This window comes from Microbacterium algeriense (assembly GCF_008868005.1).
Lineage (GTDB): Bacteria > Actinomycetota > Actinomycetes > Actinomycetales > Microbacteriaceae > Microbacterium > Microbacterium algeriense.
Window position 1 is genome coordinate 340,848 of the sequence record NZ_WAAO01000001.1, and the last position, 109,222, is coordinate 450,069.

At 70.0% G+C, this 109,222-nt stretch carries 115 protein-coding genes (2 of these 115 only partly in view); 60 read left to right on the forward strand and 55 right to left on the reverse strand.

Annotated elements, in window-relative coordinates; translation table 11 throughout:
* A protein-coding gene (locus F6A08_RS17830; protein WP_192576659.1) for a chaplin family protein crosses the window boundary here: on the reverse strand, nt 1–1,550 show its 5' portion. Its footprint begins 157 nt before the window's first position; 1,550 of the gene's 1,707 nt are visible here — the first part of the coding sequence; its start codon is at nt 1,548–1,550; its stop codon lies off the left edge, out of view.
* A gap of 101 nt (nt 1,551–1,651) precedes the next feature.
* Nucleotides 1,652–2,662 (reverse strand): hypothetical protein, encoded by a 1,011-nt coding sequence (locus tag F6A08_RS01605; protein WP_225855696.1) that lies wholly within the window; start codon nt 2,660–2,662, stop codon nt 1,652–1,654.
* A 528-nt stretch (nt 2,663–3,190) separates the two neighbouring features.
* On the opposite strand from F6A08_RS01605, the gene dnaB reads away from it, so the two are divergent.
* A complete protein-coding gene (gene dnaB / locus F6A08_RS01610) occupies nt 3,191–4,564 on the forward strand; it encodes a replicative DNA helicase (RefSeq protein ID WP_017203792.1) in 1,374 nt (457 codons plus the stop codon).
* Between the two features lie 33 nt (nt 4,565–4,597).
* Here the strand turns inward: dnaB and F6A08_RS01615 are convergent, their stop codons facing one another.
* On the reverse strand, nt 4,598–5,575 hold the full coding sequence (locus tag F6A08_RS01615; protein WP_151458415.1) for a DUF2332 domain-containing protein: 978 nt from the start codon (nt 5,573–5,575) through the stop codon (nt 4,598–4,600).
* Nucleotides 5,576–5,705: 130 nt separating this feature from the next.
* On the opposite strand from F6A08_RS01615, the gene F6A08_RS01620 reads away from it, so the two are divergent.
* Entirely contained in the window at nt 5,706–6,326 is a 621-nt protein-coding gene (locus F6A08_RS01620) for a class I SAM-dependent methyltransferase (RefSeq protein ID WP_151458416.1), read from the forward strand.
* Between the two features lie 9 nt (nt 6,327–6,335).
* Here the strand turns inward: F6A08_RS01620 and F6A08_RS01625 are convergent, their stop codons facing one another.
* Together F6A08_RS01625 and F6A08_RS01630 are read right to left on the reverse strand one after the other, a co-directional pair.
* Complete coding sequence (locus F6A08_RS01625; RefSeq protein WP_151458417.1) at nt 6,336–7,160, reverse strand: aldo/keto reductase; 825 nt, start codon at nt 7,158–7,160, stop codon at nt 6,336–6,338.
* Nucleotides 7,161–7,189: 29 nt separating this feature from the next.
* Nucleotides 7,190–8,380 (reverse strand): MFS transporter, encoded by a 1,191-nt coding sequence (locus F6A08_RS01630; protein WP_017203786.1) that lies wholly within the window; start codon nt 8,378–8,380, stop codon nt 7,190–7,192.
* Nucleotides 8,381–8,485: 105 nt separating this feature from the next.
* Between F6A08_RS01630 and F6A08_RS01635 the strand changes: the two genes are divergently transcribed.
* Nucleotides 8,486–8,935 (forward strand): MarR family winged helix-turn-helix transcriptional regulator, encoded by a 450-nt coding sequence (locus tag F6A08_RS01635; RefSeq protein WP_017203785.1) that lies wholly within the window; start codon nt 8,486–8,488, stop codon nt 8,933–8,935.
* 60 nt (nt 8,936–8,995) lie between these two features.
* Here F6A08_RS01635 and F6A08_RS01640 read toward each other — a convergent pair whose 3' ends face one another.
* Nucleotides 8,996–9,976, reverse strand: a complete 981-nt coding sequence (locus tag F6A08_RS01640) for an alcohol dehydrogenase catalytic domain-containing protein (RefSeq protein ID WP_151458418.1) — start codon at nt 9,974–9,976, stop codon at nt 8,996–8,998.
* Between the two features lie 138 nt (nt 9,977–10,114).
* Here F6A08_RS01640 and F6A08_RS01645 point away from each other — a divergent pair, with 138 nt between their 5' ends.
* The gene (locus F6A08_RS01645; protein ID WP_124896713.1) at nt 10,115–10,819 is read left to right on the forward strand and encodes a response regulator; all 705 of its coding nucleotides are present in this window, start codon (nt 10,115–10,117) and stop codon (nt 10,817–10,819) included.
* On the opposite strand, the gene F6A08_RS01650 is transcribed toward F6A08_RS01645, so the two are convergent.
* Entirely contained in the window at nt 10,801–12,663 is a 1,863-nt protein-coding gene (locus F6A08_RS01650; RefSeq protein WP_151458419.1) for a thioester domain-containing protein, read from the reverse strand. The genes F6A08_RS01645 and F6A08_RS01650 overlap by 19 nt on opposite strands.
* A 212-nt stretch (nt 12,664–12,875) precedes the next feature.
* Between F6A08_RS01650 and F6A08_RS01655 the strand changes: the two genes are divergently transcribed.
* Nucleotides 12,876–14,438, forward strand: a complete 1,563-nt coding sequence (locus F6A08_RS01655) for a sensor histidine kinase (protein WP_151458420.1) — start codon at nt 12,876–12,878, stop codon at nt 14,436–14,438.
* Between the two features lie 57 nt (nt 14,439–14,495).
* On the opposite strand, the gene F6A08_RS01660 is transcribed toward F6A08_RS01655, so the two are convergent.
* The 4 genes from F6A08_RS01660 to F6A08_RS01675 all read right to left on the reverse strand — a co-directional run bounded on the left by F6A08_RS01660 (nt 14,496) and on the right by F6A08_RS01675 (nt 17,922).
* On the reverse strand, nt 14,496–14,723 hold the full coding sequence (locus F6A08_RS01660) for an RNA-binding S4 domain-containing protein (RefSeq protein ID WP_151458421.1): 228 nt from the start codon (nt 14,721–14,723) through the stop codon (nt 14,496–14,498).
* A 112-nt stretch (nt 14,724–14,835) separates the two neighbouring features.
* The gene (locus F6A08_RS01665; RefSeq protein WP_225855697.1) at nt 14,836–15,684 is read right to left on the reverse strand and encodes a hypothetical protein; all 849 of its coding nucleotides are present in this window, start codon (nt 15,682–15,684) and stop codon (nt 14,836–14,838) included.
* Between the two features lie 251 nt (nt 15,685–15,935).
* On the reverse strand, nt 15,936–17,252 hold the full coding sequence (locus F6A08_RS01670; protein WP_225855698.1) for a sensor histidine kinase: 1,317 nt from the start codon (nt 17,250–17,252) through the stop codon (nt 15,936–15,938).
* Nucleotides 17,245–17,922 carry a response regulator transcription factor gene (locus tag F6A08_RS01675; protein WP_124896709.1) on the reverse strand — a complete coding sequence of 226 codons (678 nt, stop codon included), beginning with the start codon at nt 17,920–17,922 and terminating at the stop codon, nt 17,245–17,247. Before F6A08_RS01675 ends, F6A08_RS01670 begins: the two co-directional genes overlap by 8 nt.
* Nucleotides 17,923–18,052: 130 nt before the next feature.
* Here F6A08_RS01675 and F6A08_RS01680 point away from each other — a divergent pair, with 130 nt between their 5' ends.
* Complete coding sequence (locus F6A08_RS01680) at nt 18,053–19,753, forward strand: L-lactate permease (RefSeq protein ID WP_151458422.1); 1,701 nt, start codon at nt 18,053–18,055, stop codon at nt 19,751–19,753.
* A gap of 38 nt (nt 19,754–19,791) precedes the next feature.
* Here the strand turns inward: F6A08_RS01680 and F6A08_RS01685 are convergent, their stop codons facing one another.
* Both F6A08_RS01685 and F6A08_RS01690 read right to left on the reverse strand, forming a co-directional pair.
* A complete protein-coding gene (locus F6A08_RS01685) occupies nt 19,792–20,322 on the reverse strand; it encodes a putative immunity protein (protein WP_192576660.1) in 531 nt (176 codons plus the stop codon).
* Nucleotides 20,319–20,765 carry a DUF6194 family protein gene (locus tag F6A08_RS01690; RefSeq protein WP_151458423.1) on the reverse strand — a complete coding sequence of 149 codons (447 nt, stop codon included), beginning with the start codon at nt 20,763–20,765 and terminating at the stop codon, nt 20,319–20,321. The genes F6A08_RS01685 and F6A08_RS01690 overlap by 4 nt, the downstream gene beginning before the upstream one ends.
* Nucleotides 20,766–20,850: 85 nt before the next feature.
* Here F6A08_RS01690 and F6A08_RS01695 point away from each other — a divergent pair, with 85 nt between their 5' ends.
* On the forward strand, nt 20,851–21,573 hold the full coding sequence (locus tag F6A08_RS01695) for a MerR family transcriptional regulator (protein ID WP_151458424.1): 723 nt from the start codon (nt 20,851–20,853) through the stop codon (nt 21,571–21,573).
* Here F6A08_RS01695 and F6A08_RS01700 read toward each other — a convergent pair.
* A complete protein-coding gene (locus tag F6A08_RS01700) occupies nt 21,557–22,306 on the reverse strand; it encodes a DeoR/GlpR family DNA-binding transcription regulator (RefSeq protein WP_151458425.1) in 750 nt (249 codons plus the stop codon). The genes F6A08_RS01695 and F6A08_RS01700 overlap by 17 nt on opposite strands.
* Nucleotides 22,307–22,360: 54 nt before the next feature.
* Between F6A08_RS01700 and F6A08_RS01705 the strand changes: the two genes are divergently transcribed.
* Together F6A08_RS01705 and F6A08_RS17595 are read left to right on the forward strand one after the other, a co-directional pair.
* Nucleotides 22,361–22,726, forward strand: a complete 366-nt coding sequence (locus F6A08_RS01705) for a hypothetical protein (protein WP_040568894.1) — start codon at nt 22,361–22,363, stop codon at nt 22,724–22,726.
* Between the two features lie 9 nt (nt 22,727–22,735).
* The gene (locus F6A08_RS17595; RefSeq protein WP_164479601.1) at nt 22,736–22,912 is read left to right on the forward strand and encodes a hypothetical protein; all 177 of its coding nucleotides are present in this window, start codon (nt 22,736–22,738) and stop codon (nt 22,910–22,912) included.
* 9 nt (nt 22,913–22,921) lie between these two features.
* Here F6A08_RS17595 and F6A08_RS01710 read toward each other — a convergent pair whose 3' ends face one another.
* From F6A08_RS01710 to F6A08_RS01730, 5 genes are all read right to left on the reverse strand, one after another.
* Nucleotides 22,922–24,304, reverse strand: coding sequence for an LLM class flavin-dependent oxidoreductase (locus F6A08_RS01710; protein ID WP_151458426.1), 1,383 nt, complete (start codon nt 24,302–24,304; stop codon nt 22,922–22,924).
* Between the two features lie 232 nt (nt 24,305–24,536).
* Nucleotides 24,537–25,253: a nicotinamide riboside transporter PnuC gene (gene pnuC, locus F6A08_RS01715; RefSeq protein ID WP_151458427.1), complete on the reverse strand. Its 717-nt coding sequence runs from the start codon at nt 25,251–25,253 to the stop codon at nt 24,537–24,539.
* Nucleotides 25,254–25,258: 5 nt separating this feature from the next.
* Nucleotides 25,259–25,786, reverse strand: a complete 528-nt coding sequence (locus F6A08_RS01720; RefSeq protein ID WP_017204708.1) for a GNAT family N-acetyltransferase — start codon at nt 25,784–25,786, stop codon at nt 25,259–25,261.
* A 73-nt stretch (nt 25,787–25,859) separates the two neighbouring features.
* A complete protein-coding gene (locus tag F6A08_RS01725; RefSeq protein ID WP_151458428.1) occupies nt 25,860–26,777 on the reverse strand; it encodes a DUF808 domain-containing protein in 918 nt (305 codons plus the stop codon).
* Nucleotides 26,778–26,825: 48 nt separating this feature from the next.
* Complete coding sequence (locus tag F6A08_RS01730; protein WP_225855699.1) at nt 26,826–27,548, reverse strand: FadR/GntR family transcriptional regulator; 723 nt, start codon at nt 27,546–27,548, stop codon at nt 26,826–26,828.
* Nucleotides 27,549–27,676: 128 nt separating this feature from the next.
* Between F6A08_RS01730 and F6A08_RS01735 the strand changes: the two genes are divergently transcribed.
* The 10 genes from F6A08_RS01735 to msrA all read left to right on the forward strand — a co-directional run bounded on the left by F6A08_RS01735 (nt 27,677) and on the right by msrA (nt 37,781).
* The gene (locus tag F6A08_RS01735; RefSeq protein WP_151458429.1) at nt 27,677–29,272 is read left to right on the forward strand and encodes an ABC transporter substrate-binding protein; all 1,596 of its coding nucleotides are present in this window, start codon (nt 27,677–27,679) and stop codon (nt 29,270–29,272) included.
* A gap of 78 nt (nt 29,273–29,350) precedes the next feature.
* Nucleotides 29,351–30,307, forward strand: a complete 957-nt coding sequence (locus tag F6A08_RS01740; protein WP_151458430.1) for an ABC transporter permease — start codon at nt 29,351–29,353, stop codon at nt 30,305–30,307.
* A 1-nt stretch (nt 30,308) separates the two neighbouring features.
* Nucleotides 30,309–32,360, forward strand: a complete 2,052-nt coding sequence (locus F6A08_RS01745; RefSeq protein ID WP_124896699.1) for a dipeptide/oligopeptide/nickel ABC transporter permease/ATP-binding protein — start codon at nt 30,309–30,311, stop codon at nt 32,358–32,360.
* A complete protein-coding gene (locus F6A08_RS01750; RefSeq protein WP_124896698.1) occupies nt 32,357–33,157 on the forward strand; it encodes an ABC transporter ATP-binding protein in 801 nt (266 codons plus the stop codon). Before F6A08_RS01745 ends, F6A08_RS01750 begins: the two co-directional genes overlap by 4 nt.
* A gap of 15 nt (nt 33,158–33,172) precedes the next feature.
* Complete coding sequence (locus F6A08_RS01755) at nt 33,173–34,117, forward strand: dihydrodipicolinate synthase family protein (RefSeq protein WP_151458431.1); 945 nt, start codon at nt 33,173–33,175, stop codon at nt 34,115–34,117.
* Complete coding sequence (locus tag F6A08_RS01760; RefSeq protein ID WP_151458432.1) at nt 34,117–35,049, forward strand: ROK family protein; 933 nt, start codon at nt 34,117–34,119, stop codon at nt 35,047–35,049. The genes F6A08_RS01755 and F6A08_RS01760 overlap by 1 nt, the downstream gene beginning before the upstream one ends.
* Nucleotides 35,046–35,732, forward strand: a complete 687-nt coding sequence (locus F6A08_RS01765) for an N-acetylmannosamine-6-phosphate 2-epimerase (RefSeq protein ID WP_124896695.1) — start codon at nt 35,046–35,048, stop codon at nt 35,730–35,732. Before F6A08_RS01760 ends, F6A08_RS01765 begins: the two co-directional genes overlap by 4 nt.
* Before the next feature lie 5 nt (nt 35,733–35,737).
* Nucleotides 35,738–36,646: a DUF4862 family protein gene (locus F6A08_RS01770; RefSeq protein ID WP_225855774.1), complete on the forward strand. Its 909-nt coding sequence runs from the start codon at nt 35,738–35,740 to the stop codon at nt 36,644–36,646.
* Nucleotides 36,647–36,753: 107 nt separating this feature from the next.
* Nucleotides 36,754–37,242, forward strand: a complete 489-nt coding sequence (gene msrB / locus F6A08_RS01775) for a peptide-methionine (R)-S-oxide reductase MsrB (RefSeq protein WP_151458434.1) — start codon at nt 36,754–36,756, stop codon at nt 37,240–37,242.
* On the forward strand, nt 37,239–37,781 hold the full coding sequence (gene msrA, locus F6A08_RS01780) for a peptide-methionine (S)-S-oxide reductase MsrA (RefSeq protein WP_017204711.1): 543 nt from the start codon (nt 37,239–37,241) through the stop codon (nt 37,779–37,781). The genes msrB and msrA overlap by 4 nt, the downstream gene beginning before the upstream one ends.
* A gap of 87 nt (nt 37,782–37,868) precedes the next feature.
* Here the strand turns inward: msrA and F6A08_RS01785 are convergent, their stop codons facing one another.
* The 11 genes from F6A08_RS01785 to F6A08_RS01835 form a co-directional block, all read right to left on the reverse strand.
* Entirely contained in the window at nt 37,869–38,669 is an 801-nt protein-coding gene (locus tag F6A08_RS01785) for an alpha/beta fold hydrolase (protein ID WP_151458435.1), read from the reverse strand.
* A gap of 108 nt (nt 38,670–38,777) precedes the next feature.
* Entirely contained in the window at nt 38,778–40,229 is a 1,452-nt protein-coding gene (locus F6A08_RS01790) for a catalase (protein ID WP_151458436.1), read from the reverse strand.
* Between the two features lie 63 nt (nt 40,230–40,292).
* Entirely contained in the window at nt 40,293–40,715 is a 423-nt protein-coding gene (locus tag F6A08_RS01795; protein ID WP_017204714.1) for a Fur family transcriptional regulator, read from the reverse strand.
* Between the two features lie 58 nt (nt 40,716–40,773).
* Nucleotides 40,774–42,807 carry a hypothetical protein gene (locus F6A08_RS01800; RefSeq protein WP_151458437.1) on the reverse strand — a complete coding sequence of 678 codons (2,034 nt, stop codon included), beginning with the start codon at nt 42,805–42,807 and terminating at the stop codon, nt 40,774–40,776.
* Between the two features lie 5 nt (nt 42,808–42,812).
* Complete coding sequence (locus F6A08_RS01805) at nt 42,813–43,796, reverse strand: glycoside hydrolase family 130 protein (RefSeq protein WP_151458438.1); 984 nt, start codon at nt 43,794–43,796, stop codon at nt 42,813–42,815.
* A 14-nt stretch (nt 43,797–43,810) separates the two neighbouring features.
* Nucleotides 43,811–44,653, reverse strand: coding sequence for a carbohydrate ABC transporter permease (locus tag F6A08_RS01810; protein WP_151458439.1), 843 nt, complete (start codon nt 44,651–44,653; stop codon nt 43,811–43,813).
* Nucleotides 44,650–45,546, reverse strand: a complete 897-nt coding sequence (locus F6A08_RS01815; protein WP_017203618.1) for a carbohydrate ABC transporter permease — start codon at nt 45,544–45,546, stop codon at nt 44,650–44,652. The genes F6A08_RS01810 and F6A08_RS01815 overlap by 4 nt, the downstream gene beginning before the upstream one ends.
* A gap of 4 nt (nt 45,547–45,550) precedes the next feature.
* The gene (locus tag F6A08_RS01820; RefSeq protein WP_017203617.1) at nt 45,551–46,816 is read right to left on the reverse strand and encodes an extracellular solute-binding protein; all 1,266 of its coding nucleotides are present in this window, start codon (nt 46,814–46,816) and stop codon (nt 45,551–45,553) included.
* A 34-nt stretch (nt 46,817–46,850) separates the two neighbouring features.
* The gene (locus F6A08_RS01825; RefSeq protein ID WP_151458440.1) at nt 46,851–47,843 is read right to left on the reverse strand and encodes a LacI family DNA-binding transcriptional regulator; all 993 of its coding nucleotides are present in this window, start codon (nt 47,841–47,843) and stop codon (nt 46,851–46,853) included.
* Between the two features lie 225 nt (nt 47,844–48,068).
* Nucleotides 48,069–48,989 carry a nuclease-related domain-containing protein gene (locus F6A08_RS01830; protein WP_151458441.1) on the reverse strand — a complete coding sequence of 307 codons (921 nt, stop codon included), beginning with the start codon at nt 48,987–48,989 and terminating at the stop codon, nt 48,069–48,071.
* 55 nt (nt 48,990–49,044) lie between these two features.
* Nucleotides 49,045–49,698 carry a YigZ family protein gene (locus F6A08_RS01835; RefSeq protein ID WP_151458442.1) on the reverse strand — a complete coding sequence of 218 codons (654 nt, stop codon included), beginning with the start codon at nt 49,696–49,698 and terminating at the stop codon, nt 49,045–49,047.
* An 82-nt stretch (nt 49,699–49,780) separates the two neighbouring features.
* Here F6A08_RS01835 and F6A08_RS01840 point away from each other — a divergent pair, with 82 nt between their 5' ends.
* Together F6A08_RS01840 and F6A08_RS01845 are read left to right on the forward strand one after the other, a co-directional pair.
* Nucleotides 49,781–51,037 carry a sensor histidine kinase gene (locus F6A08_RS01840; RefSeq protein WP_051000906.1) on the forward strand — a complete coding sequence of 419 codons (1,257 nt, stop codon included), beginning with the start codon at nt 49,781–49,783 and terminating at the stop codon, nt 51,035–51,037.
* Entirely contained in the window at nt 51,034–51,657 is a 624-nt protein-coding gene (locus F6A08_RS01845) for a response regulator (RefSeq protein WP_151458443.1), read from the forward strand. Before F6A08_RS01840 ends, F6A08_RS01845 begins: the two co-directional genes overlap by 4 nt.
* Before the next feature lie 30 nt (nt 51,658–51,687).
* Here F6A08_RS01845 and F6A08_RS01850 read toward each other — a convergent pair whose 3' ends face one another.
* Nucleotides 51,688–52,296, reverse strand: a complete 609-nt coding sequence (locus F6A08_RS01850) for a hypothetical protein (RefSeq protein ID WP_151458444.1) — start codon at nt 52,294–52,296, stop codon at nt 51,688–51,690.
* 121 nt (nt 52,297–52,417) lie between these two features.
* Between F6A08_RS01850 and F6A08_RS01855 the strand changes: the two genes are divergently transcribed.
* Complete coding sequence (locus F6A08_RS01855) at nt 52,418–52,861, forward strand: DUF2871 domain-containing protein (protein WP_017203610.1); 444 nt, start codon at nt 52,418–52,420, stop codon at nt 52,859–52,861.
* Between the two features lie 22 nt (nt 52,862–52,883).
* On the opposite strand, the gene F6A08_RS01860 is transcribed toward F6A08_RS01855, so the two are convergent.
* From F6A08_RS01860 to chvE, 5 genes are all read right to left on the reverse strand, one after another.
* A complete protein-coding gene (locus F6A08_RS01860) occupies nt 52,884–53,660 on the reverse strand; it encodes an ATP-binding cassette domain-containing protein (protein WP_151458445.1) in 777 nt (258 codons plus the stop codon).
* Nucleotides 53,657–54,835, reverse strand: a complete 1,179-nt coding sequence (locus F6A08_RS01865; RefSeq protein WP_124896681.1) for an ROK family transcriptional regulator — start codon at nt 54,833–54,835, stop codon at nt 53,657–53,659. The genes F6A08_RS01860 and F6A08_RS01865 overlap by 4 nt, the downstream gene beginning before the upstream one ends.
* Before the next feature lie 38 nt (nt 54,836–54,873).
* Complete coding sequence (mmsB, locus tag F6A08_RS01870; protein ID WP_017203608.1) at nt 54,874–56,052, reverse strand: multiple monosaccharide ABC transporter permease; 1,179 nt, start codon at nt 56,050–56,052, stop codon at nt 54,874–54,876.
* Nucleotides 56,049–57,590: a multiple monosaccharide ABC transporter ATP-binding protein gene (gene mmsA, locus F6A08_RS01875; protein ID WP_151458446.1), complete on the reverse strand. Its 1,542-nt coding sequence runs from the start codon at nt 57,588–57,590 to the stop codon at nt 56,049–56,051. The genes mmsB and mmsA overlap by 4 nt, the downstream gene beginning before the upstream one ends.
* A 65-nt stretch (nt 57,591–57,655) precedes the next feature.
* Nucleotides 57,656–58,810 carry a multiple monosaccharide ABC transporter substrate-binding protein gene (gene chvE, locus F6A08_RS01880; RefSeq protein WP_017203606.1) on the reverse strand — a complete coding sequence of 385 codons (1,155 nt, stop codon included), beginning with the start codon at nt 58,808–58,810 and terminating at the stop codon, nt 57,656–57,658.
* A gap of 329 nt (nt 58,811–59,139) precedes the next feature.
* Here chvE and F6A08_RS01885 point away from each other — a divergent pair, with 329 nt between their 5' ends.
* Together F6A08_RS01885 and F6A08_RS01890 are read left to right on the forward strand one after the other, a co-directional pair.
* Nucleotides 59,140–60,612 (forward strand): MATE family efflux transporter, encoded by a 1,473-nt coding sequence (locus F6A08_RS01885; RefSeq protein ID WP_017203605.1) that lies wholly within the window; start codon nt 59,140–59,142, stop codon nt 60,610–60,612.
* 120 nt (nt 60,613–60,732) lie between these two features.
* Nucleotides 60,733–61,134, forward strand: a complete 402-nt coding sequence (locus F6A08_RS01890; RefSeq protein ID WP_151458447.1) for a hypothetical protein — start codon at nt 60,733–60,735, stop codon at nt 61,132–61,134.
* Between the two features lie 4 nt (nt 61,135–61,138).
* Here the strand turns inward: F6A08_RS01890 and F6A08_RS01895 are convergent, their stop codons facing one another.
* Both F6A08_RS01895 and F6A08_RS01900 read right to left on the reverse strand, forming a co-directional pair.
* Nucleotides 61,139–62,848: an AMP-binding protein gene (locus tag F6A08_RS01895; RefSeq protein WP_151458448.1), complete on the reverse strand. Its 1,710-nt coding sequence runs from the start codon at nt 62,846–62,848 to the stop codon at nt 61,139–61,141.
* A gap of 60 nt (nt 62,849–62,908) precedes the next feature.
* Entirely contained in the window at nt 62,909–63,376 is a 468-nt protein-coding gene (locus tag F6A08_RS01900) for an Lrp/AsnC family transcriptional regulator (protein WP_017203602.1), read from the reverse strand.
* A gap of 112 nt (nt 63,377–63,488) precedes the next feature.
* On the opposite strand from F6A08_RS01900, the gene F6A08_RS01905 reads away from it, so the two are divergent.
* On the forward strand, nt 63,489–64,736 hold the full coding sequence (locus F6A08_RS01905; protein ID WP_151458449.1) for a trans-sulfuration enzyme family protein: 1,248 nt from the start codon (nt 63,489–63,491) through the stop codon (nt 64,734–64,736).
* Nucleotides 64,737–64,764: 28 nt separating this feature from the next.
* On the opposite strand, the gene F6A08_RS01910 is transcribed toward F6A08_RS01905, so the two are convergent.
* Complete coding sequence (locus F6A08_RS01910; protein WP_017203599.1) at nt 64,765–65,232, reverse strand: acyl-CoA thioesterase; 468 nt, start codon at nt 65,230–65,232, stop codon at nt 64,765–64,767.
* Between the two features lie 158 nt (nt 65,233–65,390).
* On the opposite strand from F6A08_RS01910, the gene F6A08_RS01915 reads away from it, so the two are divergent.
* Both F6A08_RS01915 and F6A08_RS01920 read left to right on the forward strand, forming a co-directional pair.
* Nucleotides 65,391–66,005, forward strand: coding sequence for a ClpP family protease (locus F6A08_RS01915; RefSeq protein ID WP_151458450.1), 615 nt, complete (start codon nt 65,391–65,393; stop codon nt 66,003–66,005).
* The gene (locus F6A08_RS01920) at nt 66,002–66,592 is read left to right on the forward strand and encodes a ClpP family protease (protein ID WP_124896674.1); all 591 of its coding nucleotides are present in this window, start codon (nt 66,002–66,004) and stop codon (nt 66,590–66,592) included. Before F6A08_RS01915 ends, F6A08_RS01920 begins: the two co-directional genes overlap by 4 nt.
* A gap of 170 nt (nt 66,593–66,762) precedes the next feature.
* On the opposite strand, the gene F6A08_RS01925 is transcribed toward F6A08_RS01920, so the two are convergent.
* The 4 genes from F6A08_RS01925 to F6A08_RS01940 all read right to left on the reverse strand — a co-directional run bounded on the left by F6A08_RS01925 (nt 66,763) and on the right by F6A08_RS01940 (nt 69,287).
* A complete protein-coding gene (locus tag F6A08_RS01925; RefSeq protein ID WP_124896673.1) occupies nt 66,763–67,116 on the reverse strand; it encodes a helix-turn-helix domain-containing protein in 354 nt (117 codons plus the stop codon).
* A gap of 100 nt (nt 67,117–67,216) precedes the next feature.
* Nucleotides 67,217–67,690, reverse strand: coding sequence for a MarR family winged helix-turn-helix transcriptional regulator (locus F6A08_RS01930; RefSeq protein ID WP_124896672.1), 474 nt, complete (start codon nt 67,688–67,690; stop codon nt 67,217–67,219).
* A 17-nt stretch (nt 67,691–67,707) separates the two neighbouring features.
* Complete coding sequence (locus F6A08_RS01935) at nt 67,708–68,367, reverse strand: GTP cyclohydrolase II (RefSeq protein ID WP_151458451.1); 660 nt, start codon at nt 68,365–68,367, stop codon at nt 67,708–67,710.
* Nucleotides 68,364–69,287 (reverse strand): DMT family transporter, encoded by a 924-nt coding sequence (locus F6A08_RS01940; protein WP_017203593.1) that lies wholly within the window; start codon nt 69,285–69,287, stop codon nt 68,364–68,366. Before F6A08_RS01940 ends, F6A08_RS01935 begins: the two co-directional genes overlap by 4 nt.
* A 113-nt stretch (nt 69,288–69,400) precedes the next feature.
* Between F6A08_RS01940 and F6A08_RS01945 the strand changes: the two genes are divergently transcribed.
* A complete protein-coding gene (locus F6A08_RS01945) occupies nt 69,401–70,240 on the forward strand; it encodes a sulfurtransferase (RefSeq protein WP_151458452.1) in 840 nt (279 codons plus the stop codon).
* A 7-nt stretch (nt 70,241–70,247) separates the two neighbouring features.
* Here F6A08_RS01945 and F6A08_RS01950 read toward each other — a convergent pair whose 3' ends face one another.
* A complete protein-coding gene (locus F6A08_RS01950; RefSeq protein WP_151458453.1) occupies nt 70,248–71,159 on the reverse strand; it encodes a hypothetical protein in 912 nt (303 codons plus the stop codon).
* 304 nt (nt 71,160–71,463) lie between these two features.
* Here F6A08_RS01950 and F6A08_RS01955 point away from each other — a divergent pair, with 304 nt between their 5' ends.
* From F6A08_RS01955 to F6A08_RS01965, 3 genes are read left to right on the forward strand one after another with little or no spacing between them, the layout of a single operon-like run.
* Nucleotides 71,464–72,114 carry a hypothetical protein gene (locus F6A08_RS01955; protein ID WP_026049902.1) on the forward strand — a complete coding sequence of 217 codons (651 nt, stop codon included), beginning with the start codon at nt 71,464–71,466 and terminating at the stop codon, nt 72,112–72,114.
* Nucleotides 72,111–72,470, forward strand: a complete 360-nt coding sequence (locus tag F6A08_RS01960) for a hypothetical protein (protein WP_017203589.1) — start codon at nt 72,111–72,113, stop codon at nt 72,468–72,470. Before F6A08_RS01955 ends, F6A08_RS01960 begins: the two co-directional genes overlap by 4 nt.
* A gap of 28 nt (nt 72,471–72,498) precedes the next feature.
* Nucleotides 72,499–73,932 carry an MFS transporter gene (locus tag F6A08_RS01965; RefSeq protein ID WP_124896668.1) on the forward strand — a complete coding sequence of 478 codons (1,434 nt, stop codon included), beginning with the start codon at nt 72,499–72,501 and terminating at the stop codon, nt 73,930–73,932.
* A gap of 114 nt (nt 73,933–74,046) precedes the next feature.
* On the opposite strand, the gene purB is transcribed toward F6A08_RS01965, so the two are convergent.
* On the reverse strand, nt 74,047–75,387 hold the full coding sequence (purB, locus tag F6A08_RS01970; protein ID WP_192576661.1) for an adenylosuccinate lyase: 1,341 nt from the start codon (nt 75,385–75,387) through the stop codon (nt 74,047–74,049).
* 38 nt (nt 75,388–75,425) lie between these two features.
* A complete protein-coding gene (locus tag F6A08_RS01975; protein ID WP_241160622.1) occupies nt 75,426–75,902 on the reverse strand; it encodes a low molecular weight protein-tyrosine-phosphatase in 477 nt (158 codons plus the stop codon).
* 196 nt (nt 75,903–76,098) lie between these two features.
* Between F6A08_RS01975 and F6A08_RS01980 the strand changes: the two genes are divergently transcribed.
* From F6A08_RS01980 to vapC, 4 genes are read left to right on the forward strand one after another with little or no spacing between them, the layout of a single operon-like run.
* Nucleotides 76,099–76,350, forward strand: a complete 252-nt coding sequence (locus F6A08_RS01980; RefSeq protein WP_151458455.1) for a hypothetical protein — start codon at nt 76,099–76,101, stop codon at nt 76,348–76,350.
* A gap of 8 nt (nt 76,351–76,358) precedes the next feature.
* A complete protein-coding gene (locus F6A08_RS01985; protein WP_151458456.1) occupies nt 76,359–77,669 on the forward strand; it encodes a hypothetical protein in 1,311 nt (436 codons plus the stop codon).
* 38 nt (nt 77,670–77,707) lie between these two features.
* On the forward strand, nt 77,708–77,926 hold the full coding sequence (locus F6A08_RS01990) for a type II toxin-antitoxin system VapB family antitoxin (protein ID WP_151459077.1): 219 nt from the start codon (nt 77,708–77,710) through the stop codon (nt 77,924–77,926).
* Nucleotides 77,923–78,324 (forward strand): type II toxin-antitoxin system VapC family toxin, encoded by a 402-nt coding sequence (vapC, locus tag F6A08_RS01995; RefSeq protein ID WP_192576662.1) that lies wholly within the window; start codon nt 77,923–77,925, stop codon nt 78,322–78,324. The genes F6A08_RS01990 and vapC overlap by 4 nt, the downstream gene beginning before the upstream one ends.
* Here the strand turns inward: vapC and F6A08_RS02000 are convergent, their stop codons facing one another.
* Genes F6A08_RS02000 through F6A08_RS02010 form a run of 3 tightly spaced genes read right to left on the reverse strand, consistent with a single transcriptional unit; the run spans nt 78,325 to nt 79,354 of the window.
* Complete coding sequence (locus F6A08_RS02000) at nt 78,325–78,729, reverse strand: phage holin family protein (RefSeq protein ID WP_017203580.1); 405 nt, start codon at nt 78,727–78,729, stop codon at nt 78,325–78,327. It abuts the gene before it with no gap.
* A 34-nt stretch (nt 78,730–78,763) separates the two neighbouring features.
* Nucleotides 78,764–79,144: a type II toxin-antitoxin system death-on-curing family toxin gene (locus tag F6A08_RS02005; RefSeq protein ID WP_017203579.1), complete on the reverse strand. Its 381-nt coding sequence runs from the start codon at nt 79,142–79,144 to the stop codon at nt 78,764–78,766.
* A 3-nt stretch (nt 79,145–79,147) separates the two neighbouring features.
* On the reverse strand, nt 79,148–79,354 hold the full coding sequence (locus tag F6A08_RS02010) for a ribbon-helix-helix protein, CopG family (protein WP_164479599.1): 207 nt from the start codon (nt 79,352–79,354) through the stop codon (nt 79,148–79,150).
* Between the two features lie 85 nt (nt 79,355–79,439).
* Between F6A08_RS02010 and F6A08_RS02015 the strand changes: the two genes are divergently transcribed.
* From F6A08_RS02015 to F6A08_RS02030, 4 genes are all read left to right on the forward strand, one after another.
* Nucleotides 79,440–80,507, forward strand: coding sequence for a histidinol-phosphate transaminase (locus F6A08_RS02015; protein ID WP_151458458.1), 1,068 nt, complete (start codon nt 79,440–79,442; stop codon nt 80,505–80,507).
* A 106-nt stretch (nt 80,508–80,613) separates the two neighbouring features.
* Complete coding sequence (locus tag F6A08_RS02020) at nt 80,614–81,741, forward strand: thiamine pyrophosphate-dependent dehydrogenase E1 component subunit alpha (RefSeq protein WP_124896662.1); 1,128 nt, start codon at nt 80,614–80,616, stop codon at nt 81,739–81,741.
* Between the two features lie 11 nt (nt 81,742–81,752).
* Nucleotides 81,753–82,718 (forward strand): alpha-ketoacid dehydrogenase subunit beta, encoded by a 966-nt coding sequence (locus F6A08_RS02025; protein ID WP_192576711.1) that lies wholly within the window; start codon nt 81,753–81,755, stop codon nt 82,716–82,718.
* A gap of 27 nt (nt 82,719–82,745) precedes the next feature.
* Nucleotides 82,746–84,098: a dihydrolipoamide acetyltransferase family protein gene (locus tag F6A08_RS02030; protein WP_124896660.1), complete on the forward strand. Its 1,353-nt coding sequence runs from the start codon at nt 82,746–82,748 to the stop codon at nt 84,096–84,098.
* A 109-nt stretch (nt 84,099–84,207) separates the two neighbouring features.
* On the opposite strand, the gene F6A08_RS02035 is transcribed toward F6A08_RS02030, so the two are convergent.
* Nucleotides 84,208–85,428 carry an ROK family protein gene (locus tag F6A08_RS02035; RefSeq protein WP_151458460.1) on the reverse strand — a complete coding sequence of 407 codons (1,221 nt, stop codon included), beginning with the start codon at nt 85,426–85,428 and terminating at the stop codon, nt 84,208–84,210.
* 97 nt (nt 85,429–85,525) lie between these two features.
* Between F6A08_RS02035 and F6A08_RS02040 the strand changes: the two genes are divergently transcribed.
* The 17 genes from F6A08_RS02040 to F6A08_RS02120 all read left to right on the forward strand — a co-directional run bounded on the left by F6A08_RS02040 (nt 85,526) and on the right by F6A08_RS02120 (nt 101,745).
* Nucleotides 85,526–86,845, forward strand: coding sequence for an ABC transporter substrate-binding protein (locus F6A08_RS02040; RefSeq protein ID WP_151458461.1), 1,320 nt, complete (start codon nt 85,526–85,528; stop codon nt 86,843–86,845).
* Nucleotides 86,842–87,780, forward strand: a complete 939-nt coding sequence (locus F6A08_RS02045; protein WP_192576663.1) for a carbohydrate ABC transporter permease — start codon at nt 86,842–86,844, stop codon at nt 87,778–87,780. The genes F6A08_RS02040 and F6A08_RS02045 overlap by 4 nt, the downstream gene beginning before the upstream one ends.
* The gene (locus tag F6A08_RS02050; protein WP_017203571.1) at nt 87,780–88,658 is read left to right on the forward strand and encodes a carbohydrate ABC transporter permease; all 879 of its coding nucleotides are present in this window, start codon (nt 87,780–87,782) and stop codon (nt 88,656–88,658) included. The genes F6A08_RS02045 and F6A08_RS02050 overlap by 1 nt, the downstream gene beginning before the upstream one ends.
* 37 nt (nt 88,659–88,695) lie before the next feature.
* Nucleotides 88,696–90,390, forward strand: a complete 1,695-nt coding sequence (locus F6A08_RS02055) for a glycoside hydrolase family 13 protein (protein ID WP_151458462.1) — start codon at nt 88,696–88,698, stop codon at nt 90,388–90,390.
* 32 nt (nt 90,391–90,422) lie between these two features.
* Nucleotides 90,423–91,439: a metal ABC transporter solute-binding protein, Zn/Mn family gene (locus F6A08_RS02060; protein ID WP_017203569.1), complete on the forward strand. Its 1,017-nt coding sequence runs from the start codon at nt 90,423–90,425 to the stop codon at nt 91,437–91,439.
* Complete coding sequence (locus F6A08_RS02065) at nt 91,436–92,281, forward strand: metal ABC transporter ATP-binding protein (RefSeq protein ID WP_017203568.1); 846 nt, start codon at nt 91,436–91,438, stop codon at nt 92,279–92,281. Before F6A08_RS02060 ends, F6A08_RS02065 begins: the two co-directional genes overlap by 4 nt.
* The gene (locus F6A08_RS02070; protein ID WP_192576664.1) at nt 92,278–93,153 is read left to right on the forward strand and encodes a metal ABC transporter permease; all 876 of its coding nucleotides are present in this window, start codon (nt 92,278–92,280) and stop codon (nt 93,151–93,153) included. The genes F6A08_RS02065 and F6A08_RS02070 overlap by 4 nt, the downstream gene beginning before the upstream one ends.
* Before the next feature lie 157 nt (nt 93,154–93,310).
* Nucleotides 93,311–93,727, forward strand: coding sequence for a Fur family transcriptional regulator (locus F6A08_RS02075; RefSeq protein ID WP_151458463.1), 417 nt, complete (start codon nt 93,311–93,313; stop codon nt 93,725–93,727).
* Nucleotides 93,724–94,764 carry a permease gene (locus F6A08_RS02080; protein WP_151458464.1) on the forward strand — a complete coding sequence of 347 codons (1,041 nt, stop codon included), beginning with the start codon at nt 93,724–93,726 and terminating at the stop codon, nt 94,762–94,764. The genes F6A08_RS02075 and F6A08_RS02080 overlap by 4 nt, the downstream gene beginning before the upstream one ends.
* Nucleotides 94,757–95,590, forward strand: coding sequence for a TIGR03943 family putative permease subunit (locus F6A08_RS02085; protein ID WP_151458465.1), 834 nt, complete (start codon nt 94,757–94,759; stop codon nt 95,588–95,590). Before F6A08_RS02080 ends, F6A08_RS02085 begins: the two co-directional genes overlap by 8 nt.
* On the forward strand, nt 95,580–97,364 hold the full coding sequence (locus F6A08_RS02090) for an Ig-like domain-containing domain (RefSeq protein ID WP_225855700.1): 1,785 nt from the start codon (nt 95,580–95,582) through the stop codon (nt 97,362–97,364). Before F6A08_RS02085 ends, F6A08_RS02090 begins: the two co-directional genes overlap by 11 nt.
* Nucleotide 97,365: 1 nt before the next feature.
* Nucleotides 97,366–98,091 carry a DNA-3-methyladenine glycosylase gene (locus F6A08_RS02095; RefSeq protein WP_151458466.1) on the forward strand — a complete coding sequence of 242 codons (726 nt, stop codon included), beginning with the start codon at nt 97,366–97,368 and terminating at the stop codon, nt 98,089–98,091.
* 154 nt (nt 98,092–98,245) lie between these two features.
* A complete protein-coding gene (gene rpmB, locus F6A08_RS02100) occupies nt 98,246–98,482 on the forward strand; it encodes a 50S ribosomal protein L28 (RefSeq protein WP_017203559.1) in 237 nt (78 codons plus the stop codon).
* A complete protein-coding gene (gene rpmG / locus F6A08_RS02105; protein WP_017203558.1) occupies nt 98,482–98,652 on the forward strand; it encodes a 50S ribosomal protein L33 in 171 nt (56 codons plus the stop codon). Before rpmB ends, rpmG begins: the two co-directional genes overlap by 1 nt.
* Nucleotides 98,653–98,655: 3 nt before the next feature.
* Nucleotides 98,656–98,961, forward strand: coding sequence for a 30S ribosomal protein S14 (gene rpsN, locus F6A08_RS02110; RefSeq protein WP_017203557.1), 306 nt, complete (start codon nt 98,656–98,658; stop codon nt 98,959–98,961).
* 408 nt (nt 98,962–99,369) lie between these two features.
* Entirely contained in the window at nt 99,370–99,657 is a 288-nt protein-coding gene (locus F6A08_RS02115) for an HU family DNA-binding protein (protein WP_017203554.1), read from the forward strand.
* Nucleotides 99,658–99,741: 84 nt separating this feature from the next.
* Nucleotides 99,742–101,745, forward strand: a complete 2,004-nt coding sequence (locus tag F6A08_RS02120; RefSeq protein WP_151458467.1) for a bifunctional copper resistance protein CopD/cytochrome c oxidase assembly protein — start codon at nt 99,742–99,744, stop codon at nt 101,743–101,745.
* 18 nt (nt 101,746–101,763) lie between these two features.
* On the opposite strand, the gene F6A08_RS02125 is transcribed toward F6A08_RS02120, so the two are convergent.
* Nucleotides 101,764–102,834 carry a hypothetical protein gene (locus F6A08_RS02125; protein WP_017203553.1) on the reverse strand — a complete coding sequence of 357 codons (1,071 nt, stop codon included), beginning with the start codon at nt 102,832–102,834 and terminating at the stop codon, nt 101,764–101,766.
* 115 nt (nt 102,835–102,949) lie between these two features.
* On the opposite strand from F6A08_RS02125, the gene F6A08_RS02130 reads away from it, so the two are divergent.
* Entirely contained in the window at nt 102,950–104,353 is a 1,404-nt protein-coding gene (locus F6A08_RS02130) for an ATP-dependent DNA helicase (RefSeq protein WP_192576665.1), read from the forward strand.
* A 35-nt stretch (nt 104,354–104,388) separates the two neighbouring features.
* Here F6A08_RS02130 and F6A08_RS02135 read toward each other — a convergent pair whose 3' ends face one another.
* Complete coding sequence (locus F6A08_RS02135; protein WP_017203551.1) at nt 104,389–105,036, reverse strand: biliverdin-producing heme oxygenase; 648 nt, start codon at nt 105,034–105,036, stop codon at nt 104,389–104,391.
* A 77-nt stretch (nt 105,037–105,113) separates the two neighbouring features.
* Nucleotides 105,114–105,428, reverse strand: a complete 315-nt coding sequence (locus F6A08_RS02140) for a DUF2470 domain-containing protein (RefSeq protein ID WP_151458469.1) — start codon at nt 105,426–105,428, stop codon at nt 105,114–105,116.
* A 98-nt stretch (nt 105,429–105,526) separates the two neighbouring features.
* Here F6A08_RS02140 and F6A08_RS02145 point away from each other — a divergent pair, with 98 nt between their 5' ends.
* The 3 genes from F6A08_RS02145 (at nt 105,527) to F6A08_RS02155 (ending at nt 108,502) form a co-directional block, all read left to right on the forward strand.
* Nucleotides 105,527–106,810 carry a serine hydrolase domain-containing protein gene (locus F6A08_RS02145; RefSeq protein ID WP_017203549.1) on the forward strand — a complete coding sequence of 428 codons (1,284 nt, stop codon included), beginning with the start codon at nt 105,527–105,529 and terminating at the stop codon, nt 106,808–106,810.
* A 27-nt stretch (nt 106,811–106,837) separates the two neighbouring features.
* The gene (gene corA, locus F6A08_RS02150) at nt 106,838–107,854 is read left to right on the forward strand and encodes a magnesium/cobalt transporter CorA (protein WP_017203548.1); all 1,017 of its coding nucleotides are present in this window, start codon (nt 106,838–106,840) and stop codon (nt 107,852–107,854) included.
* Nucleotides 107,855–107,929: 75 nt separating this feature from the next.
* Nucleotides 107,930–108,502: an isochorismatase family protein gene (locus tag F6A08_RS02155; RefSeq protein WP_151458470.1), complete on the forward strand. Its 573-nt coding sequence runs from the start codon at nt 107,930–107,932 to the stop codon at nt 108,500–108,502.
* A gap of 9 nt (nt 108,503–108,511) precedes the next feature.
* On the opposite strand, the gene F6A08_RS02160 is transcribed toward F6A08_RS02155, so the two are convergent.
* Nucleotides 108,512–108,727, reverse strand: a complete 216-nt coding sequence (locus tag F6A08_RS02160; protein ID WP_017203546.1) for a hypothetical protein — start codon at nt 108,725–108,727, stop codon at nt 108,512–108,514.
* Nucleotides 108,714–109,222, reverse strand: partial view of an APC family permease gene (locus tag F6A08_RS02165; RefSeq protein WP_151458471.1) — the final stretch only. The gene runs 877 nt beyond the window's last position; 509 of the gene's 1,386 nt are visible here — the last part of the coding sequence; the start codon falls outside the window, past its right edge — the gene reads right to left on this strand; it ends in the stop codon at nt 108,714–108,716. The genes F6A08_RS02160 and F6A08_RS02165 overlap by 14 nt, the downstream gene beginning before the upstream one ends.

A 109,222-nucleotide genomic window follows, 5' to 3' on the forward strand; every position in this document is an offset into this window, starting at 1 on the left:
GTCGAGACCCCGGGGACCGTGACGGCTCCCGGGCCGGTGCCGGGGTTCGTCCCGGGGTCGGTGCCGGGCTCCGTGCCGGGGTCGGAGCCGGGGTTCGTCCCGGGGTCGGTGCCGGGGTCCGTGCCGGGGTCGGTTCCCGGGGTGGTGCCGGGGTCCGTCACCGTGGCCTCGCCGATCACCGAGATCGCATTGCCGCCGACGGTGACAGGCAGACTGATCGGCAGGCCCAGCTGGGTGCCGCCGAGGGTGCTGTCGTCTCCGGTGGTGGTGTTGCCGCCGGTGGTGGGGGCGGGGGTGGTCCCGGTGCTGGTTCCGGTGTTGGTGACGGTGGCGTCGTCGAGGGCGGAGATCGCGTTGCCGGTCACGCCGATGGGGGCGGTGACGGGTGCGGTGATCTGGGTGCCGCCGAGGGTGCTGTCGTCTCCGATGGTGGTGTTGCCGCCGGTGGTCGGGGCGGGGGTGGTTCCGGTTCCGGTGCTGGTGACGGTGGCGTCGTCGAGGGCGGAGATCGCGTTGCCGGTCACGCCGATGGGGGCGGTGACGGGTGCGGTGATCTGGGTGCCGCCGAGGGTGCTGTCGTCTCCGGTGGTGGTGTTGCCGCCAGTGGCCGGGGCGGGTGCGGTTCCGGTCCCGGTGCCCGATCCCGTGGTCGACGTGTCGCCGAGCAGCGAGATCGCGTTCCCGGACACCGTCACGGGGGCGGTCACCGGAGCGACGGCCTGGGTGCCGCCGAGGATGGCGTCGTCACCGGATGTGCCCGCCGAAGGGGCGGGAGCCGCGGAACCAGAAGGCGCCGCGGAATCCGAGTTCGCCGAGTCGGCGTCGCCGAGCAGCGAGATCGCGTTCCCGGACACCGTGATCGGCGCCGCGACCGGAGCGACGGCCTGGGTGCCGCTGCCGATGCCGTCCGCACCGGAGGTGGAGGGCTCTGCCGGTGCGGAGGAGGCCGGTGCTGCGGCTCCCTGCGCGGCCGTGTCGGTGCGATCGGCGTCGCCGAGCACCGACACGGCGTTGCCCGTGACGGTCACGGGCGCATCGACCTCGAGCAGCGCCTGGGTGCCCGAGAGCACGCCATCCACGCCGTTCGTGGTCACGAGAGGCGCCCCGGCGGGAGACTCGGCCTGGGGAGCCGAGTTCTGGGGTGTGGGAGCCGGGGCGCTGGTCGAAGAGGTGTCGGTGAGACTCACCGCGTTGTCCGTCACGGTGACGGGCAGGTTCACGGTGACGACCGCCTGAGTGCCGGATGCCGTTCCCGACGACCCGCTGGTCTCCGCGGCGGGTGCCGGGGCGGGTGCCGGGGCGGGTGCCGGGGCCGGAGCGGGAGCCGGCGCAGGGGCGGGAGCGGGAGCCGAGCTGACGGCGTCGTCCAGCACGGAGACGGCGTTGCCCAGCACCGAGATCGGCGCCGAGATGGGCGCCTCCACCTGGGTGCCGGAGAGCAGTCCGTCGTCTCCGCTGGTCTCAGCCGCGTTCGCGGCCGTGGCGCCGAGGAGGGTGATGCCCCCGGCGATGAGCGTGCCCCACAGGGCGCGCTTCAGATAAGTGCGCATGATGCTTCTCCTGACTGAGTGGATCGTCTGATGGGTGCGCGCGATGGGAGTGCGCGCGCAGCACGGCATCTGTCGTCCGCGAGGGACGACGTGACGGTCCGTCAGTCAGGAGAGACGTCGGTGTCGGCGATCCGCGACGCGGGAAGAGCGTCGTCGGCTGCGCCGGGAGTCCGCTCGCCAGCACGGAGCGGAGAAGGTTCCACGTCGCTGACGCGCGCGTGGGCGGCGCCCGCTCCTGAGCCGGAACCGGCGGAGGAGGGGGTCACGGGGGCAGGGGCTCCGGGCAGACTCCCGGACGGCGCCTCGGAGGGCGCGCTGGCGTCGTCGTCTGCCGGCACCGATCCTTCGGGGAACGTGGCGTTGACGGGCGCGGCCGAGGCGGGCGCGGGGTCTCTCGGCCGGAGGGCCTGGTCGTGCGTGCCCGCCACCGCAGGAGTCGCCATCACGGCGGTCTGCGCGATATCCGTCTCCGTCACGGCGGGTTCGTCGACGCCGACGGGCATCTCGCCGGATCCCGGGGTGAGGGGGTCGATGGCTTCGAGCACGGGCGGCACGGTCGCATCCGTCACGTCTCCGAGCAGTGCGGTCGTGTCATCGACCACGCCCACGACGTCGTCCACAGCGCCGACGACGCCGAGATCGGTCACGAGGTCGCCTACCACGGGGATGTCGGAGACGGCCCCGAGGACCGGGTCGGTGATGTGCGAGACCGGGGAGTCGGAGAGCGCCTCCGTCACGGGAGCGACCACCGCCTCCGCCGTCTCGGCGACCGCGTGCACGACGGGTGCGGCGACAGGACCGACGACGGGTGTCTCGGCGACGGTCTCCGTGACGGTCGACACGACGGCCGGCGCAGCCTGTTGGACCGGGGCGACCACCTGCGTGACGACCGGCGCGACGACCTGCGTCACGACGGGCTTCACGGGGGCGGTGACCGCGGAGACGGTGGAGCTCACGAGCGAGGTGACACCGTCGAGAGGGCCGTCGGCCTCTTCGTCCGCGTGCGCGGATCCGCCGCCGAGGAGGACGGTGAGCACGGCCCAGACGAGCGCGCCCAGGGCACCCCAGATGACGACGGCGGGTACGCCGCGTCGGGTGGCCGGAACGTCCACGTCGACCTCCCCCTCCGAAGGCAACGGACTTCGACGCAGGTGCGTCGATTGCGGGTGACGATACTCGCGGGGGCGAGTTCTGTCTAGGGGGTTTCCGCGTGATTCCGGGGATGTCCGGGTGTGACGCGCCCGGGCGGATTCCGGCTTGACTTTCCCCAAGTTCTACACATGTCCTCAGGTGAGGAGGCAACCTTCAATCCCCGATTTAAACTGATTCTCATCCACAGCCTGGGGAAACGATTTGTCCCTGTTCAAGTGGCATAAAAAAGTTGCCGAACACATCCCTCCACCGGGTTATCCACACCCGTTCTGCACAGACACTCCGACTTTCTCCGCACGCTCTCCACATGGTTATCCACAGGCCGTGTTGCATGGGGAAAGAGTCGCTCGTAGCGTGGGCGAGCGACCGAATGTCGGAGGCAGCTGTTTCGCTGGTCGGGTGCCGTGAGGGCCGAGAGCCGCACGGACTCGCCGCAGAAGCGCCTCATCAGAACATCGCATCGGAAACGTCGCATCGAAGGGAACACTGTGTCGATCGCCGACATCTCAGAGGAGCGCCTCGGAGGGCAGCGCAAGCCCGAGCGAACCCCTCCGCACGACCTCCTGGCGGAGCAGAGCGCACTGGGTGGAATGCTCCTGTCGAAGGACGCCGTCGCCGACGTGATCGAGACGCTCAAGGGCGCCGACTTCTACATCCCGAAGCACGAGCTGATCTTCGAGGCGATTCTCTCGCTCTACTCCCACGGTGAGCCGACCGACGTCGTCGCGGTCACGGATGAGCTCATCAAGACCGGCGAGCTGGGCCGCGCCGGTGGTGCCGACTACCTGCACACGCTGACCTCGATCGTGCCGACCGCCGCCAACGCCGGCTACTACGCGGGCATCGTCTCGGAGCGCGCGATCCTGCGCCGCCTGGTCGACGCGGGCACCCGCATCGTGCAGCTCGGGTATGCGGGTGAGGGCGACGCGACCGACATCGTCAACAACGCCCAGGCCGAGATCTACTCGGTCACCGGAACCGAGACCGCTGAGGACTACGTCCCGCTCACCACCGCGGTGGATGCGGCGATCGAGGAGATCGAGGCCGCCAACGGCCGCGACGGCTCGATGACGGGCATCCCGACCGGATTCAAGGAGCTCGACGAGCTGACCAACGGCTTGCACGGCGGACAGATGATCGTCGTCGCCGCACGACCGGCGATGGGTAAGTCGACGCTCGCCCTCGACTTCGCGCGCGCCGCCTCCATCGGCCACGACTTCCCCTCGATCTTCTTCTCCCTCGAGATGGGCAAGAGCGAGATCGCGATGCGACTGCTCAGCGCCGAGGGCGCCATCCCGCTGCAGAACATGCGCAAGGGAACCCTCGACCCCCGGGACTGGACGACGGTCGCCGCGACCCGCGGTCGTATCAACGACGCCCCGCTGTACATCGACGACAGCCCCAACATGACCCTCGTCGAGATCCGCGCGAAGTGCCGTCGGCTCAAGCAGCGTGCCGGACTCCGCATGGTCATCATCGACTACCTGCAGCTGATGACCTCGGGCAAGCGCGTCGAGTCCCGTCAGCAGGAGGTCTCGGAGTTCTCGCGAAGCCTCAAGCTCATCGCGAAGGAGCTTCAGGTTCCGGTCATCGCGCTGTCGCAGCTGAACCGTGGTCCGGAGCAGCGTCAGGACAAGAAGCCCGCGATCAGCGACCTGCGAGAGTCCGGCTCGATCGAGCAGGACGCCGACATGGTGATCCTGCTGCACCGCGACTCGGTCTACGACAAGGACGTGCGTCCGGGCGAGGCCGACCTCATCGTCGCGAAGCACCGTAACGGTCCGACGGCCACGATCACGGTCGCGTTCCAGGGGCACTACTCGCGTTTCGCCGACATGGCCCCGGGCGGCGACTTCCACTGACGCAGGCTCCGACGCCGTGGGAAGGGACAGGCGTCAGCGGGTCCGCAGCCGCCGGAAGCTCTGGCCGTGCGGGCCGACGAGGGCGATCGGCTCCCCGTCTCGGGCGAGGATCGTCCGGCCCCGCGTCTCCGCATCGACCTTCTCGGTGATGAACGGGAGGACACCGGCGCCTTCGTTGCTGATCCACGTGACGTCGTCCATCGAACGCATCAGGTCGACGAACACGTTTCGGCGTTCCTCCGTCAGGTAGACGAGAACGGCGCTGTGGAACACCACGACGCGGCAATCGGCCGGTGCCTGCGCGACGAGTTCGGGGATCCTGTCGATGATGTCGCCGGCCACCAGTTGCGGCGGGTCGCTCGCGACGATCTCGGCCGCGCGGTGGAGGCGCTCGCGTCGCTCGGCATGCTCCGGCCACACGAGCGTCTCGAGCCAGGCGAGCTGGTCCGCATCCGCCACGTCGATCGGGTTCAGATCCGCGCCCGCTCGCCACGCGATCCGCGGGATGGACGTCGGCAGACTGGGAGCGTCGATCGTGCAGGGGATCTCGACGAGGCTCGGTCCGTCCGCGGGGTGGAGGACGGCGGTGGGTCCGCCATCAACCGTGTAGCGGTAGCTGTAGCGGTCGGGGTAGAGGACCAAGCCGGCGGAGGCTCCGGCCTCGATGAGGGCGAGCGGCTCGTCGAGTTCCGCCAGCAGGGGGAGGAGCACGGCGCAGCGCGCCGCCTCGTTCGTCTGGGTCGAGCGGGACATGATCACCGGAACGACCACCTCCCAGTGCTCGATCAGCCAGTCGCGGAACTCGGCGTATCCGCCCACCGGCGCTCCGACGAAGCGGGCCGCGGCGAACACGAGATTCGGCTGCCGCTTGAACATCGGGAGAGCGCCGATCAGGCCGAGGACCGCCTGGTCCTCTGCGACTCCCATCGCCCAGTCGAAGTAGGTCTGCGAGACTCCGGCAGCCTCGGACTCGGCGAACCGACGGTAGCCGTCAGCGATCCCGTGCGTCATGCCCGCGACACTACCTCCGCCCGGGCCGACTTCAGATGCAGTGAAGCACGCACCGCCCGTGCGTCGGGCAGACGACAGCCTGTTGTCATGATCTCATCGAGAATGGCGGACGAGCCCGGAACGAGGAGTGATGACCGCGAACGAGAGCCCGCAGTCCACACGGCGCGTACGCGAGAGCTACTCCGCCCGAGCGGACGAGTACACGGCGCTCTTCGGCGAGGTCGCGCAGATGGATGCCGTCGACCGGGACCGCATCGCGTCCTGGGCGCAGAGGATCCGCGGTCCGATCCTCGACGCGGGCTGCGGGCCGGGGCACTGGACGGCGTTCCTGGCGGATCGGGGCCATGAGGTCGAGGGCGTCGACCTGGTCCCGGAGTTCGTCGAGGTCGCCATCCGACGTCACCCGCACCTCTCCTATCGGGTGGGGAGCCTGTCCGATCCGGTCATCGCCGAGGCATCGCTCGGCGGCGTGCTCGCCTGGTACTCCTTGATCCACGCGGACGCGGAGGAGCTTCCGGTGCTCCTCCGCGCGATCCGGCGGGGGCTGAAGGAGGGCGGCGAGCTGCTCGTCGGATTCTTCGACGGGCCCGACGGGGAACCGTTCCCGCATGCGGTGACGACGGCGTACTACTGGTCGGTCGACGGCATGGCACGCCTGCTGGAGCGTGAGGGCTTCGCCGTGGTGGACAGCGATGCCCGCGTACAGGACGGCAGGCGTCCGCACGCGTCGCTCAGCGCTGTCGCGGTGTGACGCCGCAGCTCAGCCGTTGAACTCGGCAGGATGCGGGCCGGTGCGCCCGTCTCGCTCCAGCGCGTCGATCGCGCTCAGCTCGTCGTCGGTGAGGACGAAGTCGAACACGTCGAGGTTCTCCGCGATGCGCGCCGGCGTCACGGACTTGGGGATCACGATACGGCCCTGCTGCAGGTGCCAGCGGAGCACGACCTGCGCCGGGGTCTTCGCGTGCCGTTCGGCGATCTCGACGACGGGTGCGTCGCCGAGCACGGCGCCCTGCGCGAGAGGGCTCCATGCCTCGGTCGCGATGCCCCGGGCGGAGTTCGCCTCGACCACCGCCCGGTTCTGCAGTGCGGGGTGGAGCTCGACCTGGTTCACCGCCGGGACGATGCCCCTGTCGGTCGAGATCCGCTCGAGGTGCGCCGGCTCGAAGTTCGAGACGCCGATGGCCCGCACCCTGCCGTCCTCGTACAGCTTCTCGAGTGCCCGCCAGGTCTCGGCGTAGGTGCCGGCGGCGGGCGTCGGCCAGTGGACCAGGTACAGGTCGAGGTGGTCGAGCCCCAGACGATCGAGCGCCTGGTCGTAGGCGCGCAGCGTGGGGTCGTAGCCGTGGTCGCTGATCCAGACCTTCGACGTGATGAAGAGGTCGTCGCGGGCGATGCCCGACTCGGCGATCGCGCGTCCGACGCCGGCCTCGTTGCCGTAGACGGCGGCTGTGTCGATGCTGCGGTAGCCGGCCTCGAGCGCGGCCGCCACAGCGGCGGTGGTCTCGGCGTCGGGCACCTGGAACACGCCGAAGCCGAGCTGCGGCATCTCGACGCCGTTGTTCAGGGTGATGGTGGGAATGGTCATTCTCTTCTTCTTCCTGTGGGGACGGGTGTTCAGGCCGCGGCGGTGCGCAGCGTCGCCGTGTTGGTGCCGGTCGCGCGCGGACGCGCGGTCGCCGCGGCGATGAGCAGGACGACGAGGCCGACGGCCGTGATCGCGGCGCCGATCCAGATGGGGGAGGTGTAGCCGAGGCCGGCCGCGATGCCGAGCCCGCCGGCCCAGGCGCCCAGCGCATTGCCGACGTTAAATGCGCCGATGTTGGCGCCGGACGCGAGCGTGGGAGCTCCGCCGGCGTACTGCATGATGCGGCTCTGCAGCCCGGGCACCGTGCCGAAGCCGAAAGCGCCGAGCAGGACCAGGATCGCGATCGTCGCGGGCTGCGACCACGCCAGCAGACCGAAGGCGATGAGGATCAGCAGGAGCGCGGACGTGAATCCGATCAGGGTGCGATCGATCGAGCGGTCGGCCAGGCGCCCGCCCGCGAAGTTCCCGGCCACGAGACCGACGCCGAACAGCACGAGCAGCCACGGAACGGTGGATGCCGCGAACCCGGTGACGCCGGTGAGCGTGTAGGCGATGTAGGTGAAGGCGCCGAACATGCCTCCGTACGCGAGAACGGTGACGGTCAGCGAGAGCCACACCTGGCCGGAGCGGAAGGCGCCGAGTTCGTGACGCAGGCTCACGCGGTCCCCGTCGGTGCGCGGCACTGTGACGAGCGCGGCGATCCCTGCGAAGGCGATGACGCCGATGACCGAGATCGCCCAGAATGTGGCCCGCCATCCGAACTGCTGACCGACGAAGGTGCCGAAGGGCACGCCGAAGACGTTCGCCGCCGTCAGGCCCGTGAACATGATGGCGATGGCCCTGGCCTTCTTCTCCGGCGCGACGAGATCCGCAGCGACGACGGAGCCGATGCCGAAGAACGCTCCGTGGCACAGGGCGGCGATCACACGGCCGATCATGGCGGTCGTGTAGTCCGGGGCGAGCGCGGTCAGCGCGTTCCCGGCGATGAACAGGACGACGAGGCCGAGGAGCACGGGCTTGCGCGGCAGGCGCGTGGTGGCTGCGGTCAGCCCGAGCGCGCCCACGACGACGCTGAGCGCATAGCCGGAGATGAGCCAGCCGGCGGTCGCTTCGGAGACGGCGAAGTCGGTGGCGACATCGGGGAGGAGGCCCATGATGACGAACTCCGTGAGTCCGATCCCGAAGGCGCCGATGGCGAGTGCGATGAGTCCGAGGGGCATAGGGGTGCTCTCTGCTAAAGTAGTTGCAGACGCGGGATTTTGCGTCACGGGGATTAATGATTGCACACGCAACTATTCCGCGCAAACAACTACTTCGGAGGCACCATGGGAATCTCAGACGACGCCGTCGAGATCCGGGCGCGCGGCTGGCGCACGCTCGCCGCCCTGCACGGCATCATCGAAACCGAATTGGAGCGCGCGCTCGCCGCCTCCGTCGAGCTCTCCGTGGTGGAGTACACCGTGCTCGACGCGCTCAGCAGGCAGGACGGCTGGCACATGCGGATGCAGCAGCTCGCCCGAGCGACCGCTCTCAGCCCGAGTGCCACCACGCGGCTCGTGACGCGCCTCGAAGACCGAGGACTGCTGACGCGGATCCTCTGCGCCGACGATCGCCGCGGCATCTACACCGAGCTGACGCCGGCCGGTCGGGCCCTGTACGAGCGGGCGCACCCGATCCACGACGAGACGCTGGAGCGCGCACTCGGTGACGCGGTCGAGCAGCCCGAACTCGCTCCCGTCGTGCACGCTCTGCAGGGGAGCACCGCCCTCGCTTGACCAGCACCCGCGGACGCGCACGGCGCGCGCGGTCGTCATCCCGGGACGGCATCCGCCCGCTCAGTCGGCCGCGACGCGCACCAGCACCTTGAGCGTGCCGTTCGCCCGGGCGCCGGAGGACAGGGCGAAAGCGGAGAGCATCTGATCGAAACCCACCTCCTGCGTAATCAGGTGTCCGACGGACAGCTTCCTCTCGTCCAGCAGCCGCAGCAGGAGCCTCGAGGAGGAGGCCGCCGTCGCGCTCAGCGCGAGCCCGATCCGGCGTTCCCGGAAGATCTGCAGGTCGTCGCGGGATGCAGGGGCGTGCACGCCCAGCGTCACCACGCGACCGCGGACGCGGACGATGTGCGCCGCGAGGCGGAGCGACGCACCGCTCCCCGTCGTGTCGATGACCGCGTCGAACTCCTCTTCCGTCGATGCGAGGTCTTCGTCGATGCCGACCGTCCTGGCAGGGTGCGCGAGTCTGACAGCGGCGACAGCGGCGGCGGCGACCGGCCCCGCGCCGATGATCGCGACGGACTCGCCGCTGCGCAGACCGCTGCGCTGCACCGCTGCCTCATAGGCGGTCGGCAGCACCTCCGAGACGAGCAGGGCCCCCGCATCCGCCACTCCCCGGGGAACCGAGAGGGCGGACTGGTCGGCGAACGGCACCCGCGTGTACTCCGCGTGCGTTCCGTCGATCGAATACCCGAGGATCCACCCGCTTCCGCGCCCGCCCTCCGGATCGAGGCAGTGATGACGCATGCCGACCCGGCAGTGCGCGCACACCCCGCATGCGCTCACCGCGGACACCACCACCCGATCACCGACGCGCAGCCGTGAGACGCCGCTGCCCGTGCGCCAGACCACTCCCACGCCTTCATGCCCGAGGATCCGGCCCTGGCGCACCTCGGGGAGAGTCCCGGCTCTGATCTCGAGGTCCATCGCGCTGACCGTCGTCGCCGACATCCGCACGATCGCGTCCGTCGGGCGACGGACGATCGGAACGGGGACGTCATCCCATCTCACGTCTCCGGCACCGCGAAAGACCAGAGCCTTCATGGCGCTCCTTTCGTCGCGGGGCGGTGAGCGAGGGGACCTAGGTCCCGGAGGGGGTCATCTGCATGCGCTGGAATGGAAGAGCGCGCCTCGATAGCCTGAGCGGATCGGCGGCGCTGGCGCGCACCGAAGGGGGGTACCGTGACGATCGACGATGCCGGACGGGAAGCGTCGGCGGCGACGCCTGCGCAGAGACCGATTCGCGTCTTCCTCGTGGACGATCACGAAGTGGTTCGTCGCGGGGTCGCCGAGATCCTCCATGCGGAGGCCGACATGAGCGTGGTCGGCGAGGCGGACGGCTTCCACAGCGCCGTGCGCGGCATCCGCGGCACGCGCCCGGATGTCGTCGTGATCGACGTCCGGCTTCCGGATGGGAACGGCGTCGAGCTCTGCCGCCAGGTGCGATCCGCGGATCCCGACATCCAGTGTCTGATCTTCACGGCATACGACGATGAGGCGGCGCTGCTCAGCGCCGTGCTCGCCGGTGCGGCAGGCTATGTCCTGAAGGAGGTGGGAGCCTTCGATCTCGTGGCGGATGTCCGCGCGGTCGCGAACGGCCGACCTCTGCCTGTGCGCCGAGCGAATCAGAGCCCCGACCGCGTGCTGCGAAACCAGGACCCTCGCCTCGGATCGCTCGGCTTGCGCCAGCGGCAGATCCTCGATCTCATCGGTGAAGGTCTCACCAACAAGCAGATCGGGGTGCGGCTCGGACTGGCGGAGAAGACCGTGAAGAACTACGTGTCCGGCCTGCTGGAGAAGCTCGGTGTCGAGCGACGCACGCAGGCGGCCGTTCTCCGTGCCGAGTGGCGGTATCACGAGTCGTCCGGTCATCGCTTCGAGTCCTGACCTGCGACCGTCGCCGCCGTCCGCCGGGCCTGCGCGGCACGCCTCCCCAGGCGCAGCGCGATGCCGAGTGCGATCAGGAGCGCAGCGACGCCGAGGAGGGTTCCGTCCGCGGAACCGCCCGTGACCGCGAGTCCCCCCGGGCCCTGGGCTCCGCCACCGCCCGGAACCACCGGCGTTGGCGTGGGTGTGGGCGTCGGGGTCGGCGTCGGGCGCGCAGTGACGGTGTTGACGAGGAGCGCCTCGGCCACCCCGCCGGCCGGGATCTCCACGGTGACCGGGTCGGCGGGAGTGACCACGACCGATGCGGAGCTGCCGTCCGTCGTCTCCGAGACGGTGCAGACGGTCCCGGCCGGAAGATCGGAGAAGGTCTGCACGGAGCTGCCGGCCGGCGTCTCGGCCGGGATCGCGAAGGTCTCCGCGAGCGCCTCTCCGCAGTCCACCTCCACGACGATCTCGCCCTGTCGTCCCGCGGCGGCACCGGCGATCTGCTTGACCACGGATAGTGACCCCGGACGGTACGAGACCGTGTTGGTGACGGTGAGCGCAGCGCCCTCATCTGTCACCACCGCCTGCTGCGGCACATCGGAGGTCACATCCACGGTCGTGCTCGCGCCTGTCACGGGTTCGGTGACGACGCACGTTCGACCGACGGGGATGCCGGGGAACGTGAAGGTGGTCTCCGCGGTCGCCCCCGCCGGCACCTCCTGGACGAACGTGTAGCCGTCGCCGCAGTCGATGGCGAGCTGGCCAGCCCCCTGGTCGCCCGCCGCCTCGCCCGTGAACACCTTGCCCACCGTGAGCGCGCCGACGGCGAAGAACGATGCGGTCGCCTGAGCCGTTCCGTCCAGCTCCGTCGTGTTCGCGAGGATGAGCCGCTGCGCATCCTCGAGCCCGGGGGTGTATCCGTCGTAGAGATAGACCTCCCCGCGTTGCACCGTGACGACGGCGCGGGCGCGGAGGACGGTCTCGGATGCGGCGGTCCCCACCGACCGCACCCAGACCGCCGTCCCGGCCGCGACGACACTGGGATTGGCCAGCGGCGTGGTCGCCGTCTCGTCCGCGAACATCTCGGCGCCGGCCGGCACGGAGACGGTCACCTGGGCGGCGTTCTCGGCGTCGACGACGAAAGGACCGGCGACCTCTCCGACGGGAGCGGACGACGCGAGAGGCGTGATGGTGACGTCCGGCGCAGGCGGCTCGGCGACGGGGCCGTTCGCCTGCGCGGCTGCCACGATCGACGCGGCCGCAGTCCGGATGGCGGAGGACGTCGAGGAAACCACGTAGCCGTCGGTGAAGTACCAGATCGCGGCCTGCACGGCCGCCGCGCGCTGATTGACCGACAGCCCGGCCGGTTCGCCGGTCGTCGGGTAGTACGCGTTCAGGATGTACGTGACGTAGCCGATGTTCGGCACGGCCGATTCGTCCCATGTGCCCGACTCGTATCCGATGCCCCCGTACGTGGGGACGCGGAGGTTGATGCAGTACATCTCCGCCGTGAGAGCCGGGTTCGAGATGCTCGCGGTGATGATCGTTCCAGCGAAGTTCGAGAGCGGTTGATACCCGGAGGTGGGATCGGCCGCGGGATACGGCGTCGTCGGGTCCTGAATGGTCGTCGGATCCGTGGGCTCGAAGCCCTGGATCGTCGATCCGGAACCCGTTCGGACGAGGCTGATCTCCGTGTCGGGCCCGGTGGCTGGATCGATGGCCGGGGTCTCCGGCGTCACCACGGCGCTCGCGGGCGTCAGCGGCGCCGAGAGGAGCGCAACCGCGATGGTCGCGATGATCAGCAGCCCCGCCCACGCGCGGCGACGGCGGGGGAGGTTGGTCTTCGTGTCGATGTTCACGTCTCCTGCTTTCTCGAACCGGTCGGCGGTGGAAGCGAAACTAGCCAGCGTGCGTGCCGGTGGCAGGGTCGTTCGGCCCGGGACATGCGATCGACGGACCGTCGGGGGTTCCGCACGGGTGGGTAGCATCGGCGTATCGGGGGAGAGAGAGCAGGAGGCGTACGACACATGCCCGGTCGATCACGGATCGACGCGGCGCAGAGGAGGGTGCAGTGGAAAAACGCAGATACAGCGGGGACGATGTCGCGCGATTGCACGCGGCGGCCGAGGGGCTCCTCGGAGAGCTCGATCTCGAGAAGCTGCTGACGCGCGTGGTCACGGCCGGCTCAGGGTTGCTCCGGTGCCGGCTCGCCGTCTTGAGCGTGGTCGACGGCCACGGTCGCATCGAACGCGTCATCCGAGCGGGGGATGAAGGAGTCGAACCCGCAGACCCTGCGCCGTCAGGCGCGGCGGCCATCGGGGACCGTGTCGCGACGGACGCGCCGGGGCTGGTGGGCGGCACGCAGCTGCATCGCGACATCCGCGCCGGAGGGGAGATCCACGGCGTGCTCTCGTTCATCGGCCCGACCGCGGGTCGTTTCACGGCGGAGGACCTCGATGTCGCTGACGCCTTCGCAGCCACGGCGGGGATCGCGTGGCAGAACGCGGTGCGTCACGGACAGGCCCTGCGAGACGCGCGCGCCGCGACGGCGCTGAACATGCTGATCACGCCGATGATCAGCGCGGACGATGACGAGATCTTCGGGGTCGCCGCTCGCAGCGCGGCCAGCATCGTGCCCGCGACGTTCGTGAGCATCGTCTGTCCCGAGGGGGACGGCGGGCTGATCGTGCGGGGCGCCGTCGGGCGGCATGCGAACGAGCTGCTCGGTGTCGTGTACGAGTCCGAGGGCACTCTGGCGGGGCGCGCGTTGGCGTCGGGCCTCGTCGCCGTGGCCGTCGGGCCCCATGAGTTCCCCACCTCGTCCGGCGCGCTGCGCCTCGGGCACGTGGCGGCGATCCCCTTGATGGACCGGGGGCGGGCGCTCGGTGTGATCCATCTGGGACGCGACCTCCGCGGCCCGCTCTTCTCGCACGCCGAACTCGACAGCGTCACCAGCTTCGCCGCCGCCGCAGCCGAGGTCATCGGACGGGTGCGGGAGCGGGCGTCGTGGCGCGCGGTCGACACCGCGGTGGCCGAGGAGCGCAGCCGTATCGCCAGAGACCTGCATGACACCGTCATCCAGCGGCTGTTCGTCACCGGACTGGGGCTGCAGGCGATCGGTTCGGCGAACCCCCTGGTGGACGATGCGATCGAGGTCCAGACGAATCAGATCGATGCCGCCATCGGCGACCTGCGGGCCGCCGTGTCGGAGCTGGCGACCGGAGTTGCATCCGGAGCGCCTCGTGATGTGCGCGACAGTGTGGTGCAGGAGCTGGCCGACCTGGCCGCGTCGGCGGGGACGGCTCCCCGCGTCGTGTTCGCCGTTCCTCCGAACCGGGCGTTGCCGCCGGCGATCATCGACGACATTCTCGCTGTTGTACGAGAGGGAGCCGCGAACATCCTCCGGCACGCCCGGTCGCGGTGGAGCGAGGTGACGATCGAGGTGGATGACGCGGCCGCGACGGTCGTGCTGGAAGACGACGGGGTCGGCATCCGGGCGAACGCGCGACGCAGCGGGATCAGCAACCTCGAAGAGCGCGCCCTCCGACACGGCGGCACGTTCGAGGTGCGACGGCGGGAGGGCGGAGGGACGCGGGTCCGCTGGCGGGTGCCCCTCGGCTCCGCGCCGGCCTGACCGGGCTGCTGCGCGGTCGACGGGCGGACGAGCCGTGCACTTCGGGACGCCGACGGCTCAGGGGCGGACGCGGGCCGTGCGCCCTTCGAAGGACACGAGGTCGCCGTCGTGCAACTGGCGTCCGCGTCGGCGGTCCACCTCGCCGTTGACGGTCACATACCCGTCGATGATGACCTCCTTGGCGTCGCCGCCGGAGTCGAGGAGGCCGGCGAACTTGAGGAACTGCCCGAGGCGGATCACCTCACCGCCGATGGAGATGTCGTCGATCGGATCCGTGTTCGTCATCCTTGAATGCTAATCGCCTCCGCGTCCGACACGGACGACACCGCCGCACTCGGGTCCGTGCGGCGGTGTCGTGTCCGGCGAGCGTGGTCCGGACGAGGAGCCCGGCCGTGTCTCAGTCGTCGATGTCGGTCCCCACGACGGCGAAGTCCGCGTCGAAGTCGATGTCGATCGAGCGGTTGTCGGAGGTGAGGACCGACGCGTCGTAGGGGCTCACCTCGTCGGCGTCCACATCCAGATCGGTGATCATCCCCTCCGCCTCGGCCAGTGCCGCCGCGACCAGGGCGCGGATGGTCTCATCGTCCAGCGTGAGCGCCGGGCCCGTGTCGTCTCCATCCGCCGCATCCGTCGAGACGACATCCGTGGCGAGATCCTCGTCGACCCGCACCTCGGTCTCGTCACCGGCCGCGTTCGTCAGCTGCACCTCCCACGTGCCGTCGCGCTTCGCGTCGATCGAGGTGACCTCGCCGTCCGCGGCACCCCGAGCCGCTTGCGCGATCTCGATCAGCTCCCCGGCGGAGGAGGTGCCGATGCCGGTCACGGGTCCGCGACCATCCGAAGGTCGGCTCCCGCGGTCGTCACGGTCATCGCCCCGAGACCCGGGACTGTCACCGTCGTCGTGCCGCGGGTCGTCGTGCCGCGGGTCGTCGGACATCGAGGGCCGGTCGTCGTCACCGAACTCGTCGCCGATCGCCGCACCCACCGCGACACCGCCGCCGACGAGCACCACTGCTGCAGCGATGCCGCCGCCGATCAGGAGCGCCTTCTTGCGTCCGGGCTTCGCCGGAGCGGGCGCGGCCGCGGGTTCGGCGTGTGCCGAAGGGGCGGGTGGCCCCTGGTGTGCGGCGTCCGGGGCGGGCTGCGCGGCACCGGCGGTCGGCGCAACCGGGACGGTCGGAGCATCCGCTACGGGCTCGGCCGGGGTCTCGGGGTTCTGGTCGGAAGCAGGTGTCTTGTCGTCCATGTCCCGATCGTCTCCCAAGCCCGCTGAACCCGCCCTGAAGCGTCCTGAACCCGCCTTCAGGAACCCCCCCCGCCTGCACCCCCACCCCTCGTGCGGCACAACTTCGGAGACGTCCCGCACAACTTCGGAGAGTGCGGCCGACACGCCGCGGCATCGGGGTTCACCCACGGCGTGTCGGCTCGAATCTCCGAAGTTGTGCCCGGACGGGCGGACGGCGGACGGGCGGACGGCGGACGGCGGGAGGGGGCGCGTCAGGGGAGGGGGAGGGTCAGGATGAAGCGGGCGCCACCCCAGCGGGAGTCGTCGACGGCGAGGGTGCCGCGGGCGGAGGCGGCGATGCCGCGGGCGATCGCGAGCCCCAGTCCGCTGCCCCCGGCGTCGCGACTGCGGGCCTCGTCGAGCCGCACGAAGCGCTCGAAGATCCGCTCCCGCTCCTCGACGGGCACGCCTGGTCCGTCGTCCTCGACGGTGACGAACACGTATCCCTCGGCCGGGGTCACGCCGATCGCGACGCGGCCACGGCTGTGGCGGGCGGCGTTGTCCGCGAGGTTGCGCACCAGCTGGCCGAGCAGACGGGGGTCGGCGTGCACCTGGGCGGCGTGGATCCCGGTTCCGTCGGCCTCGAACCCGGCCGCTCGCAGTCGCCGTACCTCGCTCAGAGCGATGTCGTCGAGATCCACGGCTTCATCATGCGTCCCCGCTCCTTCGTCGAGGCGGGCGAGCAGCAGCAGGGACTCGACGATGCCCTGCAGGCGCAGCCCCTCCTCGGACACGATCTCGGCGAGCTCTCCGATGCTCGTCACCTCGGGGTGCGCCTGAGCGAGCTCGGCGTGCTGCCGGATGGTCGCGAGCGGGGAGCGCAGTTCGTGCGAGGCATCCGACACGAAGCGCCGTTGGGCCGTGGCCGCCGCATCGAGCCGATCGAGCATCCCGTTCATCGTCGTGGCGAGCGCCGCGATCTCGTCCCCGGTCTCCGGAACGGGCACGCGCTGGTGCAGACGCTCGGCGGTGATGCCGTCGACCTCTTCGCGGATCCGGGTCACCGGGCGCAGGGCGCGCCCGACCACGAGCCAGGTCGTGGCGGCGACGAGCAGCAGGAGCAGGGGGAGGGCGATCGCCAGCAGGGTCGCGACCGTGGCGAGGGTCTCCGCGTCGTCTTCCATGGAGACCGCGAGCACGAGCGTCTCGTCGCGGTCCAGGTCTTCCGAGACGACCAGCACGCGCTCGCCGTCGATGGTCGTCGTCCGGGGATCGTCGTCCACGGGCAGCGGCGTCGAGCCGAGCTTGTCGCGCGCCTCCTCGCTCGCGGCGCGGACGGATCCGTCCGGAGCGATGACCTGCAGGATCTCGTCCTCGAGGGCATCGATGCCGCGGCCTCCGCCGGGACCGCCCGCGCGCTCGCCGAGTTCCTCGAGACGCTGCTCGGCCGCACGTTCCGTGGCGCCGTGGATGCTCGCGCTGAGGATCCCGTAGAAGGACAACGCGCCCACGAGCAGGGCGACGGCGACGACCACCGTCGCGCCGAGCGTGGTCCGCCCGCGCACCGAGCGCCAGATCCGCCTAGCCACCGTCGGCCGCCAGCCGGTAGCCCGCGCCGCGCACGGTCTCGATCGCCTCACGTCCGAAGGGTTTGTCGAGCTTGCGGCGGAGGTGCCCGACGTAGACCTCGACGATGTTGGGATCGCCGTCGAAGTCGTCGTCCCAGACGCCCTCGATGAGGGCACGCTTCGACAGCACCTGACCCCGATGACGCATCAGGTATTCGAGCACGGAGAACTCCCGCGCGGTGAGGGCGATCGGCGTCTCACCCCGCCAGACGCGATGCGCTGCCGGGTCGAGCCGCAGGTCGCCGGCTTCCAGGATCGCGGGGCGGGCGACCGCTCCACGGCGGACCAGCGCCCGCAGTCGCGCGACCAGGATGGCGAACGAGAACGGCTTCGTGACGTAGTCGTCGGCTCCGGATTCCAGAGCCTCGACCTGGTCCCACTCGCCGTCCTTCGCCGTGAGCATGAGCACCGGCGTCCAGTTCTCCTCCGCGCGCAGGGCCTCGCAGACCTTCCACCCGCTCATGCCGGGCATCATCAGGTCGAGCACGATCGCGTCGTACCGCGTCTCGCGGGCCCGCCAGAGTCCGTCGATGCCGTTGTGTGCGACGTCGACGGCGAATCCCTCCGCCTCGAGTCCGCGGCGCACCCCCTCGGCCAGGCGCACCTCGTCGTCCACCACCAGGATCCGCATGCCTCCAGTGTGGCCGGTCGACGCTGAATCGGGGCTGAAGCACGTCCAGCGGAAGTCGACACCGCGGTGACGGGTAACATGTTACTGCGGCGGGATCTCTCCACCTCACACCGACTCGAAGGGGAGTCCTTTGTTCCATCAGATCCCCGACCCGGTCTTCGGGTCCCTCGTCCTCTCCGCGGTCGTCGCCACGCTGCCGCTGGCCGTCCTGTTCGCCTTGCTCGGCGTGGCTCGAGTTCGAGCATGGACGGCATCCCTCGTCGCGCTCGTGCTCTCGGCTGCGCTGGCGATCTTCGTCTGGCGGATGCCGCCGCTGCAGGCCCTGAGTAGCATGGCGGAGGGGGCCCTGTACGGCATCGTGCCGATCCTGTGGATCCTCGTCAACGCGCTCTGGGTGTATCAGCTGACCGTCCAGACCGGCTGGTTCGCGGTGCTCGGGGAGCGGATCCGGGTGGTCAGCCGTGACGAGCGGGTTCTCGCCATCGTGATCGCGTTCTGCTTCGGTGCTCTCCTCGAGTCGCTCGCCGGTTTCGGGGCGCCCGTTGCGATCTCCGTCGGCATGCTGATCGCGGCCGGGATGAAGCCGCTGAAGGCGGCGATCGTGTCGCTGCTCGCGAACACCGCGCCGGTCGCGTTCGGGGCGATGGCGGCACCGATCATCGCCCTCGCCGGCGTCACGGGCATCGACACTCACGCGCTGTCCCAGATGGCCGGACGCCAGACGCCCTTTCTCGCAGTGCTCGTCCCCCTGATCCTGGTCGTCATCGTCGATGGGATACGCGGACTGAAGGAGACATGGGCGGTGGCGGTGGTTGCGGGCCTCGCCTTCGCGATCTCGCAGTTCGTCACCGCCAATTTCATCGCCGTCGAGATCACCGACGTCGTCGCGTCGATCGTGACCCTGCTCGTCGTCCTCGTGGTTCTTCGGTTCTGGAAGCCGGCGTCTTCCGACTCGTCCGGCGCGGCAGGTTCGGCGGCGGGCGGAGCCGCAGACGAATCGAGCGGAGAAGTCAGCATCGAGCGGACGACGCTCGGGGCAACGCCGAAGGCGGGGAGAGGCGTCGCCGGCGATCGATCAGAGTGGTCGAGAACTCGTCTGACCTGGTACGCGGTCTTGCCGTACGTCGTGATCGTCACGATCTTCGCCGTCTCGCAGGTCCCCTCGGTGAAGGAGTTCCTGTCCCGGGCGACGACGGTGGCGCTCCCCTGGCCGGGGCTCGACATCACGGATTCTGCCGGGACCCCCGTGCCGACCGTCTTCAGCGTGAACATCGTCGGAAACGGCGGCACCCTGCTCCTGCTCGCCGGGATGATCGTCGCGTGCGTGTACCGCGTGTCGTTTCGCGGCGCGCTCGCCGCCTATGGAGCGACCCTGCGGCAGTTGCGATTCACGATCATCACTGTGATGACCGTCCTCGCGCTGGCATACGTCATGAATCTGTCGGGTCAGACTCAGAGTCTCGGCGCTGCCCTCGCCACCACGGGGGCCCTGTTCGCGCTGTTGTCCCCGACGATCGGTTGGGTCGGGGTGGCGATCACAGGCTCGGATACGTCGTCAAATGCCCTGTTCGGGATGCTGCAGGTGACCGCCGCTGAGAAGGCCGGGCTCAGCCCGGTCCTCATGGCAGCGACCAATTCGTCGGCAGGGGTGCTCGGCAAGATGCTGTCGCCGCAGAACCTCGCCGTCGCCGCCGCGGCGGCCGGGATGGTCGGGAAAGAAGGCGAGCTGTTCCGGAAGCTGCTCTGGTGGAGCCTGGGCCTCCTGCTCGTCTTCACGGGTCTCGTCTGTCTCCAGTCGACAGTTCTCGCCTGGATGATCCCTGCCGTCTAGGCGGGGGGATCCGGGCGCGAGCGCCTCGGACGGTCGCGTCAGCGCAGGTGCGCCTGGATCTCGCGGATGACTTCCCCGAGCACCCCGGTGGCGAGGAGACCGGCGCCGAGCGGACCGGCCGGGTCGTCGCCCACGGGCGGCAGCGTTCGAAGGGCGGCGGCGGCGTCCGGGGAGAGCGCCGCGAGCTGCCACTCCACCTCGTCCCCGCGGGCGCGGGGATCATGTGGGTGAGCGAGTTCGACGGCCTTCGCAGCGTACGCGGCGGCACCGAGAGCATGAGCGCCCATATGCGCGACACCGGCGGCCTGCGCCGCCGATCGAGCCGCGGCGACGCCCGCGGGGGAGGTGGCATTGCGTGCGGCCCGTCCAGCGACGAATCGGCGGCGGATCTCCTCGGCGGCCGTGAGATCACCCCGCGCGAAGGCTCGCGCCCGGTCGATCGCATCCCGCGCTCGGCCATCGTCGGGGGCTTCGGCCTCGAACACCGGAAGCACGCGCGCGGCGCAGTCGGCGGCCCAGACCGCCACGATCCTCCGCTCGGCTTCGGTCATGCCCTGCGGGGTGGTCACGATCGACTCGCTCGGCGTTCCGCGCGAGTCCTGGCGTCCTCATGGGCCTGCCGGAGCAGGGCGAGCACGGTCTGCGCGGTGCGCTCCCCGGGGTCGATCACACACACCCACCCGGACGCCCCGTAGAGGGGATGCCGGTGGAGGACATCCTCGTCGGCAGGGTCCTCGGAGGCGGTCACGAGCGAGTCGGCCGCGTCGCGTCCGACGTGGATGTTCACGCGGAACCTGCCCGGTGTGTCGAGGGCGGACGTGGTGTCGTCGGGGTAGTCCTTCGTGATGATCGTCCCGTAGGGCTGGGTGCGCTCGGGCATCCGTCCGTCGGGGGCGTGGTAGAAGTACGCGTCGCCCCACGACAACTCCGGGAAGTTGCTTCCGGCCTCCGGGGTGATGACGAGGGAGCCGTCGAGACCACGCACGGCGTCGATGATCTGGTTCATGTCCATGCTTCAATGATGAAGTTGAAGCGCTTATGTGGACTTCTTCCCATCAGCGCGGGAGGAGACGGTGCTGAACTCTCCAGAGCGAACCATGACGACGGCCGCGCTCGGGCGGCGGGTGGGCTACTCGACGCAGCAGGTGCGCGATCTCGAGCGCCTCGGGGTGATCCCTCCGGCGCCGCGCGGTGCGAACGGGTATCGCCGGTACAGGTCCGAGCACGAGACGGCGTTGCGCGCCTACCGCGCGATGGCGGCGGCGATCGGCCCGGTTCCCGCCCGCCGACTGCTGCCTGCCGTCATCGCGGGCTCGGTCGAGGACGCCGCGGAGCGGATCGATCTTCTGCACGCGCGCCTCGCGGAGGAGCGCTCCCGCGTCCGGGAGGCACTGCGCGCCCTCGACGTGGCGATGGTCGAGGCCGACGACGTCTTCGCGGAGGAGGACGCGATGTCCATCGGCGAGCTCGCCCAGGCTCTCGGGGTCCGTCCATCGGCTCTGCGCCACTGGGAGGGTGAGGGACTCGTCCACCCGCTCCGCGCCGGAGCATCGACCCGCACCTACGGGGCGGCGGCGATCACGGAGGCCCGGATCGTCGCGGCGCTCCGCGGCGGCGGCTACCGGATCCCCGCCATCGCGCTCCTGCTCGACCAGGTGCGCGGGCACGTCGGCCCTCGCGCCGTTCAGGACATCCTGGAGGAAAGGCTCGCCGATCTGGCCCGGCGCAGCATCGCGCTGCTCGCCGCGGCAGCGAGCCTGCACGCGCTGCTCGTCGAACGGACCGAGCAGCCGTGCGCCGTGGTCACTCGGGACGCGTGATCCGTGCAGTGAGCTCGTCGATCAGCGGATTCGTGTCGAGCGGGTCCGTGATGACGGCGGCGATCGCGTCGAAGGGCAGCACGGGGTAGCGGGCGGCGCCGCCGATCTTGTCCTCGCTCGCCACCACGACGGTCTCCGAGCAACGCGAGGCGATCGCTCGCTTGGTGACCGCGTCGTCGAGCTCGCCTGTGGTGAGTCCGCGCTCGGGGTCGACGCCGGTCGCGCCGAGGAAGAACACGTCGGCCGCGAGATGCTGCACTGCCTCCATCGCCAGCGCGCCCCCGGCGACCATGGAATGGCGCGACAGCTCGCCGCCGATCAGGATCACCCGGGCGTCGGAGTGCTCCGCCACGGCGAGAGCGACGGCAGGACTCGGAGTGATGACGGTGAGGTCTGCACCCGATGGAAGGTGCCGCGCCATCGCGAGAGTGGTCGTGCCGGCATCCAGGACGATCGTCGCCCCCGGCCGGACGCTCGCAGCAGCCCTGCGGGCGACGCGCTCCTTGCTCTCGGTGGCGAGCTCTCGTCGTTCCACCACGGGCGGTTCCGCTGCGGGGATCGGCAGGGCGCCCCCGTACACCCGGAGGAGCCTGCCCTCCTCCGCGAGCTCGCGCAGGTCGCGCCGGATGGCATCCTCCGAGACGCCGAGGTCGTCCGCGACGGTCTTGGCGACCACTCTCCCCTCCCGGTCGAGAAGGGCCAGCAGGTGGTCTTTGCGCTGCGCGGCGAGCATATGTTTCCTCACGAAGTTGCACGTTCTTGCATGATTCAGACTACAGTGGCCGACATGACAAAGCCACTTCTCATTCTGATCGCCGGTCCCTACCGGTCGGGAACCAACGGCGATCCCGACCTCATCGCCCGGAACCTCGCCCGCCTCGAAGAGGCCTCCGGCCCGCTCTTCCGCCTCGGACACGTGCCGATGATCGGGGAATGGGTCGCGCTGCCGATCCTGCGCACCCTCGATCCCTCGCACGCCGATGACGGCGACGTGATGTACGAGACGGCGCACCGACTGCTGCAGCACTGCGACGCGGTGCTGCGTCTGCCCGGAGAATCCACCGGCGCCGACAAGGACGTCGAGATCGCGGAGCAGCTCGGTCTGCCCGTCTACCGCACCCTCGAGGAGGTCCCGGCGGCCGCGACTCCGTAGGCTAGGGGGATGACCAAGAACATCTGGACCATCCTCGGCGTGATCCTCGCCGTCGTGATCGCGTGGTGGATCGTGAGCGCGCTGTTCTCGGTCCTCGCCTTCGTCTTCAAGCTCGCGATCGTCGCGGTCGTCGCCGTGGTGGTCTTCCTCGTGCTCCGCGGGATCTTCAGCCGCAGCGACGACTGACCGTCGGCGTCACGCCTTCGCGAACGCACCAACGCGGTACTTCGCGGCGCGGTGCGTGTCCTGCACGCGGTCGCCGCGACCATGGAGCTTGTTGCGGAGCGTGCCCGGGGCATACTCCTCCGGGTACGCCCCGCGCTCCCGCAGCACCGGGATGACGTGCTCGATGACGTCCTCCCACGTCCCCGGGGTCACCGCGTAGGCGAGGTTGAAGCCGTCGATGTCGGTCTCCTCGACCCACGACTGCAGTTCGTCGGCGATCTCCTCGCCCGAGCCGACGATCGTGGGGCCCAGCCCGCCGATCGCGTTGTGGCGCCCGAAGTCGCCGACGGTCCACTCCCGCCCGAGGTCGGCTTCCTCCTTCAGATGCTGCAGCACGGACTGGATCGCGTTCGACTCGACGTTCCCGACCGGCTCGTCCTCCGCGTACTGCGAGAGGTCGACGCCCATCCACCCCGACATGAACGTGAGCGCCCCCTCCGGGCTCGCGTAAGAGAGGTACTCGGCGTGCTTCGCGGTGGCCTCTTCGCTGGTCGCCGCGGTGATCACCGTGAGCAGCGTGTAGATGCGGGCGTCGTACCGGTCGCGACCCGCCGCTTCGAGGGCGTCGCGGATGCGCTTCACGGTGCCGGCGAGCACCTCCTTCGACGGTGCGGCGACGAAGATGGCCTCGGCGTTCTCGGCCGCGAACCTCACCCCGCGCGGGCTGGCTCCGGCCTGATAGATCACCGGCGTGCGCTGCGGCGACGGCTCGGAGATGTGGATGCCGGGGACGCTGAAGTGCTTCCCCTCATGCCCGATCGGATGCACCTTTGCCGGGTCGGTGAAGATGCCGCGCTCGCGGTCCTCCACCACGGCGTCGTCCTCCCATGACCCCTCCCAGAGCTTGTAGAGCACCTCCACGTACTCGTCCGCGTGGTCGTAGCGGTCGTCGTGGGCGAGCTGGTCCTCCTGGCCCATGTTGCGCGCGGCGCTGGGCAGGTACCCGGTCACGACGTTCCAACCGATCCGGCCCTGCGTGAGGTGGTCGAGCGTGCTCAGGCGCCGGGCGAAGGGGTAGGGGTGCTCGAACGCGGTGCCGGCCGTGATGCCGAAACCCAGGTTCTCCGTGACGGCGGCCATCGCGCTGACCAGGAGGATCGGGTCGTTCACCGGCACCTGGGCGCCGTTGCGGATCGCGGCCTCGTTCGTGCCGCCGTACACGTCGTAGGTGCCCAGCACGTCGGCGATGAAGATGCCGTCGAAGGTCGCACCCTCGAGCAGCTTCGCCAGATCCGTCCAGTACGAGATCGTGTTGTACTGCCGCGACCGGTCGTCCGGATGCCGCCACAGGCCGGACGACTGATGGGCGACGCAGTTCATGTCGAAGGCGTTGAAGCGGATCTGACGGGTCATGGGGTCCATGAAAGGCGATGGCGGCGATCAGGTCGAGCCTCCCCGACACGGACCGAAACAATCCGGGACCCGTGTCGGGCCGACGGATGTCGGGTCGACGGATGTCGGGCCGGACGGATGTCGGGTCGACGGACGGATGTCGGGCCGAATCGCCTGGTTCGGTCCGACATCCGTCCGGGCGCCCGACATCCGTCCGAGCGAGAGAGGAGCGAGAGAGGGGGAGGGACGGGGGTCAGGCGTCGGTGCCGTCGGCGTCGGGGCGCCGGGGGCTGGGATCGGGCGGCAGGATCTCGATCGGATGCGCGGCCTGGCGCTGCGCCCGCCACCAGATCACGAAGCCGATCGCGGTGAAGCCGCCGTAGAAGACGTACATGAGGCCCGTCGCGTAGTAGCCCGAGCTGAACAGCAGCGGCACCCCGACCACGTCGACCGCGATCCAGATCAGCCAGAACTCGGTCCACCCCTTGGCCATGCCGTAGGTGGCGAGGAGCGAGCCGACGAAGGTCCAGGCGTCCGCCCACACGGGCTCCCACGATCCGAGCGCCCGGAACAGCGGGGTCAGGGCGATCGTGCCGACGATCATCACCAGCACGAGGCCGATGCGCGCGCTCGTCGGCGCCCACCGAGGGATGACACGTCCGCCGTCGAGGTTGCGCCAACGCACCCAGCCGTAGATCGCGACCGCGATGAACATGACCTGCCGGCCGGCCTGACCCAGCAGGTGCGGCAACGACGGATCAGGGCTCAGCGCCGACCCCAGGAACACCGTCAGCAGCAGCACATTGCCGATGATGCCCACCGGCCACGCCCACACCTTGCGCCGCATGCCGCCCAGCGCGCTCGCGAGGCCGAACGCGTTGCCGACGACTTCGCGCACGAGGAGGGTCTGCCCACCCGGCAGCGTCCACTGCGAGCTGAAGGCGTCGACGAACCACTGCAGCAGGTCCATCGTCGTCAGACCACGACGTCCGGTGCGGGGCGGTCGTCGAGCACGAGCTGCAGCATGCTGAGGTCGAGCCAGCGGCCGAACTTGGCGCCCACCTGCGGCATGCGACCGACTTCGCGGAAACCGAGACGTTCGTGCAGCGCGATGGATGCGGTGTTCCCGCTCTCGATGCCACCGATCATCACGTGCATCCCGTCGGCCCTGGCGCGCTCGATCAGCGCGGTCATCAACGTCGTCCCGATCCCTCGGCCCCGCTGGTCGCCCCGCACGTAGACGGAGTGCTCGACGGTGTGCCGGTAGCCGCTGTGCGGTCGCCACTGCGCATAGGACGCGTAGCCGACCACCCCCGTCTCGTCCGCGGCCACGATCACCGGATATCCCCGTGCGGTGCGGTCGGCGAGCCAGGCGGCGCGATCCGCGCGGTCGACCGCGTCCTCGTTCCAGATCGCGGTCGTGTGCACGACGGCGTGGTTGTGGATCTCGGTGATCGTGTCGAGGTCGGCGCTCTCGGCGTCCCTGAGGTGCACGGCGGTCATCGGGGGTTCTTCCTTCTTCGCGCTTCGGGTGCGCAAGCCGACGTTATCAGGGCATCGGACGCCGATTCCGATGTCAGACGTGGATGTCGGCGGGCGAGGTCTCGCCCTCGTGGAAGCTCGGCTTCTTGCCGAAGAGCTTGGCGATGCCGAGGACGATGCCGACGATCACGAGACCCCAGACGAGGCCGGCGATCGCGGAGATGATCGTGTCGACGACCCAGACCACGAAGCCGCCGAGCGGCTCCAGCGCGTGCTCGACCGCGTGCAGCATGTCGGTCGGGGCGTGCACCCCCACCTCGCCGAGGTTGATCAGCACGAGGTGACCGCCGACCCACAGCATCGCGACGGTGCCGAGCACGCTGATGAACCGGAACACCGCGGGCATCGACCGGACGATCCGGGTGCCGGTGTGCCGCACCCGCTGCACGGGGTTCTTCGCCATCTTCAGGCCGATGTCGTCGATCTTCACCAGGAGCGCCACCGCGCCGTAGACCGCGACCGTCATGAGCACGGCGATCACGGCGAGGATCGCGAGGGTCGACCAGATGTCGAGTCCCTTGTCGAGGCTGGCGAGCGAGATGAGCATGATCTCGGTCGAGAGGATGAGGTCGGTGCGGACGGCGCCGAGCACGAGCTTCCTCTCGTCGCGGGCGCTCTCGTCGGCGTGGCCGTGCTGCACCCCGAACCACTCCAGCACCTTCTCCGCCCCCTCGAAGCACAGGTACGAGCCGCCGAGGATCAGCAGATACGGCAGCACCCACGGCGCGAAGGCCGTGAGCAGCAGCGCGATCGGGATGATGATGACGAACTTGTTCACCAGCGACCCGAGGGCGATCTTGCCGACGACCGGGAGCTCGCGCGCCGGCGTGATGCCCTGCACGTACTGCGGGGTCACGGCGGCGTCGTCGATGACCACCCCCGCGGCCTTCGCCGACGCCTTCATCGCGGCGCTCAGGATGTCGTCGACGACGGCGAGCAGTCCAACGGACATGCGGGTCCTCTTTCCGTGGTGGGAAAGTCAGACTACCGACTCCCGGGCTCAGGCCCGCACGTTCTCCGCGGTGGCCAGCACCCGCTGCAGCGGCTGGTAGTGCTCGATGACGGCCTGGCGGTAGCGCTCGACGTCGCCCGAGCGCGCGGCGTCCAGCATGTCGCCATGCGCTTTGGCGGTCTTGTGGATGTCGTCGGGCTGCGCGATGCCGAGCTGCGGGAGCACGGCGGTGTGCACGTCCCAGAAGGCTCCGACGAGCTGGCCGACCAGGCGGTTGTCGATGGCGCCGAAGAGGCGGGTGTGGAATGCCCTGTCCTCGTCGAGGAAGTACTCGCCGCGCCCGGCCTTGTCGACCATCTCGGCGACGAGCTCGTCGAGCTCCGGGTCCGCCTGAGCCTGAGCGGCCTCGACCACGCGCTCCGCCATGGAGAGGTCGAGGGCGAGACGCACCTCCACGACCTCGCGCAGCGCCTGCAGCGACCCCTCGGGGGAGAGCACGCCGCGGAAGACGAGCGCCTCGACCATCGGGTCCAGCGACATCGGGCCCACGTAGGTGCCGTGTCCGTGCCGGACGTCGACGATGTCGAGGGTGGAGAGCGTGCGGATCGCCTCACGGACCGAGGAGCGCGACACGTCGAGCTCCTCGCAGAGCTCGGCCTCGGTCGGCAGCGGGTCGCCGGGGGTGAGTCCGCGCGTGAGGATGAGCTGCTTGATCTGATCCGCCGTCGTGGCTCGCCGCATCCGCGACGCCCTCCCCGTGGTGGACTTCATAGGGTCCCTCTCCTGCCTGCCGGAAACGCTCCGATCCTCTCACTCTTGTGATCCGGTCGAACGTGTGTTTAGAGTACATCAGACGTCTGATGTCCTCAAGGCGTCGCCCCCCACCACCTGGAGCACACATGAACCGACACAGCACCCGCCGCCGCGCGGGTCGTCTCGCGATGGCGGTCGCCGGCACGGTCGCCGCGTCCCTCGCCCTCGCCGGCTGCGGCGGCGGCGCCGCCAGCACCGCCGAGAGCCCTGCCGCGAGCGACATCGACCCGGACGGCATCATCGAGGCCGGGATCTCGTACACCCTGAACGGCAGCTTCGACCCGATGGTCGCCTCCGGCGCCGTGACGGTCTCGGCGAACTGGCACATCTTCGAGGGGCTCATCGACCTCGACCCCGTCACGCAGGAGCCCGCCCCCGCCCTCGCGGCCGACTTCCCGACGCAGGTCGACGAGACGACCTACGACATCGACCTCCGCGAAGGCGCGACGTTCCAGAACGGGGACCCGGTCACCGCCGACGACGTGGTCTTCAGCTACGAGCGCGTCCTCGACCCGGCGAACAACTCCCTGTTCCGCTCGTTCGTCGAGTTCATCGACACGGTCACCGCCGTCGACGAGGACACCGTCCGGATCACCACCGACTACCCGTTCTCGCTCATCGACGATCGACTCGGCGTCGTCAAGATCGTGCCGAAGGCCGTGGTCGAGGCCGACCCCGAGGAGTTCGGCGCGAACCCGATCGGCTCCGGTCCCTACGCCCTCGTCTCCGCCGTCCCCGAGGACAAGATCGTCTTCGAGCGGTACGACGACTACAACGGCCCGCGTCCCGCGCTCGCCGCTGGCATGAACTGGAACCTCCTCGCCGACGCCTCCGCCCGCGTCACCGCGATGTCGACCGGCACGGTGCAGGCGATCGAGGACGTGCCCTACATCGACGCCGACGGACTGGCCGCCTCGGCCGAGGTCGAGAGCGTGCAGTCGTTCGGCCTCCTCTTCATGATGTTCAACACGAAGGCCGAGCCGTTCGACGACGTCCGCGTCCGCCAGGCGCTGCACTACGCGCTCGACATGGACAAGATCATCGAGACCGGCATGCTCGGCAACGCCACCCCGGCCACGTCGTTCCTGCCCGAGGACTACCCGAACTACCACGAGGCCTCCACGGTCTACTCCTACGACCCGGAGAAGGCGGAGGAGCTGCTGGCGGAGGCCGGGGTCTCCGACCTCGCGATCACGCTGCGCATGACCGACACCGGATGGGTGAAGGAGGTCGCCCCGCTCATCAAGGAGTCCCTCGACGCGATCGGCATCGACACCACCCTCGACATCAGCCAGTCCGCGTCGATGTACGAGAAGGTCGACTCCGGCGACTACACCGTCGCCATCGCCCCCGGTGACCCGTCGGTGTTCGGCGTGGACCCCGACCTGCTCATGAACTGGTGGTACGGCGAGAACGTCTGGACCCAGACGCGCACCGCCTGGGCCGACTCCCCGGAGTACGCCGAGCTGCGCACGCTGCTCGACACCGCCGTCACCCAGGAGGGCGAGGAGCAGCAGGAGTCCTGGAACCAGGCGTACGACCTGATCTCCGACCAGGCCGTGCTGTACCCGCTGTTCCACCGCAAGCTGCCCACCGCCTGGAGCTCACAGGAGCTGGTCGGCTTCCAGCCGGTCCCCACGACCGGACTGTCGTTCCTCGACGTCGGCGTGGCCGCGAAGTAGCACCTGCCCGACAGGGCGGGGGCGCGCTCGCCCGAAGAGCGCGCCCCCGCCACCCCACCCCCCCGGAAGGAGCGGCACGTGTCCCACACGCTCCGCCTCGTCGGCCGGCGACTGCTGCAGTTGCCGCTGATGATCCTCGGCATCACGTTCCTGGTCTTCTTCGTGATGTCGTTCTCGCCCGTCGACCCGGCTCGCACCGCGCTCGGCGAGACCGCCTCCCCCGAAGCGCTGGAGGCGTACCGCGAAGACCACGGACTGAACCTCCCGCTGTTCGTCCGCTACGTGAACTTCCTGTTCGGCCTCGTCCAGGGCGACCTGGGCACCTACTCCGCCCGCAGCCTGCCGGTGGTCGACGAGGTCGCCCGAGCCTTCCCGGTGACGCTGGCCCTGACCTTTCTCGGTCTGGTGATCGCGGTCCTCGTCGCGTTCGTGATCGGCGTCCTCGCCGCCGTCTACCGCGACCGCTGGCCCGACCAGGTCATCCGCGTCTTCGGCGTCGCCGCGTTGTCCACGCCCTCCTTCTGGCTCGCCATCCTCCTCATCCAGGTGTTCACCCTGGCGCTCGGGGTGCTGCCGGCCTCGGGCCCGCTGCCGGCCTTCGCCGACGACCCGTCCGGATGGCTCGCCCGGATGACCCTTCCCGCGGTCGCGCTCGCCGTGCCCGTGATCGGCCAGCTCTCCCGGGTCGTGCGCACCTCGATGGTCGAGGAGCTCGACCGCGACTATGTGCGCACCGCCCTCGGCGCCGGCATCCCTCGGGTGATCGTCGTCGGCCGCAACGTGCTGCGCAACGCGCTGATCACCCCCGTGACCGTGCTGGGTCTCCGCATCGGGTACCTGCTCGGCGGCGCCGTGGTGATCGAGATCATCTTCGCGATCCCGGGGATGGGCACCCTCATCCTCAACGGGGTCACCAACAACGAACCCAACCTCGTGCAGGGCGTGACGCTCGCGGTAGCGCTCGCGTTCGTCGTGATCAACATCATCGTCGACCTCCTGTACGTGCTCATCAATCCTCGAATCCGGGCGGTGTGACATGCGACGCAGACTCACGGAACGACTCTCCGTCCCCGGCCTCCGCTGGGGCCGCCTCTCCCTCGGCTCGATCATCTGCCTCGCCGTGCTCGCGATCATCGCGCTCGCCGCGATCCTCGCTCCGCTGATCTCGCCGTACGACCCGCTCGCCTCCGGCTCCCCGGTGCAGCCGCCGAGTGCGGAGCACTGGTTCGGCACCGACCGGCAGGGCCGAGACATCTTCTCCCGACTGGTCTACGGGGCCCGCTACTCCCTCGTGATCGGGCTCGGGGCCACCCTCGTCGCCCTCGCCGTCGCCTGCGTGCTGGGCACGATCGCCGCGACCGCGCCGAAGTGGATCTCCGAGACCCTCATGCGGGTCATGGACGTGATCATGTCGTTCCCCGGCATCGCGCTCGCCGCCGTGTTCGTGGCGGTGTTCGGCAAGTCGCTTCCGGTGCTGGTGCTCACGATCGCGTTCCTCTACGTGCCGCAGCTGACCCGCATCGTCCGGGCGAACATCCTCGACCAGTACGGCGAGGACTACGTCTCGGCCGTCCGCGTGATGGGCGCGGGGACCCCGCGGATCATCGTGCGGCACGTCGCCCGCAACGCCATGGCACCCGTGCTCGTCTTCGCCACGGTGCTCGTCGCCGACGCGATCGTGTTCGAGGCCTCGCTGTCGTTCCTGCAGGCCGGTGTGCCCGACCCCGAGCCGTCCTGGGGCAACGTGATCGCCGCGGGTCGCAACCTGCTCATGAGCGGGGCCTGGTGGGCGACCTTCTTCCCCGGCATCCTCATCATGATCACCGTGCTGTGCCTCAACATCCTGTCCGAGGGGATGACCGACGCCATGGTCTCGCCGCGCGCCAGGAAGATCACGGCCGATGCCGCGAACACGGAGGAGTCGACGCACGACCTGGAGGAGGCCGCCGTCCCGGACGACACCCACGTGATCCCGACGGTCGACACCGCGGTCAACCTCTCGGTGCCCAGCGGCGTCCCCGACGTGCTCGTGCCCACCGCGGAGGCGGTGCCGCTGGCGGAACGCCTCGCCGAGCTGCGCGCCCGCGAGCTCGCCCGCACCGATCGCCTGGTCTACACGGGAGACGCCGCGCCGCTGCTCGAGGTGCAGGATCTGTGCATCTCCTTCCCGCGCCACGGGGACGTCGACGTGGTCGACCACGTCAGCTTCTCCGTGCGCCCCGGCGAGACCATGTCGCTCGTGGGGGAGTCGGGGTGCGGCAAGTCCATCACCTCGCTGGCGATCATGGGGCTGCTCGATCCGAAGGCCGACATCCGTGGGCGCATCCTGTTCGACGGGAAGGATCTGCTGCGGATGACGCCGAAGGAGCGCAACGCGCTGCGCGGCCACGACATCGCGATGATCTACCAGGACGCCCTGAGCTCGCTGAATCCCGCGATGCTGATCCGCGCGCAGATGAAGCAGCTCACGTCCCGCGGCGGCACCCGCACGGCCGAGGAGCTGCTGGAGCTCGTCGGTCTCGATCCGAAGCGCACGCTCGCCTCGTACCCGCACGAGCTGTCGGGCGGCCAGCGGCAGCGCGTGCTCATCGCGATGGCCCTGACCCGCGACCCGCGGCTGGTGATCGCCGACGAGCCCACCACGGCCCTCGACGTCACGGTGCAGGCGCAGGTCGTGGAGCTGCTGATGCGTCTGCAGCGGGAGCTCGGGTTCGCACTGGTGTTCGTCTCGCACGACCTCGCCCTCGTCGCCGAGCTCTCGCACCGGATCACCGTGATGTACGCGGGCCAGGTCGTGGAGCAGGGCACCACACGCGAGGTGCTCACGCAGCCCGTCCACGAGTACACCCAGGGTCTGCTCGGGGCGGTGCTCTCGATCGAGGCCGGCTCCGACCGCCTGCACCAGGTGTCCGGTGTCGTCCCCTCCCCGCGGGACTTCCCGCAGGGCGACCGCTTCGCGCCGCGCTCGACGGACCCCGCCCGGTACGCCGGAGTGGAACCCGTGCGGCGGCACATCGACGGCACCGAGCACTACTACTCCGCGCATCCTGCCGATGCGCCCGTCGAACCGATCGGAGCAGGACGATGAGCGAACCCGTCATCCAGCTGCAGGACGTGCACGTCCGCTACCGGGCCCGCAGCTCGTCGCTGTTCCGCCCGCACTACGTCGACGCGCTCGCCGGGGTCTCGCTCACGGTCCGTCGCGGACAGACGCTGGGCATCGTGGGCGAGTCCGGCTCGGGCAAGTCGACCTCCGCGAAGGTGCTGATCGGCCTCGAGAAGCCCACGAGCGGTCAGGTCGTCTTCGACGGGGAGACCGTGCGCTCCTTCACCCCCGCGGTGCGCAAGCGCCTGGGGCGCATCCTCTCCGTGGTCTTCCAGGACCCGGCGACGGCTCTGAACGCCCGCATGAGCGTGCGGGACGCGCTGCTGGATCCGCTGCAGGTGCATCGCCTCGGCTCCCCGGCGAGCCGGGAGCGCAAGGTGCGCGACCTCGTCGGGCTCGTGGGGCTGCCGTCGTCGGCGCTGGAGGCGCTGCCCAGTCAGCTCTCCGGCGGCCAGCGGCAGCGCGTCGCGATCGCCAGAGCCCTCGTCCTCGACCCGCAGGTCATCGTCGCGGATGAGCCGACCTCGGCCCTCGACGTCTCGGTGCGCGCGCAGATCCTGAACCTGCTGACCGACCTGAAGCAGCAGCTCGGCCTGGGCATGGTCTTCATCTCCCACGACATCCAGACCGTCCGCTACCTCTCCGACGAGATCGCCGTGATGAACAAGGGCCGCGTCGTCGAGCACGGCGACGCCGCCCGGGTCTTCGACGACCCCGCCGATCCCTACACCCGCACGCTGCTGGGCGCCGCGCCTTCGCTGCTCGCACCCCACCACTGAAAAGACGGAACACCTATGCCTTCCCCCGCTCCCGCCCTGTCGTTCTCCGGCGTCGTCCCGCCGGTCGCCACCCCGCTGCTCCCCGACGGGACGATCGACCACGCGTCGCTCACCCGCCTCGTCGAGCGCCTGATCGGGGAGGGCGTCTCCGGACTGTTCGCGCTCGGCTCCACCGGCGAGACCGCCTACTTCACCGACGACCAGCGCGTCGAGCTGCTGCAGACGATCGTCGCCGCGAACGCCGGACGCGTGCCCGTCATCGCCGGGGCGATCGAGCTCACGGCCCCGCGCATCATCGAGACCGCCCGCCGGCTCGCCGCCGCGGGCGCGCAGGCGATCGTGACCACCGCGCCGCTGTACACGCTGAACTCGCCGGCCGAGGTCGCCGCGCACTTCCGCACGATCGCCGCGGCGATCGACGTGCCGCTGTGGGCCTACGACGTGCCGGTGCGCGTGCACTCCAAGCTCGGCATCGACCTGCTCGTGCAGCTCGGCAGGGAGGGTGTCATCCAGGGCGTGAAGGACTCGTCCGGCGACGACGTCGGGTTCCGCCGACTGATCGCGGCGAACGAGGCCGCCGGTCGCCCGCTGCAGCTTCTCACCGGGCACGAGGTGGTCGTCGACGCGATGGCCCTCGTCGGTGCGGCGGGTGTCGTCCCCGGTCTGGCGAACGTGGAGGCCGCGGGCTACGTGCGCCTCTGGGCGGCCGCGCAGCGCGGTGACTGGGCGACCGCGCGGGCCGAGCAGGAGCGCATCAACCGGCTCTTCGACATCGTGTTCCAGCCGCAGGGGCTGTCCGGCGACGCCACCGGCGTCGGGGCGTTCAAGGCGGCGATGCACGCGCGCGGCATCATCGACCATGCGGCGATGGCCGACACGGTGGAGCCGCTCACGCCGGAGGCCGTCGCCGGCATCCGCACGATCCTCGACGAGCTCGGTCTGCTTCCGGTCGCCGTCTGATGCGCGAGGTCGTCCTCGCCGTCGACATCGGCGGCACCAAGACGGCCGCGGCGCTCGCCGATCGGGCGGACGCGCTGCTGCGCACCACCGCGGCGCCGACTCCCGCGAGCGAGGGACCCGCCGCCGTCGTGGCGACCGTCGCCGCGCTCGCGGAGGAACTGCTCGACGAGGAGTCCGCGCTGGTCGGCGTCGGCATCGGCACCGCGGGCGTGGTCGACGCACGGACGGGGACGATCGTGTCGGCCACCGACACCTTCGCCGACTGGCCGGGCACTCCGCTGGCCGCCATGATCCGGGGAGCCCTCACGGACCGCCTCCCCGCCGATGCGCCGGTCGCCGTGCAGAACGACGTCGACGCGCACGCCACGGGGGAGTACCTCCACGGGGCCGCCGCCGGAGCCTCGAGCACCCTCGTCGTCGCCGTCGGCACGGGGGTCGGCGCAGGCATCATCCTCGACGGCCGTCCGGTGCGCGGCGCCCATCACGTGGCGGGCGAGCTCGCGCACCTCCCCATCCCGGGGGCGGCGCACCTCCGCTGTCCCTGCGGGCGGAACGGACACCTCGAAGCCCTCGGCTCCGGCATCGGCCTGCACCGGCACTACCTCTCGCTCGGCGGTGACCCGGCGCTGCGCGATGCGCGCGGAGTCGCCGCCGCGTCCGGCACGGGGGACTCCCTCGCCGTCCGCGCCGTCCAGGACTCCGCCGCCGCCGTCGGCCGCGCACTCGCGGGAGCCGCGACCCTCCTCGACCCGGAGCGGATCGTCGTCACCGGCGGCGTGCCGCGCATCGGCGAGCTGTGGTGGGACGCCCTGCGGGCGGCCTTCCACGCCGAGGCCATCGACGCCCTGCACGACACCCCCGTCCTGCCGGGCTCCCTCGGCGACGACGCGCCGCTGCGGGGAGCCGCGGCATCCGCCTGGAGGCGACCATGACATCCACCCCCATCCTCGAACGCCTGCACGGCGGACTCATCGTCTCCTGTCAGGCGTACCCCGGGGAGGCGATGCGCGACCCGCGCACCATGGCGCAGGTCGCCGACGCCGCCATCGTCGGCGGTGCCGCCGGGATCCGCGTGCAGGGCATCGACGACATCCGCGCGGTCGCCGCCCTCCCGGTGCCGATCATCGGACTGTGGAAGGACGGCGACGCCGACGTCTTCATCACGCCGACGCTGGAGCATGCCGTGGCCGTCGCCGACGCGGGCGCTGACATCGTGGCGATCGACGGCACCCGCCGCCGGCGGCCCGACGGCCGGACCCTCGCGGAGACCATCGTCGGCCTGCGCGCGCATTCCGACGCGCTCATCATGGCCGACTGCGGTTCACTCGACGATGCCATCGCGGCTGAAGCCGCGGGTGCGGACATCCTCGGCACGACCCTGTCCGGCTACACCGGGGAGCGTCCGAAGAGCGACGGCCCCGACCTCGAGCTCATCGGTCTCATCGCGGCGCGCTGCGCGCGCCCGGTCGTCGCAGAGGGCCGCTTCCACACCCCGGCGCACGCCGCCGCCGCGATCGCCGCGGGCGCCTACGCGGTTTGCGTCGGCACGGCCATCACCCATCCGGCCACCATCACGTCGTGGTTCGCGCGGAGTCTCGCCGAGGCCCGTCCGTGACCCCCATGCTCCTCAGCGCCTATCCGCTGTCTCCCGCGCATGCCCGGTGGGATCCGGCATTCGAGGCCGCGCTGCTGCCGGAGCTCTGCGCGCTCCCCGGGGTGGCCGGGCTCGAGGTGCCGTGGATGGGGGCGGTGCATCCGCACGACCCGTCCTGGCTCCTCGACCACCTGCCGGGTGTGCCGCTCGCGATCACCCCGGTGCCGTTCGTGATGCGGCGACTCGGGGAGGACCCGTCGTACGGACTCGCCTCGCCGCAGGAGGCGGGGAGGGCCGCGGCGGTGGCCGACCTCCGGCGCATGGCGGACGACGTCGCGCGGCTCACCGCCGAGACCGCCGCAGCGGTCGCGGTGGTGATGCTGCACACCGCGCCCCGCGGGAGCGGAGACGGGGACGCGCTCGCCCGGTCGGTGGAGGAGGTCGCGGCGTTCGACTGGAGCGGAGCCCGGCTCGTCATCGAGCACTGCGACGCGGCCGTTCCCGGACAGACGCCGGAGAAGGGATTCCTCCCGCTCGCTGCCGAGATCGCGGCCATCAGGTCCGCCGGCGCCCCGGTCGGCCTCTGGCTCAACTGGGGGCGGTCGGCGATCGAGCTGCGGGACGCGGATGCGGTGACCGCGCAGATCGCCGACGCGGCGGCCTCGGGGCTGCTGACCGGGCTCGCGTTCTCCGGGGCCGCGCCGGTGGAGACTCCGTACGGCCCCGCCTGGGTGGACGCGCACCTGCCCATCGCGGAGACCCATCCCGCGTCGGCGTCGCTGCTCGACGCGGCGCATGTCCGCGCGGCGCTCCGGGCCGCGGCCGACGTGCCGTGGATCGGCCTCAAAGTCGCGCGACGGCCGGAGGATCGCACGGTCGCAGAGGTCGTCCGCACTGCCGAACGGAACCTCGGCGTCGTCCGCGACGCGGGCTGAGCCGGAAACTCTCAGCCCGCTCCCAGCCCCGCGGGACCAAAACGGGCTCCTCCCTGGTTCTCCCTCTATGACGCCGCAGCCAGCGACGTCGGACAAGGAGTCACATCATGTCGAACGACCACGCCAAGACCCCCGAGGCCGTGAGCGCTCTCACGCCTCTGCAGTACCAGGTCACCCAGCAGGACGCGACAGAGCCCCCGTTCCGCAACGCGTACTGGGACAACCACGACGACGGCATCTACGTCGACGTCGTCTCCGGCGAGCCCCTGTTCTCGTCGACCGACAAGTTCGACAGCGGGACGGGATGGCCGAGCTTCACCAAGCCCATCGACGCCGAGGCCGTGACCACGCGCACCGACCGCTCGCTGTGGATGAAGCGCACGGAGGCGCGGTCGGCGGGCGCCGACAGCCACCTCGGACACGTCTTCGACGACGGCCCCCGCGCTGAGGGCGGCCTCCGCTACTGCATGAACTCGGCGGCCCTCCGCTTCATCCCGGCGGAGGATCTCGAGAAGGAGGGGTACGGTCGCTACAGCCCCCTCTTCGCGCAGAACCCCGACAGCGCGACCACCGACACCTCTGAGGAGCAGTCATGACCGACACCGGAACCATCACCCGCACCCCCGGGACCGAGACCGCCGTCCTCGCGGGCGGCTGCTTCTGGGGCATGGAAGACCTGATCCGCCGCCAGCCCGGCGTGCTCGACACCCGTGTCGGCTACACGGGCGGCGAGAACGACCATGCGACCTATCGCAACCACCCCGGTCACGCCGAGGCGGTGGAGATCGTGTTCGACCCGAGCAAGACGACCTACCGCGACATCCTGGCCTTCTTCTTCCAGATCCACGACCCGTCGACGCTGAACCGTCAGGGCAACGACATCGGGTCGAGCTACCGGTCGGCGATCTTCCCGCTCACCCCCGAGCAGGAGCAGGTCGCCCGCGACACGATCGCCGATGTCGACGCCTCCGGTTTGTGGCCGGCGAAGGCCGTGACGACGATCGAGCCCGCCGGTCCGTTCTGGGAGGCCGAGCCCGAGCACCAAGACTACCTGATCAAGTACCCGAACGGCTACACCTGCCACTTCCCCCGCGCCGGCTGGGTCCTGCCGAAGCGCGAGGAAGCCACCGCCTGATCCCGAGACCCCGCTTTCGCGCCGAGACCCCCTCCTACATACGCGTGCAGGAGGGGGTCTCGGCGCGAAGACGGGGTCTCGGCGGGATCAGGACTCGGCGAAGAAACCGAGCGCGGCCTCCTTGAAGTCGCGGGAGCCGGGGGCGTTGAAGTGGTGGCGGTTCGGGAGCTCGACGAAGCGGGCATCGGGAGCCGCGGCGGCCAGTGCCCGGGAGCCCTCGATGATCGCGTCCTTCGATCCCGTCGCGAACAGCAGCGGCACGACCGGGGCGTCCGCGGGATCGGGGTCGATCGTGCCGGAGCCCCGAAGTCCCTCGGCCAGGGCGATGAGCGCGCGCAGATCGTTCCCCGGCACGCGCTCGGTCAGCGCGATGTAGTTCTGCGTCGTGCGGTCCTCCACCGGCGTGCCGTCCGCGATGTAGGCGCGCACCTGGTCGAGGTCGAGGCGCGCGAGCGGGATGCCGTCGGGCACGCCGCCCAGGACCGCCCGGCCGATCCGATGCGGGAGCTCGCGGGCCACCTCCCATCCGACCCGGGCGCCGAGGGAGTAGCCGAGGTAGAAGGCATCGTCCACGAGATACGTGTCCATGACGGTCTCGACGTCGGTGACGAGGTTCCGGATCGCGTACGCGTCGGACTCGTGCGGCTTCTCGCTCTGACCGTGCCCGCGCTGGTCGAGCGCGAGCACGCGGTACCCGGCCCTGGTCAGCTCGCGCACCCAGCCGGTCAGCACCCAGTTGTCGCGCGCACCCGAGGCGAAGCCGTGCACGGTCACCACGACCGGGGCGTCGAGCTCTCCCCAGGTGTACGTCGCGAGTCGTGTGCCGTCCGCCGCGTAGACGTGCTGCGGGTCGGGCATCTCGGTGAGGTCGGAGAGGGAAACAGCCACCCCTCCATCTTGGCCCTGACGTCGACGCCGAGACCCCGGTTACACGCCGAAACCCCCGCCCCGCGGTGTCGCGGGGCGGGGGTCTCGAGGAGAACCCGGGGTCTCGGGTCAGACGCGGTCGCGCAGAGCGGCGCCGAGCTCGGCGTCCACGTTCGTCCAGTACTGGAAGAAGCGCTCGCGGATCTCGTGGATCGTGATCGAGCGGCCCTGACCGGTCAGCGTCTCCAGGAATCGCGCGCGCTGCGGGCCGTCGAAGACCTCGCGGTACAGCGTGCCGGCCTGACCGAAGTCGTCGTCCTCGGCGTGCAGCGTCGCGGCGGAACGCGTGAGCTCGCCGTCGGCCTCCCAGTTGATCTCGATGCCCTTCGCCGGGTCGGCTTCGGGGCCGCCCGCCGGGCCGAAGGAGTTCGGCTGATAGGTGCGGTGCGCGGCGTCGTTGAACTGGTACCGCATCGATCCTTCGTGCTGGTAGTTGCGCGCCTCGCTGGCGTGCGGCTGGTTCACCGGCAGCTGGTTGTAGTTCGGTCCGATGCGGTGACGCTGCGCGTCGGGGTACGCGAAGATCCGGCCCAGGAGCATCTTGTCGGGCGAGATGCCGGTGCCGGGGACCTGGTTCGCCGGTGCGAAGCCCGCCTGCTCGATCTGCGCGAAGAAGTTCTCCGGGTTGCGGTTCAGGGTCAGGGTGCCGACCTTGATGCGCGGGTAGTCCTTCTTCGAGATCGTCTTGGTGAGGTCGAAGGGGTTGAAGCGGTAGTCCTTCGCCTCGTCGTACGGCATGATCTGCACGTAGAGGTCCCACTTCGGGAAGTCGCCGTCGGAGATCGACTGGAACAGGTCGCGGCGGTAGTGGTCCGCGTCGGTTCCTGCCAGCTTCTCGGCCTCGTCCGGGCTCATCGCCTCGACGCCCTGGTGCGAGATGAAGTGGTACTTCACCCAGAACACCTCGCCGGCCGCGTTGACCCACGAGTAGGTGTGCGAGCCGTATCCGTTCATGTGCCGCCAGCTGCGGGGCAGACCGCGCTCGCCCATGAGGTAGGTGACCTGGTGGGCGCTCTCGGGGGAGAGGGTCCAGAAGTCCCACTGCATGTCGGCGTCGCGCAGGCCGGAGTCGCCGAGGCGCTTCTGGGAGTGGATGAAGTCGGGGAACTTCATGGCATCGCGGAGGAAGAACGTCGGGGTGTTGTTGCCCACGATGTCGAGGTTGCCCTCGGTCGTGTAGAAGCGCAGCGAGAAGCCGCGCACGTCGCGCCAGGTGTCGGGCGACCCCTGCTCGCCGGCCACCGAAGAGAAGCGCAGGAGCGTCTCGCTCGTCGCTCCAGGCTGGAACACCGCGGCGCGGGTGTAGGCCGACACGTCTTCCGTGACGACGAACTCGCCGAACGCCCCGCCGCCCTTGGCGTGCGGGTTGCGCTCCGGGACGCGCTCGCGGTTGAAGGCGGCGATCTTCTCGACCAGGTGGTGGTCGTGCAGGACCGTGGGGCCGTCGGCGCCCACCGTCAGCGAATGGGTGTCGCTGGCGATCGGTGCTCCGGCCTGCGTGGTGGTGGCAGGTCTCGTCATGGTGTTCTCCTTCTCCGTGCAGGCGCGACGAACTACCCCTCTGTCGGGGAGCGGTCGGCCGAACTACTGCGCGGCGTTCTGGCAGCTGGGGCAGAGGCCCCAGAAGGTGACTTCGGCTGTCTGGACGGTGAATCCCCCCGTCGAGGACGGGGTGAGACACGGCGCCTCGCCGACGACGCAGTCCACATCGCCGATCGCACCGCAGGAGGTGCAGACGATGTGGTGGTGGTTGTCGTCGATGCGCCGCTCGTAGAGCGCCGCGGAACCTGCCGGTTCGATCCGACGGATGAGGCCCGCCGTCGTCAGGTCCGCGAGGATGTTGTGCACCGACTGGATCGACGTGGTCGGCAGCACTTCGGACACGGCGCGGTAGACCCGCTCCGCATCCGTATGGGCCATGGAGTCGAGAGCCTCGAGCACGGCGACGCGGCCCGCGGTCGCGCGCAGCCCGGCGCCGCGAAGCGCCGAGTCGAGTTCTGTCTCCATCCTCCGAGCATACCTCGTTTTTTGAGTGGTTCAAAAGAACGCATACCGGGATGCTGCATCAGCCTCGCGTGATGGTGAACCCGGCTCCGCGCACGCGCACCCGTCCGCCCGCGGCGGCGCGCCCCCGGTCCGCTCCGTCCGCGTCGTAGGCGCGACCGTCGCCCGGCGCGAGCGGCGCGACCCGCACCTCCCGTCGCGTCCCGTTCGCATAGAGCACGGTCGCCCCCGAGGTCGTGGCGTACACCGCACTAGCGACCCGCGGCTGGATGACCAGGGCGTCCAGGCGGACTTCACCGCGGCTCGTGCAGCGCACCGTCACCGCGGCCTCGGGCAGGTCGCCCCCCAGCAGCTGCGGCACGAGCATGCCCTCGGCCTCGGTGAGCCCCCGATCGCCGACCCCGCCGGCAGCGGTCCGTGCACGCCACACCCGTTGTCCGCCGCGGCGCACCTCCCACTCCGCCTCGCCCGCGTCCGCTGCCTGGCGCCACACCAGCGCGTGCAGGATGCCACCCGCCTCCGTGACGTCGAACTCGACCCATTCGCCGCGCGGGATGCGCACGTACGCGCCCGCGGAGAGATTGCCCTCGCCGGTCCATGCCCCGCCGTCCGGTCGCTCGATCACGCACCCGGGGGAGAGCCGTGCCGTCTCCGCATCGACGGCGCGCAGTCCGGAATGGGACGTGAGCCCCGTGATCGAGGTCGCGATCGCCGCCACGTCGCGGTCGGCATCCAGCAGGAGCATCGTGAGCAGACCGTGGATCGTCGACTCGGCGCCGGAGTTGCGGTTCACTCTCCCGTCCGTCTCGACTCCGTCGTACGTCACACCCGTCGCGGGGTCGTACACGGGCACACCGGCGGTGTTCGCGCCGAAGAACCACCCGGCGGCCAGGCCGGCGAGCATGCGCAGCCCCACACCACCGACCGCAGCCGCCTGGAGCGCACCGGCGACGCGTCCGTGCGCACCGTACGCGATCTGCGCTTCGGCGGGAAGCGGCGCCCACGCGTTGTGCGGTCCTCCGGACGCCAGCACCTGCGGAGTGAAGCGTCCCGCATCCGCGAGGGCGGCCGCCGACCACTCCCGACGCCGGAGCAGCGCCCCCGCCCTGGCGAGCGCCTCCGGGGCCGCTGCACCCCAAGCGTGCCAGAAGCCGAGCGAGCCGGTCCACGGCAGCACCGCGCCGAAGGGCCACCCGTTCGCCGGGTCCGTGGCCATCGCGGCCACACCCTCCCCGTAGGTCCGCAGCGCCGCACGGCTGCGGGCGTCTCCGGCTTCTGTCGCGGCCGCGAGCCCGAGCATCGCCTCGGCCGTGGCATCCGCACCTCCTGCGATCAGCCAGGCCGGCAGGTTCCGGCCGTCGCTGCGGACCCATCGTCCGGCGCGCGAGAGCGACTCGCGCCCGAGCGCATCCAGGCACAGGTGCAGTCGCGCCAGGAGGAAGGCCGCGAAGTCGGGGTCCTCGCGACGGAACGCGGCGTAGCCCTCGCCGAAGGCCCAGACCGTGCGGGCGAGCCAGTACGACTCGGCCGAATCGGAGGGATCCGGCAGCTCGACCGGGATCGCGCTGGGGTTCAGGGTGCCGTCCTCCTGCTGCCAGAGCACCACCCTGCCGGTGTTCGGTCCGCTCGCGGTCTGCAGGAAGGCGAGCGCGCGCAGCACATCCCGCGCCTCATCCCGGCTCTGCCCGTCGCCCGTCGCACGCCAGTCCCGCAGGAACACCACGGCGGCCCTGGCGATGTCGTCCGCGTTGTACGCTCCCTGGGTCCAGTGCCCCGTCGCGGCGTCCCGGGTTCCGCCCCCGACGGGACGGTAGCCGCCGGCGCCGTCCGCGTCGGCATAGGTCCACGGGGCGCGCACGGTCGGATTCGTGTCGATGCCGAACGTCGTGTGCGCGTCACTCGGAGCGATCGGCACCTCGGCGAGCAGGAAGCGCAGATGCGCGAGGTTCGTCAGGCGAGATCGACGGGCGACCGCGGGGAGGGGCGTCGCGGTACCCATCGGATCTGTGGCGCCGACCGCGGCGTCCACCGGCAGCAGAGCGAGGGCGGAGCTCGCCGCGGCGAGAGCCAGGAAGGAGCGCCGAGAGGTGTCCATGATCGTCACGCCTCACCGTCGTCGCGGAGCGCGCGGCCCCACGGCTCGGCGGGATCGTGGATCGCGACGGCGAGCGTCGTGTCGGACTGCCCGTAGTACGCGAACCACCGGCCGTGGAACTTCACGAGTCCCTCCACGAAGGTGACGTTGGAGACCAGGCCGTGCATGTCCTCGAAGGTCTGCGGTCGCAGCCACGGCTCCTGCAGCCGCGCGATGACCTTCGTCGGCTCGTCCGGGTCGATGGCGATCTGTCCGCACCGGTAGTCCACGTCGACCGTGCCGCCCTCGTGCACGACACGCGTGGCGCCGTTGGTGAGGAACACCAGCAGCCCGTTGTCGGCGAGCACGGGAGACGTGCCGATCTCGACGAGCGCCTCATCCCAGGTCCCCGGGGTCGGGGAGTACATCGGATCGGTGTCGGCCGTTCCCGGCGTCCAGTGGATCAGGTCGTCGCTGGTGGCCCAGTAGATCGCCCCCTCGCCGAAGTACATCCACCACTTCCCGTGCATCCGCCGGGGCACGATGACACCGGCCTTCGACCAGTTGAACCCGCGGGGGTCCATGGTCTTGAAGGTGTCGAAGTCGTCGAACAGCGGGCCGTGCTTGGTCCAGGTCCGCAGGTCGGTCGACGTCGCGAGACACAGCTGGGCGCTGCGCCGGTCCCAGCCCGTGTAGGTGAGGTAGTACGTGCCGTCGATCAGCGCGATGCGCGGGTCCTCGCACCCGTATTGCTCGTACTCCTCGGAGGGGGAGAGGATCGGCGCGTCCTCGCGGGTGAACGTGACCCCGTCTCGGGATCGGGCCAGACCGATGTGGGAGATGATGTCGTCGGCGTGCGCCCGGTACAGCAGGATCACCTCGTCGCCGTCCACGAGCGCGGCCGGGTTGTACAGATTCGCCGACTCCCAGCTGGCGCCGCGCGGTCGCAGGATCGGATTGCCCGCATAGGGGGTGAACGGCCCGAGGGGGAAGGAAGCTCCGGTGAACATGGATGCCTTTCTGACTAGCCCTTGACGGCTGCGCCGAGGTCGGTGGCCTTGAAGAAGCGCTGGAAGACGACGAACAGGATCACGACGGGGAACGCGAGCGCCGTCGCGCCGGCGAGGATCGCGCCGTTGGGGTTGGCCGTCGACTGCGCCACGTTGGAGATGTAGTTCGCGAGCGAGACGGCCAGCGGCTGCAGGCTCGCGTCCTTGGTGATGAGGAACGGCCAGAGGAACTCGTTCCACGGCCCGATGAAGGTGACCAGCACGACCGTCACCAGCACGGGACGGATGAGCGGGAGCGCGACCGAGGTGAGCAGGCGGATCTCGCCCGCGCCGTCGATGCGCGCCGCCTCGAAGATCTCCACCGGGAGCGCTTTGAAGAACTGCACGAAGATGAACACCGCGGTGGTGTTGATGAGGAACGGCAGGATCATACCCAGATAGGAGTCGCCCAGGCCGTAGCTCCGGGTGATCTGCACGTACAGCGGGATCATCAGCAGCTGGAACGGCACCATCTGCACGAGCAGCATCAGCACCCAGATCACACCGCGGCCCCGGAAGTCGAGACGGGCGATCGCGTAGCCGGCGAGCAGCCCGAACACCACGGTGCCCAGCAGCACCCCGGCGGTGAAGATCAGAGAGTTCAGCAGCGAGCCGACCAGGTCGATGCGGGAGTCGATCGCGACGAAGTTTTCGACCGTCCAACCGCTCGTGGGCAACAGCGCGCTCGGGGAGTTGGTGGGGCTCTCCTGGAACGCCCCGACGACCATGAAGTAGAACGGGAAGGCGAACCCGATGGCCGCGATCGTGAGCAGGATGATGCTCAGGATGCGGGGCAGTGAACGTCGGCGTCTCATCATCGCTCCCTCGTCGCGCGGTTCGCCGCGAGCGACAGCATCCCGACGAGGATCACGAGGATCATGCCGATGGCCGCCGCGGTGTCGGGGTTCTGCTGCTGGATGCCCAGCTGGTAGATGAGCAGCACCGGTGTGGTGGATGCACCGTCCGGACCGCCGCCGTTGGTGAGCAGGTAGGGCTCCGTGAACAGGTTGGCTCCCGTGATGATCGACAGGATCAGCACCAGCGTTGTGGCGCTGCGGACTCCGGGGACCGTGACGTTCCAGAAGCGCGAGAGCGCGCCGGCGCCATCGGTCTCGGCCGATTCGTAGAGCTCCTTGGGGACGTTCTGCAGCGCGGCCAGGTACAGCAGGATGTAGAACCCGAGCTGCTTCCACGTCACGTACAGGGCGATCATCGGCATCGCGAGCCCGCTGTTGACGAGCCACGACGGATCCGGCGCCAGGGGCCCGAGGATCGTGTTGACCAGACCGTTGCCCGAGAACAGCAGCATCCACACCCCCACGAGCGAGACGCTCGCCGTCAGGTACGGGACGTAGAACGCGACCCGGTAGGCGGCGACCCAGCGGATGCCGGTGTTCAGCGCCGCGGCGAGCACGAGGGCGAGCACCGCCGTCAACGGGACGTTGATGACCAGGAAGATCAGCGTGTTGCGGAAAGAGCCCAGCACGCGCGGATCGGTCAGCACCGTGACGAAGTTGTCGAACCCGACGAAGGGCCGGTCGACCTCGGTGCCCGGGGCGGTGAAGAAGTAGTCGTGGAACGCGATGTAGACGGCGAAGGCGAGCGGATACGCGAAGATCGCGATCACGAACACGAAGTACGGCAGCGCGAACAGGCCGCCGATCGGCTGCGCACCGAACCACCGGGTGCGCAGCCGCCGCTTGTCCGTCATGAGGTCACTCGGCGACGAGGTCGTCGATCTTCGACGCCGCGTTCTTCAGGTAGTCGTCGATCGACTCCTTCCCGAAGATCACTGCCGAGGAGTACTCGTCGCGGAACGCCTGCCAGGCCTCGACGGAGTTCGGGATGCTGGGCACGTCCGCCGTCCGCTCCGCCTGCTCCGCGAACGCCACGTAGTCGGGGTTCGCGGAGAAGTAGTCCGCATAGGCATCGGTGAGGCCGGTGCGCATCGGCATCTGGCCCGTCGCCTCCAGGAACTGGCCATCGCTGTCGACGCTCGTGGAGAACTTCAGGAACTCCCACGCGGTCGCCTGGTTCTCGCACGCGGTGAACATCGACACGCTCTTCGAGTCGGCGAAGGTGATCGGGTCCTCGCGACCGTCGCTCGTCGGCACGGGCATGAAGCCCACGTCGACGGTCTCGGCGTACGAGGGGATCGCCCACGGTCCGGCCAGCTGCATCGCCGTGGTGCCGGCGGACATCGCGTCGTCGGTGGCCGCCTCGTTCGGAGCCAGCTTCTCCTCGTAGAAGGTGCGCCAGAACTCCGAGACCGTGCGCCCGTCGTCCGAGTCGACCGTGGCCTTGCCGTCCTCGACCAGCATCGTGCCGTCGGTCTCGGCGAGGTACAGCGGGTAGAAGTCGAACCACGGCTGATAGAACTCGCTCGTCGGTGCGGGCCAGATCGCGCTCTGCACCCCGGACTCCACGATCTTGCGGGATCCCTCGAGGAATGCGTCGTACGTGTTCATCTGCGGGTCGTCCGGGTCGATCCCCGCCGCCTCGAACAGCGCCTTGTTGTACATCACCATGACCGGGTTCGACTTCCACGGCAGCTGGTAGAACTTGCCGTCGGTCGCGTAGGCGTCGACCTCACCACCGCGTTCCGTGATGTAGTCGCTGCCTCCCTCCATCGTGCTGAGATCGACGAGGCCGCCCTGCTTGACCCAGCCCGACACGGCGGCGGGGGCGACGTTGTAGACCAGGCACGGCGCGGTGCCCGCCGTGATCGCTGCCGTGATGGCCTCCTCGGAGGATGATCCGGCGGGGATCTCCTGCGCGGTCACCTTCTCGTCGGGATGATCGGCGTTCCAGGCCTCGACCACGGCCTGGCCCCACGCGACCTCCTGCTCGTTGTTGGAGAGCCAGACGTCGATGGGCCCTGTGCCCTCCGCGGCTCCCTCTCCGCCGCCGCCTCCCGAGGAACATCCGGTGGCGACGAGCGCGACGGCTCCGATGAGTGCTGCGGCACGGATCTTCTTCATGGTGTCCTCCTCGACACGGTGGTGGTGCGGTGGTCTACGACGCGGTGCTCGCGCGGTAGTGGACGACGGTGCAGTCGACGACCTCGGTCTGCGGCGACGCGCCGAGGATGCCGGCCTGCAGCAGGCGGGCGGCGGCTCGACCGCGCGCGGGCGGGTCGGACGAGACGCTGGTCAGGGCGGGGGAGAGGTGGGCCGACAGGTGATCGTCGTCGAACCCGGAGATCGCGAGATCCCGCGGAATGGAGAGGCCCTGCGACCGGGCGAGGGACAGTCCCGCGATGGCCATCGTGTCGTTGGAGTAGAGGACGGCGGTCGGGGGGTCGGGCAGCGCCAGGAGCTCCGCGGTGATGTCGCGACCGCTCGCCGCGGTGAAGTCGCCCTCGCGCAGCAGTTCGTCGCTGCCGATCTCCTCGACGTACGCGTCGGACCTCGCCTTCGAGTGGACGTAGTCCAGCGGGCCGGAGACATGGGCGATGCGGGTGTGCCCGGCGTCACGGAGGTGGGCGATGAGCTCGCGGATCGGCCGGGCGTCATCGGTCCGCACGCAGGAGAACGGGCTCGGCTGGTCGTACGCGCCGACCAGGACCGTCGGCAGTCCGAGCTGCTCGAGGAAGGGGACCCGCCAGTCGTCGGTGCGCAGGTCCAGCAGCAGCGCCCCGTCGGCGCGGCCGTGCGCGAGCGTGCGGTAGGCGCGCTCCTCGGCGTCGCGTCCGACGACGACCTGGAGGATCAGGGCGGTCTCGGTCTCGGCGAGCACCGATTCGACGCCGGCGATGAAGGCGGGGAAGAACGAGTCGTTCGCGATGACCTCGGGGTCGCGGGCCAGCACGACCGCGATCGCGTTCGCCCGTCGGGTGGCGAGGGCGCGGGCGCTCTGGCTCGGCACCCAGTTGAGCTTCTCGGCGGCCGCGAGCACCTTCGTCCTGGTCTCCTCCGAGATGGGACGGTTGCCGCTGAGCGCGTGCGAGACCGTGGCCTTGGTCACGCCGGCCTCGCGAGCGACGTCGGCGATCGTCGTGCGGCTCATGCCACCTCCTCGTGGATCGGCCCAGCCTCATGCCTGTAAACCGGTTTGACGAGTGTAAACCGGTTTGACAAGACGTGTCAACGGTCCGTTCCCCATCTGATTCCCCGAGATGACGACGATCCGCCGACGATCTCCCCGAGCTTCCTCGGCGGATCGTCCGGGGGTCGGGGGATCGTCCGGGTTCGGGGGATCGTCCGGGTTCGGGGGATCGTCCGGGGGCGGGGATCAGACGAAGCGGACGGTGTGCTGCAGGCGGGTGCGCACGTCGAACAGCTCGTTGCCGCCGATCGACCGTGCACCGGGGACGCCCTGGCGCAGGACCATCGCGAGAGCGCTGCGGCGGACGACGACCACCGGCACCCCACCGCTGCTTCCGAGCGGGGTCACCGCCTGGGAGAGGTCGTCATCGGGCAGGACGACGATCGCTCCGCCGAACTTGACCCGCGCCGCCTTGGCGACGGCGCGCATGCGGGCGAGGGTCGCGGTGACCGGCGCCCTGGTGCCGACGCTCGGGCCCGTGATCTCGCCGCGCCGGAAGCCGACCACACCGCCGAAGTCCTCCGACATGATCCCGTACAGTCCGGACGGACTGAGCACCACGTGGTCCAGCTTGTCGTCGGGATCGGTGCTGATGGCGACGTCGTGCCACACCGTGAAGCCCATGCCGAGGTCGGAGACCGTGCGGGCGGTGGCCTCCTCGGCCAGGGCGTCCGCGAGAAGGCGGCGCAGCTCCCGCGGCGCTGATCGGACGAGCGCAGGGTCGTAGGGGTCGGGCACCTCGACGCCGCGGCCCGCCCATTCCCGTATGAGGGTCAGGTAGCGCTCGCGCCGCCACCCGCCGGGGTGTCCGTAGGAGCGCGCCCGTGGCCGGGTGTCGGTGCGCGCGGAGGGCGGACGCCACCCGCTCCACTCGGCGCCGTCGTCGGAGCTCACGCCCGTGCGGCGGTCGTAGGCGGCGCGGCCGTCGGGGGTGCCGATCAGCTCCCACGCGCGCTGCACCTGGATGAACACCGCCGCATCGCCGCCGGTGTCCGGGTGCGTCTGCCGGAGACGAAGGCGGTACGCGCGGCGCAGCTCGACGTCGTCCACGGAGGGGTCGACCTCGAGGATCTCGTACGCCGAGGCCGAGAGCGGACTGTCGAACATCGCTCTCCTTCCGACCGCGGCATCCAGGATATCCGGCGCTTCCTGAGGGTCGGCGTCACACGGGCAGGTCGACGATCCTCTCGATGCCGGGAACCGGGGTGAGCGATCCGGCCGATGCGGCGGCGAGATCGTCCGCGAGCCGGGGAAGCGCGGACTCGGGCACCCAGAGCTCCAGCACGACCGTCGCCGCATAGGTCGTCTCCCCGAGGGTCGCCCCGTGCGAGACGGCCCACTCGCGCAGCAGATTGTCGATACGACCGGCACCGCCGTGCGGCACCTCGATCGTCACCTGGCGGAGGGCCGCCCGCCGGACGAGCGTCGCCCGGTCCAGCGCCTCGGACACGGCCGAGGAGTATGCGCGCACGAGTCCTCCCGCCCCGAGCTTCACCCCGCCGAAGTAGCGGGTGACCACCGCGACGACGTCCGTCAGCTCCCGGCGGCGCAGCAACTCGAGCATCGGGATGCCGGCGGTGCCGGAGGGCTCGCCGTCGTCGGAGGAACGAGCCTGATCGCCCAGCAGCCCGGTCACCATGGCGGAGCAGTTGTGGTTCGCATCCCATGCCTGCTTGCGGATGCGCGCGATCACCGCTTCCGCCTCCTCGACCGACGAGACGGGGGCGATGCGGGTGAGGAAGCGCGATTTCCGGATGACGAGCTCGTGTTCCACGGCTGCCGCGATGGTGGCGGGGTAGACGCGGGCGGATGTCACCCGCCTCACGATACCCAGCGGCGGGTCGCGGATCGTCCGAAGGATGGACGCCGCCGCGCATGGGCAGGGGAAGAATGTGATCATGCCGCACATCGAGCCGTCGAGACCGCCCCGCACGTGGGCGAGCCTGGTCGGGTCGATCCGCATCGGCCAGGCCGCCATCACGATGGTGCTGCTCGTGATCGGCGCCTGGCGCGCCGCCGTCGACGGCGTCCCGATCCCGGGGGTGCTGGCGATCGCGCTGGTGTTCCTCGGCTGGTACGGCGGGGGACTGCTCCTCAGCGAACGCACGGCGGACCGCCGGTTGGCGGCCGGATGGCTGCTGGGCCTCACGCTCATCTGGCTCGGCGCTGTCGTCGTGTCGCCCGAGTTCGTCTGGCTCGCGTTCTCGCTGTGGTTGCTCGCCGGGTTCGTCCTGCGACTGCGGTGGGCGCTGCTGCTCAGCGCCGCGATCCTCGCCGTCGTCGTCACCGCTCCGCTCGCGCACACCGGCGCGACGACCTACGCGAACGTGATCGGCCCGCTGGTCGGCGGCGTCTTCGCCCTGGGCATCTCGCGCGGATACCTGGTGCTGGTGCGCGACGGGCGGGAGCGGCGCCGGCTCATCGCCTCGCTCGTCGCGACACAGGAGGAGATGGCTGCTCTGCAGGATGAGCTGGCCCGCACGCAGCGCGCGTCGGGCGCGATCGAAGAGCGCACCAGGGTGTCGCGCGACATCCACGACACCGTCGCGCAGAGCCTGTCCTCGATCGGGATGCTGGCTCGTTCCGCCCGGGAGTCGCACGACCCCGCACGGAGTGCGCGGGCGCTCGAGCAGATCGACGCGCTCGCCGGGGAAGGGCTGGCGGATGCGCGGCGCATCGTGCAGGCGCTGATGCCGGCGGAGCTCGAGTCCACGGCGCTCGGCGATGCACTCGCGCGCCTGCTGGCGCGCCTCGCGGAGGAGACGGGGATCAGGACGACCCTGCACGCCGACGACGAGCTGCCCGCCCTGGGTATCGATGCCGAGATCGCGCTGCTGCGGACCGCCCAGTCCGCTCTCGCGAACGTCCGCTCCCATGCGTCGGCCTCGCGTGTCGTGGTCACCCTTTCCGACGCCGGTGACACCGTGCGTCTCGACATCGTCGACGACGGGATCGGCTTCGATGTGCGGCGCTGGGACGCTCAAGGGGGAAGGGGCGGGGACGGCGGCGGCTACGGACTGCGTTCGATGCGTGCGCGTCTGCGAGAGCTCGGCGGTGGACTCGACGTCGAGAGCGCGCCGGGCGACGGCACCGCCCTCTCGGCCCACATCCCGCTCGGAGGCACGCGCGGTCACGGCGCCGGAGACGACGTATGACTCCGATCAGCGTGCTCCTCGTCGACGATCACCCCATCGTCCGAGCGGGCGTCCGCTCGCTGTTCGACCAGCGGGACGACGTCCGTGTGGTCGGGGAGGCCGCCTCGGGGGAGGAGGCCGTCGCGCTCGCCAAGCACCTGCACCCGGACGTGGTGCTCTGCGACCTGCGGCTGGGAACGGGCCTGGACGGGGTGCAGACGACGGCGGTGCTGCGGAGCCTCGACCCGGCGCCGGCCGTGCTCATCCTGACGACCTTCGACCGCGACGCCGAGATCCTCGGGGCGATCGAGGCGGGAGCGGCCGGGTACCTGCTCAAGGACATCGCGCCCGAGGAGATCGTTCGAGCCGTCCGTCAGGCGGCCTCCGGGGGCCTGGTGCTGACGCCGGAGCTCAGCGATCGGATGGGGCGGGTCCTGCGCGCGCCGCGGGTGCGGCTGACCGACCGTGAACGGGACGTGCTGCGGCTGCTCGACACGGGTGCCTCCAACCGGGAGATCGCGAAGACGCTGTTCGTCACCGAGGCGACCGTGAAGACGCACCTCGTGCACGTGTTCGAGAAGCTCGGAGCCGACAGCCGATCGCGCGCCATCGCGATCGCGCGCGAGACCGGTCTGCTCTGAGGCCGGTCCCTCCGGCGGAGCGGTGGCCGCTCAGCTCCAGAAGCGCTGCACGCGGGAGGCGAGCGCCCGCATCGCGGAGCCGTCGAGCACGACACGGCGCTCCTCCACGCCGAGCGCCGGCCACTGCATCACGAACTCGATCGGCCCTTCCGGCGGGAGGGGCCAGAGCCACAGGCGGTCCGTCGACGAGTAGCCCTGGGGTCCGCCGCCCGCGCCGCCGCTGTTGCGCGACAGGGTGTGGCCCTCCTGTTCCGCGGAGGGATCGTCGCCGCCGAAGAACGGAAACCCCTCGGCCAGCACCTTCTCGCCGTCGCCGAGCACGAGTCCGAACTGCAGCCGGCCGGCGGGATGCACGGGGCCGCCGAGCGGGCTGTGTCCCACGAAGTCCGCGCACAGATCGTTCCACTCCCGCGCCGGCAGGCCCTTCCGACGCAGCCGCCCCTCCAACCGGAACTCGACACCGTCGCTGTAGACCGCGACCCCAAACAGGCCGAGGGCCAGGTGCTCGGTGGACGCCAGCGTCGCCGACACGGGAAGCAGCACGGGCAGTTCGTCGTCCGGCGCCTGCCACCACGGCTGCCGCTCCGAATCGGCCTCCTCGGGTTCGGGCAGGTCGGGGTCGGGTGGGAAGAAGGTCATGCGGTCAGATCATCACACTTCCCGTGCGAACCACAAGGACCGGGGTCGCCATCTCAACCGTTCGATGGATCCGCGGTGTCGCGCCTGCGCCGAGGCTGGAAGCACAAAGGAAAGGAACCCGATGCGCAGGCTCTTCACCGCCGCGTTCGCCTCCATGCTCGTGGGCGTCGCCTCCGGACTCTTCTACCGGGAGTTCACCAAGATCAACGATTTCCCCGAAGGGCAGGCCACCCAGCTCGGTCTCGTGCACACGCACCTGCTCGTGCTGGGCTTCGTCGTGCTGCTGATCGTGCTGCTGCTGGAGAAGGCCTTCGCGCTCTCCGAGAGCCGCCTCTTCGGCTGGTTCTTCTGGACCTACAACGCCGGACTGGTGCTCACCTCGGCGATGATGGTGTGGCACGGCTGTCTCACGGTGCTCGGGCTGGAGTCGTCCAAGATGATCGCCGGGATCGCGGGCATGGGTCACATCCTGCTCAGCGCCGGAATGGTGATGCTGTTTCTGATGCTCCGCACCCGCATCACAGCCGCCGAGCGGACCGATCTGCTCCCGGCTGCCGTGGCATGACCCGTCCGCGCCGCGCGGCGGGTCAGCCGCGCGGCGGCGCGCTCGGCCCGCGGTAGGTTCCGATGATCGCGGCGATGAGGTCGGAGTACGCGGCGTCCTGACTCTGGAACGAGCCGTTGTTGCGGCCGTGCCGGAGCACCTCGACGCGGTCGGAGACCGCCTGCACGTCGGCGATGTTGTGGCTGATGAAGACGACGCCGAGGCCGAGCTCGCGCAGCTGCTCGATGTGGGTGAGCACGTCGGCGGTCTGCGCGACGCTCAGGGACGCCGTCGGCTCGTCCAGCACCACGAGACGCGGTCGGCTGATGAGGGTCCTGGCGATGGCGACGGCCTGCCGCTGCCCGCCGGAGAGCGAGTTCAGCGGGGAGCGGATCGAGGGGATGTTGGCGGCGAGATCGCTCAGCGCCTGTTTCGTCGCCTGTTCCATCTCCGGCTCGCGCAGCATCCCCTTGGCGGTGCGCAGCTCGCGGCCGAGGAAGACGTTCGCGGTGACGTCGAGGTTCTCGCACACGGCGAGGTCCTGGAACACGGTGGCGATGCCGAGCCGATTCGCCTCGGCGGGGGAGGAGATCTCGACCTGCTCTCCGTTGATGCGGATCTCCCCGGAGGTGGGATCCAGGGCGCCGGCGATGATCTTCGCGAGGGTCGACTTGCCGGCCGCGTTGTCGCCCACCAGGCCGACGACCTCGCGGGCATTGACGGTGAAGTCGACATCCGTGAGCGCCTCGACGGCGCCGAAGCGCTTGGTGACGCCGCGCAGGGTGAGCAGGGGCTCGGCTTGCGATGCGGTGAAGCTCATGAGCGGTCCTCGAGGAGCCGGGACGGGTCGGTCGACTGCAGGATGTGGATGGTCGCCCCCACGAGCACCGCGTCCTTCCCGAAGGAGGACGGGACCGGATCCCGGCGGGGCGAGCGGCCCTGGGGAGCGGTGTCGCGCAACGCGCTGGTGAAGGGGAGCAAGAAGATGGGTCCCGCCTCGGTCAGCTCCCCGCCGACCGTGATCACCTCGGGGGCGAGGGCCTGGTGCACACCGGCGACGACCCGTCCGAGCGCCGTCGCGGCATCGGCGACCACGCGGGCGCAGCCGGGGTCGCCCTCGGCTGCGCGGGCGATCACGTCCTTGAACGTGACCTGCCCGTAGGTGGCTCGCAGCGGTGCCGTGATGGCGTCGGCACCGACGACCGTCTCCAGACAGCCGCGCTGACCGCACGCGCAGATCGAGCCGGTCGGGTCGACCTGGACGTGGCCGATCTCGCCCGCCGTGCCCGACCGCCCGCGGTACAGCCGCGAGCCGAGGACCACGCCGGCGCTCGCCGTGTAGGACGCATGGACGAACAGGCTGTCCGCGACGTCTCGCGCGGTGCCGAGCGTCGCTTCGGCCAGCGCGGCGAGGTTGGCGTCCTTCTCGACGAGCACGGGGCAGCCGAGGCGCTGCTCGACGACCTGGGCGACCGGCTGGCTCTCCCAGCGGCGCATCACGCCCGGGTAGGCGATGAGCCCCGATGCGGGATCCACCGGCGCGGGCACCCCGATGCAGACGCCGATCAGGTCGTCGGCATCGGCCGCGATCATGCCGAGCATGTCGATCAGCAGCAGGGTGATGCGGTCGAGCACGGTGTCTTCGGCATGGTCGGCCGGCAGGGGCATCGAGCGGTCGGCCAGCACGTCCTGACCGACGTCCGTGAGCCGCACCTTCATGCTGCGGCTGCCGATCTGCACCGCCGCGACGAGCCCCGCCCTCCGCGCGATCGTGACCAGCTGGGCGCGTCGGCCGCTCCGCGACGTCGGCCGGGTCTCCACGAGCCCTGACAGCGACAGCTCTTTGACGATGGCGGAGACCGTCGCGGTCGAGAGGCTGGTCGCTTCGGCGAGCTCGACCTGGGTGAGCCCGCCGAAGCGCTTCACGGCGTCGACGATCTTCGCGGTGTTGGCCTCGCGCAACCCCGACTGGGAACCGCTGGCCCATCTGCTCATAGCGGGAGCCTACCGCGCGGTTGTCGTGTCGATCCGGGTCAACGGGCGGCGCCCGTGCGCCGCTTGTTCCAGACGTCGAACGCCACCGCGATCAGCAGCACGAGTCCCTTCACGACCTGCTGCGTCGCCTGGTCGAGACCCATGAGCTGCATGCCGTTGCTCATCACGGCCATGATCAGACCGCCGACGATCGCGCCGCCGACGCGGCCGACGCCGCCGGTGACCGCCGCGCCGCCGATGAAGCACGCCGCGATCGCATCGAGCTCGAACATGTTCCCCGCGCCCGGCTGTGCGCCGTTGGTGCGCGAGGAGAACACGACGCCCGCGATTCCGGCGAGCAGACCCATGTTGACGAAGATCCAGAAGTTCACCCGGCGCACGTTGACGCCGCTGAGCAGCGCCGCGTGCAGGTTGCCGCCGATCGCGTACACGTGGCGGCCGAAGACGCTCTTCTGCGTGATGACGGAGTACGCGATGATCAGCACGGCCAGGAGGATCAGCACGAACGGCAGGCCACGGCTCGTCGACAGCTGATAGCCGAACCACATCACGACGGCGGCGATCGCCACGATCTTCAGGATGAACCAGGGCAGCGCCTCCACGGACTGCTGGTGCGAGATCTTCGACCGACGACCGCGGACCTGCCACACCGCGTATCCGACGACGCCGATGGCGAAGATGACGAGGGTGAACACATCGACCCCGTAGCCGCCGAGCAGCCCGTTGAAGAAGCCGTTGGCTATCGCGTAGTACGTGCCGCCGAACGGAGAGAGCGACACATTGCTGAGCACAATGAACGTGAGCCCCCGGAACAGGAGCATGCCCGCGAGCGTCACGATGAACGCCGGGATCCCGACGTAGGCGACCCAGAACCCCTGCCAGGCCCCGACGAGCAGGCCGACGACGAGCGCGGCGATCACACCCACCCACCAGGGCTGCTGCATGCGGATCACGAGCACAGCCGCGGTGGCGCCGGTGAGCGCGACGACCGAGCCGACCGACAGGTCGATGTGCCCGGCGATGATCACGATCACCATGCCGATCGCGAGGATCAGGATGTACGAGTACTGCAGCACGATGTTGGTGAGGTTGCCCGCCGACAGGAAGGCGGGGTTCAGGATCGCGAAGAACGCGACGATCGCGACGAAGGCGACGAGGATGCCGCTCTGACGCAGATTCCGCGTGGCGAGGGTGAACAGGTTGGTGACGCCGTTCATGGTGCGGTCGTCCTTTCGACGGTCATGAGGTGCATGAGTTTCTCCTGCGTGGCCTCGGCGGCGGGGAGCTCCCCGGTGATCCGACCGAAGGCGAGGGTGTAGATGCGGTCGCAGATGCCGAGGAGCTCCGGCAGCTCGGACGAGATCACCAGCACGCCCTTCCCCTCGGCGACGAGGCGGTTGATGATCGTGTAGATCTCGTACTTCGCGCCGACGTCGATGCCGCGGGTGGGCTCGTCGAGGATCAGCACCTCGGGCTCCGTCTGGATCCACTTGCTGAGCACGACCTTCTGCTGGTTGCCTCCGGAGAGGTTCCCCACCAGCTGCAGCACCGTCGGCGACTTGATGTTCATCTCGGCCCGGTAGCGCTCGGCGATCTCGAGCTCCCGGTGCGCGTTGATCCACCCGCCGGGGCTGATCATCCGCAGCGACGCCATCGTGATGTTGTGCCGGATGTCGTCGATGAGGTTGAGGCCGAACTTCTTGCGGTCCTCCGTCGCATACGCGATCCCGGCGCGGATGGCGGCGCTGGTGGTGGAGGTGTCGACCTCCTTGCCATGCATGAGCACGCGGCCTCGTGCGCCGCGGCCGTAGGTGCGCCCGAAGACGCTCATCGCCAGCTCCGTGCGTCCGGCGCCCATGAGCCCGGCGATGCCGACGACCTCGCCGGCGCGGACGGTGAGGGTCGCACCGTCGACCATGACGCGGCCGGGTTGCGTGGGGTGGTGCACGGTCCAGTCCTCGATGCGCAGCACCTCCTCTCCGATGTCCGGGGTGCGCTCGGGGAACCGGTGGGCGAGGTCGCGGCCGACCATGCCGCGGATGATCCGGTCCTGCGTGGACTCCGGATCGCGCATGTCGAGCGTCTCGATCGTTCGACCGTCCCGGATGATCGTCGTGCGGTCGGCGATCGCGGCGATCTCGTTCAGCTTGTGCGAGATGATGATCGACGTCATCCCGTCGTCGCGCAAGCGTCGGAGCAGGTCGAGCAGATGCGCCGAATCGGTGTCGTTGAGCGCGGCGGTCGGCTCGTCGAGGATCAGCAGGCGCACGCTTTTCGACAGCGCCTTGGCGATCTCGACGAGTTGCTGCTTGCCCACGCCGAGCTGGCCGACGGGCGTGGTCGGGTTCTCGTCGAGGCCCACCTGCGCGAGCAGGGCGGAGGCCTCGGCGTTCGCGCGGTCCCAGTCGATCAGACCTCCCGTGCCGCGGCGCTCGTTGCCGAGGAAGATGTTCTCCGCGACGCTGAGGTGCGGGATCAGCGCCAGCTCCTGGTGGATGATCACGATCCCCACGCGCTCGGAGTCGGCGATCGACGAGAACGTCGCCTCCTCGCCTTCGTAGATGATCTCGCCCTCGTAGGTGCCGTGCGGGTACACGCCGGAGAGCACCTTCATCAGGGTGGACTTGCCCGCGCCGTTCTCGCCGCAGATCGCGAGGATCTCGCCGCGCTGCACGTCGAGGCTGACGCCCTGGAGCGCCTTCACCCCGGGGAAGCTCTTCTCGATCTCCCGCATCTGCAGAACCGGTGTCGTCATGAACCGATGTCCTTCCGTCAAGAGGGGCGTGCCGTCGTCGCCGACGGCACGCCCCGGGTCATCAGCTACTCGGCGACGCCGGAGTCGACCTCGGCCTGCGTCCAGTACCCGGAGTCGACGAGGAGCGGGGTGATGTTGTCCTTGTAGACGATGTCCGACTGGAGGAGGTAGGAGGGGACGACCTTCACGCCGTTGTCGTAGGTCTCGGTGTCGTTCGCCTCGGGCTCCTCGCCCTCTAGGATCGCCTGCGCGACGACGACCGACTGCTCGGCGAGCTTTCGCGTGTCCTTGAAGATCGACGCGAACTGCACGCCCTGGTCGATCAGGGCGACGGAACCGATCTCGGCGTCCTGGCCGGTGACGATCGGCAGACCGTCGGCGATGGCCGGGCCGAGGCCACCGGTGCCCTGCAGGGCCGTGATGATCCCTCGGGACAGTCCGTCGTAGGGGGACAGGACGCCGTCGAGCTTGGTGCCGCCCGCGTACGTCGAGGTCAGCAGGTCCTCCATCCGCTTCTGCGCCGTCTCCTGCTGCCAGCGCAGGATCGCCGCCTGCTCGATGTCGGTCTGACCGGACGGCACGGCGAGCACGCCGTCGTCGATGAACGGCTGGAGCGTGTCCATCGCGCCCTGCCAGAAGAAGTGCGCGTTGTTGTCGTCGAGAGAACCCGCGAACAGCTCGATGTTGAACGGCCCCTTCTCGCCGGTCTCCTTGCCGTCCTCGTCGAGCACCCCGAGTCCGGTGAGCAGCGACGTCGCCTGCTGCACGCCGACCTTGTAGTTGTCGAAGGTGACGTAGAAGTCGACATGCTCGCTGTCGCGGATCAGGCGGTCGTAGGAGATGACCGGGATGTTCGCGGCCGCGGCGGCGTCGAGCTGCGACGACAGGGCCGTGCCGTCGATCGCGGCGATCACGAGCAGATCGGCGCCCTTCGTGATCATCTGGTCGATCTGCTGTCCCTGGGTCGGGATGTCGTCTCCGGCGTACTGCAGGTCGACCTGGTAGCCCGCCTCCTCCAGTCCGTCCTGCACGGCGTTGCCGTCGGCGATCCAGCGTTCCGAGGTCTGCGTGGGCATGGACACGCCGATCAGCAGGTCGCCCTTGTCGCCGGAGCCTTCCGCGCCGGAGCCTCCGCTCGAGCCTGCGCCGCCACCGCCGCAGCCCGCGAGGGCGACGATCCCGGCCAGGCCGAGTGCGGCAAGTGCGTACTTCTTCTTCATCACGAGCTCCTTCGCTGTGCAATGGGTCGCCCGGGGCGTCGCCACCGGACTGGAATCCCGGCCATTCGGGACTCGCTCCGGATACTTTCCTTGAGTTCGAGTCTCGAAGTCAAGGGGTCGTGATGATTTCGTGATCCGGCGGTGCTTGCCGAGGATCCCGCGCGCCGGCGCCTTGCGAGGCCCGACCGCCAGGCCGCCGAGCGCTGCTTTCCCTTCGAGACTCGAAGTCAATATTCTGCGGAGCGATGGCTGGACTTCCGCCGTTCCGAATCGATTCGATAAGCTGGTCCCGCCTCGATCCATCCCCCAGTTCTGCGAGCCCCTCCTTCATGGCCACCTCCCTCACGACGGGCCGCCCGTGGCGCGTCATCCTCGCCTTCTCCATCCCGCTCCTCCTCGGCAACGTGGTGCAGCAGCTGTACCAGTTCGCCGATGCGATCGTGGTCGGCCGGCACCTCGGCGTCACCTCCCTCGCGGCCGTCGGCGCCACCGGCAGCCTGCTGTTCCTGCTGCTCGGATTCGCCTGGGGTCTGACCAGCGGCTTCGCGATCCCGATCGCCCAGGCCTTCGGCGCGCGCGACGACGCGGCCGTCCGCCGATCGGTCGCGACCGGCGTGCTGTTGAGCGGCATCACGAGCGTGATCCTCACCGTCGGCGCCCCGCTTCTGGCCGGTCCGATCCTCGCGCTGCTGCAGACGCCGCCGGAGCTCATGCCGGAGGCGACGATCTTCACGCAGATCAGCTTCCTCGGCGCCGGCGCGACGATGTTCTTCAACTACCTGTCCGCGATCATCCGCGCCATCGGCGACTCCAAGACCCCGCTGGTGTTCCTCACGGTCTCGTGCGTGCTGAACGTCGGACTCGTCGTGCTCCTGGTCGGCCCGTTCGCCTGGGGCGTCGCCGGAGCCGCGCTCGCCACGGTCGTCGCTCAGGCCGTCTCCGTGGTGCTGTGCCTGGAGTTCGTGCGCCGACGCCTGCCGATGCTGCACCTGCGCCGTGCGGACTGGCGCATCACCCGCGCCGACATCGCCGATCACCTGCGGCTCGGACTCCCGATGGGTTTCCAGGCGTCCATCATCGCGATCGGCACGCTCACGGTGCAGGTGGCCCTGAACACGCTCGGGGCCGATGCGGTCGCCGCGTACACGACGGCCTCGCGCGTGGACAGCCTCGCCGTGGCGCTGCTCTCCTCGCTCGGCCTCGCCGTGTCCATGTACGCCGCGCAGAACCACGGCGGCCGGCGCCCCGACCGCATCCGCCGCGGCGTCGTCGAGGCCACCTGGATGGCCATCGCCGCCGCGATCGTCCTCGGCGGGCTGCTCATCGCGTTCGGCGCTCCGATGGTGCGGCTGTTCGTCGGGGAGGGGTCGGACGACGTCGTCGACATGGCGCACCGGATGCTCATCATCAACGGCTGCGGCTACTGGGCGCTCGGCATGCTGTTCGTGCTGCGCGGCGCCCTGCAGGGACTCGGCCACACGCTCGTGCCCACCGTCACCGGCGTGATCGAGCTGGTCATGCGCGTGGGGGCCGCGATCGTGCTCGGCGCCTGGATCGGCTTCGACGGTGTCGCCCTCAGCAACCCGCTCGCCTGGGTGGGTGCGATCATCCTCCTCGTCCCCGCCTACGTCCGTGCGCACCGTGCGCTCGGGAAGCTCCCGGTCGACCCGGCGGAGGCGACCGAGACCTCCGCGATCGCGATCGTCGGCCCGACGGACGGCTCGATGGTCGTGGATGCCGTGATCACGCAGCCGGTGCGGGTCGTGCGGCCGCGCCGTCTGCGCTGGCTGACCCGGCGCTGATCGATCCGCACCCGCGATATCCGTCTGCAGGATGATGCGCATGGGACTTGAGACGGATGGGCTTTCGGGGACACACTTCTAGTGTCGAGGTAGCGGATGTTCCGCTGACGGGGGGTCGTCATGACGACAATGAGAGTGGCCAGCGAACTGGCCGCAGTGCTGGTGCCGATCGGTTACGCGGGAGCGGCGCTCGCCGCGATCTGCGCGATCGTCGCGGCGATCGCGATCATCCGAGGGGCCGGAGGGCTCACCGGAGGCGCGGTGGGGGTGTGGATCGTGTGCGCGCTGATGAGCGTCGTCGCCTCCTTCGCCCAGGTGTGGACGCCACTGATCCTGTCCGGCGCCGCGCTCGTGGCGATGCTGGTGATCGGCGGCGTCGTGCGCGGGATCATCAACGCCGGCGGGTTCGGCCGGCGCGAGCGCAAGGTGGCGGAGCCGCTGCCGCAGCCGGCCGTCGCCGCGTCCAAGCCCGCCGTCGCGCCCAAGTCTCCGGTGACGGCGTCCGTCGCGGTGGTGCGCTGAGGACTCAGCGGTAGTCGCGGTCCCGATGCTGCCCTGATTCGTCTCCCGCCACCACGCGGGCAGCCTCGCGCGCACGCAGCTCGACCCGGCGGATCTTCCCCGAGATGGTCTTCGGCAGTTCCGGGACGAACTCGATGATCCGCACCCACAGGTGCGACGACAGCCGATCGTGCGCATAGGAGAAGATCGCGCGCGCGGCCTCGGCCTCGGCGGCGCCCGCATCCGGGGTGAGGCACACGTACGCCTTCGGCACGGCCAGGCGCGTCGGGTCGGGGCTCGGGATCACGGCGGCCTCGATCACGAGGTCGTGCTCGAGCAGGACCGACTCCAGCTCGAACGGCGAGATCTTGTAGTCGGACGCCTTGAAGACGTCATCCGAACGTCCGACGTAGGTGAGGTAGCCCTCCGCATCGCGCACCGCGATGTCGCCGGTGTGGTGGTAGCCGCCCGTGCGCGACTCCGCGGTCTTGTCGGGGTCGTCGTAGTACCCCGCCATGAGCCCGAGCGGCGGCTCGGACAGATCGATAGCGATCTCGCCCTCCCCGTCGACGACCTCTCCCGTCGCGGGATCGAGCAGCACCACGGGATACCCGGGCAGCGGGCGCCCCATCGACCCGACCTTGACCGTCTGGCCCGGTGAATTGCCGATGCACGCGGTCATCTCGGTCTGCCCGAAACCGTCGCGGATGGTGCCGCCCCAGGCGTCGCGCACCCGGTCGATGACCTCGGGGTTGAGCGGCTCGCCGGCTCCCACCAGCTCGCGGGGAGGGTGCGTCAGACGCGTGAGGTCGGCCTGGATGAGCATGCGCCAGACGGTCGGCGGCGCGCAGAAGGTCGAGACGTGGTGGGTGTCCATCACCTGCATGAGCGCGTTCGCGTCGAAGCGCGCGTAGTTGTAGACGAACACCGTCGCCTCGGCCAGGAACGGCGAGTAGAAGCTCGACCACGCGTGCTTCGCCCAACCGGGGGAGGAGATGTTGAGGTGCACGTCGTCCGGGCGGACCCCGAGCCACCACATCGTCGACAGATGTCCGACCGGGTACGACACGTGCGTGTGCTGCACGAGCTTGGGACGGTTCGTGGTGCCCGAGGTGAAGTACAGCAGCGCGGTGTCGGACGCCGGCGTGGGGCCGTCCGGCTCGAAGCCCGCCGGGGCCTGGGGCGACTCGTCGAAGCGGGCCCAGCCGGCGGGCACGGCCTCTCCGACGCCGATGCGCAGGATCGCTCGGTCCAGGCCGTCGATGCGGTCGGCCAGAGCACCCAGCGTGACCACGGCGCGTGCGCGTCCGTGCTCGACGCGGTAGGCGAGGTCCGCCGCCGACAGGAGAGTCGAGGTGGGGATCGACACCGCCCCGAGCTTCGTGATCGCCAGCATCACCTCCCACAGCTCGATCGTGTTGTTCAGCATCACGATCACATGGTCCCCGCGCCGGATGCCGAGGCTGCGCAGCCACGTGGCGACCTGGTCGGACCGCGCGGACAGTTCGCCGTAGGTCCACGACCGCAGGCTCAGGTCGGCCTCGACGATCTGCACGGCCGGACGATCAGGATTCTCGGCCGCGACGACGTCGAACCACTCGAGGGCGAAGTTGAACTCGTCGACGCGGGGCCAGGCGAATCCGGCGCGGGCCGCGTCGTAGTCGGTCGCGTTCGCGAAGAGGAAGTCCCGCATCTCGCGGATCGCGTGCGTGGCGGTGGTGGCGCTGCGGCTCATGGTGCTCCTTTGCTCCCGGACATCCTGTCCCATCCTTGCACCGCCCGCCCGCGGGGCGGGTCAGCGGGGGAGGAGGCCGGTGCCGTCGCGGAGCTCGAACACGAGCTGGGTCTCGGTTCCGCGCACCACCGGGTGGATCGTGATGTGCTCGAGCACGATGTCGCGGAGCGCCGTCGCATCCTGCACGGCCACGTGCACGAGGAAGTCATCCACTCCGGCGACGTGGAACACCTGCAGCACCCTCGGGATGCCGGCCAGCGCGTCGAACAGGGCGGTGACCTTGGGGCCGGTGTGGTTCGCCAGACGCACCTTGATGATCGCCTGCAGCGGGTAGCCGAGGGCGGCCTCGTCGACGCGGATCCGGGTGTCGCGGATCACGCCGCGCTCCCGGAGGGCCCGCACGCGGTGGGCGCAGGTGGACTCGGCGAGCCCCAGCCGATGAGCCAGCGCCTTGTTCGTGGTCTCCGCGTCGCGCGTCAGGACCGCGAGGAGCTCCAGGTCGATCTCATCGAGTTGTGGTTTCGCCAACGTGGTGCTCCTTCGCCGCCCAGATGCTGCACAGAATAGCGTTTCCGCGCGATCTCGCGGCGACTTCTGTCGAAGACCTGCACCAAAACCGTGATTCCGGCAACGTGGAGGCATGACTGCATCGCTGCATCCCGACACCGTGGCCGTCCACGGCGGACGTTCCGACCTCGCAGGTCTCGGAGTCCACGCGCTGCCGATCGACCTCTCCACGACGAACCCTCTGCCGGACATCGAGCGGGGCGGGGACTCCTATGAGGCGATGGCCACGGGCGGACGCCCTCCCGCCGACGGCAGCATGGTCTACGCGCGGCTGTGGAACCCGACGGTCGCCCGCTTCGAGGAGGCGCTCGCCGAGCTGGAGCACGCGCAGGCCGCTGTCGCCTTCGCCTCCGGCATGGCGGCCATGACCGCGGTCATCCTCGCCCACACCGGTGCGACCGGGGCACGGCACGTCGTCGCCGTGCGTCCGCTCTACGGCGGCACCGATCATCTGCTCGGCTCGGGCCTGCTCGGCGTGGAGACGACGTACTGCCACCCCGACGAGGTCGCCCTGTCGCTGCGCCCGGACACCGGACTGGTCGTCGTCGAGACGCCGGCGAACCCGACCCTCGACATCGCGGACATCGCGGACATCGTGCGACAGGCGGGCGCGGTCCCCGTGGTGGTGGACAACACCTTCGCGACACCCGTGCTGCAGAATCCGATCGATCTCGGAGCGGCCATGTCGCTGCACAGCGCCACGAAGTACCTCGGCGGACACGGCGACGTGATCGCGGGAGTCGTCGCGTGCGGCGAGCACACCGCGGAGGCGCTGCGCCGTGTTCGCGCGGTGACCGGAGGTCTGCTGCATCCGCTCGGCGCCTACCTGCTGCACCGCGGACTCACGACTCTGCCCGTGCGCGTGCGTCATCAGCAGGAGAGCGCCCGTCGCATCGTGCAATGGCTCATCGACCGCCCGGAGGTCGCTGAGGTCTTCTACCCCGGCCTGGACGACGACCCGCGCGGCATCCTCGAACGGCAGATGCGCGGCACCGGGGCGATGATCGCGATGCGCATGCGGGGCGGATTCGCGGCCGCGTCGACTGTGACGTCGGCGACGCGACTGTTCACCCACGCCGTGTCGCTCGGCGGCGTGGACTCGCTGATCCAGCACCCTGCGGCGCTCACCCACCGGCCGGTGCCGCCCGAGGCGCGTCCGGCCGCCGACGTGCTGCGCCTGTCGATCGGCCTGGAAGACGTCGACGACCTCATCGCCGACCTCGCGCAGGCCTTCGCCGCGGCGGCGGGCGATGCCGACGCCGGGCACTCCGAACCGGTCACTCCTTCAGCGAGCGCACTTCGGGGGGCCGTTCGCTCCTGAGGGGGTGGCCAGGGCGTCGGAGCGGGCGTCAGGGCAGCCGGATCGTCCCGGTCGCGATGCGCTCGGTCGGCATCCGGTCGCGGTCATAGGTGATCTCGCTGTACCCGTGCGGGGTGGGCTTCCCCGATTCGTCGAGGCTCACGAACACGATCTTCTCGATCGTGAGGATGCGCCGACGCGTGATCATGTTGCGCGCCACCGCCCGCATCGTCAGCGACGTGGTGCCGAAGTGCGTGGCCTGGAGACCGAGCTCGATCAGGTCGCCCTGCACCGCGGACGCCTCGAAGTTGATCTCGGAGATGTGCTTGGTCACGGCCCGGTAGTTGCCGAGCTGCACGATCGCGTAGATCGCCGCCTCTTCGTCGATCCACTTCAGCAGGCTCCCGCCGAACAGCGATCCGTTCGCGTTCAGATCCTCCGGACGCACCCATTTGCGCGTGCGGAAGTTGATCCCGTCCTCCGACCAGTGCCATGCCGGTGCCTTCTGCTTCGCCATGAGCAGGAGCGTAGGACGCGCGTGAGTCCGCGATGTTACGGCCCGTTTTCGCGAAGATGAGCGGATGCCGCGCTGCCCGCGGGGGTGCTCCGCTCACGGCAGAGCCGCCCACGGCAGAATCCGTGCCCGGCCGGCGGACGACAGCGGAGGCTGGGGGCATGAGCGAAGACAACCCCATTCCCCAGTTCGGCCCCGAGGCCCGGCGTGCGCTGTTCCACGAGCGGGTGCTCGTGCTCGACGGCGCGCTCGACGACGACAACGGCACGCTGCTGATGACGCAGCTGCTCACGCTGTCGTCCGAGGACCCCGTCGCCGACATCGCCCTCTGGATCCACTCTCCTGGCGGCTCCGTGCCGTCGATGCTGGCGATCCGCGACCTCATGCGACTCGTCCCGAACGATGTGTCGACGCTGGCCCTCGGACTCGCCTGCAGCGCAGGGCAGTTCCTCCTCTCGGCCGGCGCCCCGGGAAAGCGGCGCGCCCTCCCGCACGCGCGCATCCTCATGCATCAGGGCTCGGCGGGCATCGGCGGTTCGGCCGTGGAGATCGAGGGTCAGGCCGACGACCTGCGACACATGCGCGACACCGTGCTCGGGCTCATCTCCGACGACACGGGACAGCCGATCGATCGGATCTTCGAGGACTCGCTGCACGACCGCTGGTACACCGCCCCGCAGGCGCAGGAGTACGGGTTCATCGATGAGATCGTCACCTCGATCGGCGACGTGATGCCGCGACGACGGGCACGAGTAGGACTGGGGGCGGGCGCATGAGCAGCTACACGATCCCGAACGTCATCGCGCAGCATCCGCGCGGAGAGCGCGTCATGGACGTGTACTCGCACCTGCTCGCCGAGCGCGTCATCTACCTCGGAACCGGGATCGACGCTGGCGTCGCGAACGCGCTGATCGCGCAGCTGTTGCACCTCGATGCCGACAGTCCGGAATCCGGCGTGCAGTTCTACATCAACAGCGAGGGCGGCGACCCCGGAGCGGCGCTGGCGATCTACGACACGATGCAGCACATCCGCCCCGCCGTCGCGACGACCTGCGTCGGTCAGGCGATCGGTCCCGCCGCGCTGCTCGTCGCCGCGGGCGCACCGGGGGAGCGTGCGGCCCTCGCCCACGCGCGCATCGTCCTGCATCAGCCGGCGGGACAGTCGCGCGGGGCAATCCCCGACCTCATCCTGGCGGCGGACGAGGTCGTGCGGGTGCGCTCCGACATGGAGGAGATCCTCGCCAGGCACAGCGGTCGCACGGTCGCCGAGCTCCGCGCCGACACCGACCGCGACCGGGTCTTCACCGCATCCGCCGCCCTCGACTACGGCCTGATCGACACCGTGCTGGGCCCCCGCACCTGACCCCCGGACGGATGTCGGGCCCGCATTCCGGACGGATGTCGGGCCCGCATTCCGGACGGATGTCGGGCCGTTGGACGGATGTCGGACGGATGCGGCCGTTCTCGTCCGACGCCCGTCCATCCGTCCGACATCCGTGCAAGGGCGCGGGGCACGGTGGGGTGCGGCGGGGGTCAGGCGGCGAGGGTGAAGGCGCCGCGCGCGGCGGACACGACCGCGGATGCGGGTGTCGATGCAGCGCGCAGCTCATCGGCGACGGCGCTCGTGAGCTCGATCAGGCTGGTGTCCAGGGCCCCGGCGATCGCGGCGATCATCTCGCTCGAGGGCTCCTTGCGGCCGCGCTCGACCTCGGAGAGGTACTGCGGCGAGACGCCGGCCTTCTCCGCGGTCTCGGTGAGCGTCTCCTCGCGGTCGTGCCGTCGGCGCCGCAGCTGTTCGCCCAGCAGGTGGCGCCAGAGCGGTTCCGGGTCGCTCTGCCGCGGAGGGGCGGGGCGGGGTGCGCGGGAGATCGGGACGATGTCGGCCATGCCTCACGATAGGCCGGGCGCTTCGACCGGATCGAGCGGTTCTGCTCAGAGCAGAACGCCCCGGGGCGGAGTCCGCCGGTCCCGCGGATCACGGCGACGCCTAGAGCGCCGCCGTCACGCCGGGCAGCAGCTTGCCGAGGATCGACGCGAGCTGCTCCCGCTCCTCCGGGCTGAGGGGGTCGAGGACCAGCTCGCGCACCTGCTCCACGTGCACGGGCGCGGCGGTGCGCAGCATCTCGCGCCCCTCCGGAGTGAGCGCGGCGGACAGGGTGCGCTTGTCGGTGCTGCAGGAGGTGCGCTCGACCCAGCCGCGCTCCTCCAGCGAGTCCAGCGCATGGCTCAGCCGCGACCGGCTCAGCCCGGCGATCCTGGCGAGCTCCGTCATCGTCACCGCTCCGTCGCCCCGCCCGGCCAGCGTGACCAGGATCGCGTAGCGGGCGTGATTGAGCCCGACCTCCTCCTTGAGGGTGCGATCGAGCACCTGGGGCAGCAGCTGCACGAACCGGATCACCGGGAGCCAGGTGTCCATCTCGGTGTCGTCGAGCCGGCGCGGATGCCGCTGCTCCGCCGTCATGGTTCCCTCCTCGAGTGTCACGCCGCGGACAGGTCGAGCGTGTGCGCCGTGTGGTCCCGCTTCGCTTCCAGGTACCGTGTGTTGGCCGCGGAGAGGTGCACCTCGGTGCGCACGCGCTCCGTCACGCGGATGCCGAGCGTCTCGAGCTGCACGGCCTTGTCGGGGTTGTTGCTCAGCAGGCGGATGCCGTCGACGCCGAGCGCCCGCAGCATCTGTGCCGCGACCGTGTAGTCGCGCTCGTCCTCGCCGTGACCGAGCGCGACATTCGCCTCGTAGGTGTCGAGGCCGGCATCCTGCAGGGCGTAGGCGTCGAGCTTCGCGTACAGGCCGATGCCGCGACCCTCCTGACGCAGGTAGAGCAGGAACCCGCCGTCCTCGGCGATGCGCTCGACCGCCTCGCGCAGCTGCGGACCGCAGTCGCAGCGCTCGGATCCGAAAACGTCGCCCGTGAGGCACTCGCTGTGCGGACGCACCAGAGGATCCTCGCCGCCGTCGTTCGCGCGCTCGAGGGCGCCCCGCCAATCGCCGAGTCCGAGCAGCAGGTGCTCGCGTCCGTCGACGAGCCCGTCGAAGGTGACCACATCGGCCGTGGTGGTGAAGCCGTCGCCGAAGCGCAGGGGCACCCGGACGCGCGTGCGTTCCGTGGCGACCGGAACGACGGTTGAAGTTTCAATCATGTCGGGTGCAACGCGCGATCCGGCGGAGTATTCCCGTCATCCCTCGACCTCTTGCGCACGAGACGGAGTTCGCTCGCGAGGATGCCGAGCACGACGAGCGCGCCGCCGAGCAGCGCCGTCGCCGGCAGACGCTCTCCGGCGATGCGCCCGATGACGCCCGCCCAGACCGGCTCGCCCGCATAGATCACGGTCGCCCGCGTCGGAGAGACCGACTTCTGCGCCCAGTTCATCGTCAGCTGGATGAGGCAGCTCGCCGCTCCCAGCCCCACCGCACAGCCGACCCAGATCCACGAGAACTCCGGAACGCCCTCGCCGACCACGGGCATCGTCAGCAGCCCCAGCACACCTGCGGTGAGCAGTTGGATGACGGTGATGCGGCCGAGATCGATCCGTCCGGCGAAGACGCTGATCAGGATGATCTCGGCGGCGATCGGGAGGGTGCTGATCATCGTGGCGATCTCGCCCGCGCCCAGCGAGAGCGCGAACGCGTCAGGGCCGGCGATCAGCAGCAGCCCCACGAAGGCGAGACCGGCGCCGACGAAGGCCATGACCGGAGGGCGACGGCGGAACACCGCCCACTGCGCGAGTGGCACCAGGGGGACGTACATCGCGGTGATGAACGCGGAGGTGCTGCTGTCGATCGTCTGCAGCCCCAGTGTCTGCAGGCCGTAGCCGAGGTAGATCATCACGCCGATCGCGACACCTGCGCCGATGTCCCGCCAGCGGATGCCGCGCAGCACGCGTCGGAAGATCACCACGCTGATCGCCCCGGCCACGAGGAAGCGGATGCCGACGAAGAACCACGGACCGGAGTGCTGCATCGCCCAGTGCACCAGGAGGAACGTGCTTCCCCAGACGGCGGTGATCGCGAGGAGGGCGGCCTCCTGCGGGCGCAGGCGCATCCAACGAAGCGAGGCCATGTCGCCCCTTTCCTCGCGCTGCCGGATCGAGCCTAGTCGGCTGCGCACCCCGAACGTGACGGGAGAAGACGGGTCGGCATCGGCGGTCGCGTGCGAGTCGGTAGCCTCGCATCATGAGCGACTTCGTGAGTGCCGTCGAGCTGAAGGACCTGCTGGACGGGGGAGCCCCGGTGCGCGTGATCGACGTGCGCTGGCGGCTGGACCGGCCGGAAGCGGGACACGCGGACTACCGGACGGGGCACATCCCCGGGGCGGTGTTCGCCTCGCTCGACACCGAGCTCTCGACGCACGGCGAGCCGTCGGAGGGGCGGCATCCGCTCCCCTCGACGGCCACGCTGCAGGCAGCAGCGCGGCGATGGGGTCTGCGCACCGGGGACACGGTGGTCGCATACGACGACGCCAAGGGCCTGGCTGCGGCGCGGGCGTGGTGGCTGCTGCGTCAGGCGGGCGTGGACGTGCGGGTGCTCGACGGCGGACTCCGCGGATGGAAGGCCGCCGGGTTCGAGGTCGCGACCGATGAGGTGTCCGCTGAGCCGGGTGACGTCGTGCTCGAGGAGATCGGCGCGGACGCGCTGTCGATCGACGAGGCGGCGGCCTTCCCGGAGGTCGGCGTGCTGCTCGACGTGCGCGCTCCGGAGCGCTACCGCGGGGAGACGGAGCCCCTCGATCCCGTGGCCGGGCACATCCCCGGTGCCCGCAACCTCCCGTCCATGCTGCACCTCGACGCCGACGGCCGGATCCTCGACCGCGAGACGGTGCTCGGAACCCTCGCGGCGGCTGGGGTGACGCCGGGGACGCCCGTCGCGGCGTACTGCGGCTCCGGGGTGACGGCCGCCCACACGGCGCTCGTGCTGCACGAGGTCGGCATCGAGGCGAAGGTGTTCCCCGGGTCGTGGAGCCAGTGGTCGAACACCCCCGGCCGGCCGGTCGCGACCGGCGAACAGCCCGGCTGAGCTTCCGTCACTCGCGCGGGCCGTACCCCCAGTGCAGCCCCAGGGCGCCGGGGCCGAAAGCCCGCCGCACGAGGTGCACCGACGTGCCGCCGGTGAGCTCGATCGGGGTGATCGTGATCCCTTCGGGCGTCTCCACATGCTCCTCGCACCAGTCGGGCACCGCATCGGGGTGGAAGCGGGTCCACACCAGCAGCTCCCGGCACTTCTGGGCCAGTGCGTGCCCGGTGTCGCGGGTCGCCGGATAGTCCGGCGGATACTCGACCGACCACTCGACGACCGCGGTGTCCGGCGCCGTCAGCGGTCGGTCGAGTTCGAACAGCGCGCCGTGCACCTCCCCGTCCGGATGCGAGTACCGCGCGGCGATGCGCCCGCCGGACACGGCGCTCAGCAGCGGGGGCGGTGTCGGGACGCCCGGGTTGATCTCCAGGAACGGGATCGAGGTGATGGTGCCGACGGTGGACTGCACGATGCTGCGCGTGATGGTGAAGAAGACGCTGCCGTCGGGGCCGACATCCGTCACCGAATGCGTGGTGAGCTCGCGGGACGTGTCGGGGTAGGGGGCGCCGAGCGCGCGGAACGCCTCGATGACGGCGCGCTCCAGTTCCTCCTCGTCGAGCGGGAACTGATTGGGACCGAGGGGTCCGGTGCGGTTGGTCGAGCGCAGCAGTCGGGTCAGCGCGCCGTCCGCGAGTTCCAGGAGCTGTTCGATGTCCGCCAGCGCCGCCATCGACTGGGCGCCCTCCGGGCGGCGGGCACCCGAGCGCCAGTAGCTGAGCGTCGCCATCGAGACCCGATTACCCCGGGCTTTGAGCTGCCGCTGCAGCCAGGACAGGGTCACATCCCTGGCGTTGACGGCGTCCCGCAGCGCTGCGGCGAAGGCCTCCGACCCGGGTCTGCGTGCATCGTGCTCGTAACTCATCACAGCCCCCGTCCGGTATGTGAAGCACACCGCCCTAAAATCAGCATAAGACCGCACGCGCGTACCTCAGGGGACCGGGTGAGCATGTGGGGTCACATGGCCGTCTTCGCGGGGAGGGTGCCCGTCCCTGCGATCGACCGGCCTGACGCAGTGATGCCCCCCTTGCTGCGTATGTCGTGAAGCCCGGCAATCGATCTGGGGAGATCCGCCGGGCTTCACGAATCCTCCCGCCCGCGGCTCCGGCTCTTGGCCGTCGCGGCCCCGCGTAGACTGGGAGGAACTTCCCGGAGGACTCTGGACCGTCATGTCTGCCCCTGCTCGCGCATTCACCATGCGCCACGTGCAATTGCTGCGCGCTCTGTTCGCGGCGATCGCCGCGCTCATGATCACGTTCTCGTCCGACCACTCCGCCGCCGTGGGGCTGTCGGTCTTCAGCGGATTCGTCTTCGTCTCGGCGCTCGCGCACGTGCTGGCGGCGTGGCTGGTGCTGCCGGCCGGCTCGCGCTGGTCCTCGATCCTCCTCGCCGCTGTCGGCGTCGTCGCCGGAATGGCGAGCGGGATCCCGGCCTGGCGCTCGGACGACCTGTTCTTCATCGTCGTCTCCGGATGGGCGCTGATCAGCGGCGGCATCGAGCTGCTCGCCGGGATCCGTGCACGCCGCACAGGCGACCTCCTGGCGCGGGACGCGATCACCGTCGGTGCGCTCGGCATCCTGCTCGCCGTCGTGCTGCTGTTGATCCCGGCCGGCTTCCTGCAGGAGTACACGATCGAGAAGGCAGGGACGTTCCTGCTGTCCGGCATCATCCTGGGAGTCGGCATGTTCGGCGGATACGCGGCTATCGTCGCGGTCTTCCTCGGGATCGCCGGACTGACCCCGAAGCGGGTGGATGCCGACGCCGTGGCGTCCGACCCGGATCACAGTGCTGCGCCCGCGGAGCACGGAGGAGAGCGATGAGCGACGAGAAGCCCACCCGTCGGGACATCCTGCGTCCCCTGCACCTGCTCGGCATCGCGCTCGGCTGCGGCGTCTTCGCCATGGTCGTCACCCTCGTCTCGACGGGCGCGTTCACGGCGCGCGTGAACACGGCGATCGCGAACGGCACCTACGACGGGCTCACCCCGTTCGCACTGGGTCTGGTCGTCGGCGGCGGCGCGTTCATCGCCACCCTGCTGATCCTCGCGATGCTGATGCTCGCCGTCGATCCCGCCGACGTGACCAAGACGATCGACCGCCCTGTGCTGTTCGACGCCGAGGACGACGCCGACGAGCCCGACTCCGACGCGCCGGGTCGCCCTCGTCCCTCGGAATAGACGCGCGCGTCCTGGGCTTGACCCTGGAGTGACTGCCTCCGTCGACCGCGCCTCCATCGGACTCCGCTCCGAGCGCGGACCCATCCTCGGCGCGCTCATGCTCGCCACAGGACTCATCGCGATCGATGCCACGATCCTGGCGACGGCGGTCCCGAGCATCGTCCGCGACCTCGGCAGCTACCAGCAGTTCCCGTGGCTGTTCTCGGTGTACCTCCTGGCGCAGGCCGTGAGCGTGCCCATCTACTCCCGGTTCGCGGACACGGTGGGCCGCAAGCCGATCATCCTGCTCGGCATCGCGCTGTTCCTGCTCGGGTCCATCCTCTGCGGGTTCGCCTGGAGCATGCCCGCGCTGATCGTGTTCCGCATCATCCAGGGCATCGGCGCCGGTGCCGTCGCGCCGATGTCGATGACCATCGTCGGCGACATCTACACGGTCGCCGAACGCGCCAAGGTGCAGGGGTACGTCGCGAGCGTCTGGGCCATCTCCTCGGTCGTGGGCCCTGCGCTCGGCGGCATCTTCGCCCAGCTCGACGCCTGGCGGTGGATCTTCTGGATCAACATCCCGTTGTGTCTGATCGCCGGATGGATGCTGCTGCGCACCTACACCGAGCAGAAGCAGACCCAGAAGCACAGCATCGATTACGGCGGAGCGGTGCTGCTCACCATCGGGCTCACGGCCCTCATCCTCGGCATGCTGGAGGGCGGGAACGCCTGGGCGTGGCTGTCCGCCCAGAGCGCGCTCTGCTTCGGGATCGGCGTGCTCGCGCTGCTGGCCTTCGGGTTCGTGGAGCGCCGCGTCGCCGAGCCGATCGTCGACCTGCGGCTCGTGACCCGGCGGCTCATCCTCACGACCACGATCGTGTCGCTCGGCATCGGTGCGCTGATGCTCGGGGTGACGAGCTTCGCCCCGGCCTACCTCGAGGGATCCATCGGCATCGCTCCGCTGCTGTCGGGTCTCGCGGTCGCGGCCCTGACCCTCGGCTGGCCGCTCGCCGCCGCGAACGCCGGACGCCTGTACCTGCGCATCGGCTTCCGTCGCACGACCCTGATCGGCATGAGCATCACCACGGTCGCGGCCATCGCGCTCGCCGCCGTCGCCTCCTGGCCGAACCCGTTCGTGGTCGCCGGCATCGCGTTCCTCCTGGGCTTCGGCCTCGGGTGGAGCGCTGCGCCCACCCTCATCGCCGCCCAGGCCTCGGTCGGCTGGGGGGAGCGCGGTGCCGTGACGGGGATGAACGCCTTCGCCCGGTCGGCGGGAAGCGCTGTGGGCGTCGCGATCTTCGGCGCGATCTCGAACGCCGTCATCGCCCGGGGTGCGGGTCCCGACGATCCGGCCACGATCACGCACGCCTCGTTCTGGGTGTTCGTCGCGGTCGCCGTGACCGCCGTCCTCACGCTCCTGGCAGCGTCGTTCATGCCGAAGGACAGGGTCGAGGAGCACTCCGGCGAGTCCGCTCCGTAGCTCGTCCGGTTCGCAGGCTCAGCGGCGTCGAGTGCACGGGAACTCGCCGAGCGCACGGGAACCGCGCGTGGACAAGCCGTGCACTCGACGCCGAGCCGCGCGCTCACGCGGGGGTCAGCGGGCGAGGCGTTCCGCGATGCCGGTGTACGTCGCGGGGGTCAGCGACAGTAGGCGCTGCTTGGCGGCGTCGCCGATCTCGAGGCCCTGCACGAACGCGGCGAGGTCGGCGGCACCGACCCGGTGTCCGCGGGTGAGCTCCTTGAGGAGCGCGTACGGGTCGGTGATCGAGGAACGTCCGGCGACGACCTCGGCGCGGATGACCGTCTGGATCGCCTCGGCGAGCACCTCCCAGTTCACGTCGAGGTCGGCGAGCAGCACGTCGCGCGACAGCGAAATCGCGTTCAGGCCGCGGCGCAGGTTGTCCAGTGCGAGCAGCGAGTGCCCGAACGCGACGCCGATGTTGCGCTGCGTGGTGGAGTCGGTGAGGTCGCGCTGCAGGCGGCTGGTGACGAGCGTCTGGCCGAGCGAGGCGAGCAGGGCGCCCGAGATCTCGAGGTTGGCCTCGGCGTTCTCGAAGCGGATCGGGTTGATCTTGTGCGGCATCGTCGACGAGCCGGTGGCCCCGGCGACCGGGATCTGGGCGAAGTAGCCGAGCGAGATGTACGTCCAGATGTCGGTGGCGAGGTTGTGCAGGATGCCGCCCGCGTGACGCACGCGGTCGTAGAGCTCGACCTGCCAGTCGTGCGACTCGATCTGGGTGGTGAGGATGTTGAAGCCGAGCCCCAGCCCCTCGATGTACTCGCGCGCGATGGTCGGCCAGTCGGCGTCGGGGTCGGCCGCGAGGTGAGCGGACCAGGTGCCCGTCGCGCCGGAGAACTTCGCGAGGTACTCGGATCCCGCGATCTGGGCGCGCACGCGCTCGAGGCGCCACGCGAACACCGCGAGCTCCTTGCCCATGGTGGTGGGCGTCGCGGGCTGGCCGTGCGTACGGGAGAGCATCGCGGCGTCGGCGTGCTCCGCCGCGAGCTCGCGCAGCTTCCCGATCACGGTGTCGAGGGCCGGAAGCCAGACCTCCTCCACCGCACGCTTGACGGTGAGGGCGTAGGACGCGGAGTTGATGTCCTCGCTCGTCGCGGCGAAGTGCGTGAGCTCGGCAATGCGGTCGAGTCCGAGCGTCGCGAGCCGGTCGCGCACGAGGTACTCGATCGCCTTGACGTCGTGCTGCGTGACGGCTTCCTTCTCGGCGAGCCAGTCGATCTCGGCCTGACCGAAGTCGCGGTACAGCGCGCGCAGGCGCTCCTTCTCGTCGTCGGACAGCGGCGAGGTCTCGAACAGCGAGCGGTCGGTGAGCGCGATCAGCCACTCCACCTCGACCTCGACCCTGGCGCGGTTCAGGCCCGCTTCGGAGAGGAAGTCGGCGAGTCCGGTGACGGCGCCGCGGTAGCGACCGTCCAAGGGGCTCAGGGGCTGGGGCGGGAGCGAGGGCTGGAAAGTCAGGGGAGTCCTCCTGATGAGGCCCCGAAGGTCCGGGGCGTGCGGGGCTGGCGCAGTGCGGGTTCGAGCTGGCGGAACAGGCCGCGAGTCGCCGTCTCGATCATACCGAGCACCGAATCGAACATGTCGGCGCCCGCGTAGTACGGGTCGGGCACATCGTGGGAGGACGCGTTCGGATCGAACGCGAGCAGCAGCGTGACCTTGCCCTCCTCGTCCTCATCGCGGGCCCACTCGCGGAGGATGCGCTCGTGCGTCCGGTCGAGGGCCACGACGAGGTCGTTCTCCGCGAACGACGATGCCGTGAACTGCCGCGCGCGATGCTGGCTGCCGTCGTATCCACGGCGGGCCAGCGAGTCGATCGTCCGGTGATCGGCGCGCTCGCCGAGGTGCCAGTCACCGGTTCCGGCGCTGCGGGAGACGATGCGCGGCCCGAGCCCCTGCCGCTCGGCGAGGTCGCGGAAGACCACCTCTGCCATGGGAGAGCGGCAGATGTTCCCCGTGCAGACGAAGATCACGCGGAAGGGATCCGGGGATGTCACAGATCCATTCTGCCCGCCCTCGGCGCTCCTGCCCAGCGGGAGTCGTCCTGCACACCCCGAGCAGCTCCCGGGCTGTGCACCGTTCGCGCGGGAGGCGCCCGACGGTGCACCGCCGCTCTCAGATGCTGGAGCGATGTACACCTTCGCGCACGCGCAGCCCGTCGCCTCCGCCGAGCAGTGGGTCCCGATCGCGGTCCGCCGCGAGCTCGCCAAGGCGATCACCCTGATGGAGGATGCGGGGGCCGAACTCGTCGCGCTCGCAGCGGATGCGGCGTGGGAGTCCGACGGCTTCCGCGCGCTGCAGGAACTGCTCTCGCGTCTGCGCGACGACACCGGCGCCGAGGTCGGCGAGCTCGCCGTGCGCGAGTGGGAGCTGGGCGGATGAGCGGGGGGATGCCGGCGTTCCGCGGAGTGCCGCCGTCCGGAGAGCTGCGTGTCGATCACGGCGGAGCGATCGCCGTCGACACCGCGCAGCTGCGGGAGATCGGTCGCAGGATCGCACAGGCCGCGGGGCTGTATCGCACCGCGCGGGAGTCCCTCGGCCGCGCGTCGGTGCTGATCTCGGCCGAGCCGGCGGCCTGTCCGCAGATCGACGTCGGGGCGCTGCGCCGGAGCCGCGATCGGCTGGGAGAGCTGGGCGATGAGCTCGAGAACGCGGCCACCGGGACCCTCGTGATGGCGGACGCCTACGAGGTGGTCGAGCTGCGGGCGCGGGCGAAGGCGCTCGCCCTCACGGACGAGGCCGCCGCGGCGGCCGCGCAGGCCCGTCTCGAGCGGCTCCTGCGCGAGGACGAGCGGGTCGGCACGATGGCGGACCGGCTGGTGGCGGGATGGGAGGAACGACGCTTCGACGGACTGGGGGATCAGTACGACCTCGCGGGCGTGCTCCCGCCGCTGTTCCTGAGCGGCGCCCTCATCGGACTCGGCACGGGGCTGGGCAAGGTGCTGCCCGGAAGACCGCTGCAGGGTGCCGGCGATCCCGTCCGCGTGACCGCCGTCGCGACGTCGACCCCGAGCCACGGACCGAAGAGCCTCTCCGGGGCACTGGGGCGGATGCCGTCCGGCAGGGCGCAGGTCGCGGTGGAGAAGTACACGATGCCGGGCGGCGAGAGCCGGTACGTGGCCTATGTGAAGGGGACGCAGGAGTCCGCGCCGTGGCGGGCTGGCGGCGCGGAACCGTGGGACATGAAGTCGAACACCGAGCTCTACCAGGGGCGCCGGTCGGCGTCGTACCGGGCGACGCTGGACGCGCTCGCCGCGGCCGGCGTGCGGGCCGGCGACCGGGTGGACGTGGTCGCGCATTCGCAGGGCGGGATGATCGCCGCACGGCTCGCCATGGAGGGAGACGTCGACGTGGCGATGCAGATCACGGCGGGGAGTCCGCAGGAGCCGACCCTCACCGACGACCAGACCCTCATCCAGCTCCGGCACAGCGACGACGTGGTCTCGGCGCTCGCGGCCGGGGGCTCCGCCGAGGGCACGGGATCACCATTCAGCTTCACGGCCAGCCGCGTCGGGGACCCGCACGACGGCTTCCAGGATCTGACGCTCGGGACGCACGGGCTGGAGAGCTATCGCGAGACCGCGGCGCTGGTCGATGCCTCCGACGACCCGCGCGCCGAGGCGCTCGATGGGTACTGGGCCGAGCTCGCCGACGCCGTCCGGGTCGAGCGCACCGAGTTCCGCGCGGAGCGGACGCCGTGACCCCGCCGACAGGTGTAGCAGAGGTGTACCGTTGGTGTATGGCCCGCACCAACATCGACATCGACGACGATCTCGTGCGTGAGGTCATGCGGCGCTACGACCTCTCCTCGAAGAAGGAGGCCGTCGACCTCGCCCTGCGCCGCCTGGTCGGCGTCCCGCTCACCCAGGACTTCCTGCGGGGGCTCCGCGGCTCGGGATGGAGCGGCGACCTCGACGCGATGCGTGACGACCCGCCGGCGCCATGGGGGCGCGAGTGATCCTCGTCGACTCATCCGCATGGATCGCCTATCTCCGGGGCGACGACTCGCCCGTCGTGGAACGGCTGGACGCGCTGATCGTGGCCGACGCGGAACTGGCGATCACGGAGCCCGTGATCATGGAGCTGTTGGCCGGCGCACGCACTCCCGGAGAGCGGTCGAGGGTCGAGGCGCTCGCGAACGGCCTGCGTCTGGTGCCACTGGACCCGATGAACGACTTCCGGGATGCCGCCGACCTCTACCGTGCCTCGGCTGTCAACGGTCACCCGATCCGCAGCATGGTCGACTGCCTGATCGCGGCGGTCGCGATCAGGCGCGATGTGGTGCTCCTGCACCAGGATCGCGACTTCGGCTACCTCTCGGAGATCAGCCCGCTGCGCGTCGACACAGGGCGTTGATCAGTCGCGGCGGGAGCGCTTGTTCTGCGGGCGGAGGATGAACCCGAAGATGCCGTTGATGATCGAGATGATGAGCGCCGCCAGCACGCCCCACCAGAACGAGCCGACCGAGAGCCCCCAGCCGAAGCCGCTCGTGATCCAGGCCGTCAGCCACAGCAGGAAGCCGTTGATCAGGAAGCCGATCAGTCCGAACGTGATGATGTAGAGCGGGAACGCGACGATCTTCACCACGGTGCCGATGATCGTGTTGACGAGCGCGAAGATCGCCGCCACCGCGAGCAGGGTCAGGACCAGCTGCAGCGTCTCGCCCGGGGGGAACGCCCGGATGGTGACCTGCAGGGCGGGGATCAGCGTGACGACCCAGATGGCGAACGCGTTGACGATGACGCGGATGATGAAGCGCATAGTCCGACCAGTGTCCCACGGACGCCCGGAGGTGTCAGCCCTGGGGCGCTTCTCGGATATGCGCGGCGAGGACGCGCGCGATCTCCTTCAGGTCCAGCCGGCTCTGAGCGACGTCGAGGACGAAGTCGAACGCCTCGTCGTTCGTGAAAGTGACGTCGTACCCGTTGAGCCGGATGAAGACGAACGTCAGGTACAGGGAGATGCGCTTGTTGCCGTCGAACAGCGCGTGATTCTGCGCGACCGAGCTGATCAGCGCCGCGGCCTTCTCTTCGAAGGTCGGATAGGCGTCGACGCCGAACATTCCGGCCGCAGGGCGAGCGAGCGCAGAGAAGAGCAGCCCTTCATCGCGGACGTGCAGCCCGAGCTTGGCGATCAGGGCGAGTGCCTGCTCGGGCTCGATGTACTCGGTCGCCATCTGTCAGGCGTCTTCGAGCCGCTGGAGAGTGTCGGCGTAGCGTTCGGTGATCTCGTCGGCGAGGGAGAGCACTCGATCCGTCTTGGACTCGCTGTTCGCGAACCGCGCGGCGGCCTCGATGATCACCGCGTGCTTGGAGATGTGTCGGGCGCGCGCGATCGCCTCGAGCTGCGCGTCGAGTTCTTCCGGGAGCCGCACCGTCATAGCCATACCAGAATGGTACCACCGCCGATCGCGCCTCGACAGAGGAGATCCCGGACTCTCGCGCCGCGAACGGTCCTCGTAGACTCGTCCCGTGACCGAGCCGATCCTGCCCCGCATCCGTCCCGCCATCGCGGCCCTCGCGCCGTATCGACAGGGCAAGCAGGCGGGGCCGGACGCATTCAAGCTCTCCAGCAACGAGAACCCCTTCGATCCGCTGCCCTCGGTGCTCGAGGCGCTGCAGAGCACCACGCCGATCAACCGCTACCCGGATGCCACCGCCGCGCGGCTGCGCACCCGTCTCGGGGCGCGTTACGGGGTCGAGCCCGACCAGGTTCACGTCGCTTCCGGCAGCGTCTCGATCCTGCACCAGCTGATCCTCGCCACGGCCTCCGTCGGCGACGAGGTCGTGTACGCGTGGCGTTCCTTCGAGGCGTACCCGAGCCTGCCGCTCGTCGCGGGGGCGACCGGGGTGCAGGTGCCGCTGACGACCGACTCCCGCCACGACCTCGACGCCATGGCCGACGCGGTGACCGACCGCACCAGGGCCGTCATCCTGTGCACGCCGAACAACCCGACCGGCCCGATCATCACGAGCGCCGAGTTCGCGACCTTCGTCGAGCGTGTGCCCGCCGACGTCCTGATCATCCTCGACGAGGCGTACGCCGAGTTCGTGACCGCACCCGATGCGGTCGACGGTCTCGCCGAGCGCGTGTTCGAACGTCATCCGAACGTCGTGGTGCTGCGCACCTTCTCGAAGGCCTACGGCCTCGCCGGCCTGCGCATCGGCTACGCGATCGGTCACGAGAAGGTGCTGGATGCAGCGCGCACCACCGGCATCCCGCTCTCGGTGACCTCCGCCGCGGAGAACGCCGCGATCGCGAGCCTCGACGCCGAGCCCGAGCTCCTGGAGCGCGTGGCCGTCATCGTCGAACGCCGCACGCGCCTGCTCGAGGGGCTCCGGGCGCAGGGCTGGGAGGTGTCGGACTCGCAGGCGAACTTCGTCTGGCTGCCCACAGGCGAGAGGACCGATGACGCGGCGGCCGCGTTCCTGGAGAACGACCTCGTGGTCCGGCCGTTCTCGGGCGACGGCATCCGCATCTCCGTGGGCGAGGAGGAGTCGATCGCCCGGGTGCTCGAGGTCGCCGGCGCCCTGCGCTGACCGGAGGACCTGCGGCGGGAGGCCCCGTTTTCTCCGGTTTCCCGCCAGTTACCAGGGCGTCCTAGTTATGCGTGACCGGGCATGCGGGCGCGGGTAGCGTGAGAGCGTGACCACCCCAGAGACACCTCTCGTGCGCGTTCTGGATGAGACCGGAAAGTTCGCGCCCAGCCCCGCTGCCGAGCAGTATCTGCCCCTGATCGAGGCGATTGGCGACGCCGAGCTCGAGCAGTTCTACCGCGACATGGTCGTCATCCGGGCGATCGACTCCCAGGCGACCAACCTGCAGCGTCAGGGGCAGCTCGCCCTGTGGCCGCCGAGTCGCGGACAGGAGGCGGCGCAGGTCGGCTCCGGTCGCGCGGCCCGCGCGCAGGACACGATCTTCCCGTCGTACCGCGAGCACGCGGTCACGCGCATCCGCGGTGTCGACCCGGTCGACATCATCAAGCTGATGCGCGGCGTCTCGCACGGCGGCTGGGACCCGACCGATCCCAAGAACGGCAACACCCGGCTCTACACGCTCGTGCTGGGGTCGCAGGTCCTGCACGCGGCGGGCTACGGCATGGGCCTCGCCTTCGACGGACGCAGCGGCACCGGCGACCCTGACCGTGACGAGGCGGTCATCGTCTACTACGGCGACGGCGCCTCGAGTCAGGGCGACGTGCACGAGGCGATGGTCTTCGCCGCCAGCTACCAGGCGCCGACGGTCTTCTTCCTGCAGAACAACCACTGGGCCATCTCGGTGCCCGTGACCACGCAGTCACGCGTGCCCCTGGTGCAGCGCAGCGCCGGTTACGGGATCCCCAGCGTCCGCGTCGACGGAAACGACGTGCTCGCCAGCTACGCGGTGTCCCGCATCGCGCTGGACGAGGCGCGTGCCGGTCAGGGCCCGCGCGCGATCGAGGCTGTGACCTACCGGCTCGGCGCGCACACCACGAGCGACGACCCGACCAAGTACCGCGGCAACGACGAGGAGCTGATGTGGGCCGGTCGTGACCCGATCGTCCGCATGCGCGCCTTCCTCGAGGGGCGCGGGGCCTCTGCGCAGCTCTTCGCCGATGTGGAGGCCGAGGCCGCGGATGCTGCCGAGGACCTGCGCGCCCGCACCGTCGAGCTCGGACCGCCCAGCCCCGACAAGATGTTCGACCACGTCTACAGCGAACCGCATCCGCTGATCGACGAGCAGAAGGCCTGGCGCGCCCGCTATGAGGCGTCGTTCGAAGGAGGAGCGCAGTGACCCTCGAGACGATGCCGCTCAGCAAGGCCCTGAACGCGGGCATGCGCAAGGCGATGGAGAGCGACCCGAAGGTCCTGCTCATGGGCGAGGACATCGGCAAGCTCGGCGGCGTCTTCCGTGTGACCGAGCACCTGCAGCGCGACTTCGGCGACCGGCGGGTGCTCGACACCCCGCTGGCCGAGTCCGGGATCGTCGGCACCGCGATCGGCATGGCGATGGTGGGGTACCGCCCGGTGATCGAGATCCAGTTCGACGGATTCGTGTTCCCCGCGTTCGACCAGATCACCACGCAGCTCGCCAAGCTCATCAACCGGCATGAGGGCGCGATCAGCATGCCGATCGTGATCCGCATCCCCTACGGCGGACACATCGGCGCGGTCGAGCACCACCAGGAGAGCCCGGAGGCGTACTTCGCGCACACCCCCGGCCTGCGTGTGGTGTCGCCGTCGACGCCCAACGATGCGTACTGGATGATCCAGGAGGCCATCGCCTCGAACGACCCGGTGATCTTCATGGAGCCGAAGAGCCGCTACTGGCAGAAGGGCGAGGTCGAGCTCGACGCGCCCGCGGTTCCGCTGCACTCCTCCCGTGTCGTCCGCACCGGCAGCGACGTGACGCTCGTCGGGCACGGCGCGATCGTGACGACACTGCTGCAGGCCGCAGCGCTCGCCGAGGCCGAGGGCACCAGCTGCGAGGTCGTCGACGTGCGCTCGCTGTCGCCGGTCGACTACGAGCCCATCCTCGACTCCCTCCGCAAGACCGGGCGCATGGTCTACGCGCAGGAGGCGCAGGGCTTCGGCAGCATCGGCAGCGAGATCGCGGCGACCGTCATGGAGCGCGCGTTCTACGCCCTCGAGGCTCCCGTGCTGCGCGTCTCCGGCTACGACACCCCGTTCCCGCCCGCCAAGCTGGAAGGCGCGTACCTCCCGGATGCCGACCGCATCCTCGAGGCCGTCGACCGCTCGCTGGCATACTGACATCCCGCTCGGCCGAAAGGACTCGTCATGAGCACGCAGAACTTCACCCTCCCCGACGTCGGAGAAGGACTGACCGAGGCCGAGATCGTGGCCTGGAAGGTCGCGCCAGGCGACACGGTCGCGATCAACGACGTCCTCTGCGAGATCGAGACGGCCAAGTCCCTCGTCGAGCTGCCGTCGCCGCATGCGGGCGTCGTGGGAGAGCTGCTCGCGGAGGAGGGGACGACGGTCGAGGTCGGGACCCCCATCATCACCTTCGTGACCGATGTGCGCGATGACGCGGGCCCTGGCGTCGTGGCGACGGCGGAGGCGCCGGCACCCGAGGAGGGCGGCGGCTCGGTGCTCGTCGGCTACGGCAACGGCGGCGGTGCGACCTCGCGGCGCAAGCGTCCGGCCGAGCGTCCGGTGCGCTCCTCCGTCGGCGTGATCGCCAAGCCGCCGATCCGCAAGCTCGCGCGGGACCTCGGCGTCGACCTGACGACCGTGACGCCCACGGGCGCCGACGGCGAGGTCACCAGGGACGACGTGGTCAAGCACGCCTCGCAGGCGAGCGTCTTCCGCAACATCGAGACGCCGGAATGGGGGACCGTCCGCGAGGAGACCGTGCCCGCGCCGCAGACCGCGCCGACCGGCCTCGCCCGCGGGATCGTCGCCCCCCGCCCTTCCGCCGCCGACGACGACCGCACCGAGTCGATCCCCGTCAAGGGCGTGCGCAAGGCCACGTCTTCCGCCATGGTGCAGAGCGCGTACTCCGCCCCGCACGTGACCGTGTGGAAGGAGATCGACGCCACCCGCACGATGGAACTCGTCAAGCGCCTCAAGGCCTCGCCCGACTACGCCGACATCAAGGTCTCGCCGCTGCTCATCATGGCGAGGGCCGTGATCTGGGCCGTGCGCCGCACCCCGATGGTGAACGCGGCCTGGATCGACACCGAGGCGGGCGCCGAGATCGCCGTGCGCCACTACGTGAACCTCGGCATCGCCGCCGCCACGCCGCGCGGCCTTCTCGTGCCGAACATCAAGGACGCGCAGGACCTGAGCATGAAGGACCTCGCCCGCGCCCTGAACCGTCTGACGCTGACCGCTCGGGAGGGGAAGACCCCGCCGGCCGATCAGCAGGGTGGCACGATCACCATCACGAACATCGGCGTGTTCGGGATGGATGCCGGCACCCCGATCATCAACCCCGGAGAGGCCGGCATCGTGGCGATGGGCACCATCAGTCAGAAGCCGTGGGTCGTCGACGGTGAGGTCCGCCCCCGCTGGGTGACCACGGTCGCCGGCTCCTTCGACCACCGCGTGATCGACGGCGACGGCATGAGCCGCTTCATCGCCGACGTCGCCTCCATCCTCGAGGAGCCCGCCCTGCTCGTCGACTGATATGAGCCGGCGCTGAGTCCACCGCGCGAGTTCAGGCGATCAAGCGAGTTCAGGCTGATTCTGCGCGCAGCGGCCTGATTCTGCGGGATTGCCTGAGCTCGCGAGGGGGTCAGGCGAGGAGGGAGAGGCGCTGCTCCGCGAGGAGGGGGACCGTGCGCTCGCGGGCGGCACGGCGCGCGGTGGCCACTGCTCCGACCGACACGACCTCGGCGCCCAGGGCGGAGGCGAGGATCTCCGGCGCCGGGAGGTGCAGCTCCTCGGGCAGGATGCGGCGGGCCGCGGCCAGCACGGGCTCGATGCTCTCGGCCACCGCCCCGCACACCACGACGCGGGCGGGGTCGTACATGCTGCCGAGCACGCCGACGATGCGAGCCAGCACGGCTCCGACCCGCTCGGCCACGAGCAGTGCGTCGGCATCACCCGACGCGGCGAGAGTGAGCACCAGTCGAGGGTCGATGCGCTCGGCTGCGACCAGGCGGCCGAGCGCGCCGTCGCCCGAAGCCGCACCTTCCGCGACCACGGCGCGCGCGGCGTCCTGCACCGAGTGCGGAAGCCCGATCGCGGAGCCCACGCCGACGATGTGGTCGAACACGACGCCCTCGCCGACGCCGCCGTGCGCGCCGTGCAGCACGTGGCCGTCGACCACCACACCGCCGCCGTAGCGCTCGCTGGAGAGCAGTGCGACGTAGTCGCGGCATCCGCTCGCCGCTCCTTCGGCGCCCTCGGCGATGGCGGCCAGCTGGGCGTCGTTCTTGATCTCGACGACCGGCGCCCTGTCGCGCAGCGCTTCGGCGAGGCCGGGGTTCGTGCGTTCCCAGAAGCCGTCGGGGTGGGGCGGGGAGACGCCGTCCCTGTCCACCGGAGCCGCGACGCCGACGCAGAGCGCGAGCACACGGTCGTGCGCGATGCCCGACTCGAGCAGCGCGGCGTCGAGGTTCTCGATGATCGAGGCGCGACGGGCGGTCGCCGACTGCCTCTGGTCGACCTCCACGCGATGGTGGACGAGCGTGCGGTCGAGGGGGTCGGCGACCGTGACGGCGATGTGCGTGTCGCCGGCGTCGATCCCGACGACGACGCCGAGCTCGGGGGAGAGGGCGAAGCGCCGGGCGGGGCGTCCGGACCGATAGCTCCCCGCGACCCTGGCGTTGGGGAGCTCGCGCAGCACCTCCGCGCCGAGCAGGGTCTCGATCGCGTCGATGGCGGTCGAACGGGTGAGAGAGGTCGCGGCCATGACGTCGGTCGCGGTGAACTCGCCCGCGGTCCACGCAAAGTCGAGCACGGCGCCGACGCTCGCGCGCCCGGTGCCGAGGCCCGTCGAGACATCTGCCACGCCGCTTGCCTTCCTGTCGTCCGAATGAGAGAGTACATGTCGAACGAGTAAATTCGCTCATTAGATTTAGTGATCCGATCTAAACCGGAGGACAACGGTGTCTGGAAGACGAACACGTGCGGCGCGGCTGATCGCCGGCGGTCTCGGGCTCGCGCTGGTCGGTGCGGCGCTCACGAGCTGCGCTGCGGGCGGGGGAGCGGAGACGATCCGCTTCACGTTCAGCAAGCGCGAGGCGATCCCGTTCATGACCGATCTCGTGGCGGAGTACAACGCCTCGCAGAGCGACGTGAAGGTCGAGATCGACACGTCCGGCGTCGACGTCGTGTCGGCGAGCTTCGTCCGCGGCAATCCGCCGGACATCATGCTCGCCAACTACAACTACGAGATCGCCCGGTTCGTGCAGCGCTGCGCGCTCACCGACCTCTCGGACACCGACGCCGCGGCGACCATCCGCGACGACCTGCAGCCGCTCATGGACCAGTACGGCTCCTGCGAGGGGCGCACCAGCGCACTGCCCTACTCGGTGATGGCCGCGTCCGTGATCTACAACAAGGAGATCTTCGAGGCGCAGGGCCTCGAGGTCCCGCAGACCTGGGACGAGCTCATCGCCGTCTGCGACCAGCTGAAGGCCGCCGGCATCGACCCGTTCTACGGCACCTTCAAGGACGACTGGACCGTCGGCCAGGGCTGGTACGACTACACCGCCGGCGGATCCGTCGACGTGATCGACTTCTTCGACGCGCTGGCCGAGGAAGGGGAGACGGTCGGCCCCGACTCCCCGGTCTCGTTCCAGAAGGACTTCGCCGAGCCGATGGACCAGATGATGCAGCTCGCGAACGACTACACGAACGCGGATGCCCCGAGCCGCGGCTACGGCGATGGGAACCTCGCCTTCGCCAAGGGCGAGGCGGCGATGTACCTGCAGGGCCCGTGGGCGTTCAGCGAGATCGCGAAGACGTCGCCCGACCTGCAGCTGGGCACGTTCCCGCTGCCCATGACCGACGACCCGGCCGATCTCGAGGTGCGGGTCAACATGGACCTCGCCGCGATGATCCCCGAGGAGTCGCACCACCAGGAGGCCGCCCGCGACTTCCTCGAGTTCCTGTACGAGCCGGAGAACATCGAGGAGTACAACGCCTCGCAGCTCGGATTCACCCCCACGACGGACGCTCCGGCCCCGGACGACCCGCGCATCGAGGGGATGATCGAGTACTACGACGCCGGGCAGATCTATCAGGGGCCCTCCGTGCTCGTTCCTCGGACGCTCCCGATCTTCAACTACGCGCAGGCGATGGTGCTCGGCGCCTCGACCGACTCGATCCTGCGCACCATGGACGCCGACTGGGCGCGGATCGCCTTCCGGGCGCCGATCCCGTCGACGCAGGACAACGCATCCGGCGAGGAGGCCGCATCATGAGCGCCACGACCACCGCATCGTCGGCCGACAGCACGACCACGATCGTCACCGGTCGCGACCGCCAGCTCCGACGCCACCGGCGCCGGGTGGAGCCGATCTACTACCTGTTCCTGCTGCCGACGCTGGTGATCTTCACCCTCGCGATCACCGTCCCCGGCGTGATCGGCATCTTCTTCAGCTTCACCGATTCGATCGGCATCGGCGAGTGGAGCTTCAACGGACTCACGAACTACATCGCGCTGTTCAGTGACCCGGCGATCCTGCAGAGCTATCTGTTCACGTTCGGCTTCTCGATCGCGACCGTGATCGTCGTCAACGTGATCGCCTTCCTGCTCGCGGTCGGACTCACCTCGCGGATCCGCTTCAAGACGGGGCTCCGCACGATCTTCGTGATCCCGATGGTCATCTCGGGCATCATTATCGCCTACGTCTTCAACTTCCTGTTCTCGAACTCCATCCCGGCCGCCGGTGCCGCGGCGGGCATCCCCTGGCTCGAGACGAGCCTGCTCGCGAACCCGGACCTCGCGTGGGTGGCGATCGTGATCGTCACGGCCTGGCAGGCGGTGCCCGGCACGCTGCTGATCTACATCGCCGGTCTGCTGTCGGTCCCCGGGGAGGTCTACGAGGCCGCGAGCATCGACGGCGCCGGCAAGGCGCAGCAGCTCACCCGCATCACGATCCCGCTCGTCGCGGGCTACGTCGTGATCAACGTGATCCTCGGTTTCAAGGGCTTCCTCAACGCCTACGACATCATCGTCGGACTCACGAATGGCGGGCCGGGCACGTCCACCCGCAGCGTCGCGATGACGATCATCGCGGGCTTCAACGGCGGCGACTACGCCTACCAGATGGCCAACGCGACCATCTTCTTCATCGTCGCCGTCCTCATCTCCCTCCTCCAGCTCTCGCTCACGCGCGGAAGGAACTCGTTCTGATGTCGACGCAGACCATCACCACGCAGACCGCGGGCGGACGCAAGCCGCGCCAGAAGATGGAACGGGTCAACTGGTCGGGCACGATCATCCTGATCCTGTGCGCCGTCACCGTCCTGCTCCCGCTGTACGTCACGATCTCGATGTCGCTCAAGACCACCGGCCAGGCGGTCGACGGCAACGCGTTCTCGCTGCCGGCTCCGTTCAGCTTCGACGGCTTCGTCCAGGCGTGGAACCTCACGAAGTTCCCTGTCGGGGCGGGCATCTCGTTGCTGGTCACCGCGGGCACCGTGGCGGCGACCATCATCCTCGCGGCGTTCGCCTCCTATGCGATCGTGCGCAACTGGGATCGCCGGCTCTTCCGCTACTCGTTCTTCTACCTGCTCGCGGCGATGTTCATCCCGTTCCCGGTCGTGGCCCTGCCGCAGATCCAGCTGACCGGACGCGTCGGACTGGACAACCCCTTCGGCGTCATCATCCTCGCCACCATGTTCCAGCTGAGCTTCAGCGTGCTGCTGTTCACCGCCTTCCTGCGCTCGATCCCGATCGAGCTGGAGGAGAGCGCCCGCATCGACGGCGCGACGACCTGGCAGACGTTCTGGCGGCTCATCTTCCCGCTGCTCGCCCCGATGAGCGCGACGGTCGGCATCTTCGCGTTCCTCTACGCCTGGAACGACTTCATGATGCCGTCGCTGATCATCTCGGATCCGGCGCTGCAGACCCTCCCGGTGCGGCAGAACCTGTTCCAGAACCAGTTCAGCAACAACTACAACGTCGCCTTCGCCTCGTACCTGATGGCGATGGCGCCCGCGATCGTGGCGTACCTCTTCACCCAGCGGTGGGTCATGGAGGGCGTCACGCAGGGTGCCGTCAAGGGCTGACCCACACCACCGCAACAACGAAGGAGCAACACTCCTCATGACCGATTCGCTTCTCACCGAGACCCGCGAAGACGACAAGACCGCCGCGTGGTGGCGTCAGGCCGCCGTGTACCAGATCTATCCCCGCAGCTTCGCGGACGCGAACGGCGACGGACTCGGCGACATCCCCGGGATCGTGTCCCGCGTCGACTACCTCGCGGAGCTGGGCATCGACGCGGTCTGGCTGAGCCCGTTCTACCCGTCCGAACTCGCCGACGGCGGCTACGACGTGGCCGACTACCGCGACGTCGACCCCCGGCTGGGCACGCTCGCCGACTTCGACGAGATGGTCGATGCCCTGCATGCCCGCGGCATCCGCGTCGTCGTGGACATCGTGCCGAACCACTCGTCGGACCAGCACGCCTGGTTCCAGGAGGCGCTCGCCGCGGGTCGCGGGTCGGCGGCGCGGGAACGCTACATCTTCCGTGAGGGCACGGGGCCCGACGGCTCCGAGCCGCCGACGGACTGGGTCTCGGTGTTCGGCGGCAGCGCCTGGGAGCGCGTCGAGGACGGCCAGTGGTACCTGCACAACTTCGCGAAGGAGCAGCCGGACTTCAACTGGGACCACCCCGAGGTGCGCGCGGACTTCCTGCAGACCCTGCGCTTCTGGTCCGACCGCGGGGTCGACGGTTTCCGCATCGACGTCGCTCACATGCTGACCAAGGACCTGACGGAGCCGCTGCCGTCGCGCGCGGAGCTCGACGCCATGGACCGCACCTCCGGCGACCACCCGCTGATCGACCGGGACGACGTGCACGAGATCTACGCCGAATGGCGGCAGGTCTTCAACTCGTACGACCCCCCGCGCACCGCGGTCGCCGAGGCGTGGGTCGACACCCCGGAGCGTCGCGCCCGCTACGCCTCGGCAGAAGGACTCGGGCAGGCGTTCAACTTCGACCTGCTGGTCGCCGACTTCGACGCGGCGCAGTTCCACGAGATCATCGTCGACAACCTCGAGCAGGCGCAGCGCACCGGATCCTCCACCACCTGGGTGCTCTCGAACCACGACGTCACCCGCCACGCCACGCGCTACGGTCTCGCTCCCCTGCACGGTCGCGCGGTCAAGCAGGGCACCGAGTGGGTCGCCGCCGGCGGTCCGGACGAGATGCTCGACCGCGAGCGCGGGCTGCGCCGGGCGAAGGCCGCATCCCTGCTGCTGCTCGGGCTGCCCGGCAGTGCCTACCTGTATCAGGGCGAAGAGCTCGGCCTGCACGAGGTCGCCGAGATCCCCGCCGAGCAGCGCCAGGATCCCGCGTTCTTCCGCGGCGCCGAGTTCGACGGACTCGGCAGGGACGGATGCCGGGTGCCGCTGCCGTGGAGCGCCGAGGGCGTCTCGTTCGGCTTCGGGGACGCCGCGGCCCATCTGCCGCAGCCGACCTGGTTCGCCGAGTACGCCGTGGATGTCGAGGCGTCCGACCCCGCCTCGACCCTCTCGCTCTACCGGGAGGCGCTGCGCCTGCGGCATCCGCTGCAGAGCGACGAGACGCTGGAGTGGATCGAGACCGGGCGCGCAGATGTGCTGCGCTTCACGCGCCCGAACGGCTGGCAGATCGTCACGAACTTCGGCACCGACCCCTTCGACCTGGGGGCGGACGCCGACGAGGTGGTCCTCGCCAGCACCCCGCTCGAAGGCTCGGCGCTGCCTGCGGAGGCCACGGCCTGGATCGCGCCGTCGGGAGCGACCGCGATTTGATAATGGTTCTCATTAGCGTTTAGAGTGAACGCATGAAGAAGCCCGTCGTCGCCCTCGCCCTCGCATCCGTCGCAGCCCTCGCGCTCGCCGGATGCTCCACCTCCGCATCGGGAGAGGGCGACGACGGCACCATCACCGTCGTCGCGAGCACCAACGTCTACGGTGACATCGCGGCGCAGATCGGGGGCGACCGCGTCGAGGTCGAGTCGATCATCACCTCCGCCTCGCAGGACCCGCACTCCTACGAGGCGAGCGCGCGCGACCGCCTGACGGTGCAGAAGGCCGACCTCGTGATCGAGAACGGCGGCGGCTACGACGCCTTCATCGACAGCCTGCTGCAGGACGCGAAGGACCCGCACACCGTCACGGCCGTCGAGTACTCGCACGACTTCCCCGGCAACGAGGGGCACGACGAGGCCGAGCACGATCACGCCGAGGACTCGGCGACCGACGCGCCAGCGGAGGACCACGACCACGACCACGCCGAGGGTGAGGACGGCCACGAGGGGCACAACCACATCGAGGGCTTCAACGAGCACGTGTGGTTCGATCCGCACACGATGATCCACGTCGTCGAGGCCATCGCGGATGAGCTGTCCGAGCTCGACCCCGACGGCGCGGAGGAGTTCGCGACCAACGCCGATGCGCTCGTGGCTGATCTCGAGGGCTTCGAGACCGACCTGGAGACGATCAAGGCCGACTCCGCAGGGACGAACGTGTTCATCACCGAACCGCTCCCCGGGTACCTCGCCGCGGCGGCTGGACTGACCGACGTGACGCCGGAGGGCTTCGCGGAGTCGGTCGAGGAGGGTGCCGATGTCGCACCCGCCGTGCTGCTCGAGTCCCTCAAGGTGATCGAGAGCGGTCAGGTCGCGGCGCTCCTCACGAACGCCCAGACGGGAGGAGCCGAGACGCAGCGCGTCGAGGCCGCCGCGAAGGATGCCGGCGTCCCGGTCGTGGCCTTCACGGAGCTGCTGGAAGACGGATCGTCGTACTCTGAGTGGATGAGTGACGCGATCCAGAGCCTCGCCGCCGCCGTCCAGCAGTGAGCGGCGCCCTCCGGCCGGCTCAAGGAGCCACGACGGGTACGGGTTCGGTCCTCGAGATCGCCGACGCCTCGCTCCATCGCGGAGACCGCGAGCTGTGGTCTGGCCTGGACCTGACGGTCGATCCCGGCGAGTTCATCGCCGTGCTGGGCCCGTCCGGTTCGGGCAAGACCACCCTGTTGCGCAGCATCCTCGGTCTGCAGCCGCTGTCGTCGGGGACGATCCGGGTGGCGGGCGAGCCCGTGCACCGCGGCAACTCCCGCATCGGATACATCCCGCAGCAGCGCTCACTCGCTCCCGACACGAGCATGCGGGCCCGCGACCTGGTCGCGCTCGGCGTGCAGGGCAGTCGCTTCGGCTTCCCCATCCCGCACCGGGGGGACCGGGCCAAGGTCGATGGTCTGCTCGAGGCGGTCGGCGCTTCGCACTTCGCCGATCGCCGCGTGGGACTGCTGTCGGGCGGCGAGCAGCAGCGGCTCCGCGTCGGTCAGGCTCTCGCCGACGAGCCCGCTCTGCTGCTGTGCGATGAGCCGCTGTCGAACCTCGACCTCGCCAACCAGCTCGCCGTGACCGACATCATCGACCGGCAGCGGCGGGAGCGCGACGCGGCGGTGCTGTTCGTCACGCACGACGTCAACCCGATCCTCGGCCGGGTCGATCGCATCCTCTACATCGCCGGCGGCCGGTTCCTGCTCGGCACCCCGGACGAGGTGCTGCAGACCCGCGTGCTGACCGACCTCTACGGCACTCCGGTGTTCGTGCTCCGCGCCGGCGACCGCCTCGTCGTCGTGGGCGTGCCCGACGCCGAACCCCACCACGATCACGACCACGGAGGTGCCGCATGAGCGCCCTCGCCGTGGTGCCGATGGTCGGCTGGGACGACGTGTTCTCGTTCCAGGACTACGGCGAACTCGTCGTGCTGCTGTCGAACTCGATCATCGCGGGTGCCGTCCTCGGCATCGTCGGCGGTCTGATCGGCGTCTTCGTGATGCAGCGCGACCTGGCCTTCGCGGTGCACGGGGTGAGCGAGCTGTCGTTCGCCGGCGCGGCGGCCGCCCTGCTCTTCGGCGGAAGCGTGGTGGCCGGCTCGCTCGGCGGCGCTCTCGTCGCCGCGATCCTGATCGGGGTGCTCGGCGCCAAGGCCCGCGATCGCAACTCCGTCGTCGGGGTGCTGATGCCGTTCGGCCTGGGTCTCGGCATCCTCTTCCTGTCGCTGTACGACGGCCGCAGCGCCAACCGGTTCAGCCTTCTGACGGGCCAGATCGTGTCGGTGTCGAGCCCGGATCTCGGCTGGCTCATCGGCATCAGCGTGGTCGTGCTGCTCGGACTGCTCGTGATGTGGAACCCGCTGCGCTTCGACTCGCTCGACCCCGAGTCGGCCGCCGCCCGGGGCGTGCCCACGCGTGCGGTGAGCCTGCTGTTCATGGTGCTGCTGGGCCTGATCGTCGCGGTGAGCGTGCACATCATCGGAGCGCTGCTGGTGATGGCGCTGCTCGTGACGCCCGCTGCGGCCGCGATGCGCGTGACCGCCGGTCCGATCGCCGTGCCGCTGCTGGCCGCGCTGTTCGGCTTCGTCTCGGCCGTCGGGGGGATCCTGCTGGCCCTCGCCGGGACCCTGCCGGTCAGCCCATACATCACGACGCTCTCGTTCACGATCTACGTCGTGTGCTGGATCGTGCAGCGCGTGCGGGCGCGGGTGAAGCGGGTCAGCGCCTGATCGGCTCGTCCGGTCCGCAGACGATCTGCGGACGGAAGGACGATCGACCGACGTTCTCGCGGCGGGGCGTCGGCCGTTCGTCCTCGCCTCCGCGAATCGTCTGGCCGCCCTTCCACGCTCCCAGCCCCCGCTGAGCCCTGCGGCCTAGACTCGTCGTATGGTTCAGCGGAACACCTGGCAGCGCGAACGCGTGCGCGAAGCACTCGCCGACGCGCGCGGATTCGTGAGCGCGCAGACGCTGCACGCCTCGCTGCGTGACGACAACACGGGCATCGGGCTCGCCACGGTCTACCGCGCCCTCGCCGGTCTCGCCGCCTCGGGTGACGCCGATTCGCTGCAGAGCCCCGAGGGCGAGGCGCTGTACCGCGCCTGCACCACCCAGGGGCACCACCACCACCTCATCTGCCGCAACTGCGGCCTCACGGTCGAGATCGAGGCCAAGGACGTCGAGCAGTGGGCGCACCGCACCGCCGCTCTGCACGGTTTCACGGAGGCCGCCCACGTCGTCGACATCTTCGGACTGTGCACGCCCTGCACGAACAAGCGCGAGGCGGAGAGGGCCGCGGCCGCGTGAGTCCCTCGGCAGCAACGGCGACCCGTCACGGCCACACCCATCGCCCGACGCCCTCGCCCCGATCCGCGTGGGTCGGCGCCGGCCTCGGTGCCGCCATCATCGCCGCGCTGTTCCTGATCGACGCCTTCCTGCCCACCCTGTTCCCCGCCTCGCTGCCGACCCGTGCGCAGGACGGGCTCACCCTCGCGCTCAGTGTGCTCATCGAGGCCCTGCCGTTCGTGATCCTCGGCGTGCTGCTGTCGATCGTCGTGCAGGTGTGGCTCCCCGCCGACGTCATCCACCGCTGGCTCCCGAAGCGGGCGTGGGCCCGTCGTGCGGTGCTGTCCCTGCTGGGGATGCTGATCCCGGTGTGCGAGTGCGGCAACGTGCCCTTCGCGCGCGGACTCATGATGCGCGGCCTCGCCCCGGCCGAGGCCATGACGTTCCTCATCGCGGCTCCGATCGTGAACCCGATCGTGATCCTCACCACGCACGCCGCGTTCGGCTGGGACGGCGGCATCCTCGTCGCCCGCCTGGTCGGCGGCTACCTGATCGCGAACCTGATCGGCTGGATCTACAGCCGGCACCCCGACCCGGATGGCATGCTCACGCAGCGCTTCGTCGACACGTGCGAGCGCGTCACCCACGAGCCCGGCACCCCTGTGCGCCGCAGCCTCACCCAGTTCCTCATCGAGCTGCGCGCCGTGATGCCGGCGCTCGTGATCGGCTCCGCGCTCGCCGGAGCCGTGCAGGTGCTGATCCCTCGCGACATGCTCCTGGCGATCGGGTCGAACCCGGTGCTGTCGATCGTCGCGATGATGGCCCTCGCCATGACCGTGGCCATCTGCTCGAACGTCGACGCCTTCTTCGCGCTGTCGTTCGCCTCGACGTTCTCCTCCGGCGCCATCGTCGCCTTCCTGCTTGTCGGTCCTCTCGTGGACATCAAGATGCTCGCCCTCTTGCGCACGACCTTCACCGGCCGCACCCTCGCCGGGATCGTCGGGATCGTGGTCGCCGCCGCCTTCGCGATCGGGATCGGGGTGAACGTCTTTGCCTGAGCACTCCATCTCCCGGGCGCGCGCCCTCGGCACCCGCTGGCTGGGTGTGGGGCTCGCCGCCGTGATCGCGGTCGTCACGCTCGGTCTCGGCGTCACCGGTCGCCTCACCCTCTACATCAGCCCGGAATCGGTGTGGTTCGCGTGTGCGGCCGCGGTCGTCACGATCGCGGGGGCGATCTGGTCGTGCACCCTGCCACTCGGCGCGGAGGGCGATCACGGACATGACCACGGCACCGCCGGCGATGTCAGCAGTGCTGCGTCCAGCGACCCCGGCGACCCCGCATCCGAGGGGGCCGACGCGCCGCCGCGGGCCGCACGTCCGTCTCTCGCGGGGGTGGGTGCCGTCGCCGGCGGAGTGATCGCCACGGGCGTCGTCGCCGCGGCACTGGTGCTCCCGCCCGCATCGCTCTCCGTCGAGCTCGCGATGTCGCGGGCCGGGGAGCAGACGGCGCTCTTCGCCGGATCCGACACGGTGGCGCTCGGCGTGGCCGACACCTCGACGTTCGGTGTCGGCGACTGGGCGAGCGTGTTCGCCGCCGCGACCAACACGGCCGCCTACGACGGTGCCACGGTGAAGCTCACCGGTTTCGTGACGCCCGATGCGGCGGACGACGACGGAGTGAACCTCACACGACTCGTCATCACCCACTGCGTGATCGACGCGCAGACGGCTGCCCTGCCGGTGTCGGTGGACCCGAGCGAGTACCCGACCGGGCAGTGGGTCGAGGTCACCGGGACGGTGCGCGCCGACACGGACGGCAAGCTCCGCATCGAACCGTCCGACGTCATCGCGATCGAGGAGCCCGGGGACCCCTATGAGTACTGACGACGAGCGCCCCGAGGTGCCCGCCGTTCCTCGCACGCGCGCTGAGATGCGCGCGGCCAGGGAGGCGGCGGAGGCGGCGGAGGCGGAGCGCATCGACCGCGCCGTCACGACGCCCGACCCGGAGGCGCACCCCGCGGAGGAACCCGATCCGGCCGCGGTCGAAGCCGCGATCCGCGAGGCCGGCGATCGGGAGGTCGCCGAGCAGGAGGCAGCCGCCCGCAAGATGGCCGCCTTCGAGGCCGCTGCCCGCGATGACGTCGAGGCGACCGCGCTGCCGTCCGTTCCGCTGCCCACCGAGCCCGTGTCCGTCGGCGCCGCGCCCGTCGCCGGCGCGGTGACCTTCGAGCCGTACACGCCGCCGACGCGCGGCAACCCGGCGGAGGACGATCCGGAGCGCGAGCCTGCGCGGCCGCGCCGGTTCGGGCTCACGCTCGCCGCCGTGCTCGGCGTCCTGGTTCTCGTCGGAGCCGGACTGGGCATCGTCGGCCTCCTGCAGGGACCGCGGATCAGTGAGGTGCAGGTCGATGCCGCCCAGGCGATCGAGTCGTCCGGGAGCAGGGTGATCCTCACCGCGAACCAGTCCCTCGCCGAGATCGATCCGGCTCAGGTGTCCGTCGAGCCCGCGGTGCCGTTCACGGTCGATGCCTCCGGCCGCGGCGTCGGCGTCCGCTTCACGGTGCCGCTCGACGACTCCACGACCTACACGGTCACGGTGGCCGACGTCGTCGGAGCGGGCGGCGGCCCCGCCGCGACCCTGACGACCAGCTTCGAGACGCCGGCGTCGAGCATCTTCCTGCTCCGACGCGACGTCGACGGCAAGGACACGATCTTCCGCACCGACCTCAGCGGGGAGAAGGCGGTCGCCGTCTTCGAGCACGACAAGATCAACGACTTCCGAGCCACCTCGACGCACCTCGTGGTCGCCGTGGAGGAGGACGAGAGCTCGCGCCTGATCGTGATGGATCGCGACGGCGGAGACCAGCGCGACCTGAAGCTGCCCGGCGACGGCTCTGTGGGCGCGATCCAGGTCTCCGAGCGCGGCGGACTCGTCGGCTACAGCTACTCCGACCGCAAGCTCAGCGACACCGAGGGGCGCGCGAGCGTGCTCGTGACGCAGTCGCTGAACGGCGGAGACGAACCCCAGATCATCGAGGTCGGCGGACAGGAGGCGAGCGTCTTCGTCTGGCAGTTCGTGCCGGACAGCGCGGCCGTCCTGTTCATCGACTTCGACGGCGCGCTGTCGCTCGTGGACCGCTCCGCCGACACGGGCGTGCAGTCCCTCGGACTCGCGGCCACGATCCAGGGCATCTCCCGCGGCACGTACACCGCGATCGTCGAACGCCTCGACGGCGCGGTGGTCGAGCTGAACCTGGCCGACGGGACAGAGCAGCCGCTCGCGGCCTCCGATCCCGACTACGGCACGGCCACGTCGATCACCCCGTTCCCCGGCGGAACCCTCCGCCATGTGGTGGCGCGCGACGACGCCGGGCTCCCGGTCGGGCAGGCGGTCATCCGGGTGGACGACGATGGCAAGGCGACACCGCTGGTCGAGGTCGCCTCCACCGACTCGATCCTGCAGGCGTGCGCCTCCCCGAGCGGACAGTATGCGGCGGTGGTGATCGCCCCCGACCTGGCGAACAACCCCTACGACGGGATGCTGCTGCCTCTTCCGGAGAACGTCGAGACGCACCTGATCGACATGGACTCCGGCGAGGAGATGGTCGCCCTCACCGGCTTCGACGCGTCCTGGTGCCAGACGGCGCCGCGGTTCTGAGATGACGGCGTCGGGACGGCTTCGTCGGGCGACCCGCGACGACGTGCTGCGTTCAGCCGTCGAGGTGGCTCCGACCCTTCTCGGCGGGGAGCTGCGCACGGTGGTGGTCGAGGACGGCGAACCCGTGGAGGTGCGGGTGCGCATCACCGAGGTCGAGGCGTATCACGGTCAGGGCACGGGCGAGCTCGCCGATCCCGGTTCGCACGCGCGGATGGGGCGCACGGCGCGCAACGCCACGATGTGGGGAGAGCCGGGGCACCTCTACGTCTACCTGAGCCACGGCATCCACTCCTGCATCAACGTGGCGTGCGGACCGGAGGGGCAGGGGGACGGGGTGCTGCTGCGCGCGGGAGAGATCGTGTCCGGCCTCGACGCGGCCGCCCGCCGGCGACGTGCCGCCCTGCCGCTGACCCGCACGGGGCGCCGAGACCTCGCTCGAGGGCCGGGGCGGCTCGGCCAGGCGGTCGGCCTCCGGCATCCGGTCCATGACGGCATCGACGCGATCACGTCCCTGGAGTGGCACGGCGCCACGGCGGAGCTCTGGCTGGGGACGCCGCGGTCGGATGTGATCAGCGGTCCGCGCGTCGGAGTGGCGGGTGTGGCCGGGACCGATGCGTTCCCCTGGCGCTTCTGGATCGACGGCGACCCCACGGTGTCGGCGTTCCGCTGGGGGAGGGGCGCTGCGGAGGCGGCTGCCCTGCGCGGTGGCGACTCCGTGCTAGACTGACTCTTCGTCTGCGCACGCTCCTGTGCGCAGTTCGCATGCTTCCCCTCCTGATCGGTCCCTGAGTTCGTCTTGCGGGCGGCGAGGTGGAGTCGCGTGCAGACAAGGGATCTTGGGTGAGGCCGTCCGGTCTCACGGTATAGAAGGAGTCAACATCATGGCAGCAGTGTGCCAGGTGACCGGAGCTGTTCCCGGCTTCGGTCACAACGTCTCGCACTCGCACCGCCGGACGAAGCGCCGCTTCGACCCGAACGTGCAGAAGAAGACCTATTTCGTCCCGTCGCTCGGTCGTAAGATCACGCTGAACGTGTCCGCCAAGGGCATCAAGGTGATCGACGTGCGCGGCATCGAGAACGTCGTCAAGGACCTCCAGGCGAAGGGTGTGAAGCTCTAATGGCCAAGAAGGCTCAGGACGTCCGTCCGATCATCAAGCTGCGTTCGACGGCAGGTACGGGTTACACGTACGTGACGAAGAAGAACCGCCGCAACACCCCCGACCGCCTCGTGCTCAAGAAGTACGACCCGGTCATCCGTCAGCACGTCGAATTCCGAGAGGAGCGTTGATCCATGGCTAAGAAGAGCAAGATCGCGCGCAACGAGCAGCGCAAGGTCATCGTCGAGCGCTACGCCGAGCGTCGTGCCGAGCTGAAGAAGACCCTGATCGACCCGAACGCCACCGACGAGGCCCGCGAGGCCGCGCGCGTCGGCCTGCAGAAGCTGCCGCGCAACGCGTCGCCGGCTCGCGTGCGTTCGCGCGACGTCATCGACGGCCGCCCCCGCGGTGTCCTCACGAAGTTCGGCATCTCGCGTGTCCGCTTCCGTGACATGGCGCACCGTGGCGAGCTGCCCGGCGTGACCAAGTCGAGCTGGTAAGCACTCCCGCTCCCTGAGCTCGTCTCGGGAACGGACAAGGGGCGAGGATCTTCGGATCCTCGCCCCTTTCGCGTCCCCGGCCCGCTCCGCCCCTCGGCCGCTTCGCTGGGTTCAGGCGATCACGCCGGATCAGGCAGATGGGTGGCGAAAGCGCCTGTTCTCGCGTGATCGCCTGAATCGGGGAGGTGTGCGGGGACGCCACCCAGGTGCCCGAGACAGGCTTCGGGCGGGCGCGAATCTGTGACGGAAGTGACGAATGTGACGCGACACGCCCAGTAATTGCCCAAAACCCGCGAAATGACGCGGAAATGCGGGTGGTGGTTGGTACATTCGAGGCGGTCGACAGACCAGGAGCACCCGCTCCGATACCCACAACGATGCGACGGTCCTTCGTCGCTGGAGGATGACATGGCTGACAAGTCCATCACCAAGACCGAGCTCGTCGCGAGCATCGCTTCCGCCACCGGCCAGAGCCAGGCCACCGTCTCCGGTGTCCTCGACTCCCTGTTCGCCACGGTCTCCGACGCTGTTGCCAAGGGCAGCAAGGTCTCCATCCCGGGCTGGATCTCCTTCGAGCAGGTCGACACCGCTGCTCGCACGGGCCGCAACCCGCAGACCGGCGCCGAGATCAAGATCCCGGCCGGCAAGCGCGTCAAGGTGACCGCCGGTTCCAAGCTCAAGGCTGCCGTCAAGTAAGACCGCACGTCTTCGCAGGCCGCTCCCGCTCGTCGGGGGCGGCCTTCGTGCTTTCTCCCTGCCGGGCGCGCCTAGGCTGGAGGGGTGAGTTCCCGCAGCGAGTCGACGAGTCGCGTTTCGGCGTATCGCGTCGCCGGAGTCGTCCTCCTCCTCGCCGCGGCGCTCGTCGCCGTGATCCTGGCGCTCCTCGTCGGAGGCGGCGCCGAGCCACCGCTCCTGCAGGACCCGGGACCCTTCGTGCTCTGGGGCACGCCGATCGCGAAGCTCGTGATGAACATCGCGGCGGCGGTGATGCTCGGCTCCCTCGTGCTGGCTCTGTTCGGCCTGCGTGCGGGCGAGCGGGCGTTCGATGCGGCACTCAACATCGCCTCGGTGGGCGCCGCCGTCTTCACGATCTCCGCGGGTCTGGCGGGGTTCCTGGCCTTCATGGCGGCCTTCAACCCCCAGCTCAGCATCGAACGGGAGTTCGGCACGCAGCTCGGCCGTTTCCTGCTGGAGCTGCCGCTGGGGCAGTCCTGGCTCATCACCACGATCTTCGGCGCCGTCATCACGGTGCTCGCGTTCGCCTGGCGGTCGTGGACCCCCACCCTGATCACGGCGCTGCTCGCCGCCGCGTCCTTCCTCCCGCTCGCGACGCAGGGGCATGCCGGCGACCTCGACGGCCACAACATGGCGGTCAACTCGATCCTGCTGCACACGGTCGGCGCGGCGGTGTGGCTCGGCGGTCTGCTGCTGCTCGTCCTGCTGCGCGGACGCCAGGACGTCGACACGGCGAGCCTGGTGCGCCGCTACTCCTCCCTGGCGATCGCCGCGTTCGCCGTGGTCGCCGTGTCAGGCGTCACCCGCTCGATCGTCGCGCTCGGCGGCTGGGATGCCCTCTGGGGGACGCCGTACGGCTGGATCGTGCTCGCGAAGGTGGCGCTGCTGGGCGGCATGGGGCTGCTCGGCGCGTGGTACCGCGCACGGCTGATCCCGCGGCTCGACGGTCCGCGCGCGGCCGGCTGGTTCTGGCTGCTGGTGCTGTGCGAGGTCGCCCTGATGGGGCTGGCGTCCGGTGCCGCAGCCGCCCTCGCGCGCACCCCTCCGCCCACCGGAGAGACCGCCGCGTTCGCGCAGACGCCCGCCCAGGTGCTCACCGGGTCGCCGCTGCCGCCCGAGCTCACCCTCGAGCGCTGGTTCACGCAGTGGGACATCGACGTTCTCTGGCTCGTCGCCACCGGTTTCGGGCTGTTCCTGTACCTCGCCGGAGTGTGGCGTCTGCACCGCCGCGGCGACCGCTGGCCGATCCACCGCACCGTGTTCTGGGTGCTGGGCATGCTGATGCTCGTGTGGGTGACCGGCGGGCCGATCAACGCGTACCAGGAGTACCTGTTCAGCATCCACATGCTCGGGCACATGATGCTGTCGATGGCCATCCCGCTGCTGCTCGTCTCCGGCGCGCCGGTCACACTCGCGCTGCGAGCCGTCCACAAGCGGGACGACGGTACCCGCGGCGGTCGCGAGTGGATCATGTGGGCCGTGCACTCGCCGTTCGCCCGCGTCGTCACGCACCCGTTCGTCGCTGCCGCGATCTTCATCCTGTCGCTGTGGGCCTTCTACTTCACCGATCTGGTGCGCTGGTCGATGTTCGAGCACCTCGGCCACGAGTGGATGGTGATCCACTTCCTCATCTCCGGCTACCTGTTCGTGATGAGCCTGATCGGCGCCGATCCCGTCCCGTACCGCCTGCCGTACCCGGGACGCCTGATCACGCTGATCGCGGTCATGGCCATGCACGCGTTCTTCGGCATCGCGATCATGATGCAGGAGGGGCTGATGGTCGCGGACTGGTTCGGCGCGATGGGACGCGACTGGGGTGCCGACCCGATGCAGGATCAGTACGTCGGCGGTGGCATCGCCTGGTCGATCGGCGAGATCCCCACGCTGATCCTCGCGATCACGGTCGCGATCCAGTGGAGCCGCAACGACACCAAGCTGCAGAAGCGCCGCGACCGGCACGCGGATCGCACGGGGGATGCCGAGCTCGAGGAGTACAACGCCAAGCTCGCGGCTCTCGCCGACCGCGATCGTCGCAGCGAGGGCCGCTGAGGCCGCACGCGGCTCCCGTCAGTCGATCGTCGGCTCGTCGGGTGACCCGACCCTGATCGACGCGGAGCCGTCGGGGAGGATCACGATCGTGCCGTTGAGGCGGAACGGCACGTCCTCGGACACGGGGTCGATCGAGCCGTCGAACAGCGACCGGATCTCGACGTCGACGTGCGCGACGGCATCCGTGGGCGGGATCTGCCACTGGGCGCCGTCCGGGACGACCGTCACCGTCGGCTGCTGGGCGATCGACCACTTCGGCGGAGAGGCGATGCGGTTCGTGACGCGCAGCCCGAACGGGCACGCGGTGGGCTGCAGCACCTCCTGCGTTGTGCACTGCGTGAGGAACTCCTCCACGCGCTGCTGCACGACCTCGACGAACTCGTCGGTCGGCGTGGTCTGCACGTCGAGCGGCGTCTCGGCGAGCGGGGTGTCGGCGAGCACGCCGTGGCCGGATGCCGTCGCGATCGGCGTCTCCACCGAAACGGAGTACAGGCCGGGGGTGAACACGAGCAGGGGCAGCGGGTCGAGCGGGGCCGCGTCGACCCCCGCCGCGGAGACCTGACGGCGGTCGACCTCGAAGCCGTTCACCGCGAACCGGTCGCTGCCGCGCACCGTGAGATCGACGACGGCCAGCGGGCTCGTGCGGAAACGCCAGTTCGGCGTGACACCCGCCCATCCGTCCTGCTCGATGAGGAAGGTGCTGGTGCCCTCGTGTCCGCTCGCCCGGTAGCTGACCGTGACGGCCGTGCCGCCCTCGGCGGGCTTCTCCGATTCCACCTCGACGTCCGTCAGCGGGGCGAGCGCCGAGCGCCGGAGCATCGCCTCGGAGGCGGTGGGTGCGATTCCGGCCTCCTCGAGGGTCTCCCGGTCGATCGCGACGCCCGGAACGCGGAGGGCATCGGCGGCGCGCCCGGACGAGAGCAGGTCGAGATAGCGCACCACGAACGCGGACGGGCCGTAGAACTGCTGATAGAGCGTGGCACCGCCGGCTCCGAGAGCGGCGACGAGCATCAGGCCCACCACCGCGAGCAACGCGAGGTCAGCGCCCAGGCGCGCGCGCCGGGACGCGCTCCTCCGGGCCCGCTCCATGGCGTCAGTCTAGGAGGGCGGCCTGAGGGGACGCCGAGCGTCGGCGTCCCGGACGGGAGGCCGGGACGTAGCATGGTGGGGCGCCCCGTGTCCGCCCTCCGCCTCTGTGAGAACCGTGTCCCTTCCCGCCCTCTCCGAGGAGCAGCAAGAGCTGTTCCGGCTCATCGAGGACACCAGCGAGCACGTGTTCATCACCGGTCGCGCCGGCACCGGAAAGTCCACGCTCCTCCAGCACTTCGCGTGGAACACCGAGAAGCAGATCGCGATCTGCGCGCCGACCGGTGTCGCGGCGCTGAACGTGGAGGGGCAGACCATCCACTCCCTGTTCCGGCTGCCGATCGGCCTGATCGGGGACGCGGACATCGACCAGAACGACGCGACCCGGCGGATCCTCAACGCGATCGAGACCCTCGTGATCGACGAGATCTCGATGGTCAATGCAGACCTGATGGACGCCATCGACCGTTCGCTGCGGCAGGCGCGGGGCCGCAGGGGTGAGCCGTTCGGCGGCGTGCAGGTCGTCATGTTCGGCGACCCGTACCAGCTCGCCCCCGTGCCGCCGCGTGGCGACGAGGCCCGCTACGTGCAGGACCACTACCGCTCCTTCTGGTTCTTCGACGCGAAGGTCTGGGCCGGCCCCACAGGCTCGGGGGGCGATTCGGCAGGCTCGGCGAACGAGGGGCTCTTCGAGGTCGACACCCGCGCCGAGCTGCACGTGCGCGAACTGGTGCAGATCCACCGGCAGTCCGACGACGGGTTCAAGTCGATGCTGAACGCGGTGCGCTACGGCCGGGTGACCGCCGAGATCGCGGACGTCCTGAACACGCAGGGCGCGCGCACCCCGCCGGAGCCCGAGCCGGGCGAGGTGCCGATGATCACGCTCGCGACGCGCAACGACATCGTGAACGCCATCAACAGCCGGCACCTGGCCGCGCTGCCGGGCAAGGAGCAGACCGCGCGCGCCGAGATCAACGGCGACTTCGGACGCGGCGAGGCGGCCCTCCCCGCGGAATCGGAGCTCAAGCTCAAGGTCGGCGCGCAGGTGATGTTCCTCCGCAACGACACCGCCATGTCGGGGGAGCCCCCGCGGTGGGTGAACGGCACGATCGGCACCGTCACGCGCATCCTCGGGGGAGCGGTGCGCGTCGACATCGACGGCGAGGAGGTGGATGTGGAACCCGCCGTCTGGGAGCGGTTCCGGTACGCCTACGACCCGAACACCAAGAAGCTGTCGCGTGACGTCGTCGCCGAGTTCACGCAGTTCCCGCTGCGGCTGGCCTGGGCCGTCACGATCCACAAGTCGCAGGGCAAGACCTATGAACGCGCGATCATCGACCTCGGCTCCGGTGCCTTCGCCCCCGGGCAGACCTATGTCGCGCTGAGTCGGCTGACCTCCCTGGACGGCCTGTACTTGTCGCGGCCGTTGCGCCCCCGGGACATCCGGGTGGATGAGGATGTGCGTCGCTTCATGCGCGACGCGTGGATCGCGCGGTCGACCCCGGAGCTGCCGAAGACCTGAGCGGGACGCGCGGGCGAACCGGGGAGCGGCGGGGGTCAGGCGGCGACGCGGGCGCGGTCGAGGTCCTCGAACAGCTCGGTGTTGAAGCGGTAGGCGAGGAGGACCTCGTCGATAACGCGCTCGCGCTCGGCATCGTCCCACGGGGCGGCGTCGAGCTGCTCGCGGTACACGTCCTTGAACGCGGCGGGGTCGGCAATGTCGTCGAAGAGGTAGAACCCGATGCCGTTCGTCTCGAAGCCGAAGCGCCGCGCCATGACCCGACCGATGAAGATGCCGCCGGACAGGTCGCCGAGGTAGCGCGTGTAGTGGTGGGCGACGAATCCGCCGGCCCACGTCGCGCCCACCTGGTTGATCCGCTCGACGTAGCGCCGTGTGGTCGGCAGGGGGGTGATCCGTGCACGCCAGTCCGCCCCGAGGAGGAACTCGAGGTCGGCCTCCAGCGCGGGCAGACGGGTCAGCTTGTCGCTGATGAACACGGCGGCGACGGGATCCTTGCGCATGCGCTCGCCCGCGCTCTCGAGGGCTTCGTAGATGAAGTAGTGCTGGGCGACCAGGGAGATGTAGTCCTCGCGGGAGCCTTCGCCCTTCAGGAGGTCGGACATGAATCCGGCGGTCTCGCTGCGGGAGTGCGATCCGGACGAACGCTCGCGCAGGGCGGCGGAGAAGGAGAGGATCTCGGACATGACCTCAGTGTAAGGGGAGCCTTACCTCATATGGAAGTCCGACGTCGCAGACGCCCGCGACGGAGCCGCGGAGGTGGTCAGGCGTGCGGGCGGGGCTCGACCCCGAGGCGCGCGCAGGCGGCGTCGTAGAGGGCGACGATCTCGCGACGCACGGCGGGCCGGTCGTCGATGGGGCCTCCGGGCCAGGGGACGCGCAGCTCGGACACGGCATCCCCTCGCGTCACATCCCAGACGCCGGCCTCTCCGTCGAAACCGGTCATGATCGACGCCGTGATGGCGGCATCGGACGGCTCGGCGAACGCGCGGGCGATGAGGAGGTTGTCGTCGGTGTGGTCGCCGTTCATGTGGCGGAGGACGGCGCTGGTCACGTCGGGATCGAAGGTGTGGGGCACGCCGACCACCTTACGCGCGAGGTCGAGGGAGGGCCGCGGGGCGGGCTTTCAGCATCGGCGCTCTAGAATCGGGAGACACGTCTTCGGGGGTTCTTCACATGCAGCTTCTCTCGTCGCGCCGGTGGCGCGCCGCAACAGCGACGGCGGCCGTGCTCGCTCTGGCCCTGACCGGATGCTCGTCCGAGGAATCGTTCTCGTACACGCCGCCCGCTCAGGTCGACGGAGCGCTGCCCGACGACACCGTCGCGGCGATGCAGGCTGCCGTCGACAACGCGATCGCCGCCTCCGGGGCCTCGGGTGCGATCGTGGGCGTCTGGGTCCCGTGGAGCGGCAGCTGGGTCTCCGCGACCGGCACCCAGAGTCGCGAGGGCGGAGGGGAGCTGTCGACCGACATGTCCTTCCGCATCGCCGATGTGACCCGTCTGATGACGTGCGACGTGCTCTACGCGCTCGCGGACGAGGGAACCGTCGAGCTCGACGCCCCCGTGCCCGAGTACGTTTCCGGCGTCGCGGACATGTCCGACATCACGCTCCTCGACCTCTGCAACGGCACGAGCGGCATCGGGTCCTCGGAGGAGACCGTGAAGGCGGCATGGGTCAACACGCCCGAGCGCGTGTGGGCTCCCCTCGAGCTCGCCGGCTACGGCCTGGCCCGTGAGCGCGTGGCCCCGCACACCACCTACCGCGATTCCGACGCCGGATACCTGATGCTCGGCCTCGCTCTCGAGCGCGCGACCGGGATGACGGCCTCCGAGCTGATCGCCGAGTACGTCACGGAGCCCCTCGGCCTCGCGGACACCTCGCTCCCCGGTCCGCGAGCCTCCGCGCCCGAGCCGTCTCCCGCCCTCAAGGGCCATTACATGTCTCCCGTCGAGGGCGGATACAACTGCGCCGCTCCGGTCGACACCACGAAGCTGTCCTCCACCTCCGGGTTCACCGACTCCGGCGCGGTCTCCACGATCACCGACCTCGGCCGCTACGCGCAGGCCGAGGCCACGCAGGCGCTGCGGACCAAGGATGAGCCGAACCGCTTCGGGTCGCCGCTTCCCGCGGACGACAAGGCGCCGTCCTGGTTCCAGGCGACCGGGGGTGGGTTCCTCGTCGGCTCGATGATCGGTCAGCACGGATGGACCCCCGGATACGCCACGGCGGCGTACTCCGACCCCGAGACCGGCTTCACCGTGGCGGTCGTGCTGAACGACTCGACGGGCGGCCCCGCCTTCGTCCAGCACCTCTCCTGGGAACTCGCGGCGATCGCCTCCAAGGCGCCGGCCGCGTCCGGGGAGACCGCTCCGGAGTTCGGCCTGCCCTTCACAGCCGAGCAGTACCACCAGGCGATCACCGACAGCGCGCTGCCGTGCGTCGCTCCCCCCGCGGGCTGATCGCCGCCTGACCGGGCGAGGGCCACCATGGCGATCATCGACAATGCGATCTACGTGGACGGTGTCCGCACCGAGAACCCGCAGAGCCTGAGCGAGACGTTCGAGCGGATGCGGGAACGCCGGGGCATGAGCTGGATCGGCCTCTACCGCCCGAGCGAGGAGGAGATCCGCGAGGTCGCCGACGAGTTCGGCCTCCATGCCCTCGTCGTCGAAGACGCCCTCTCCGGGCACCAGCGCTCGAAGCTGGAGCGCTATGGCGACGTGCTGTTCATGGTCCTGCGGCCCGCCCGGTACCTCGACGACAGCGAGGAGGTCGAGTTCGGCGAGGTGCACGTCCTGGTCGGCCCGGACTTCGTCGTCACGATCCGCCACGCGGAGTCCCCCGATCTCGGGCGGGTGCGGCGTCGGCTGGAGAGCGACCCCGCGCTGCTCTCCCACGGGCCCGAGGCCGTGCTGTACGCGATCCTGGACGAGGTCGTCGACGAGTACGCTCCCGTCCTCGCCGGTCTCGAGAACGACATCGACGAGATCGAGAGTCAGCTGTTCGAGGAGGACACCGACGCGACGCAGCGGATCTACGACCTGGGCAGGGAGGTCATCGACTTCCAGCGGGCGACGCAGCCGCTGTCGGGCATGCTCGAGGCGCTGCTCCGCGGTTCGGACAAGTACCGGGTGAGCGAGGAGTTGCAGCGGTACCTGCGCGATGTGCTGGACCACACCCTGCGCGTCAGCGACCGGGCGACGACCTTCCGCACCGTGCTGGACAACGCCCTCACGGTGGAGTCGACGATCGTCGCGCGGCGTCAGAACGAGGAGATGCGGCGGATGACAGAGCTCAGCATCCGTCAGAACGACGAGGTCAAGAAGATCTCGGGATGGGCGGCGATCCTGTTCGCGCCCACGCTGGTCGGCACGATCTACGGGATGAACTTCGACCACATGCCCGAACTGCACTGGCTGCTGGGCTATCCCATGGCGGTCGGCATGATGGTCGCGCTCGGCTTCGGCCTGTATGCCGCGTTCAAGCACAAGGGCTGGCTCTGAGGCCTGTCCGGATCCCTGCGATCTTCGACCGGGAACCGTCTTGTCGCCGGCGACGGTGCCGGGAAGGATGAGCGCATGACCACTTCCTCCACGGCCCTGCTCGTGATCGACGCGCAGGAGTCGTTCCGCAGGCGCGACGACTGGTCGACCACCGCGAATCCGGCCGTGCTCGACAACATCGCCCTTCTCGTCGATCGCGCGCGCGCGTCCGGGGACGTGGTGGTGTGGATCACGCATGCCGACCCGGGCAGCGGAGGAGTGTTCGACCCGCAGAACGGCCAGGTGCGGGTGATGGCCCAGCTCGGCCAGGACGACGCGGAGACCGCGCTCACGAAGACGACCATCAACGCGTTCGCGTCGACGGACCTCCACGAGCGGCTGGAGAGCCAGGGCATCCGTCGGCTCGTCGTCTGCGGCATCCGCACCGAGCAGTGCTGCGAGACCACGACCCGCGCGGCGGCGGATCTGGGCTACGAGGTCGAGTTCGTCACGGATGCGACGACGACCTCGGACATCGCGGCTTCCGGCGCGCTCGCCGCCGTCTCGGGCGCGGACATCATGCGTCGCACCGAGAGCGTCCTCGCCGCACGCGGGTTCGCCACGGTCACGACCACGCGCGAGCGGGTCGGCGCGGCGACCGCCATCTGAGCGCTCGGCTCAGTCGGATTCCTCGTCGATCTCGACGCCGGGGCCGGGGCCGGGGCGCACGGGGGCATCGGGGGCGATGTCGATCCGGGTGTTCCCGTCGTGCTCGCTGACCTCGATGCGCGGGGCCGCGTCGGCCTCCGTGGCATCCGGCGCGGACGTCAGCTGGTCGTGACGCTTCTCCTCGCTGGTCATCTCGTCTGCGGCGTCGCGGTCAGGCGTGCTCATGGTTCTCCTCGGTGTCGGTGTCGGTGTCGGTGTGGGTCTCGGTCGTCTTCGCGGTGGCGCGCTTGCGGCTCCAGCGTGCCAGCACGTACAGGATGCCACCCACAGCCAGCAGGATGGCGCCGAAGAGCCAGACCACGGGCCGCTGCTGGGTGAGCAGCAGGATGCAGGATGCGACCCCGAGCACCGGCACGAAGGTCCAGACCCGGAAGTGGTCGTGCTCGACGTGGTCGCGCCGCAGCACGAGGACGGAGATGTTCACGCTCAGGAACACGACGAGCAGCAGCAGGACCACCGTCTCGGCGAGCGTGGCGAGGTCCCCGACGAGCGTGAGACCCATCGCGACGAGAGTGGTCGTGAGGATCGCGACCCACGGCGTCTTCCGCTTCGGCAGCACCCGGCCGAGCGTCGCGGGGAGCAGACCCTGCTCCGCCATCCCGTAGGTCAGGCGGCTGACCATGATCATGGTCAGCAGGGCGCCGTTGGCGACGGCGATCA

What these genes read in the sequence shown, in the direction of transcription:
- F6A08_RS01700 (WP_151458425.1), bottom strand. Translation starts at nt 22,306, where the DNA reads ATGCTCGCCGCGCAGCGCAAAGACCACCTGCTGGCCCTTCTCGACCGG.
- F6A08_RS01840 (WP_051000906.1), top strand. Translation starts at nt 49,781, where the DNA reads ATGCCGCACATCGAGCCGTCGAGACCGCCCCGCACGTGGGCGAGCCTG.
- F6A08_RS02005 (WP_017203579.1), bottom strand. Translation starts at nt 79,144, where the DNA reads ATGGCGACCGAGTACATCGAGCCCGAGCAGGCACTCGCCCTGATCGCC.
- F6A08_RS01660 (WP_151458421.1), bottom strand. Translation starts at nt 14,723, where the DNA reads ATGACGAACACGGATCCGATCGACGACATCTCCATCGGCGGTGAGGTG.
- F6A08_RS01635 (WP_017203785.1), top strand. Translation starts at nt 8,486, where the DNA reads ATGGGAATCTCAGACGACGCCGTCGAGATCCGGGCGCGCGGCTGGCGC.
- F6A08_RS01675 (WP_124896709.1), bottom strand. Translation starts at nt 17,922, where the DNA reads ATGCGGATCCTGGTGGTGGACGACGAGGTGCGCCTGGCCGAGGGGGTG.
- F6A08_RS01925 (WP_124896673.1), bottom strand. Translation starts at nt 67,116, where the DNA reads ATGGCCGACATCGTCCCGATCTCCCGCGCACCCCGCCCCGCCCCTCCG.
- F6A08_RS02030 (WP_124896660.1), top strand. Translation starts at nt 82,746, where the DNA reads ATGAGCACGCAGAACTTCACCCTCCCCGACGTCGGAGAAGGACTGACC.
- F6A08_RS01860 (WP_151458445.1), bottom strand. Translation starts at nt 53,660, where the DNA reads ATGAGCTTCACCGCATCGCAAGCCGAGCCCCTGCTCACCCTGCGCGGC.
- F6A08_RS01855 (WP_017203610.1), top strand. Translation starts at nt 52,418, where the DNA reads ATGCGCAGGCTCTTCACCGCCGCGTTCGCCTCCATGCTCGTGGGCGTC.
- F6A08_RS01815 (WP_017203618.1), bottom strand. Translation starts at nt 45,546, where the DNA reads ATGACGGACAAGCGGCGGCTGCGCACCCGGTGGTTCGGTGCGCAGCCG.
- F6A08_RS01690 (WP_151458423.1), bottom strand. Translation starts at nt 20,765, where the DNA reads ATGGACATGAACCAGATCATCGACGCCGTGCGTGGTCTCGACGGCTCC.
- F6A08_RS02025 (WP_192576711.1), top strand. Translation starts at nt 81,753, where the DNA reads ATGCCGCTCAGCAAGGCCCTGAACGCGGGCATGCGCAAGGCGATGGAG.
- F6A08_RS01930 (WP_124896672.1), bottom strand. Translation starts at nt 67,690, where the DNA reads ATGACGGCGGAGCAGCGGCATCCGCGCCGGCTCGACGACACCGAGATG.
- F6A08_RS02090 (WP_225855700.1), top strand. Translation starts at nt 95,580, where the DNA reads ATGAGTACTGACGACGAGCGCCCCGAGGTGCCCGCCGTTCCTCGCACG.
- F6A08_RS01755 (WP_151458431.1), top strand. Translation starts at nt 33,173, where the DNA reads ATGCCTTCCCCCGCTCCCGCCCTGTCGTTCTCCGGCGTCGTCCCGCCG.
- F6A08_RS02000 (WP_017203580.1), bottom strand. Translation starts at nt 78,729, where the DNA reads ATGCGCTTCATCATCCGCGTCATCGTCAACGCGTTCGCCATCTGGGTC.
- F6A08_RS01730 (WP_225855699.1), bottom strand. Translation starts at nt 27,548, where the DNA reads ATGAAGTCCACCACGGGGAGGGCGTCGCGGATGCGGCGAGCCACGACG.
- F6A08_RS01620 (WP_151458416.1), top strand. Translation starts at nt 5,706, where the DNA reads ATGACCGCGAACGAGAGCCCGCAGTCCACACGGCGCGTACGCGAGAGC.
- F6A08_RS01830 (WP_151458441.1), bottom strand. Translation starts at nt 48,989, where the DNA reads ATGTTCGACAGTCCGCTCTCGGCCTCGGCGTACGAGATCCTCGAGGTC.
- F6A08_RS01990 (WP_151459077.1), top strand. Translation starts at nt 77,708, where the DNA reads ATGGCCCGCACCAACATCGACATCGACGACGATCTCGTGCGTGAGGTC.
- F6A08_RS01920 (WP_124896674.1), top strand. Translation starts at nt 66,002, where the DNA reads ATGAGCAGCTACACGATCCCGAACGTCATCGCGCAGCATCCGCGCGGA.
- F6A08_RS02115 (WP_017203554.1), top strand. Translation starts at nt 99,370, where the DNA reads ATGGCTGACAAGTCCATCACCAAGACCGAGCTCGTCGCGAGCATCGCT.
- pnuC (WP_151458427.1), bottom strand. Translation starts at nt 25,253, where the DNA reads ATGGACCTGCTGCAGTGGTTCGTCGACGCCTTCAGCTCGCAGTGGACG.
- F6A08_RS01800 (WP_151458437.1), bottom strand. Translation starts at nt 42,807, where the DNA reads ATGGACACCTCTCGGCGCTCCTTCCTGGCTCTCGCCGCGGCGAGCTCC.
- F6A08_RS01615 (WP_151458415.1), bottom strand. Translation starts at nt 5,575, where the DNA reads ATGACGCACGGGATCGCTGACGGCTACCGTCGGTTCGCCGAGTCCGAG.
- chvE (WP_017203606.1), bottom strand. Translation starts at nt 58,810, where the DNA reads ATGAAGAAGAAGTACGCACTTGCCGCACTCGGCCTGGCCGGGATCGTC.
- F6A08_RS01975 (WP_241160622.1), bottom strand. Translation starts at nt 75,902, where the DNA reads ATGGCAGAGGTGGTCTTCCGCGACCTCGCCGAGCGGCAGGGGCTCGGG.
- F6A08_RS02075 (WP_151458463.1), top strand. Translation starts at nt 93,311, where the DNA reads ATGGTTCAGCGGAACACCTGGCAGCGCGAACGCGTGCGCGAAGCACTC.
- F6A08_RS01695 (WP_151458424.1), top strand. Translation starts at nt 20,851, where the DNA reads ATGACGACGGCCGCGCTCGGGCGGCGGGTGGGCTACTCGACGCAGCAG.
- F6A08_RS01765 (WP_124896695.1), top strand. Translation starts at nt 35,046, where the DNA reads ATGACATCCACCCCCATCCTCGAACGCCTGCACGGCGGACTCATCGTC.
- F6A08_RS01935 (WP_151458451.1), bottom strand. Translation starts at nt 68,367, where the DNA reads ATGATTGAAACTTCAACCGTCGTTCCGGTCGCCACGGAACGCACGCGC.
- F6A08_RS01810 (WP_151458439.1), bottom strand. Translation starts at nt 44,653, where the DNA reads ATGATGAGACGCCGACGTTCACTGCCCCGCATCCTGAGCATCATCCTG.
- F6A08_RS01745 (WP_124896699.1), top strand. Translation starts at nt 30,309, where the DNA reads ATGCGACGCAGACTCACGGAACGACTCTCCGTCCCCGGCCTCCGCTGG.
- F6A08_RS01960 (WP_017203589.1), top strand. Translation starts at nt 72,111, where the DNA reads ATGAGCGACGAGAAGCCCACCCGTCGGGACATCCTGCGTCCCCTGCAC.
- F6A08_RS01705 (WP_040568894.1), top strand. Translation starts at nt 22,361, where the DNA reads ATGACAAAGCCACTTCTCATTCTGATCGCCGGTCCCTACCGGTCGGGA.
- corA (WP_017203548.1), top strand. Translation starts at nt 106,838, where the DNA reads ATGGCGATCATCGACAATGCGATCTACGTGGACGGTGTCCGCACCGAG.
- F6A08_RS01630 (WP_017203786.1), bottom strand. Translation starts at nt 8,380, where the DNA reads ATGCCCCTCGGACTCATCGCACTCGCCATCGGCGCCTTCGGGATCGGA.
- F6A08_RS02070 (WP_192576664.1), top strand. Translation starts at nt 92,278, where the DNA reads ATGAGCGCCCTCGCCGTGGTGCCGATGGTCGGCTGGGACGACGTGTTC.
- F6A08_RS02125 (WP_017203553.1), bottom strand. Translation starts at nt 102,834, where the DNA reads ATGGAGCGGGCCCGGAGGAGCGCGTCCCGGCGCGCGCGCCTGGGCGCT.
- F6A08_RS02155 (WP_151458470.1), top strand. Translation starts at nt 107,930, where the DNA reads ATGACCACTTCCTCCACGGCCCTGCTCGTGATCGACGCGCAGGAGTCG.
- mmsB (WP_017203608.1), bottom strand. Translation starts at nt 56,052, where the DNA reads ATGAACGGCGTCACCAACCTGTTCACCCTCGCCACGCGGAATCTGCGT.
- F6A08_RS01890 (WP_151458447.1), top strand. Translation starts at nt 60,733, where the DNA reads ATGACGACAATGAGAGTGGCCAGCGAACTGGCCGCAGTGCTGGTGCCG.
- msrA (WP_017204711.1), top strand. Translation starts at nt 37,239, where the DNA reads ATGACCGACACCGGAACCATCACCCGCACCCCCGGGACCGAGACCGCC.
- F6A08_RS01770 (WP_225855774.1), top strand. Translation starts at nt 35,738, where the DNA reads ATGCTCCTCAGCGCCTATCCGCTGTCTCCCGCGCATGCCCGGTGGGAT.
- F6A08_RS01915 (WP_151458450.1), top strand. Translation starts at nt 65,391, where the DNA reads ATGAGCGAAGACAACCCCATTCCCCAGTTCGGCCCCGAGGCCCGGCGT.
- F6A08_RS01750 (WP_124896698.1), top strand. Translation starts at nt 32,357, where the DNA reads ATGAGCGAACCCGTCATCCAGCTGCAGGACGTGCACGTCCGCTACCGG.
- F6A08_RS02095 (WP_151458466.1), top strand. Translation starts at nt 97,366, where the DNA reads ATGACGGCGTCGGGACGGCTTCGTCGGGCGACCCGCGACGACGTGCTG.
- rpsN (WP_017203557.1), top strand. Translation starts at nt 98,656, where the DNA reads ATGGCTAAGAAGAGCAAGATCGCGCGCAACGAGCAGCGCAAGGTCATC.
- F6A08_RS01760 (WP_151458432.1), top strand. Translation starts at nt 34,117, where the DNA reads ATGCGCGAGGTCGTCCTCGCCGTCGACATCGGCGGCACCAAGACGGCC.
- F6A08_RS02010 (WP_164479599.1), bottom strand. Translation starts at nt 79,354, where the DNA reads ATGGCTATGACGGTGCGGCTCCCGGAAGAACTCGACGCGCAGCTCGAG.
- rpmB (WP_017203559.1), top strand. Translation starts at nt 98,246, where the DNA reads ATGGCAGCAGTGTGCCAGGTGACCGGAGCTGTTCCCGGCTTCGGTCAC.
- F6A08_RS01940 (WP_017203593.1), bottom strand. Translation starts at nt 69,287, where the DNA reads ATGGCCTCGCTTCGTTGGATGCGCCTGCGCCCGCAGGAGGCCGCCCTC.
- F6A08_RS01850 (WP_151458444.1), bottom strand. Translation starts at nt 52,296, where the DNA reads ATGACCTTCTTCCCACCCGACCCCGACCTGCCCGAACCCGAGGAGGCC.
- F6A08_RS01725 (WP_151458428.1), bottom strand. Translation starts at nt 26,777, where the DNA reads ATGTCCGTTGGACTGCTCGCCGTCGTCGACGACATCCTGAGCGCCGCG.
- rpmG (WP_017203558.1), top strand. Translation starts at nt 98,482, where the DNA reads ATGGCCAAGAAGGCTCAGGACGTCCGTCCGATCATCAAGCTGCGTTCG.
- F6A08_RS01790 (WP_151458436.1), bottom strand. Translation starts at nt 40,229, where the DNA reads ATGACGAGACCTGCCACCACCACGCAGGCCGGAGCACCGATCGCCAGC.
- F6A08_RS01955 (WP_026049902.1), top strand. Translation starts at nt 71,464, where the DNA reads ATGTCTGCCCCTGCTCGCGCATTCACCATGCGCCACGTGCAATTGCTG.
- F6A08_RS01825 (WP_151458440.1), bottom strand. Translation starts at nt 47,843, where the DNA reads ATGAGCCGCACGACGATCGCCGACGTCGCTCGCGAGGCCGGCGTGACC.
- F6A08_RS01640 (WP_151458418.1), bottom strand. Translation starts at nt 9,976, where the DNA reads ATGAAGGCTCTGGTCTTTCGCGGTGCCGGAGACGTGAGATGGGATGAC.
- F6A08_RS02055 (WP_151458462.1), top strand. Translation starts at nt 88,696, where the DNA reads ATGACCGATTCGCTTCTCACCGAGACCCGCGAAGACGACAAGACCGCC.
- F6A08_RS01910 (WP_017203599.1), bottom strand. Translation starts at nt 65,232, where the DNA reads ATGGCGAAGCAGAAGGCACCGGCATGGCACTGGTCGGAGGACGGGATC.
- F6A08_RS01885 (WP_017203605.1), top strand. Translation starts at nt 59,140, where the DNA reads ATGGCCACCTCCCTCACGACGGGCCGCCCGTGGCGCGTCATCCTCGCC.
- F6A08_RS01795 (WP_017204714.1), bottom strand. Translation starts at nt 40,715, where the DNA reads ATGGAGACAGAACTCGACTCGGCGCTTCGCGGCGCCGGGCTGCGCGCG.
- F6A08_RS01720 (WP_017204708.1), bottom strand. Translation starts at nt 25,786, where the DNA reads ATGACCGCCGTGCACCTCAGGGACGCCGAGAGCGCCGACCTCGACACG.
- F6A08_RS01665 (WP_225855697.1), bottom strand. Translation starts at nt 15,684, where the DNA reads ATGGACGACAAGACACCTGCTTCCGACCAGAACCCCGAGACCCCGGCC.
- F6A08_RS02050 (WP_017203571.1), top strand. Translation starts at nt 87,780, where the DNA reads ATGTCGACGCAGACCATCACCACGCAGACCGCGGGCGGACGCAAGCCG.
- F6A08_RS01845 (WP_151458443.1), top strand. Translation starts at nt 51,034, where the DNA reads ATGACTCCGATCAGCGTGCTCCTCGTCGACGATCACCCCATCGTCCGA.
- F6A08_RS01735 (WP_151458429.1), top strand. Translation starts at nt 27,677, where the DNA reads ATGAACCGACACAGCACCCGCCGCCGCGCGGGTCGTCTCGCGATGGCG.
- F6A08_RS01820 (WP_017203617.1), bottom strand. Translation starts at nt 46,816, where the DNA reads ATGAAGAAGATCCGTGCCGCAGCACTCATCGGAGCCGTCGCGCTCGTC.
- F6A08_RS01710 (WP_151458426.1), bottom strand. Translation starts at nt 24,304, where the DNA reads ATGACCCGTCAGATCCGCTTCAACGCCTTCGACATGAACTGCGTCGCC.
- F6A08_RS01945 (WP_151458452.1), top strand. Translation starts at nt 69,401, where the DNA reads ATGAGCGACTTCGTGAGTGCCGTCGAGCTGAAGGACCTGCTGGACGGG.
- mmsA (WP_151458446.1), bottom strand. Translation starts at nt 57,590, where the DNA reads ATGACGACACCGGTTCTGCAGATGCGGGAGATCGAGAAGAGCTTCCCC.
- F6A08_RS02135 (WP_017203551.1), bottom strand. Translation starts at nt 105,036, where the DNA reads ATGTCCGAGATCCTCTCCTTCTCCGCCGCCCTGCGCGAGCGTTCGTCC.
- F6A08_RS01805 (WP_151458438.1), bottom strand. Translation starts at nt 43,796, where the DNA reads ATGTTCACCGGAGCTTCCTTCCCCCTCGGGCCGTTCACCCCCTATGCG.
- msrB (WP_151458434.1), top strand. Translation starts at nt 36,754, where the DNA reads ATGTCGAACGACCACGCCAAGACCCCCGAGGCCGTGAGCGCTCTCACG.
- F6A08_RS01905 (WP_151458449.1), top strand. Translation starts at nt 63,489, where the DNA reads ATGACTGCATCGCTGCATCCCGACACCGTGGCCGTCCACGGCGGACGT.
- F6A08_RS02160 (WP_017203546.1), bottom strand. Translation starts at nt 108,727, where the DNA reads ATGAGCACGCCTGACCGCGACGCCGCAGACGAGATGACCAGCGAGGAG.
- F6A08_RS01625 (WP_151458417.1), bottom strand. Translation starts at nt 7,160, where the DNA reads ATGACCATTCCCACCATCACCCTGAACAACGGCGTCGAGATGCCGCAG.
- F6A08_RS02145 (WP_017203549.1), top strand. Translation starts at nt 105,527, where the DNA reads ATGCAGCTTCTCTCGTCGCGCCGGTGGCGCGCCGCAACAGCGACGGCG.
- F6A08_RS01865 (WP_124896681.1), bottom strand. Translation starts at nt 54,835, where the DNA reads ATGAGCAGATGGGCCAGCGGTTCCCAGTCGGGGTTGCGCGAGGCCAAC.
- F6A08_RS02060 (WP_017203569.1), top strand. Translation starts at nt 90,423, where the DNA reads ATGAAGAAGCCCGTCGTCGCCCTCGCCCTCGCATCCGTCGCAGCCCTC.
- F6A08_RS01895 (WP_151458448.1), bottom strand. Translation starts at nt 62,848, where the DNA reads ATGAGCCGCAGCGCCACCACCGCCACGCACGCGATCCGCGAGATGCGG.
- F6A08_RS17595 (WP_164479601.1), top strand. Translation starts at nt 22,736, where the DNA reads ATGACCAAGAACATCTGGACCATCCTCGGCGTGATCCTCGCCGTCGTG.
- F6A08_RS01950 (WP_151458453.1), bottom strand. Translation starts at nt 71,159, where the DNA reads ATGAGTTACGAGCACGATGCACGCAGACCCGGGTCGGAGGCCTTCGCC.
- F6A08_RS01980 (WP_151458455.1), top strand. Translation starts at nt 76,099, where the DNA reads ATGTACACCTTCGCGCACGCGCAGCCCGTCGCCTCCGCCGAGCAGTGG.
- F6A08_RS02045 (WP_192576663.1), top strand. Translation starts at nt 86,842, where the DNA reads ATGAGCGCCACGACCACCGCATCGTCGGCCGACAGCACGACCACGATC.
- F6A08_RS01985 (WP_151458456.1), top strand. Translation starts at nt 76,359, where the DNA reads ATGCCGGCGTTCCGCGGAGTGCCGCCGTCCGGAGAGCTGCGTGTCGAT.